Source organism: Burkholderia sp. AU39826, assembly GCF_020419965.1.
Lineage (GTDB): Bacteria > Pseudomonadota > Gammaproteobacteria > Burkholderiales > Burkholderiaceae > Burkholderia > Burkholderia semiarida.
Map to the genome: position 1 here is coordinate 1 of NZ_JAIZQG010000013.1, position 112,609 is coordinate 112,609.

The following is a 112,609-nucleotide window of genomic DNA, read 5'->3' on the forward strand; positions in this document are numbered from 1 at the left end:
TGCACTTCTGCGGCGAGATCCGCTTGAACCACTGGTACCGCTGCGCGGCCGACTGGCACACGGAGCCCGTCATCAAGCAGATCTACGAAACGATTTCGCGCGACGAGGCGCGTCATGGCGGCGCGTACCTGCGCTACATGAAGAAGGCGCTGAACAACTGCGGCGACGTCGCGCGTGCGGCCTTCGCGAAGATCGGCGTGCTGATGGCGTCGGCGCGCCGCACCGAGAAGCCGCTGCACCCGACCAACCTGCACGTGAACCAGGCGCTGTTCCCGCGCGACACCGTGCAATCGCGCCTGCCGGATCCGGAATGGCTCGAGCGCTGGCTCGACGAGCAGATCCGTTTCGACGGCGAGTGGGAGAAGAAGGTGGTCGAGCGGATTCTGCACAACCTGTCGATCCTGTTCGAGCGCACGTTCGCCACCGCGCAGGAGCTGAACCGCTACCGCAAGGAAGTCACCAGCCGCCTGCAGGCCGAAAGCGGCCCGTCGTCGGCCGCGCAGCCGGCCTGAGGCCGGCAGGTGCCGGCGCCGGCGCGCGTCGTGCCCGATTCGCGCCCGGCTCGCGGCCGGTGTCGCGTGTGTTGCGTGAAGCCCGCCCGGCCGGTCCGGCGGGCTTTTTATCTGGCGCTGCCGTCGCGCGCGCCGTGGTTCATTCCGTCCTGTCGCCATCATGTCCGCCACCTTCGAACGCAAGTTGATCACCCGTGACGCCCTCGTCGCGCTGCGTGCGGCGCTGCCGTCGCCCGTCGTGTTCACCAACGGCGTGTTCGACATCCTGCATCGCGGTCACGTCACGTATCTCGCCGATGCGAAAGCGCTCGGCGCGTGCCTGATCGTCGGCGTGAACAGCGATGCGTCGGTGCGCATGCTCGGCAAGGGCGACGACCGGCCGATCAACCGCGAAGAGGATCGCGCGGCATTGCTCGCGGCGCTGGAAAGCGTCGACTGGGTCGTGACGTTCGGGGAAAAGACGCCCGTGTCGCTGATCGAGGCCGTCCGTCCGGACATCCTCGTGAAGGGCGGCGATTACGACATGGACGCGCTGCCGGAATCGGCGCTCGTGCGCGGCTGGGGCGGCCGGGCGCTGGCGATTCCGTTCGAGCACGACCGCTCGACCACCGCGTTGCTGAAGAAGGTGCGCGCGCAACAGTCCTGAGCGCGGCGCGGCGCCGTCACGGGGCCGATGCCGCGAGCGGCGCGGTCGTGACGGCCGGCGCCGCGATCGGGCCGCCGACCACGGGCTGGTCGGTCGCGCGCATGAGCGGTGTCACGCGCAATGCGTCGGGCCGCACCTGCCGCGACAGCACGCCGGGTTCGCGCGGTCCGGCCGCCGGCAGCGGCCCGAACACGCCGCGCGCCACCACGAACGCGAGCATGTTGGCGAGAAAGAGAACAGCGATCAGCCAGCGCAGCATCGTCGAAACTCCTTGTCGTCATTGACGTGGTTCACGTCGTTCAGTCGAGCCGGCCGAAGGGCCGGCTTTTTTCATGGCTTCCGTTGACCTGACCGTTCGTGCGGGCCGCAGGCGCGGCACCGCGCGTATTGCATCGTCGGCGTGACGCGGGCCCGCCTGGGCTTGCATCGGCCCGCGCCGCCGCGCGCCGGCACGCGCACGTCAATCCGGCGCCGTTGCCGGGTCGCCCGCATCGGCTGCGATCAGCGCGAGCCCGGACAGGATCAGCGCGTCATGCCGCGTATGCGCGACCGTCAATGCACGTGCGACGTCGTCCGCCGCACCGCCTGCCAGCACGAGCCGCACGGGCGCCTGCCAGGCATCGGCGAGATCGCGCCATGCGCGTTCGATGAGGCCGGCCTGCGCGTACAGGCAGCCGGCCGACAGCGAGCGCGGCGTATCGACCTGGAACGGCTCGGCCTGCGCGCCCGCGAGCAGGCCGCTTGCGATATCGGTGGTCAGCGTCGGCAACTGCGCGGTGTGCGTGCCGAGCGCGCGCATCATCAGCGCCCAGCCCGGCGCGATCAGCCCGCCGGTGAACCGGCCGTCCGCGCGCAGTGCCTCGAGTGTCGTCGCGGTGCCGAACGTCGCGATCAGCAGATGCTCGCCCGGAAACGCCGCGTGCGCGCCGATCAGGCCGGCCCAGCGGTCGCTGCCGAGCTGTTCGGGCGTCGTATAGCCGTTCGTCACGCCGCATTGCGCGGGCCGCGAGCGGATCGTCGTGCGCTGCAGGCCCGGCCAGCGTGCGTCGAGCAGCGCGTCGATCCGTGCGGCCACGTCGGCGCCTGCGACGTTCGAGATCCAGGCGCCGCGCGGCCTCGGCACGCGCGACCAGTCGGGATCGGCGCCGCCGTCGCGCGTGTGGCCGAACGCGCCCGTGTCGACGAGCGTGCGCCGCGCGTCGGCGAGCGCCCATTTGATCCGGCTGTTGCCGGCGTCGATCAGCAGGTACGGTTCGCTCATTGCGCTTCGCGCAGCGACACGTCGCCGGCCGCGATCGTTTGTACGCCGTTCGGCGTGTCGAGCAGCAACTGGCCGGTCGCGTCGATGCCCGTCGCGATGCCGCGTGCGCGTTCGACGCCCTGTTCGAGCAGCACGACTTCGCGGCCCGCGTATGCGTGCAGCGCGTGCCAGCGCGGCAGGAACGGCGCGAGGCCGTCGGCGCCGAATTGCGCGAGCGCGGGCGTGAGCGCGTTCAGCGACGCGGCGAGCGTATCGGTGAGGTTCGCCGACGCGCACGCGGTCGACAGCGCGGCGGGCGGGAGCCCGCTTGCGAGCGTCGCTTCGCGCGCGCGCAGCGCGTCGACCTGCGCGGCCACGGCTTGCGCGCCGCGCACGTTGATGCCGAAGCCGATCACGACGGCGGTGGCGTCGGCGGTGGTCCAGACGGTTTCGATCAGGATCCCGGCGAGCTTGCCGACGATGCGCGGCGCGCCGTCGTCGGCGGCCGTCAGCAGCAGGTCGTTCGGCCATTTGAGCGCGACGCGCATGCGGGCGTCGAGCGGCAGCGTGGCCAGCCCTTCGGCGAGCGCGACGCCGATCGCGATGCTGAGGCCGCCGAGCGCATCGACGGCGCGCGGCACGATGCAGCCGACCGAGCACAGCAGCGCATTGCCGGGCTGCGCGAACCACGGGCGGCCCTGCCGGCCGCGGCCGGCCGTCTGCTCGAACGCGACGCGCACGAGCGGCGCGGGCAACGCGTTCGCGCCGCGCGGCAGCGCCTTGAGCCGGGCCGCGACGTCGGCGTTGGTCGAGCCGGTGGCGGCGACGATGTCGAGCGGCCACGCGCGCGGCGCGGCGTCCAGGTGTGCCTCGAGCCGGTTGCGCGCGATGTGCGCGTCGCCGGATTCGGGCGTGTCGGAGGAGGTGGGGGCGTTCATGGCGCCTATTGTAGCGACAGGGGGCGGTGGGAGTTGGCAAGCGGGCAGGCGTGTGTCGAGGCGCTTGTCCGGATCGTCGCGACAGGTCCGCTCGAATTGCGTCGCCGCCAGGCGAAGGTATCGCGTTCTCAAGCGGAAGGGCATCGTCACGATAGGTGAAGTCGCCCGGCTCTTGTTCGTGTTGAAAACATATAGTCGACCCATATTAATTGATTGCGATTTCGAATACGTCTGATTGATTGCCTCGTGCGGATTGGGCATTTTGGATTCCAGCCATTGACGACGAGGAATCCAGATGAGCAACGGGCAAGCGTCACCAGCATTTTCTTTCATGGTTATTTGCCGGCTTGCTGCGCAGAGTGGTCGGCTTGTCCTGGACGGCAAGAAGGCAGTCATCGCGTCGGCAGCGGTTCATTCCGCTACGGACGAGAAGCGTTCGGGCCGGACGTTCCGTGGCTGGCCGGCATGATTCGCTATTTCCTTGCCAAAGGCGACCGGGGCGGTAACGCCGTGATTACGGAAGGGCTGGAGTTCGTCACGTGTTCCAGTCCACCCCCACGTGTACAGATCGCCACGCTTTACATGAAAACCTACTGCGCGGCTTGCAAACAGGAAGGGTTCATCGCGCCGGAAGGTCCGCGTTTGCCGGGTACGGGGCCCAATGGTCGGCAGTGGGCATTGAGTGGCGATGTCAACGTATGCGGATGTAGTCCGCCCCCCCGTCTTCTATGCCGAGCGTGGCATGAAGATGATTCTGACGTCACGAGATGCAGCCGGCGCCGAGAAGAAACTGCGAATGGCGGAGATCGACGAAAGAGAAGATACCGCACCACGATCTCGCACTGCTCCCATCTATGACGAACAGGTGCGCGCCTGCATCGGCACTACGCTATCTCAGAATTATCCGTATTTGATAGAAATGGCCGATGGGCGGACGATCGCGGGCCGCGTCGATACCAACGGCCGGTTGCCGCGCATTCATACCGAGATCTCCGGAAGTTACCAGGTATATTGGGGTGAGGATGCGCTTGCCCACGAGGACTGGCCGCCATGCCAAACAGACCGACAACCGTAACAACGAACACGACGCCTGATTCGATCAAGGGTGTGCAACTCAGGGCAGTAACATTCAAGGAACTGTGGGCCGCGTATCCGTCGGGCAATCCTTATAAGAATCCCGCTTATACCAATCAATGCGCCATTCGGTTGAGCGTCGCGCTTCACCGGGTCGGCATAGAAATGAAGTCATTTTCGTCGAAACTGGTCAAGCCGCTTGGCGGTCAGTCGAGCATCGGGCGTATCCTGTTGAACGGGCGAGCAACTGCCACGCGCGCCAACGAGCTCGGCGAGTGGTTGAGGCTGCAACCATTTGCAGGGCTGGGAAAGGCGGAAAACGTCACCGGCAACAATTGGAGGGATAGGGTCGAAGGGCGAACAGGCATCATCATGTTTGACGGCTACTGGACTCGCGAGGGCGAGGCAGATGCAAATGCAAGCGGTGGGCACATTGATCTATGGAATGGGGAAAAACTCACGGGATTCGGTACTGGAATTCGAATCCGCTGGAATATCGTGATTCCTGGATTTTGGTCCGATTTTCGTGTTTCGAAAAGAATCCTGTTTTTTCCGATCAAATGAAACTATTGGGATTTACCATCGGTGCAATTGCCGGCTCGGCCGTGACCACACTCGTTTGTTGGGGTGGGTTGTATTTGTTCGGCGTTTTGATTCTTCACGGAAGGGGCAGTCTGTTCGATACGCACCCGAGAGTCGCCCACCTGTTTTTTTTCGGTTGGTTGGTATCCGTGGCTGTGGTCTCGGTAATCGGCGGCTGGTGTGGTTGCGTCTGGGGGAGAAACCGGGAAGGAAAAATGCGGGAAGGGGATTGAGGTGCGCTCGCCCGGGCCCCGCAACCGATTCCGCGTGACGGCGATCGATGAGCGGGGCGTTAGATCATGCGGATGACTCGCGCCACGGCAAGCGCGAGCCGAAGGACTATCGCGTCACGGCGCGACGACCGGATGCTTCAGCGCATGCGCGGTCTCGATCCACTGCGCGTGGAATTCGTCCGCGTCGGGCCGAAGCCCGAGTTCGCCGTTGCGATAGGCCATCGCGAGCGCCTGCACGGCTTCCGGTAGCTCGTGCTCGGCGGCCCGGCGATACAGCGCGAGTGCGCGCGCGTCGTCGCGCGGCACGCCGCTGCCGTCGCGGTACGCGTTCGCGAGCATGAAGTCGGCAGCCGGAATGTCCGCGCGCGACGCGACGTCGAACCAGTGCGCGGCCTGCGCCGGGTCGGCCGCGATGCCGTAGCCGCTGCGGTAGATCAGCCCGAGGTAATACGCGGCGGCCGGGTCGCCCTGTTCGGCCGCCGCGCCGAGCAGCGCGCGGGCGCGTGCATAGTCTTTCGGGAAGTCGCCGCTGCCGAGCAGCAATGCCTTGCCGAGCGCGAGCCGCGCGCGCCGCGCAGCCGGCGCGTCGGCCCGGCCGTCGGCCGCCGCCGCCGTTTCCAGCCAGCCGCGCCCCTCGTCGCGCAGTCCCGGTTCGTGCGCATCGACGAGCGCGATGCCGAGCGCCGCCTGCGCGGCGCCCGAGCCGCGGCGCGCGAGCGTGCGCAATTGGGCCAGCGCATGCGGCTCGGCCGCCTGCGTGACCATCGCCTGCCATTCGTCGAGCTGCGCGGCGCTCGGCGCGGGGCCGGCGCCGCGCAGGCCGGCGGCCGCGACGATGGCCGCGACGGTCGCGGCCGCCGCCGCGAGCAGCGCGGCCGGCGGGAGTTTCGCGCGCAGCACGCGCCGCGCGGCGGCAGCGAGGCCGGTTTCGGCGGGCCGCATCGTCCGGATCGGTTGCATCGCGTGTCTCATTGCGTGAGGTCGATTTCGTAGGTCGCGAGGTTCTTGCCCGAGCCGTCGTCGGCCGCGACCTGCGTGATGCCGGTCAGGCCGGCCGCCGCCGCGTCGCCGAGGCGGTTCGGCGCGGACGCGAACCGCACGTGCGCGACCGAGCTCGCGAGCTTCGTGAAGCGCCAGCTGCGCTGCGCGCCGTCGGCCGCGCGCGTGATCGCGCCGCGCTTCTTGATGAACGCGATCAGCACGTCGCGGTTCGCGTCGGGCGACGCGAAGATCGTCTTGCTGCCGTCGAGGCCGGGGAAGTTGCCGCCGCCGCTCGCGCGGTAGTTGTTGGTCGCGACGATGAACTGCGCGTTCGGATCGATCGCCGCGCCCTTGTACGTCAGGTTCCTGATCCGGCTGCCGACCGGCTGCGTGACGTCGATTTCATACGCGAGATCGGCCGACGTGAACATGTCGAAGTTGTAGCCGGGGAAGGTGCTGACGAGCGGCTGCACGGTCGCCTGCGTCGGGTCGATCCGGTTGAAGCGCTTCGCGGCCGTCTCGAGCCAGTTCTTCACGTCGGCGCCGCTCACCTTCACCGCGTACACGGTGTTCGGATACAGGTACAGGTCGGCCGCGTTGTTGATCGCGAGCGCGCCCGGCGCGACGTCGGTGTAGTCGGTGCCGCCGCCGAAGCCGCTCTTGAACGGCGCGCTGACCGACAGCACCGGCAGCGACGCGTACTGCGGCAGGTTCGCCTGCACGTACGTCTTCACGTAGTCGGCCTGCGCCTCGTTGACGATCTGGATCGCGCCCGGATCGCCGACGTCCGCGAAGTACGTGTTCATCCGGTAGTCGGTCGAGCCGATCGGCGTCTTCACGTAGTCGATCGTCGCCTGGTGCTCGGCCGCGATCGCGGCGGAAACCGACGGGTCGGCCGCGACGTAGCTCTTGTCGGCGTTCTGGATCGGCCGCGCCTCGACGGTCGTCTGCGACTGGTCGACGGCCCACGTCTTGCCGTCGAACCGCAGGCCGAGCTTGATCACGCCGAGGTGCTTGCCCCAGTAGTTGGCCATCACGGTCGGCACCCCGTTGACGGTGCCCTTGACCTTGTCGACGCCCGGCAGGTTGAACTGCGACACGGTGCTGTTCGCGTCCGGGAACACCTGGTGCGAGTGGCCGATCAGCATCGCGTCGATGCCGGGCACCTTGGACAGCCACCAGCTGCCGTTTTCCATCGTCGGCGAGTACGCGGAATTGTCGAGGCCGCCGTGCGAGATCGCGACGACGAGATCGGCGCCCTTCGCGCGCATTTCCGGAATGTACTTCTCGGCCGCTTCCTTCAGCCCGGTCGTGTAGACCTTGCCGTCGAGCCAGCGCTTGTCCCAGTTCATGATCGCGGGCGGCGTGAAGCCGATGATGCCGATCTTCACGGGCGCGCTGACCGTCTTGCCGTCCGGCGTCGTGGCCGTCACCGTGCGCGTCAGGATCGTGTACGGCGCGAACAGCGGCGCGTTGGTCTTCGCGCTGATCACGTTCGCGAGCACCTGCGGGAAATTCGGGCCCGCGCACTTCTTCTGCTGGGCCGGCGCCGGCAGGCCGTCGATCTCGAACGTGTTGCCGGTCACCTGCGACAGGTACGGCAGCCCGTAGTTGAACTCGTGGTTGCCGATCCCGCCGCCGTCGAATTTCGCGGCGTTCATCACCTTGTAGATCGCGAGCGTCTGGTCGCAGCCGACCGGCTTCACGAGCGCCTGGTAGTCCGACAGCGCGGTGCCCTGGATCGTGTCGCCATTGTCGAGCAGCAGCGTGTTCGGGTACTGCTTGCGCGCCTGCGCGATCAGCGTCGCCACGCGCTCGAAGCCGAGCGAATTGTCGGCGGCGAGTTTGAAATAGTCGTACGACAGCACGTTGGTGTGCAGGTCGGTCGTCTCGAGCAGCGCAAGCGTGGCCGTCGTGCCGACGGGCGCCTGGGCCTCGGCCTGCGACGGCGGCGTGGCGGTGACGTCGTCGCCGCCGCAGCCGGCGAGGACGAAGGCGAGGCTGGCGAGCGCGGCGGCGGCCGGTACGTGGCGGCGAGAAAGCGGGGGGAGACGCATCGGATGTCCTGTTCGGTGTTCTGTTTTATCAAACGCGAGGTACGCACGAATGGCGGCGCGGCGCGCCGACGGCCTGACGTGCGGCGCGTGAGAGTATCGAAAGGAAACGTGACGGAACAATGAAAGGTCGCGATACCGGCCACGGGCCCAGGCCCGTTATCGGCATGAACAGGCCCCGCGACGCTCGGCGGCGTCGGGGCACGGCCCAGCCGGCCCGGCTCCGGCCCGGCGCCCCGGCCGCGCCCCGAGCCCGGTGCCCCGCCCACATCCTCACGTCGCGGCGCCGGGCGGTTCGCTACAATGGCCGCTGTCATCCTTTTGCAAACAACCTGCCCTTGGACTTCGAGACCCCTCCCGGCCTGTCGGTCGACGCCGGCGGCCAGGGCCAGACGGTGCGCCTGACCGGCCAGTGGACCGCGCTCTCGCTCGCGCGCAACCGCGGCGCCGTGGCGCGCCGCATCGCGAGCATCGCCGCCGGGCGCGTCATCGAATGGGATCTGTCCGGCATCGAGCGGCTGGACCACGTCGGCGGCCAGGCGCTGTGGCGCGTGTGGGGCCGCAAGCTGCCGGCGGGCGTCGCGCTGAGCGCCACGCAGCGCACGATCTTCGAGCGCATCGAGCGGCTCGACAGCGCGCGCGAGGCGCCCGAGCGCGTGGTGCGCGTCGATCCCGTCACGCGGCTCGGCCAGGCGATCTTCGCGTTCGGCGAACACCTGCAGGGCGGCATCGCGATGTTCGGCCTCGTGATCCTCGACGCGCTGTCGGTGCTGCGCCGCCCGAAGACGATGCCGTGGAAGGAAACCTCGGCGAACATCTACAGCGCCGGCGCGCAGGCGCTGCCGATCACCGCGCTCGTCGCGTTCCTGATCGGCATCGTGCTCAGCTACCTGTCCGCGCAGCAGCTGCAGATGTTCGGTGCGAACCGCTACATCGTGAACATTCTCGGGCTGTCGGTGATCCGCGAGCTCGGCCCCGTGCTGTCGGCGATCCTCGTCGCGGGCCGCTCGGGCTCCGCGATCACCGCGCAGATCGGCGTGATGCGCGTGACGGAAGAGCTCGACGCGATGCGCGTGATGGGCATCCCGCACGGGCTGCGGCTGATCCTGCCGCGCGTGCTCGCGCTCGGCGTCGCGATGCCGCTGCTCGTGATGTGGACCAACATCATCGCGCTGACGGGCGGCGCGCTTGCCGCGAAGATCGTGCTCGGCATCGACATCAACTATTTCGTGCGTTCGCTGCCGGGCGTGGTGCCGATCGCGAACCTGTACATCGGCGTCGGCAAGGGCGTCGTGTTCGGCATGCTGATCGCGCTGGTCGCGTGCCATTTCGGCTTCCGGATCAAGGCGAACTCGCAGAGCCTCGGCGAAGGCACGACCACGTCGGTCGTGTCGTCGATCACGGTCGTGATCCTCGCCGACGCGGTGTTCGCGATCCTGTTCCAGAACGTGGGGCTCGGATGAACGCATCGAACGAAACGACCGCGCATGCCGCGGCCATCGGCGCCGGGTCGGTCGGCCCCCGGCCGGGCGCCGCCGGCGATGCCGGCGATCTCGTGATCGAGGTGCGCAACCTGACCAAGCGCTACGGGCGCAACATCATTCACCAGAAGCTCGACTTCGACGTGCGGCGCGGCGAGATCGTGTCGATCGTCGGCGGCTCGGGCTCCGGCAAGACGACGCTCGTGCGGCAGATCCTCGGCCTCGAACGGCCGACGTCGGGCACGATCAAGGTGTTCGGCGAGGATACGGCGACGATCGACGACGCAAGCGCGCGGATGATGCGCACGCGCTCGGGGATGCTGTTCCAGCAGGGCGCGCTGTTCTCGTCGATGACGGTGTTCGACAACGTCGCGCAGCCGCTGCGCGAGCTCGGCCGCGTGCCGCCGGATCTGCTGCACGACATCGTGATGCTGAAGCTCGAGATGGTCGGGCTGCCGTGCAAGCACGCGTCGAAGATGCCGGCCGCGCTGTCGGGCGGGATGGTGAAGCGCGTCGGCATCGCGCGCGCGATCGCGCTGGAGCCCGAGCTGCTGTTTCTCGACGAGCCGACGGCCGGCCTCGATCCGCAGGCGTCGGACGAATTCGTCGAGCTGATCGCGACGCTGCACCGCACGCTCGGGCTGACCGTCGTGATGGTGACGCACGACCTCGACACGATGGTCGCGCTGTCGACGCGCGTCGCGGTGCTGGCCGACCGCAAGGTGCTGGTCGCGGCACCCGTCGAGGAGGCCGCGAACGTCGATCATCCGTTCATCCACGAATATTTCCTGGGGCTGCGCGGGCGCCGCGCATTGCAGGCGCTGCCGCCCGAGCGGCGCGCGAAGCTGCCGAAGGCGGCCCTCGAACCGGCGCTGTCGAGCGTCGAGCTGTAGAAGCAAGGAACCCGCGAATGGAAAACAAATCACATGCGTTCTGGGCCGGCCTGTTCACGATCGCGCTGACGCTCGCGATCGCGGGCACCGTGTTCTGGTTCAACGTCGACCGCACCGTGCGCGTGCCGTACGACCTGCTCGCGCGCACGAACGTGACGGGGCTCTTTCCGGACGCGGCCGTGCGCTTTCGCGGCCTCGACGTCGGCAAGGTGCAGTCGATCGGCTTCGACCGCACGCATCCGGGCCAGATCCGGATCCGCATCCTCGTCGATCACGACGCGCCGATCACGCAGTCGACCTACGGCAGCCTCGGCTTCCAGGGCGTGACCGGCATCGCGTTCGTGCAGTTAGAGGATACGGGGCGCGATCTGTCGCCGCTGCCGTCGTCGCCGAAGGCGATCGCGCAGATCCCGATGCGGCCGAGCCTGTTCGACCAGATCCAGGAACGCGGCGACGTGCTGCTGCGGCAGCTCGAACTGGCCGCGAAGAGCGCGAACGCGCTGATGTCGCCCGAGATGCGCGAGCAGCTGCGTGCGACCGCCGAAAGCCTGCAGCACGCGGCCGACGGCGCCGCGACGCTGACGAAGCAGCTCGGCCCGGCCGTCACCGCGCTGCCGGAGACGATGCACGAGGTGAACCGCGCGATGGCGTCGGCGAACACGCTGCTGCAGCCGAACGGGCCGCTCGTGTCGAACCTGAACAAGGCCGGCACGGCCGCCGAGCAGGTCGGCGTCGCGCTGAACGGCCTCAACGCGCGCGTGCAGTACGACACGCTGCCGCGCTTCAATGCGCTGGCCGACAGCGTCGGCGACGCGTCGCGGCAATTGAAGGACGTCGCCGGTGAACTCGGCCGCAACCCGCGCAGTCTGTTGTTCGGATCGCCCGGCGCGGCGCCCGGGCCGGGCGAAGCGGGCTTCGTCTGGCCGGGTGCGACGGCCGGGCACTGACGCCCATCGAAACCGGAAACCTTACGCAGGAATACGCCATGCCACGAATCCTTGACCGCGCGCTGCGCCCGGCAGCGGCCGCGCTTGCCGTACTGACGCTCGCGGCGGCGGCCGGCTGCGCCGGCAACAGCGCGGTGCTGTCGAACATCCGCTACGACCTGGGGCCTGCGTCGTCGGTGGCGACCACCGGTTCGGGCCCCGCGCTGAAGGTGCTCGACGTCGCCGCGCCCGACGCGCTCGATTCCGACAAGTTCGCGTACCGCCTCGCCTATGCCGATGCGCAGCACGTGGCCGTCTATCGCGACAGCCGCTGGACCGCGCCGCCCGCGCAACTGCTCACGCAGCGCCTGCGCGGCGCGCTGTCGTCGCGCGGCACGGTGCTCGAAGGCGTCGACGGCGTGCGCGCGCCGACCCTCAAGGTGGACCTGAGCGAATTCGAGCAGGTCTTCGACGGGCAGTCGCAAAGCCACGGCGCGGTGACCGCGCGCGCGACGCTCACGCTCGACGGCAAGGTGCTCGGCCAGCGCACGTTCGTCGCGCGCGCGCCGTCGAGCACACCCGACGCGGCCGGCGGCGCGCGTGCGCTCGCCGCGGCCAGCGACGAACTCGTGTCGCAGATCGCCGCGTGGGTCGGCGTGCAGGCGTACGCGGGCACGCCGTGACGCCCGACGCGCAGCCGCGATTGCATCCGCGATGAACGTACCGGGCACGCATCGCGCGTCGCCGCTCGCGCGGCAGGCGTTTGCCGCTTACGCGGCGCTGATCGTCTATGCGTCGCTGTATCCGTTCGATGGCTGGGTGTCGCTCGGCATCGGTCCGTTCGATTACCTGCTCGCGCCGATGCAGCGGTACGTGACGGCGTTCGACGTGGTCACGAACGTGCTCGGCTATCTGCCGTTCGGCGCGCTCGGCGTGCTGGCGCTGCACCCGCGCTGGCGCGGCGTGGCCGCGACGCTGATCGCGGGCGCGCTCGGCGTGCTGCTGTCGGGCGCGATGGAAGCGCTGCAGACCTACCTGCCGACGCGCGTCGCATCGAATCTCGATCTCGGCGCCAACGCGCTCGGCGCGCTGCTGGGCGCGGCGCTCGCCGCGCCTGCCACCGGCGCGCTGCTCGACCGCGGCGTGCTGCGCCGGCTGCGCTTCGCGTGGCTCGAGGCCGACGGTTCGACGCCGCTGCTGCTCGCCGCGCTGTGGCCGTTCGCGATCGTGTTTCCGTCGCCGTTCCTGTTCGGCATCGGCGACTGGCCGGCCGCGCTGTGGGAGCGCGCCGACGCGTCGATGCAGGACGCGCTGCTCGCGTGGCTGCCGGCCGCGTGGCACGTCAGCGAATGGCCCGAGCGGGTCGACGGCTGGCTGTCCGATTCCGCGTGGGAAGCCGTGCTCGGCGGGCTGATGCTGTTCGCGGCGCTGGCGATCGCGTCGCTCGCGATGCGCCCGCGCGCGCCGCGCATCCGGCTGCTAATCGCGCTGGTGGTCGCCACGCTCGTGCTGAAGGCGGCCGCGACGTTCATGCAGTCGGCTACCGGCCTCGTCGTCGTGTGGGCGACGCCCGGCGCGCGGCTCGGCATCGAGCTCGGTTTCGCGGCGGCGCTCGTCGCCTTGCGCGTGCCGGCAACGTGGCGCGCGATGCTCGCGGCGCTCGCGCTCTTGGCCGGCGTCGCGCTCGTGAACCTGCTGCCGGTCAACCCGTTCTTCGACTTCACGCTGTCGGGCTGGCGGCAGGGCCGCTACGTGCACTTCAACAGCCTCGCGCGCTGGCTCGCGTGGATCTGGCCCTACGCGGCGCTGATCTGGCTCGGCCAGCGCGTCGAGCACGCGTGGCTGCCGGCCGCGCTGCGCCGCTGACGCGGCAGCCGGCGGCGGCCGCGCCGCGGGCAGCCGCGTGCGCCGGTCGCTATAATCGTCCGCATCCTCCGTTGCCGCGTCGCGCAACGGCAATTCATCGCCCCTCTTTGCGCACGGCCTCGCGCCGGGCCGCTCGTCATCACCATGGATTCCTACTACCAGCACCACGTCTTCTTCTGCCTGAACCAGCGCGATCCGGGCGCCGAGCGTCCGAGCTGCGCGCAATGCAATGCGCAGACCATGCAGGAATACGCGAAAAAGCGCGTGAAGGAGCTCGGTCTCGCGGGGCCCGGCAAGGTCCGCATCAACAAGGCCGGCTGCCTCGACCGCTGCGAGGAAGGGCCGGTGATGGTCGTGTATCCGGAAGGCACGTGGTACACGTACGTCGACCAGGCCGACATCGACGAGATCGTCGAGTCGCACCTGCGCGACGGCAACGTCGTCGACCGCCTGAAGATCTGAGCGGGCCGGCGCAATGAACGTTCATACGCAGAAATCGCTGATCGCGGGCCCGGTCGGCCAGATCGAAATCGCGGTCGACCTGCCCGACGCCGTGCGCGAGGGCGGCGACGCGCCGCGCGGCATCGCGCTCGTCGCGCATCCGCATCCGCTGTTCGGCGGCACGATGGACAACAAGGTCGCGCAAACACTGGCGCGCACGCTCGTGCAACTGAATTACGTCGTCTACCGGTCGAACTTCCGCGGCGTCGGCGCGACCGAAGGCGTGCACGACAACGGCACGGGCGAGGCCGACGACCTGCTCGCGGTGCTCGCGCACATGCGCGCGCAGCCCGCGTATGCGGATCTGCCGCTCGTGCTCGCGGGTTTCTCGTTCGGCACCTTCGTGCTGTCGCACGTCGCGAAGCGACTGCGCGACGCGGGCGAGACGATCGAGCGGATGGTGTTCGTCGGCACGGCCGCGAGCCGCTGGCAGGTGGCCGACGTGCCGGAGAACACGCTCGTGATCCACGGCGAGACCGACGACACGGTGCCGATCGCGTCGGTGTACGACTGGGCGAGGCCGCAGGAGCTGCCGGTCGTCGTGATTCCCGGCGCCGAGCATTTCCTTCATCGCAAGCTGCACGTGCTGAAGCGCATCATCGTCGACGCGTGGCGCTAGCCCGCATGCGGGCGCCGGCCTGAGCCCGGTGCCCGTATCACGTACCGGCGCATCCGGTCGGTGCGCACTCCTTGCCGCGCGCAACCTCGCGCGACATCGCGCCACACTGCGCGGCGCGGTGCCGGCTCGGGGGCCGCGCAACGCGAGTGGCACGCCGCCTGCGCCCGCCTTTCGCGCGGCTTCGCGCATGCCTGCCCGCTGCATTCCCGTGTCATGCTCTCGCAGCCGATAGGCGGGCGCCTGCCGCCCGGTTCGCGAAAACGCCGTTCGCGGCCACGTATAATGGCCGCTTCCGCGTTGCCCGCGGCCCGGCTGGGCCCATGCGGCGCTCGTTTCGCCGCCTGTCCGCCCGCTCGCGACGGCCGCGAACCGAACGCGCCCGCACGAGTCCAACCGGCGCGTTTCGCGTCGCCCGACGGTGTCGGGCGAGCGCCCGACACGCCCGCCGCCTTGCCGTTCAACCCTGCGCGTTTCGCACCGCACTTTCTGCCATCAGCCTGAATCGATCATGCGTCTGTCTTCCCAAGGCCTCAAGTCCCTCGCTTCCTCCATCGCCTTCGGCACCGCCGCGCGCAACGTCGCGCTCGGCGTGATGCTGCCCGTCGCGCTCGCCTCGACGATCGTCGTCGCCGAGGCGAAGCCGGCCGCCAAGGCCAAGGCCGCGCATGCGGCGCCGGCCGCCGAGCAGTTCACCGGCGCGCCCGCGACCTACATGCCGGGCGCGGTGCCGCCGCCGGGCGTGAACGCGCGCTCGTGGGTGCTCGTCGACGCGACGAGCAACACGGTGCTCGCATCGGGCAACGCGGACGAACGCGTCGAGCCGGCGTCGCTGACGAAGCTGATGACGGCGTACCTCGTGTTCGAGGCGCTCGACAAGAAGAAGATCTCGATGGAGCAGATCGTCACACCGAGCGAGGCCGTGCGCCGCGTCGGCCGCGACGAGTCGCGCATGTTCATCGAGGCGAACAAGCCGGTGTCCGTGCACGACCTCGTGTACGGGATGATCATCCAGTCGGGCAACGATGCCGCGATCGCGCTGGCCGAACTCGTCGGCGGCAGCGAAGGGCAGTTCGTCACGCTGATGAACGACGAGGCGCAGCGCCTCGGCATGAAGGGCACGCACTTCGCCGACGTGAACGGCATGCCCGACCCGAACCACTACACGACGGCCGGCGACCTCGCGAAGCTGTCCGCCCACCTGATCCGCGATTTTCCGCAGTACTACGGCATCTTCTCGGAGAAGGAATTCAAGTACAACAACATCCGCCAGGGCAACCGCAACCGGCTGCTGTGGCTCGACCCGACGGTCGACGGCCTGAAGACGGGCCACACGCAGGCGGCTGGCTACTGCCTGATCGCATCGGCCAAGCGCGCGATTCCGGGCGTCGACGGCCAGCGCCGCCTCGTGTCGGTGATGATGGGCGAGCAGAAGGAAAGCGATCGCACGCAGGACAGCATGAAGATGCTGAACTACGGCTACAGCGCGTTCGATTCGGTGCGCCTGTTCAAGGGTGGCCAGGCGATCTCGACGCCGCGCATCTACAAGGGCAAGGACAACACCGTGCAGGTCGGCGTGAAGAGCGACCAGTGGGCGACCGTGCCGCGCGGCCTCGGCGACAAGGTCAAGACCGAAGTGGACGTCAACGCGCCGCTGATCGCGCCGCTCGCGCAAGGCCAGCAGGTCGGCACCGTGAAGATCGTCGCCGACGGCAAGACGCTGTCCGAATTCCCGGTCGTCGCGCTGCAGGCCGTGCCGGAAGCGGGTATCTTCGGTCGTATCTGGGACTCGATCCTGCTGATGTTCAGCAAGAAGAAGTAAGCGCGACGGGCCTTTGTTTTCACGACTTCATCCCCATCTGACATAGCCATGAGCCAAGCCGAATTCGAACCGATCGTCTACCTCAGCGTCTCGTCGCAGGAGGAACTGGTGCCGCTGTCGGAAGCCCGTGTGCCGGTGCTCGACCGCGGATTCATCTTCGGCGACGGCGTGTATGAAGTCGTCCCCGTTTATGCGCACGACGGCGCGCACGTGCCGTTCCGGATCGAGCAGCATCTGGAGCGGCTCGCGCGCAGCCTGAAGAAGATCGGCATCGACAACCCGCACGACGCGGCGGGCTGGCGCGCGCTGATCGAGCGGCTGGTCGCGGCGAACGCCGAAGGCCTCGGCGACGGCAACGCGCTCGTCTACCTGCAGGTGACGCGTGGCGTCGCGAAGCGCGGCCACGCGTTCCCGGCGAACGCGGTGCCGACGGTGTTCGCGATGACGAGCCCGCTGCGGCTGCCGTCGGAAGCGGAGCGCGCGAACGGCGTGCGCTGCGTGACGGCCGAGGATCGCCGCTGGCTGCATTGCGACATCAAGTCGATCTCGCTGCTCGGCAACGTATTGATGGCGCAGCATGCGGCCGAACGCGATGCGTTCGAGACGATCCAGCTGCGCGACGACAACGTGACCGAAGGGTCGTCGTCGAACGTGTGGATCGTGAAGAACGGCGAACTGTTCGCGCCGCCGCGCAGCAACAGGATCCTCGAAGGGATCCGCTACGCGCTCGTCGAGCAGTTGGCCGAGGAATGCGGGATCCGGTTCGTCGCGCGCGAGATCAGCGAGGTCGAACTGCGCTCGGCGGACGAAATCATGATCACGTCGGCCACGAAGGAAATCCTGCCTGTCACGTCGCTCGACGATCTGCCCGTGCAGGGCGGCAAGCCGGGGCCCGTGTTCGCGGCGTTGTACGACGCGTACCAGCGTGCGAAGGCACGCGAGTTTGAACAGTTTGACCTAACCCGGAGAAAGTGATGAGCGAACCGACCAAAACCGTCGAGGTGACCGGCGCGATCGAGACCCGGAAGGAGTCGCTGCTGGAGTTTCCGTGCGATTTCCCGATCAAGATCATGGGCAAGGCGCACCCCGAGTTCAAGGACACGATCTTCAAGGTCGTCGCCGTTCACGACAACGAGATCGACGTGGAGAAGATCGAGGAGCGCGCATCGAGCGGCGGCAATTACACGGGCCTCACGATCACCGTGCGCGCGACGAGCCAGGAACAGCTCGACAACATCTACCGCGCGCTGACCGGCCATCCGATGGTTAAGGTCGTCCTTTAAGCGTCCGTTCCGGCGTCCGGGATCAGCGCAAACGGCCGCTGATCCCTTTCCATCCTCCCTCCAGCGCGCACTCGGCGGGGCATTTCCCCGCCGCGCGCCGCGCGTCCAGCTCGTCGCACAGCCGCTTGAATTCGGCCACTTCCTCGAACAGCCAGGTCCGGAACGCCTGCACGCGCGGCGTGTTCAGCAGCGGCGGCGGACACACGAAAAAATAGTGCCACGGGCTCGGCCCGTCGATGTCGAACAGGCGCACGATGCGCCCGTCGAGCAGGTCGTGCACCGCGAGCGAGCGGCGCACCAGCGCGATGCCCTGGCCCTCGATCGCGGCCAGCAGCAGGTTCGACGAATCCTGGTACAGGATCCCGCGTTTCGGCTCGGTCAACGTATCGAGCCCGGCCGCGTCGAACCACGGCCGCCACAGTTCGTCGTCCGAGCGCAGCAGCGGGTAGTGCACGAGATCGGCGGGCGTCTGCGGCAGCTTGCCGCCGTTCAGCGTCGGCGCGCACGCCGGAAAGAACACCTCCTCGAACAGCGGCTCCACGTGGAGCCCCGGATAGCTGCCGAAGCCGAAGCGGATCGCGAGATCGACGTCGTCGCGCGCGAAATCGGTGAGCGAGTTGGTCGACTGCAGCTCGACGTCGATTTCCGGATGCCGTTCGATGAACGTGCCGATGCGCGGCGTGATGAAGCGCGCGGCGAACGACGACAGCATCGACACCACCAGCCGCCGGTCGCGGTCGCTCGCGCGCACGTCGCGCGTCGCGTCGGCGATCACCATCAGCGCGGTGCGGACCTGCTGCGCGTAGCGCATGCCGGCGTCGGTCAGGCACAGCCGCTTGCCGTTGCGGGTGAAGAGCTGCACGCCGAGCTCCTCCTCGAGCGCGCGCACCTGGTGGCTGACCGCGCCGTGCGTGACGAACAGCTCGTCGGCGGCGCGCGAGAAGTTCTCGTGGCGGGCGGCGGCCTCGAACGCGCGAATCGCGTTCAGCGCCGGGAGCTGGCGGAGGTCCATTTGCTAATTTTCCTCACATCGTCGTGAAAATTGGTCGTTTGGTCGGACGCCTTTGAATGACTACGATTGTAGCCATCGAAGCACTTATTGGCGGAGTCGATCATGCAAGAAATCTCTTCAAGCATCACGTTCGAAATTCCCCCGGGCGAAACCGTGCCGATGAAGGTGCAACGCAGCACGCGGCTGACCGTCCAGTGCGGGCCGGTCTGGGCGACGCGCAGCAACGACGTCGACGACTACTTCCTAGCCGACGGCGAGACGCTGAAGCTGCGCCGCGGCGAACGGCTGTGGCTCAGCGCGGAAGGCCGCGAGGGCGCGTGTGTCGCGTTCTCGGTGTCGCGGCCGCCGCGGGAGGTCGCGCTCGGCGGGCTGACCCGGCTGCGCGAACGCGTGAGCGCGCTGTTCCACGACGGCTGGCGCACCGTCTGACCCTCGTTTCATCCGACGGATACCGGCGATCCGTCCCCTGCCCAGGCCGGCGAGACCCAAGGGTTTTCGGTAAACTACCGCCCATGTCCGTTTCGCCGGTTTCCATCGTGTCCACGCCTGTCGCCGTTTCCGCATCGCCCGCCGGAGCCCCGGATCAGCCAGTCACCGTGCGGTGGCGGGGCCGCGAGGCGTACGAAGCGAGCTTCGACGCGATGCGCGCGTTCACCGACACGCGCACGGCCGACACCGGCGACGAGATCTGGGTGGTCGAGCATCCGCCCGTCTACACGCTCGGCCAGGCCGGCGACCCCGCGCACCTGCTGGTGGCCGACAGCGGCGTGCCGCTCGTGAAGGTCGACCGCGGCGGGCAAATCACCTACCACGGCCCCGGCCAGATCGTCGTCTACCTGCTGCTGGACCTGCGCCGGCGCAAGCTGATGGTGCGCACGCTCGTGACGAAGATCGAGGAGGCCGTGATCGAAACCCTCGCGGCGTATAATCTCGCTTCGGTCCGCAAGGCGGGCGCGCCGGGGATCTACGTGGCATCCGGCGTGCACGAGGGCGCGAAAATCGCCGCGCTCGGCCTGAAGATCCGCAACGGCTGCAGCTATCACGGGCTGAGCCTGAACGTGAAGATGGATCTGCGCCCGTTTCTTGCGATCAATCCGTGCGGCTATGCCGGACTGGAAACCGTCGACATGGCGAGCCTCGAGGTTGCCGCCGACTGGAACGACGTCGCCCACACGCTGGTGAGCCGTCTGATCGCCAACCTCGACGGCGCACCCGCGGCCGCCGACAAGCCGCACGCACTGGAACAATCGAATGACTGACGTTACCGCTTCTCCCGCACCGGCCGATTCGGCCGCGACCCCGGCCTACGATCCGACCGCCAAGCAGAAGGCGCAGGCGAAGACGGCGCGCATTCCGATCAAGGTCATTCCGATCGAGAAGCTGAAGAAGCCCGAGTGGATCCGCGTGAAGGCGGCCACCGGCAGCTCGCGCTTCAACGAGATCAAGACGATCCTGCGCGAGCACAACCTGCACACCGTGTGCGAGGAAGCGAGCTGCCCGAACATCGGCGAATGCTTCGGCAAGGGCACCGCGACGTTCATGATCATGGGCGACAAGTGCACGCGCCGCTGCCCGTTCTGCGACGTCGGCCACGGCCGTCCCGATCCGCTCGACGCGGACGAACCGAAGAACCTCGCGCGCACGATCGCCGCGTTGAAGCTCAAGTACGTGGTGATCACGAGCGTCGACCGCGACGACCTGCGCGACGGCGGCGCCGCCCACTTCGTCGAATGCATCCGCGAAGTGCGCGAGCAGTCGCCCGACACGCGCATCGAGATCCTGACGCCGGACTTCCGCGGCCGTCTCGACCGCGCGATCTCGATCCTGAACGCCGCGCCGCCCGACGTGATGAACCACAACCTCGAAACGGTGCCGCGCCTGTACAAGGAAGCGCGCCCGGGTTCTGACTACGCGCACTCGCTGAAGCTGCTGAAGGACTTCAAGGCGCTGCATCCGGACGTCGCGACGAAGTCGGGCCTGATGGTCGGCCTCGGCGAGACCGAAGAGGAAATCCTGCAGGTGATGCGCGACCTGCGCGCGCACGACGTCGACATGCTGACGATCGGCCAGTACCTGCAGCCGTCCGAGCACCACCTGCCGGTGCGGGCTTACGTGCATCCCGATACGTTCAAGATGTACGAGGAAGAGGCGTACAAGATGGGCTTCACGCACGCGGCCGTCGGCGCGATGGTGCGCTCGAGTTATCACGCCGATCTGCAGGCGCATGGGGCGGGGGTGGTCTGAGCGCCGCGCTCGCGTCCATCGGCAGAAGTCCCGCAATTCACAAAGCCCGCAGCGATGCGGGCTTTTTCGTTGGCGCGGCGGTTATCCGTGCCTGCGCACGGCAATCGTTACCCGACCGGACGCGCAATCCGGTCGAGCATGAAAAGCAAAGCTGAAACGGCATCGATAGCTTCGCAGGATAAGTTCGCTCCCGCCGCGCGCAAAGCCCGTAAAGTCGGCTCTCCCGCAGCAATGCCCGTATTCCGAAGGAGAGCCGCATGTCCCGTTTCAGCTTCGTCCGCCGCGCCGTCGTCGCGCTGACCGCCTTTGCCGCGCTCGGCGCGGCGCACGCCGAATCGCGCGAGGTCGTGATCGCGTACCAGGACATGGTCGTGCCGTGGCGCTACGCGCAGGCGAGCGGTGAAGTCGAAAAGGCGACCGGCTACAAGGTCACGTTCCGCAAGCTCGACAGCGGCGCCGACGTGATCCGCGCGCTCGCGTCGGGCTCCGTGCAGCTCGGGGAAGCCGGGTCGAGCCCGATCGCGGCCGGCCTGTCGCAGGGGCTCGACATCTCGCTGTTCTGGGTGCTCGACAACATCAACGACGCCGAGGCGCTCGTCGCGCGCAACGGCTCGGGCGTCACGAGCATCGCGGCGCTGAAGGGCAAGAAGATCGGCGTGCCGTTCGTGTCGACGTCGCATTTCCACACGCTCGTCGCGCTGCAGGCCGCGGGCGTCAATCCGAACGACGTGAAGATCGTCAATCTGCGTCCGCCCGAAGTCGCGGCCGCATGGACGCGCGGCGACATCGACGCGACCTATATCTGGGATCCGGTGCTCGCGAAGGTCAAGCAGTCGGGCACCGTGCTGACGACGTCCGGCCAGGTGGCGAAAGAAAGTGGCAAGGCGACCTTCGACGGCTTCGTCGTGAGCCGCAAGTTCGCGCGCGAGAACCCCGAGTTCGTCACGCGTTTCGTGAAGGTGCTCGCGGCGGCGGACGCCGACTACCGCGCGCATGCGGCGGCGTGGAAGGTCGGCTCGCCACAGGTCGCGGCGGTCGCGAAGGTGTCCGGCGCGAACGCGCAGGACGTGCCGGCCAGCCTCGCGCTCTACGCGTTCCCGACGGCGGCCGAGCAGGCTTCGCCGACGTGGCTCGGCGGCGGCGCGCAATCGGGCGCCGCGAAGTCGCTCGCGGCCACGGCCACGTTCCTCAAATCGCAAGGCACGATCCAGACGGTGCTCGCCGACTATTCGGTCGGCGTCGATCCGCAGTTCGTGCAGAAGGCCGCGCGCTGAGCGCGGCGGTTCAGCCCACTCGTCGCGGAGCCCTTCGATCATGAGCACGCTGGAAGTCCGTCAGGTATCGGTCGCCTACCCGGGCGAGCGCGGCAGGCCGACGACGCAGGCGCTCGCGCGCGTCGACCTGCGCATCGATGCCGGTGAATTCGTCGTCGCGCTCGGTGCATCCGGGTGCGGAAAGACGACGCTGCTCAACTGCATGGCCGGCTTCGTCGCGCCGACGACGGGCGACGTGCGCGTCGACGGCGTGCCGGTCACGGGCCCCGGCGCCGATCGCGGCGTCGTGTTCCAGAAATACGCGCTGCTGCCGTGGCTCGACGTGCTCGACAACGTCGCGCTCGGGCTGCGCTTCGCGCGCGTGCCGAAGGCCGGGCGCGAAGCGCGGGCGCGCGAGATGCTCGCGCTCGTCGGCCTCGAGCGTCATGCGCATGCGCGCGTGTACGAGCTGTCGGGCGGGATGCAGCAGCGCGTCGGCATCGCGCGTGCGCTCGCGAGCGACCCGCGCGTGCTGCTGATGGACGAGCCGATGGGCGCGCTCGACGCGATGACGCGCGGCACGATGCAGGCGCTCGTGCTCGACGTGTGGGCGCGCACCGGCAAGACGGTGTTCTTCATCACGCACGACGTGGAGGAGGCGTTGTTCCTCGCGACGCGTCTCGTCGTGATGACGCCAGGCCCCGGCCGCATCGCAGAAACCTTCGCGCTGCCGTTCGCTCGGCGTTACGTCGAATCGCGCGATGCGCGCGCGGTGAAGTCGTCGCCGGAATTCATCGGCTGGCGCGAGCGGCTGATCGCGTATCTGCATCGCGACGACGCAGTCGCGGAGCCCGCGTGATGAGCGAGCTCGCGCGACACGGCGTGGCCGTCGGGCGCGGCCGGAACAGCACTTTGCACAGGCAGGACGACATGAGCACGCAGGATTCCTGGGCGGCCGATCGCGCGCCCGCCGATTTCGAAGAACGGGATGCGCGCGCGGCGCAGCGGCGCCACGCGGCGCGTCCCGCACGCCCATCGCACCGCTACCGGTTGCCCGGGCAAGGGAAAACGGCCGCGCTCAGCACGGCGACGATCGCGGCGCTGGCCGTGCTGTGGTGGGTCGCGACGCATCTGCAGTGGCTGCCGCCGCTGTTCCTGCCCGCGCCCGAAGCGGTGTGGACTGCGTTCGTCGACGCGTGGCACGGCCGTATCCAGGGCGGCCTGCCGCTGTCCGACCATCTGTTGTGGAGTGCCGCGCGCGTGTTCGGCGCGTTCGTGCTCGCGACCGCGATCGGCGTGCCGGCCGGCATCCTGATGGGCGTGAGCCGCATCGCGCGCGGCGTGCTCGATCCGCTGCTGGAGTTCTATCGGCCGCTGCCGCCGCTCGCCTATCTGCCGCTCGTCGTGATCTGGTTCGGCATCGACGAGACGGCGAAACTCGTCGTGATCTTCCTCGCGTGCTTCGCGCCGATCGCGATGGCCGCGCGCGCCGGCGTGCGCGCGGCGACGGTCGAGCAGATCAACGCCGCGTATTCGCTCGGCGGCAGCTTCGCGCAGATCGTGCGCCACGTGGTGCTGCCCGCCGCGCTGCCGGAGATCCTCACCGGGCTGCGGATCGCGATCGGGTTCGGCTGGACGACGCTCGTCGCGGCCGAGATGGTCGCCGCAACGGCCGGGCTCGGGCAGATGGTGCTCAACGCATCGAGCTTCCTGCGCACCGACATCGTCGTGATGGGCATCCTGATCATCGGCGCGATCGCGTGGCTGTTCGATCTCGCGATGCGCTGGGTCGAGCGGCGCGTGGTGCCGTGGAAGGGAAGGGGTTGACGTCATGCAGGCAGCGGCGGCGCACGCGCGTCGCCGCTGCCTGTCGCACTCAATCCCCCATCGCGACCCCTTCGCGCCGCGGATCGGCCCCGCCGAACCACACCGTCTGCCCCTGCACGTTCAGCCGCTGGATGCCCTGCAGCCCCGAGTTCATCTCGACGACCCGCACGTCGTGCCCGCGGCCCTTCAGCCCGTCGGCGAGCGCGTCCGATACGCGGCCGCGTTCGAGCTGCGTTGGCCCGTTCATCGACCCGAAGTTCGGCAGCGCGATCGCCTGCTGCATCGTCATGCCCCAGTCGAGCACGCCGACCAGCGTCTTCGCGACGTGATTGATGATCGCGGGGCCGCCGGCCGAGCCGACGATCATCGTCACCTGCTTCGTCTTCTTGTCGAACACGAGTTCCGGCGACATCGCCGAGCGCGGCCGCTTGCCGGGCTGCACGCGATTGGCGACCGGCCGGCCGTTCTCGCTCGACACGAACGAGAAATCGGTCAACTGGTTGTTCAGCATGAAGCCGCGCACCATCAGCCGCGAGCCGAACGCATCCTCGATGCTGGTCGTCATCGACAGCGCCTGGCCGTAGCGGTCGACGATCGCGATGTCGGACGTCGACGGCAATTCGGGGCTGCGGTCGTCGGCCAGCGCGAGCGTCGCGCCCTGCGGCGTGCCGGCCTGCGCGACGCCCATGCTGGTGTCGCCGATCAGTCGCGCACGCTGCGCGAGATAGGCCTTGTCGGTGAGGCTCGCCCAGTTGCCGCCCGGCAGCGGCACGAAATCGGGATCGGCGACGTAGCGCGCGCGGTCCGCATACGCGAGGCGCCCGGCCTCGCTGAACAGATGCGCGGCGAACGGCGTCGGCTCGTAGCCGACTTCGTTTCGCACCGGCTTCTGCGCGCCGATCTGCTGCCAGTCGGGCATCGCCTCGAGCATGCCGAGCATCTGCGCGATCGCGAGGCCGCCCGACGACGGCGGCGGCATTCCGCACACGACCGAGCGCCGGTAGTCGGCGCACAGCGGCGCACGCACCTTCGCCTGGTAGCGTGCGAGATCCTGCAGCGACAGCAGCCCGGGGTTGGTCGGGTGCTTGCGCACCTTCGCGACGATGTCGCGCGCGATCGCGCCGTTGTAGAACGCGTTCGCGCCGCGGTCGGCGACCTGGCGCAGCACGGTCGCGAGCGCCGGGTTCTTCAGCACCGTGCCGGCGGCCTTCGGCGTGCCGTCGGCGTTGTAGAAATAGGCGCGGGCCGCCGGATCGTTCTTCAGGTACCTGTCGTTCGCGATCAGCATCGCCAGGCGCGGGCTGATCGTGAAGCCGCGCTCGGCGAGCCGGATGGCCGGCTGGAACAGCCGCCGCCACGGCAGCTTGCCGTGCGCGCGGTGCGCGGCGTCGAGCATGCGCAGCACGCCCGGCGTGCCGACCGAGCGTCCGCCGACGACGCCTTCGTAGAAACTCATCGGCTGGCCGGTCGGCCCGTAGAAGAGGCGCTCGGTCGCGGCGGCCGGCGCGGTTTCGCGGCCGTCGTACGCCTGCGTCGCCTTGCCGTCGAAGTACAGCATGAACGCGCCGCCGCCGATGCCCGACGATTGTGGCTCGACGAGCGCGAGCACCATCTGCGTCGCGATCGCCGCGTCGATCGCGGTGCCGCCCGCCTTCAGCATGTCGTAGCCGGCCTGCGTCGCGAGCGGGTTCGCGGCCGCGATCATGAAGTGCTGCGAGGTCCAGCCCGGCTTGTCGGTCCAGCCGGACGACAGCTCGGGCGCGTGGAAGCCGGGCAGCGGCACGGCCGCGCCCGATGCGGCGGCGACGGGCACCACCGCGCTCGACGACGGCGCGGACGGGGACGTGCAGCCGGCGCCGAACGTGACGAGCGCGACGGCGGCAGCGAGCGTCCAGGGACGCGAATGCGGACGAATCCGGTCGAACATTGAACCCTCGGCGGCAGTGAATTCGAACGAGACGGCGGCGTTGACGTTGACGTCGGCACGGGCGCAGCGGCGCCGCCCGCCCCGGCGCGCTATTGTCGCCGCGCGCCCGGCGCCTTGTCATCCGACAGGAAACCCTGACGCATCCCGCCGGGCCCGCCCCGGCCGGTCTTTCCGGCCTGTTCGAGGATGAACTCTATGAACGTGGCGGTGGCGCGCGTGTGGTGGCGGTTCGGCATGTACAGCATGTACATGTGCGTGCCGAAGATGCTGAGCCGGTATGCGTCGAGCGACGTGACGACGGTGCCGTGCCGCAGGTCGTCCTGCATCACGTAGTCGGGCACGATGCCGACGCCGATCCCCGCGAGGATCGCCTGGCGCAGGAACAGGAAGTTCTCCGAAATCAGCGTCGGTTCGAGCAGCACCTCGTGGCGCTCGTCGCCGAGATACGCGGCGATTCGTAACTGCCGGCCGAGCACCGTCGCGGTGACGACCGGCGCGGCGGCCAGCGCGCCGAGCGTCGCTGGCATCCCGTGCGCGGCCGCGAACGCGGGCGACGCGCACGCGACGTAGCGCACCGCGCCCATGTCGCGCGCGACGAGGTTCTGCGGCGGCTCCGACATCACGCGGATCGCGATGTCGACTTCGTCGCGCATCAGGTCTTCCACGCGATTCTCGAACACCACGTCGAGCACGATGCCCGGATGCAGCCGCTTGAACGCGAGCAGCCACTCGGACATCACCATCTGCCCATAGCCGCTCGGCACCGACAGCCGCACGCGGCCCTGCAGGTCCTGCCCGAGCGTCGTCACCGATTCCTGCGCGGCCAGCAATTCGTTGCGGATGCGCCGGCCATGCTCGTACAGCTTGAGCCCGATCTCGGTCGGCTCGATGCGCCGCGTCGTGCGCCGCACGAGCTGCTGGCCGATCGAGCGTTCGAGCTGGTTCAGCCGGTAGCTGACGTTCGCCCGGCTCATCTTGAGCCGCTGCGCGGCCTTGCTGAGATTGCCCGCGTCGAGGATCTCGACGAGCAGCGTCAGCGCGTTCAGGTCCATCCGGGGTCTCCTGATCCGTCCCGCTTAAAGGGCCGAAACAACGGGCCGAAACGGTTCGAAAGCATTCAATGTCAAGTCGGACTTGACAGCTTGTAAAGGCGCGCGGGAATTGTCAATGAATCTCGATCAATCGAGAATCGAGTCATGCCCGGCAACCACGCCGGACCGTTTCCCGCCGCGCGGGACCCCGCTCGCGAACCGGCGTCGCCGCCGACCCGGCGGCCGGTCCCGCCCGCCCGGCGCACCGCACCCGGAGACACGATGAATTCACCCGCTTCCCCCGAAACATCCGCCACCGGCACCGTCACGCGCGAACGGCGCGACAAGGTGCTCGTCGTCACGATCGATCACCCGCCCGTCAACGCGTTGTCCGCCGACGTGCGGCGCGGCCTCGCCGACGCGATCGACGCCGCCCAGGCCGACGACGCGATCCGCGCGGTGCTGATCGTCGGCGCCGGCCGCAACTTCATCGCGGGCGCCGACATCCGCGAATTCGGCAAGCCGCCCGTGCCGCCGTCGCTGCCCGACGTGTGCGAGCGGATCGAATCGGGCGCGAAGCCGGTCGTGGTCGCGCTGCACGGCGCGACGCTCGGCGGCGGCCTCGAGGTCGCGCTCGCCGCGCATTACCGGCTCGCGGTGCCCGGCGCGAAGCTCGGGCTGCCCGAAGTGACGCTCGGCCTGCTGCCCGGCGCGGGCGGCACGCAGCGCGCGCCGCGCCTGATCGGCGCGAAGCCCGCGCTCGACCTGATGCTGACGGGCCGCCATGCGAGCGCGGAGGAAGCGCTCGCGCTCGGCCTCGTCGATCGCATCGCGCACAGCGACGACACGCTCGCCGAAGGGCTCGCCTATGCGCAGGAACTCGTGTCGCTCGGCGCGCCGGTGCGCCGCACGCGCGACGCGCAGGGCCTCGCCGACCGCGCGGCCGCGCAGGCCGCGATCGACGCGGCGCGCGCGGAATTGCCGAAGAAGTCGCGTGGCCTTTTCTCGCCGGCGAAGATCGTCGACGCGGTCGAGGCCGCGCTCACGCAGTCGTTCGACGCGGGGATGAAGCTCGAACGCGGCCTGTTCCTGCAGTGCGTCGACAGCCCGCAGCGCGCCGGCCTCGTGCATGCGTTCTTCGCGGAACGCGAGGCGGCGAAGGCGCCCGAGGCGCGGCACGCGAGCGCACGGCCGGTCGAGCGGATCGGCGTGGTCGGCGGCGGCACGATGGGCGCGGGCATCGCGGTCGCGGCGCTCGACGCCGGGCTGCCGGTGACGATGATCGAGCGCGACGACGCGTCGCTCGCGCGCGGCCGGGCGCACGTCGAGAAGGTGTACGACGGCCTCGTCGCGAAAGGGCGGATGACGCCGGCCGCGCACGCGGCGCGCCTCGCGCGCTTCAAGGGCAGCACGTCGTACGACGCGCTCGCGCAGGCCGACGTCGTGATCGAAGCCGTGTTCGAGGACATGGCCGTGAAGCAGGCGGTGTTCGCCGAACTCGCCCGCGTGTGCAAGCCGGGCGCGGTGCTCGCGACCAACACGTCGTATCTCGACATCGACGCGCTCGCCGCGAGCATCGACCGGCCGGCCGACGTGATCGGCCTGCATTTCTTCTCGCCGGCCAACGTGATGAAGCTGCTCGAGATCGTCGTGCCGAAGCGCGTGAGCGCGGACGTCGTCGCGACCGCGTTCGCGCTGGCCAGGCAGTTGAAGAAGACGCCGGTGCGCGCGGGCGTGTGCGACGGCTTCATCGGCAACCGGATCCTCGCCGTCTACCGGACGGCGGCCGACTATCTGATGGAAGACGGCGCGTCGCCGTACCAGATCGATCGCGCGGTGCGCGCGTTCGGTTTCCCGATGGGCCCGTTCCAGGTCGTCGACCTCGCGGGCGGCGACATCGGCTGGGCGACCCGCAAGCGCCGCGCGGCGACGCGCGATCCGAACGCGCGCTACGTGGAGATTTCCGACCGGCTGTGCGAGCGCGGCTGGTTCGGGCAGAAGACCGGCCGCGGCTACTACCTGTATCCGGACGGCGCACGTGTCGGCACGCCCGACCCGGAAGTCGAGGCGATCGTCGCGGAAGAACGCGCGAAGAAGGGCGTCACGCCGCGCACGTTCACCGATGAAGCAATCCTGCGCCGCTACCTCGCCGCGATGATCAACGAAGGTGCGAACGTCGTGCACGAGAAGATCGCGCTGCGCCCGCTCGACGTCGACGCGGTGTTCCTGTACGGCTACGGCTTCCCGCGCTATCGCGGCGGCCCGATGCACTACGCGGACACGGTCGGCCTCGCGAACGTGCTCGCCGATATCCGCGCATTCGCGAAGGAAGATCCGCTGTTCTGGAAGCCGTCGCCGCTGCTCGTCGATCTCGTCGCGCGCGGCGCGGATTTCGCGAGCCTGAACCGCATCGACTGAACGCCCACCGCATCCGCAACGGACCTACGATGAACCTCGATTTCACTCCCGAAGAGGAAGCGTTCCGCACCGAAGTGCAGCGCTTCCTGCAAGCCGAACTGCCCGAGCGCATCGCGCGCAAGGTGAAGGGCGGCCTGCATCTCACGCGCGACGACATGCGCGAATGGCACGCGATCCTGAATGCCCGCGGCTGGCTCGCGAGCCACTGGCCGCGCGAATACGGCGGCCCCGGCTGGAGCGTCGCGCAGAAGTTCCTGTTCGACAACGAATGCGCGCTCGCCGGCGCGCCGCGCATCGTGCCGTTCGGCGTGAACATGCTCGGCCCCGTGCTGATCAAGTACGGCAGCGACGCGCAGAAGCGTCACTGGCTGCCGCGCATTCTCGACGGCACCGACTGGTGGTGCCAGGGCTACTCGGAGCCGGGCGCCGGGTCCGATCTCGCGTCGGTGAAGACCACCGCGGTACGCCACGGCGATCACTACGTCGTGAACGGCCAGAAGACGTGGACCACGCTCGGCCACTACGCGAACATGATCTTCTGCCTCGTGCGCACCGCGACCGACGTGCGCAAGCAGGAAGGCATCAGCTTCCTGCTGATCGACATGAGCACCCCGGGCGTCGAGGTCCGCCCGATCATCACGCTCGACGGCGAGCACGAGGTGAACGAGGTTTTCTTCACCGACGTGCGCGTGCCGGTGGAGAACCTGGTCGGCGAGGAGAATCGCGGCTGGACCTACGCGAAATATCTGCTCACGTACGAGCGCACCAACATCGCGGGGATCGGCTTCTCGACCGCCGCGCTCGACCGCCTGCGCGCGGTGGCCGCGAAGGTCATGAAGAACGGCCGGCCGCTCGCCGACGATCCGTTCTTCGCGGCGCGCGTCGCACGCGTCGAGATCGAGCTGGAAAACATGCGCACGACCAACCTGCGCGTGCTGGCCGCGGTCGCCGGCGGCGGCGTGCCGGGCGCGGAAAGCTCGATGCTGAAGATTCGCGGCACGCAGATCCGCCAGGAGATCGCCGCGCTGATGCGGCGAGCGATGGGGCCGTACGCGCAGCCGTTCGTCGATGAAGCGCTCGATGCCGATTACGACGGCGAACCGGTCGGCCCGGAAGAAGCCGCGAGCGCCGCGCAGCAGTATTTCAACAACCGGAAGCTGTCGATCTTCGGCGGCTCGAACGAGATCCAGAAGAACATCATCGCGAAGATGATGCTCGGGCTGTGACGAGGGACGCGACGATGGATTTCCAGCACACAGAAGACCGCCGGATGCTGGCGGACACGTTGAACCGCTTCATCGCCGAACAGTACGCGTTCCCGGTGCGCGACCGCATCGCGCAGTCGGCCGAAGGCTTCGACCGCGCGATGTGGCGGCGCTTCGCCGAACTCGGTACGGTCGGCGCGCTGTTCGCCGAAGCCGACGGCGGCTTCGGCGGCGCGGGCTTCGATATCGCCGTGGTGTTCGAATGCCTCGGGCGCGGGCTCGTCGTCGAGCCGTTCCTCGGCGCGCTGCTCGCGGGCCGTGCGCTCGCGCTCGCCGGCGGCGACGCGCATCGCGAGCGGCTCGCCGCGCTGATCGACGGCAGCGCGAGCGCCGCGTTCGCGCACGACGAACCGGGCTCGCATTACGAGCTGACGACCGTGCGCACGCGCGCCGAACGTGCAGGCGACGGCTGGGTGCTGACGGGCGCGAAGGGCGTCGTCGACCAGGCCGCGCAGGCGGCGTTCTTCGTCGTCAGCGCGCGCGTGTCGGGGCGCGACGACGATGCGGCCGGCATCGGCCTGTTCGTCGTGCCGGCCGATGCGCCGGGCGTGTCGCTGCGCGATTACAGGAAGATCGACGGCGGCCGCGCGGCCGAAGTGCGCTTCGAGCGCGTCGCGCTGCCGGCCGATGCCGCGCTCGGCGCGCCGGATGCGCTCGACGGCGAAGCGGGCGCCGAGTTGCTCGAACGCGTGCTCGGCTACGGGCTGCTCGCGCTGTCGGCGGAAGCGCTCGGCGCGATGGACGTCGCGAAGGCGCACACGCTCGACTACCTGCGCACGCGCAAGCAGTTCGGGATGCCGATCGGCAGCTTCCAGGCGCTGCAGCACCGGATGGCCGACCTGCTGCTCGAAGTCGAGCAGGCGCGCTCGGCCGTGATCAACGCCGCCGCGCAGCTCGATGCGCCGCGCGTGGTGCGCGAGCGCGCGCTCGCCGCGGCGAAATACAGCATCGGCCGGATCGGCACGCTCGTCGCGGAGGAAAGCATCCAGCTGCACGGCGGGATCGGGATGACGTGGGAGCTGCCGCTGTCGCATTACGCGAAGCGTCTCGTGATGATCGATCACCAGCTCGGCGACGAGGATCACCACCTCGCGCGCTACATCGCGCTGTCGAAACAATAAGCGGCGAAACGCGAATGGAGGAGACAAGGATGACGAACGACACGTGCGCGCTGCCGCTGGCCGGCGTGAAGGTGCTCGATTTCTCGCGCGTGCTCGCGGGCCCGTGGTGCGCGATGGTGCTCGCCGATTTCGGCGCGGAGGTGATCAAGGTCGAGCATCCGGCGCGCGGCGACGATACGCGCGACTGGGGGCTGCGGATCGGCGACACCGAAACCACCTATTTCAACAGCGTGAACCGCAGCAAGCGGTCGATCTGCGTCGACCTGCAGACGGAAGCCGGCCGGCGTATCGCGCGCGAGCTGGCCGCGCAGGCCGACGTGGTGATCCACAACTTCAAGTGCGGCGGCGCGGAGAAGCTCGGGCTCGGCTACGACGCGCTGGCCGAACTGAATCCGCGGCTCGTGCATTGCGCGATCTCCGGCTACGACCGCTCCGGCCCGGAGGCCGGGCGGCCCGGCTACGACCTCGTCGTGCAGGGCGAGGCCGGGCTGATGGCGCTGAACGGCGAGGCCGGCCAGCCGCCGCTGAAGTTCGGCGTCGCGGCGGTCGACCTGTTCACCGGCATGTATTCGGCGCAGGCGATCCTCGCCGCGTTGTACGAACGCCATGCGACCGGGCGCGGGCGGCGCATCGAGATGGCGCTGTTCGACTGCGGGCTGATGATCACCGCGTACTACGGGCTCGACGCGCTGCTGATGGGCGAGGACCCGCCGCGCTACGGTAACGCGCATCCGTCGATCGTGCCGTACGGCGTGTTCGACGCGGCCGACGGCCCGCTCGTGATCACGGTCGGCAACAACACGCAGTTCGCACGCTTTTGCGATGCGATCGAGCGGCCCGATCTCGCGGCGGACGAACGCTACAGGACCAACCTCGGCCGCTCGGAGAATCGCGCCGACCTGCTGCCCGAGATTCGTGGCGAACTCGCGCGCCGGTCGCGCGCGACGCTGCTGGCGGCGCTCGCCGAGGCGGGCATTCCGTGCGGCGAAGTGCTCGGATTGCACGAAGCGCTGACGTCCGAACGCGCGACCCGCGCCGGGCTCGTCACGCGGCAGCCGCATCCGGTCGCGGGCGGCGTCGACGTGCTCGCGCCGCCGTACCGCTTCGACGGCGCGCGGCTGCCGGTGCGCGGCGCGCCGCCGGTGCTCGGCGCGGATACCGACGCGGTGCTCGGCGGCTGGCTCGGGATGTCGGCGGAGGACGTCGCGCGGCTGCGGGCGGACCGCGTCGTGTAACGCATTGATGTGCCGCCACGGCGCGGGCGGATGCCGATCACGCGCCGATCATCCACAAGACAGCTCTCGCGACGACGAGGCGACTTGCCCTGCGGGGACCTGAGTAGGCGCTGAAACGCCAACTCAGTTCGACCGCGAAGCATGGGACCGGAGTAAGCGCTAAAGCACTAACTCTGGTCGACACCGGAGACAACATGGAGCTTTCCGTCATCGAATCGGTCACGGCGCGCCGCGACTACCAGCAACTCGTGCGCGCACGGCGCCGCTTCAGCTTCACGCTCACCGCGCTGATGATCGCCACGTACTACGGCTTCATCCTGCTCGTCGCGCTCGCGCCGCACGTGCTCGCCGCGCCGCTGTACCGCGGCGCGACGACGACGGTCGGGATCGCCGCGGGCGTCGCGATCATCCTGATCGCGATCGGCCTGACCGCGTGCTACGTGCTGCGCGCGAACCGTGCGTTCGACCGCCGCGTCGACGCGATCCTGCAACGTCCGTGACGGAGGCCGACATGCGACTCATTTCGAACGCGCTCGGCGCGCTGGCCGTTCTCGTTGCCTCCACCGCCCATGCGACCGGCGTCGCCGGCCCGATGCCCGACAAGGTCGAGCTGAACCCGGTCGCGATCGCGATGTTCTTCGCGTTCGTGTTCGCGACGCTCGCGCTCACGCGCTGGGCCGCGCGCCGCACGCGCTCGACGCGCGATTTCTACACGGCCGGCGGCGGCATCACCGGGCTGCAGAACGGGCTCGCGATCGCGGGCGACTACATGTCGGCCGCGTCGTTCCTCGGGCTGTCGGGGATGGTGTTCATGTTCGGCTTCGACGGGCTGATCTACTCGATCGGCTTCCTGGTCGGCTGGCCGTTCGTGATGTTCCTGATCGCCGAACCGCTGCGCAACCTCGGCAGGTTCACGTTCGTCGACGTCGTCGCGTATCGCTTCGCGCAGCGGCCGATCCGGCTGCTGACGTCCGCGAACGCGCTGACGATCGTCGTGCTGTACCTCGTCGTGCAGATGGTCGGCGCGGGCAAGCTGATCCAGTTGCTGTTCGGGCTGTCGTACGGCACGGCCGAGCTGATCGTCGGCGTGCTGATGGTCGTCTACGTATTCTTCGGCGGAATGACCGCGACCACCTGGGTGCAGGTGATCAAGGCCGTGCTGCTGCTCGCCGGCGCGACGCTGCTCGCGTGGCTCGCGCTCGGCGAATTCGGCTTCAGCATCGACGCGATGTTCCGCCGCGCGGTGGCCGTGCATCCGGGCGCGCTGTCGATCATGGGGCCCGGCAAGCTGATCCGCGACCCGGCCAACGCGCTGTCGCTCGGCATCGCGCTGATGTTCGGCACGGCCGGCTTCCCGCACATCCTGATGCGCTTCTTCACGGTGCCGAACGCGAAGGAGGCGCGCAAGTCGGTGCTGTACGCGACCGGCTTCATCGGCTACTTCTACCTGCTCACCTTCGTGATCGGCTTCTCGGCGATCGTGCTGCTCGCGCAGCATCCGGAGTTCTTCAAGCTCGGCGCGAACGGCACGTTCAACCTGACGCACGACCTGCTCGGCGGGTCGAACATGGTCGCGGTGAAGCTCGCGCAGGCGGTGGGCGGCAACTGGTTCTACGGATTCATCGCGGCCGTCACGTTCGCGACGATCCTCGCGGTGGTCGCCGGGCTGACGCTCGCCGGCGCGACGACGATCTCGCACGATCTCTATGCGCAGATGTGGGCCCGCGGCAAGCCCGACGAGCGGCTGGAGATGCGCATTTCGCGCGCGGCGACGATCGGGCTGTCGGCCGTCGCCATCGCGCTGTCGATCCTGTTCGAGCACGTGAACGTCGCGTTCATGGTCGGGCTCGTCGCGGCGGTGGCCGCGAGCGCCAATTTCCCGGTGCTCGCGATGTCGATCTTCTGGCGCGGGATGACCACGCGCGGCGCGGTGCTCGGCGGCGGCCTCGGCCTCGTGTCGGCGGTCGCGCTCACGGTACTGTCGAAGTCGGTGTGGGTCGACGTGCTGCACCACGCGCATGCGGCGGTGTTCCTCGACAATCCGGCGCTCGTGTCGGTGCCGCTCGCGTTCGTCGGGATCGTCGTCGGCTCGCTCCTGGATCGCGGCGAGCGCGCACGCCGCGAGCGCGACGCGTTCTCGCGGCAGGAGTTCTACGCGCAGACGGGCGTGCTCGCGAGCCGGGCCGTGCAGCACTGATTCGTCCGATGAAACGATGGATCCGTCCGGATCGCCGGACGGATATTTTCCGGAAATCCGGAATACCGGATTTCCTTGCCTGCCGCATTATGAGAAATACAATGAAAACAACGGCTTGAGGGGTTCCGGAAACCTGGCATCGACCTTGCAATATAAAGCGCATGGCCGGCCCCCGGCCTGACTATTAAACCAAGGAGACAACCGATGACCAATGCCTTCCTCCCCCTCCGGATGTCCTGAGGCATCGCTTGTTGCGGCACGGCAGCCGCGCGGGCGAATGCCTTCGGGGGGATTGCCCCCCGTTCTCATTCATCCCTGCGCGCGTGACGCCGTTTCCACCGGCTCATCTACTTCAGCAGGAACCATCGTGAAGAAGAAACCCTTCTACAAAGTGCTCTATGTGCAGGTGATCTTCGCCATCATCGTCGGCGTGATCCTCGGCCACTACTACCCGTCGATCGCCACCGACATGAAACCGCTCGGCGACGGCTTCATCAAGCTGATCAAGATGGTGATCGGCCCGATCATCTTCTGTACGGTCGTCACCGGCATCGCCGGCATGGAGGACATGAAGAAGGTCGGCCGCGTCGGCGGCAAGGCGCTGCTGTACTTCGAGATCGTGTCGACCTTCGCGCTGCTGCTCGGCCTCGCGGCCACGCACCTGCTGCGCCCGGGCGTCGGCTTCAACATCGATCCGGCGACGCTCGACGGCAAGGCCGTCGCGTCGTACGCGGCGAAGGCGCACGGGCAGTCGACGGTCGACTTCCTGATGCACATCATCCCGAACACGATGGTCGATGCGTTCGCGCAGGGTGAAATCCTGCAGATCCTGCTGATCGCGCTGCTGTTCGGCAGCGTGCTCGCGCACCTCGGCGAGCGCGGCAAGGTCGTGACCGACTTCATCGACGGCCTGACGCGCGTGCTGTTCGGCATCGTGCACATCGTCACGAAGCTGGCGCCGATCGGCGCGTTCGGCGCGATGGCGTTCACGATCGGCAAGTACGGCGTCGGCTCGCTGGTGCCGCTGCTCAAGCTGATCGGCACGTTCTACCTGACGTCGCTCGTGTTCGTGCTCGTCGTGCTCGGCGCGATCGCGCGCTTCACCGGCTTCTCGATCATCCGCTTCGTGTCGTACATCAAGGAAGAGCTGCTGATCGTGCTCGGCACGAGCTCGTCGGAAGCCGCGCTGCCGCAGCTGATGGAAAAGCTCGAGAAGGCTGGCTGCTCGCGTTCGGTCGTTGGCCTCGTCGTGCCGACCGGCTATTCGTTCAACCTCGACGGCACCAACATCTACATGACGATGGCCGTGCTGTTCATCGCGCAGGCGACCAACATCGAGCTGACGTGGATGCAGCAGCTCACGCTGCTGGCCGTCGCGATGCTCACGTCGAAGGGCGCGAGCGGCGTGACCGGCGCGGGCTTCATCACGCTCGCCGCGACGCTGGCCGTCGTGCCGACGATCCCGCTGTCGGGCATGGTGCTGATCCTCGGCATCGACCGCTTCATGAGCGAATGCCGCGCGCTGACCAACATCGTCGGCAACGGCGTGGCGACGGTCGTCGTGTCGGCGTGGGAGAGGGAGCTCGACCGCAACAAGCTGCGCCAGGCGCTGAAGGGCGGCGGCGAAGTCGCGCCGACCGAGACGACGGCCGGCGTCTGACGCGATGAGCGAGCAGGCGGCGGTGCCGCCCGCGGGCGGCGCGCCGCGCGGCGGCCCGGGCATCGATGCGGAGCCCTATGACACAATAGGCGATCCGCATCGTCAGGAAGCCTCGACCGTGACGCGCCGCCTGCTCATCCTCGTCGTGCTCGCCGCCGCGCTCGCCGCGGCGTGCGCGCTGACGTGGACGATCACCTGGCAGCGCGGCGTCGCCGAGCTGCAGCGCAATGCCGCGGTGCGCGTCGATCGCACCACCAACGCGCTCAAGAGCACGCTCGACCGCTACGAATCGCTGCCTTATCTGCTCGGCAGCCATCCGTACGTGCAGGATCTGCTCGCCGAGCCGAAGCGCGGCGACTACACCGCGCGCGTCAACCGCTATCTCGAAGATCTGAACGAGCACGCGCACGCGACCGTCACCTACGTGATCGGCGCGGACGGCCTGTGCGTCGCCGCCAGCAACTGGCGCGCGCCCGACAGCTTCGTCGGGATCGAATACCGTTTCCGCCCGTATTTCGTCGATGCGATGAACGGCCGGGTCGGCCGCTTCTTCGGGATCGGCACGATCTCGCGCGACCCCGGCTACTACATCTCGCAGCCCGTGTGGCGCGACGGCAGGATCGCGGGCGTCGTCGTCGTGAAGCTCAATCTCGAATGGTTCCAGGGCGCCGATGCGTCGGAGCCGCTCGTCGTCGTGGACGATCACGGCGTCGTGTTCCTGTCGTCCGTGCCCGCCTGGAAGTACCACACGCTGCGCCCGCTCACGGGGCCTGTGGCCGCATCGATCTACGAAACGCGCCAGTATGCGCAGCAGCCGGTCACGCCGCTGCCGCTGCGCGTCGAGCAGACGCTCGGCGCCGATGCGGAAATCGTGCGCCTCGGCGCCGGCCGGCGCGCGCCGCGCTTTCTCGCCAGCAAGCGCCGGATCGGCGAGCCCGACTGGCTGCTGGTCACGCTCGCGCCGATCGCGCCGATCGACGCCGACGCGCGCAACGCGACGATCGTCACCGGCTTCGGCTTCGTGTCGGTCGCGCTGCTCGCGTTCTACTGGCGGATGCGCCGCGCCCGCGTGCGCGAGATGATCCGGGGCCGCGCGCTGCTGCAGCAGGCGTACGCGGAGCTGAACCGGCGCGTCGAGGAGCGTACGGCCGATTTGTCTGAAGCGAACGAGCAGTTGCAGAAGGAAGTCGGCGACCGGATCCGCGCGGAGCAGGAGCTGCGCGCCGCGCACGACGAACTGATCCAGGCGAGCAAGCTCGCCGCGCTCGGCCAGATGGCGGCCGGCATCACGCATGAACTGAACCAGCCGCTCGCGGCGCTGCGCAGCTTCTCGGACAACACGCGCGTGCTGCTCGATCGCGGCGAGCAGGCCGCCGCGCGCGAGAATCTCGAGGCGATCGCCGCGCTCACCGAGCGGATGGGCAAGATCACGAACCAGTTGAAGCTGTTCGTCGGCCGCGCGAAGCCGCGCAACGAGCAGGCGCTCGTCGTGCGTGCGCTGCGCAGCGTGCTGTCGCTGCTCGACGAGCGCCTGCGCGGCGTCGCGCTCACGCTGACGCTGCAGGATGCCACCGTGTCGCCCGCGCACGACGCGCCGCTTGATCTGGCACGCGACTATCCCGAACTCGTCGCGCGCTGCGAGGATCTGCGCCTCGAACAGGTGCTGATCAATCTGCTCGGCAACGCGCTCGACGCGGTGGCCGGCGTCGCGGCGCCGGCCATCGAGGTGACGATCGCGGTGTCGGCCGCGACGCTCGCGGTCGAGGTGCGCGACAACGGCTCCGGCATCGCGCCCGATTTGCTGCCGCGCCTGTTCGAGCCGTTCTTCACGACCAAGGAAATGGGGCGCGGGCTCGGGCTCGGCCTCGCGATCTCGTCGTCGATCGCCAGCGACGCGGGCGGTGCGCTGACCGCCCGCAACGCCCCGTCGGGCGGCGCGCTGTTCGTCTTGACGCTGCGGCGCGCCCGCACGCATCATCCGGACTCCGTGTCCGAGCCGGCGGGCTCGCATTAGCCTGGACGGGCGGCAGGATGCAGGCCCGGTCGGCGACGACCGGCATCAACGAGAGCCGCGCGGGCGCCGCGCGGCCTGTCAGGAGCAAGTGACCAAGATGGCCAACCGGCTGCAAGTGATCTATATCGAAGACGATGCGCTCGTGCGCCGGGCGAGCGTGCAGAGCCTTCAACTGGCGGGCTTCGACGTCGCCGGCTTCGAGTCGGCCGAGGCGGCCGAGAAGGCGCTCGTCGCGGATACCGCCGGCGCGATCGTGAGCGACATCCGGCTGCCGGGTGCCAGCGGGCTCGACGTGCTCGCGCAGTGCCGCGAGCGCGTGCCCGACGTGCCGGTGATCCTCGTCACCGGGCACGGCGACATCTCGATGGCCGTGCAGGCGATGCGCGACGGCGCGTACGACTTCATCGAGAAGCCGTTCGCGGCCGAGCGCCTGATCGAGACGGTACGCCGCGCGCTCGAGCGCCGCGAGCTCGTGCTCGAGAACCACGCGCTGCGGCGCGAGCTGGCCGGGCAGAACGTCGTCGCGCCGCGCATCATCGGCCGCAGCCCGGCGATCGAGCAGGTGCGCAAGCTGATCGCGAACATCGCGCCGACCGACGCGTCGGTGCTGATCAACGGCGACACGGGCGCCGGCAAGGAGCTGATCGCGCGCAGCCTGCACGAGCTGTCGCCGCGCCGCGACAAGCCGTTCATCGCGGTCAATTGCGGCGCACTGCCCGAGCCGATGTTCGAGTCGGAGATGTTCGGCTACGAGCCCGGCGCGTTCACCGGCGCGGCGAAGCGGCGCGTCGGCAAGCTCGAATACGCGTCCGGCGGCACGCTGTTCCTCGACGAAATCGAAAGCATGCCGCTCGCGCTGCAGGTGAAGCTCTTGCGCGTGCTGCAGGACGGCGTGCTGGAGCGGCTCGGCTCGAACCAGCCGATCCGCGTGAACTGCCGCGTGGTCGCGGCCGCGAAGGGCGACATGAGCGAGCTCGTCGCGGCCGGCACGTTCCGGCGCGACCTGCTGTACCGGCTCAACGTCGTGACGATCGCGCTGCCGCCGCTTGCCGAGCGCCGCGAGGACATCGTGCCGCTGTTCGAGCACTTCATGCTCGACGCGGCCGTGCGCTACGGGCGGCCCGCGCCGGTGCTGACCGACCGGCAGCGCGCGAGCCTGATGCAGCGCGACTGGCCGGGCAACGTGCGCGAGCTGCGCAACGCAGCCGACCGCTTCGTGCTCGGCGTGGCCGACATGCCGCAGGAAACGGGCGCGGGCGACGCGGCCGACAACGACCAGACGCTGAAGGAGCGCATCGAGCAGTTCGAGCGCGCGGTGATCGCCGAGGCGCTGAACCAGACGGGCGGCGCGGTCGCGGCGACGGCCGACCGGCTGCATGTCGGGAAGGCGACGCTGTACGAGAAGATGAAGCGCTACGGGCTGTCGGCGAAAGGCGAAACCGAGCGCTGAAATGCAAACGGACCGCGGTGCGGTCCGTTTTGCGGAGCAGGGCGCGGTGTGCGGCCCTGCAAGTCCTGCCGTGCGGTGGGCGGCATGCGGCGCTCAGGCCGCGTTGCCGTCGAGCGCCTTCTTGAGTAGCGCGTCGAGTTCCGCGAATTGCGGCGCGCCGACGTAGCGCTTCAGGATCTTGCCGTCCTTGTCGACGACGAAGGTCGTCGGCGTGAGCTGCACGTTGCCGAACTGCTTCGCGACGCTGCCGTCGTCGAGCGCGACCTTGAACGGCAACTGGCGCGTCTGCGCGTAGTTCGCGACGTACATCGGCGGATCGTAGTTCATCGCGACCGCGACGAATTCCAGCCCCTGACCCTTGAAGCGATTGTAGGTATCGACCATCTGCGGCATTTCCTGCATGCAGGTCGCGCAGCTCGTCGCCCAGAAGTTCACGAGATAGACCTTGCCCTTCAGGTCGCCGGCGGTCGAGACCTTCTGGCCCGACAGCAGCGTGAAGGTCGCGTCCGGCACGCTGGACTTGCCGTTGAACGCGAAAAAGCCGGCGACGGCGATCGCCGCGACGACGGCGGCCGCGACGAGGTAGCGCACGGGGCCGGCGCTGCGGCGGGTGGAAGGCGTGGTGTTCATCTGGTGCTCTCGGAGTCGATGACGCGGATCGATGCAAACGACGTCGACGAAAAGGACGTCGAAATTCGGCGCTCATTTTAGCGCGAATGCGGCGCGCGCACCGGCGGCGGCCCCGCATCCCGGTTTCCGGGTTCGGCGGATAATGGCCCTTTTTGCCTGCCGCGATCCACGCCATGCCGAAGGAAGTCATCGATTCGTTGCGCCCCCTTTTTCGTCCGCTGCGACACTTCGCCGCGCTGGCCTGCCTGAGCGCCGCCCTGGCCGCGTGCTCGCCGTCGTACGACTGGCGCACGCTGCACAACGATGCCGGCTATACGATCGACCTGCCGGCGAAGCCGACCGTCGAGGAGCAGCCGGTGGTGCTCGGCGGCACGTCGATGCCGATGCGGATGCAGGCCGCGCACGTCGACGGCGCGGTATTCGCGGTCGGCACGCTGACGCTGCCCGACGATCGCGACGACACGCGCCGCGCGGCGCTCGAATTCCTGCGCGCCGGGCTGTCGCGCAACCTCGACGGCACGCCGCGGACGGCGGCGGTGCCGGTGCCGCTCGCGGCCGGCGGTGCGGTGAGCGGGGTCGAGCTGCGCATCGCGGGCGCGGCCGCCGGCGGCGATCGTGCCCGCAAGACAATCATCGCGCGGCTCGCCGCGCGCGGCCGGCACGCGTACCAGGCCGTCGTGATCGCCGACGGGCCGCTCGCGCAAGAGCAGCTCGACCAGTTTTTCGGCTCGTTCAAACTCGATTGACGACGGCCGGCGAGGGCGCTCAGACACGCTGCGACAACTGAAAGTTCATTCGCAGCTTTCGACGCTAATCGCCGGATTTTGCGAGGGTTTTTCGACTATCCACAGCGCATGTGGATAACTTTGTTGAAAAGTGGCGCGCATTTCTCGCAAAGCCGCGCCGGACGGCCTTCCGGCCCGTTTGGCCGCCCGCTCGCGGTTTGAGAAAAATCAATTAAAACAACGGGATACGAATTCCCTCCGGCAAAGGCCGCGGCGAGCCGCGATCCGGGGCCGGATTCGCGAAATTGTGCATAAGTCAAGTCTTGACAGCCTGATTTTGTCCTCCTCGCGCGCTCACAGCGCCGTCAACGCGCGCCGGTAGCGGATCGCCTCGGCGATCTGCGCGGCCGTCGGCAGCGGGTCGCCGGCCAGGTCGGCGATCGTCCGCGCGACTTTCAGCACGCGGAAATACGCGCGCGCCGACCAGCCGAAGCGCTCGCCGGCCTCGCGCAGCAACCGCTCGCCTTCGTCGGTCGGCCGGCACAGGTCGTCGGTTTCGCGGCCGCTCAGCATGTGATTCGTCTTGCCCTGCCGCTCGAGCTGCAGCGCACGCGCCTGCGCGACCCGGGCGGCCACCGCCGCGCTCGGCTCGCCGGGCGTCGTCGCGCGCGTCGCGAGTTCGGCCGGCGACAGCGCGGGCAGGTCGATCTGGATGTCGATGCGATCGAGCAGCGGCCCCGACAGCTTGCGCAGATAGCGGGCGGCCACGTCCGGCGAGCAGCGGCAGCGCCCGGACGGATCGCCGTGCCAGCCGCACGGGCACGGGTTCATCGCGGCGATCAACTGGCACGCGGCGGGGAAGTCGGCCTGCTGGGCCGCGCGCGAGATCGTGATGCGGCCGGCTTCCAGCGGCTCGCGCAGCATTTCCAGCACGTGACGGTCGAATTCCGGCAGTTCGTCGAGAAACAGCACGCCGAGGTGCGCGAGCGTGATTTCGCCCGGCTGCGGCGGATTGCGGCCGCCCACTAGCGCGGCGGCGCTCGACGAGTGATGCGGCGCGCGGAACGGCCGGCGGCGCCACTGCGCGGGCGAGAAGCCGAGCCGGCTCGCGGACAGCAGCGCGGCCGAGGTCAGCGCCTCGTCGTCGGTGAGCGGCGGCAGCAGCCCCGCGAGGCGCGCGGCCAGCATCGACTTGCCGGCCCCGGGCGGCCCGACCATCAGCATGTGATGGCCGCCCGCGGCCGCGACTTCGAGCGCGCGCCGGGCGCCCCGCTGCCCGACGACGTCCGCGAGGTCGGGGGCGGCCGGCGCCGGCAGGCCGTCGAGGCAGGGCGCCGCGACCGGCGCGAGCCGCCCGTCCGGCGCATCGGCGAGGTGCGCGCACAGTGCGGGCAGGTCGCGTGCACCGAATACGGTCACGCCCGGCACGAGCGCGGCCTCTGCTGCGCTGTCGAGCGGCAGATACAGCTCGGGCGGCCGCGATGTCGCGGTGCAATCGCGCGGGGCGGGGAAATCAAGGCTCGGGCCGCCGGCGCTGCCTGCGCCGGATTGCGTCGCGCGCCAGTCCCGCGCGGCGCCGCAGGCCATCGCGAACGCGCCGCGCATCGGCCGCAGCGCGCCCGTCAGCGACAGCTCGCCCGCGAATTCACGGCCGGCCAGCGCGTCGGCCGGAATCTGGCCGTTCGCGGCAAGGATGCCGAGCGCGATCGGCAGGTCGAAACGGCCCGATTCCTTCGGCAGATCGGCCGGCGCGAGATTGACGGTGATGCGGCGCACCGGGAATTCGAATCCGCAGTTCTGCAGCGCGGCGCGCACGCGCTCGCGGCTTTCGCGGACTTCGAGATCGGGCAGCCCGACGATCGAGAACGACGGCAATCCGTTGGCGAGATGGACTTCGACGGTGACGTCCGGCGCGCGGCCGGAGGCGGGCGCGCGACTGCGCACCACGGCGAGCGACATGGCGAGGCTCCTGCATGACGGGCGGACGACGGCCGTTCGGGGCCGCACGCCGCGGAAATCGGAGAAATCGGTGCGCGCTTGCCGGCGTGGCGCGGGGAAAGAACGAGGTGTTGCGAACGACGAACTGCGAAGAGCGATGGACTGCGAAGAGCGGAGGATGCTGCGAAGAACGATGAACGGCGAAGAGCGGAGGTACGGCGAAGACCGACGAACGACGAAGCGGGGAGGAAGGTGGCGGGCGCAGGCCGCACGTGGCGGCCCGCGCCCGGACCTTGCGGCCGGGTGGGGCGTCAGGCCTGCGGGGCGGCGAGCTTCTGCTCGAGTTCCGCGACGCGCTTTTCGAGTTCCTCGAGGCGCACGCGGGTGCGGGCGAGCACCTGTGCCTGGGTGTCGAATTCCTCGCGCGTGACGAGATCGAGCTTCGAGAAGCCTTGCGACAGCATGGCCTTCACGTTGCGCTCGACGTCCTTGGCCGGCGAGTTTTTCAGCAAATCGCTGACGCGCGATTGCAGGTCGTTGAAAACGTCGCTGGGTTGCTTCATGGTGATTCCCCTTCCTTGCACAAAAAATGTGCATCTTCAGTTGCGTACGTGCCCATGATGCACGCATGACCGGAAATGGTGCGCGCGGGGCGCGAATTCCGGGCATGGCGCCCGCATGGGTGAATGGCCCGGCGTTCCGGGACGTGCGTGCACTCTAGCAACGATCCTTTCGCCGCGCCAGCAAAGCGGCCCATGTTGGCCATTCGGCCGGGCTTCCGCGCCTTACACCACGCGATGTGACCCCGTTCCGAAGCCGTTCGAGACGGTGTTCGGGCCGACATGGCATGCGAGTTGCTGAGAAGAGTCCGTTACAACATTCCAACCAATTCGACGGGACAACCCAGCGAGAGGACTTCATGAAACTCATTACCGCAATCATCAAGCCGTTCAAGCTCGATGAGACGCGCGAGGCGCTGTCGGCGCTTGGCGTCTCGGGCATCACGGTGACGGAGGTGAAAGGGTTCGGGCGCCAGAAGGGGCACACCGAGCTGTACCGGGGCGCCGAATACGTGGTCGATTTCCTGCCGAAGATGAAGATCGAGGCGGCCGTCTCCGACGATCTCGTCGACCAGGCGGTGGAAGCGATCGAGCGGGCGGCGCGCACGGGCAAGATCGGCGACGGCAAGATCTTCGTCACGCCGATCGAACAGGTGATCCGGATTCGCACCGGGGAGACGGGCGCCGACGCGCTGTGACAGAACAGACAAGACAAGCGACAAGAGGAAACCCAAGATGCGCAAACTTCTGATGTCCCTGCTGATGGCAGGCTCGCTGATCGCGGCCGGCGTCGGCTCCGCGCTCGCGGACGACGCGGCGTCCGCCGCGGCTGGTTCCACCGCGGCTGCTTCCGCGCCCGCCGCCACCGCTTCCGACGCATCAGGCGCCGCCGCGCCGGCGGCTTCCGCACCGGCCGCCGACGCATCCGCCGCCGCACCGGCTTCGGGCGCGGCCGACGCATCGGCTGCCGCCGCCGCGTCCGCGCCGGCCGCCCCGGCCGCACCGACGGCCCCGTTCTCGGTCGATTCGTCGAAGATCAGCGCGGGCGACACCGCGTGGATGCTGACGTCCACCGCGCTCGTGCTGTTCATGACGATCCCCGGCCTCGCGCTGTTCTACGCGGGCATGGTCCGCAAGAAGAACGTGCTCGCGACCGTGATGCAGAGCTTCGCGATCACCGCGCTGATCACGGTGCTGTGGACGGTGGTCGGCTACAGCCTCGCGTTCACGCCGGGCAACGGCTTCATCGGCGGCCTGTCGCGCGTGTTCCTGCACGGCATGGCCTACGTGAAGGGCGACAAGGCGACGACGCTGACCGTCAGCCACCTCGCGTCGACGATTCCGGAATCGGTCTACTTCGTCTACCAGATGACGTTCGCGATCATCACGCCGGCGCTGATCTGCGGCGCGTTCGCCGACCGGATGAAGTTCTCGGCGATGCTCGTGTTCATGACGCTCTGGTCGCTGATCGTCTATGTGCCGATCGCGCACATGGTGTGGGAGCCGACCGGCTGGCTGTCGGCCGACGGCGTGCTCGACTTCGCGGGCGGCACGGTGGTGCACATCAACGCCGGTATCGCGGGCCTCGTGTCGTGCCTGGTGCTCGGCAAGCGCGTCGGCTACGGTCGTGAATCGATGGCGCCGCACAACCTGGTGCTGACGATGATCGGCGGCTCGATGCTGTGGGTCGGCTGGTTCGGCTTCAACGCGGGTTCGGCGGTCGCGGCCGACGGCCGTGCCGGCTTCGCGATGCTGACCACGCAAGTCGCGACCGCCTGCGCGGCGCTCGGCTGGATGTTCGCCGAGTGGATCGCGAAGGGCAAGCCGTCGGTGCTCGGCATCGTGTCGGGCGCGGTCGCGGGTCTCGTGGCGATCACGCCGGCAGCCGGCTTCGTCGGCGTGGCGGGCGCGCTCGTGATCGGCATCGCGGCGGGCGTGATCTGCTTCTGGTCGGCCACCTGGCTCAAGTCGAAGCTCGGCTACGACGATTCGCTCGACGCGTTCGGCGTGCACGGCATCGGCGGGATTCTCGGTGCGCTGCTGACCGGGGTATTCGCGGTCAAGGACATCGGCGGTTTCGACGGCAGCCTGCTGCTGCAGGCGAAGGGCGTGGTGATCACGCTGGTCTACAGCGGCGTGCTGAGCTTCGTGCTGCTGAAGCTGATCGACCTGACGATCGGCCTGCGCGTGACCGAAGAGGAAGAGCGCGAAGGTCTCGACGTGATCCTGCACGGCGAGCACGTGGAATAAGTCACACGAATCAACGGCGGGCCGCCGCGACGACGGCGCCCGCTCCGAATGAGCGCAGCGACTTCGGCCCGCCTCACCGGCGGGCTTTTTTTCTCCTGTCACCCGCTGCCGTAGCGGATAACCCTTCACTCTATCGGGTCAATAGCCGAAAACTGCCTCCATAATCCTTGTGAAGCCGGGAACAATCCCCAAATGGGCAAGGCAATTGCTCTACAATCTTCATTCTCCCGCTCGCGAGTGATTCATGGTTCCCCACCTCGTTACCGCGTTGAACGGTCCGCTGCTCGAACTCGAGCAGAAGATCCTCGACGCGACGCCTGCGATCGAACGCTGGTTCAGGCTCGAATGGCAGGAACACACCCCGCCGTTCTATTGTTCGGTGGACCTGCGCAATGCCGGCTTCAAGCTGGCGCCCGTCGATGCGAACCTGTTTCCCGGCGCATTCAACAATCTGCCGTCCGAAGTGCTGCCGCTCGCCGTACAGGCCGCGATGGCCGCGATCGAGAAGATCTGCCCGGACGCGAAGAATCTGCTCGTGATTCCCGAGTTGCCGACCCGCAACGCGTTCTATCTGGAAAACGTCGCGCGTCTCGCGACGATCATGCGCCAGGCCGGCCTGAACGTGCGCTTCGGCTCGCTCGACCCCGGCATCACCGACATGACGCCGATCACGCTGGCCGACGGCCAGAAGATCGTGCTCGAACCGCTCGAGCGTTCGCAGCGCCGCCTCGGCCTGAAGAATTTCGATCCGTGCTCGATCCTGCTGAACAACGACCTGTCGGCCGGCATCCCGGCCGTGCTGGAAAACCTGCACGAGCAATACCTGCTGCCGCCGCTGCACGCGGGCTGGGCCGTGCGCCGCAAGTCGACGCACTTCGCGTGCTACGACGACGTCGCGAAGAAGTTCGCGAAGATGGTCGGTGTCGATCCGTGGATGGTGAATCCGTATTTCGCGCACGTGGAAGGTGTCGACTGGCAGGCGCATGAAGGCGAGCAGGCGCTCGCCGACGCGATCGACGGCGTGCTGAAGAAGATCGCGCGCAAGTATCGCGAATACGGGATCAGCGAAAAGCCGTACGTCGTCGTGAAGGCCGACGCGGGCACCGCGGGCCGTGGCGTGATGACCGTGCACGACGCGGCCGAGATCGGCCGCATGACGAAGGCCGAGCGCGCGCAGATGGCCGAATCGAAGGCCGGCCTCGCGGTGCGCGACGTGATCGTGCAGGAAGGCGTCTACACGTTCGAGCGCGTCGGCGACGAAGTGGCCGAGCCGGTCGTGTACATGATCGACCGCTACGTGGTCGGCGGCTTCTACCGTACGCACGGCGGCCGCGAGCGCGACCAGAACCTGAACGCGCCCGGCATGCACTACGTGCCGCTCGGCTTCGAGCACACCGCGCTGCCGGATGCAGGCGCCAAGCCGGGCGCCGCGCCGCCGAACCGTTTCTACATGTACGGCGTCGTCGCGCGGCTGTCGCTGATCGCGTCGTCGATCGAACTGGAAAAGACCGACCCCGAAGCCATCCAGGTGTAACGGACCTTCGCTACGTACAGGACCCGCATGGACATTCTTTTTATCGCCGACCCGCTCGAGCATTTCAAGATCTACAAGGATTCGACCTACGCGATGATGGCGGAGGCCGCCCGGCGCGGGCATGCGGTGTACGCGTGCGAGCCGCGCCACCTCGCGTGGACGGGCTCGGCGGTCGAGGCCGACGTGCGGCGCATCGCGTTCGTCGGCGAACTGGACGACTTGCATCGCGACACCTGGTTCGACGTGGGCCCGGTCGACGCGCGCCGTCTCGAATCGTTCGGCGCGGTGCTGATGCGCAAGGATCCGCCGTTCGACATGGAATACGTGACGTCGACGTGGCTGCTCGAGCTGGCCGAGCGCGCGGGGGCACGCGTGTTCAACAAGGCGCAGTCGATCCGCGATCACTCGGAGAAGCTCGCGATCGGCGAGTTTCCACAGTTCGTCGCGCCGACGCTCGTCACGCGCGACGCGAAACGGCTGCGCGCGTTCCACGCCGAGCACGGCGACGTGATCCTGAAGCCGCTCGACGGGATGGGCGGGATGGGTGTGTTCCGCGTGAAGCCGGACGGCATGAACCTCGGCTCGATCGTCGAGATGCTGAGCCACGACGGCACGCGCTCGGTGATGGCGCAGAAGTTCATTCCCGAGATCAAGGCCGGCGACAAGCGCATCCTGCTGATCGGCGGCGAGCCGGTGCCGTATTCGCTCGCGCGGATTCCGCAGGGCAGCGAGGTGCGCGGCAATCTCGCCGCGGGCGGCCTCGGCGTCGCGCAGCCGCTGACGGAGCGCGATCGCGAGATCGCCGCGACGCTCGGGCCCGTGCTCGCGTCGCGCGGGCTGCTGCTGGTCGGCCTCGACGCGATCGGCGACTGGCTGACCGAGGTGAACGTCACGAGCCCGACGTGCTTCCGCGAGATCATGGAGCAGACGGGCTTCGACGTCGCCGCGATGTTCATCGACGCGCTGGAGCGTGCGGCCGCGTAGGCCGCCGCCCGTGCAACCCCGGCGGCGGCCGCGCAGGTCCCCCGTCGCCGGAGCCGCTTGACCGGCCTGCTACAATGCCCGCTTGCCCGGTGCCGTGATCGGCGCACCGAAGGCCCGGCGGTCGGGCCGACACTGTTGCAAGGCTGAACATGAAACGTTCCCCACACTCGCTACGCTCATTGCCCCGCCGCGGGGTATCGGCCCGCCAGGGGCGGCCGGGAGCGATCTGACATGGCCGGGATCCTGATCATCGCGCACGCCCCGCTCGCCACCGCGCTGCGCGACTGCATCGCGCACATCTACGGCGGCGTGCCCGCCCGCATCGGCTGCATCGACGTGATGGCCGACAGCGATCCGGCCCAGGTGATGGCGTTTGCGCACGCGGAACTCGCGCGGCTGCGCGAAGACAACGGCGTCGTCGTGCTGACCGACATGTACGGCGCGACGCCCGCGAACATCGCGGGCCAGCTCGCGAAGCTCGACAACGTGCGCGTGCTGGCCGGCGTGAACCTGCCGATGCTCGTGCGGGCCGTCTGCTACCGCACCGTGCCGCTCGACAAGCTGGTCGACAAGGCGCTGTCCGGCGGCGCGAAGGGCGTGCACGAGGTGTCGTCCGGCACGCCGCCGCCGCCGACGGAAACCGGCTGCGGCCAGTGCGCGCCGATTCCGCCCGAACCGCAGCCGCGCACCCCGAGCGAATCGCACTGAGCATCCGTTTTCCGTTTTAGACGACCCGCCGGCGCGCGCCGCCGGCGGTCCCGACCGACCCGACCGAGAATCATGCTTCAACAAGAAACCACCATCGTCAATAAATTGGGGCTCCATGCGCGCGCATCGGCCAAGCTCACGCAACTGGCCGGCAACTTCCAGTCGGAAGTCTGGATGACACGCAACGGGCGCAAGATCAACGCGAAGAGCATCATGGGCGTGATGATGCTGGCGGCCGGTATCGGCAGCACCGTGACGATCGAGACCGAAGGGCCCGACGAGCGGGAAGCGATGGACGCGCTGCTGAAGCTGATCGCCGACAAGTTCGGCGAAGGTCAGTGATCGCCGCGCGCGATCGTTGCCGTTTCGACTGAGAATGCCGCGGGTTTCGCGGCATTTTTTTCGTCGGAAGCATTGATGCGAAATGCGCAATGCTGCGGTGCATGCAGTCAGCAGGGAGTCGCGGAATTTATAATCGCTAACCGGGGTCATAAGCGCATCGCAGCAGTGTGCCGCGGCTTTACTTGTACAGAGGAGGTGCGCGTGTCCTTCACGCTGCATGGCATTCCCGTCTCACGAGGTATCGCGATCGGGCGAGCGTATCTGATCGCGCCGGCGGCGCTCGACGTCGCCCATTACCTGATCGAGGCCAACCAGATCGACGCCGAAGTCGAGCGATTCCGCACGGCGCTCGACGTCGTGCGCCGCGAGCTCGAAGCGCTGCGCGCCGACCTGACCGACGACACCCCGAGCGAAGTCGGCGCTTTCATCGACGTTCACACGATGATCCTGAGCGACGAGATGCTCGTGCAGGAAACCATCGACCTGATCCGCACGCGCCGCTACAACGTCGAATGGGCGCTGACCGAGCAGCTCGAGCTGCTCACGCGCCATTTCGACGACATCGAGGACGAATACCTGCGCGAGCGCAAGGCCGACATCGAGCAGGTGGTCGAGCGCGTGCTGAAGGCGCTCGCCGGTGCGCCGTCGGCGTCGCAGGCGCTCGACGGCGCGGCCAGGAATGGCACGAACGAGATGATCGTGGTCGCGCACGACATCGCGCCGGCCGACATGATGCAGTTCAAGACGCAGTCGTTCCAGGCGTTCGTCACCGATCTCGGCGGGCGCACGTCGCACACCGCGATCGTCGCGCGCAGCCTCGGCATTCCGGCCGCGGTCGGCGTCCAGCATGCGAGTGCGCTGATCCGCCAGGACGACCTGATCATCGTCGACGGCGACGCGGGCATCGTGATCGTCGATCCGGCGCCGATCGTCCTCGAGGAATATTCGTACCGCCAGTCCGAGAAGCTGCTGGAGCAACGCAAGCTGCAGCGCCTGAAGTTCTCGCCGACGCAAACGTTGTGCGGCACGAAGATCGACCTGTACGCGAACATCGAGCTGCCCGACGACGCGAAGGCGGCCGTCGAGGCCGGCGCGGTCGGCGTCGGCCTGTTCCGCTCCGAGTTCCTGTTCATGCATCAGAAGGAGATGCCGGAAGAGGAGGAGCAGTTCGCCGCGTACAAGCGGGCCGTCGAGTGGATGAAGGGCATGCCGGTGACGATCCGCACGATCGACGTCGGCGCCGATAAACCGCTCGAGGCGCTCGACGAAGGCTACGAAACGGCGCCGAACCCGGCGCTCGGGCTGCGCGCGATCCGCTGGAGCCTGTCCGAGCCGCAGATGTTCCTCACGCAGTTGCGCGCGATCCTGCGCGCGTCCGCGTTCGGCCAGGTGAAGATCCTGATCCCGATGCTCGCGCACGCGCAGGAGATCGACCAGACGCTCGACCTGATCCGCGAGGCGAAGCGCCAGCTCGACGACGCGGGGCTCGCGTACGATCCGAACGTGCGCATCGGCGCGATGATCGAGATCCCGGCCGCGGCGATCGCGCTGCCGCTGTTCCTGAAGCGCTTCGATTTCCTGTCGATCGGCACGAACGACCTGATCCAGTACACGCTCGCGATCGATCGCGCCGACAATGCGGTCGCGCATCTGTACGATCCGCTGCATCCGGCGGTGCTGCATCTGATCGCTTACACGTTGCGCGAGGCGAAGCGCGCGGGCGTGTCGGTGTCGGTGTGCGGGGAGATGGCGGGCGATCCGGCGCTCACGCGCCTGTTGCTCGGGATGGGGCTCACCGAGTTCTCGATGCATCCGAGCCAGTTGCTCGTCGTGAAGCAGGAGATCCTGCGCGCGCACCTGAAGGCGCTCGAAAAGCCGACGGCCGACGTGCTGGCCGCGTTCGAGCCGGAAGAAGTGCAGGCGGCGCTGCAGCGGCTGTCGGTCGCCGAGCCGCGCGCGGACGCGGCCGCCTAGGCGAGCCCGGGCGCGCTTGGGCGTTCAGCCGCCGCTGGCCGCGAACTGTAGCGAAGTGTCACGCAAGCGCGGTCCGGCGCATGCGTGATGCGCGCGTCAGTGCCGCCCGCCGCACACGGGGCAATCGGCCTGGCGGGCGATTTTCATCGTCGTCCATTCCATCCGCAGCGAATCGAGCATCATCAGCCGCCCGTTGAGCGTCTTGCCGATGCCGCCGATCACGCGCAGCGCCTCGGCCGCCTGCATCGCGCCGATGATCCCGACGGTCGGTGCGAACACGCCCATCGTCGCGCACGCGACTTCCTCGAACGGCTGGTCTTCCGGGAACACGCACGCATAGCAGGGCGCGGCCGCGTCGCGGAAGTCGAACGTGCTGATCTGGCCGTCGAAGCGCAGCGCGGCGCCCGACACGAGCGGCACGCCGTGCGCGACGCACGCACGGTTGATCGCGTGCCGCGTCGCGAAGTTGTCGGTGCAGTCGAGCACGACGCTCGCGTGCGGCACGTGCGCGTCGAGCCATGCATCGTCGACGCGCGCCGCGACCGCGTTCACCTTCACCTCGGGATTCAGTTGCGCCAGCGCGTCGCGTCCCGACTCGACCTTGCTGCGCCCGACCGATGCCGTCACGTGCAGGATCTGCCGCTGCAGGTTCGTGAGGTCGACCGTGTCGGCGTCGACGAGCGTGAGCGTGCCGACCCCCGACGCCGCGAGGTACATCGCGGCGGGCGAGCCGAGGCCGCCCGCGCCGACGACGATCGCATGCGCGTCGAGAAAGCGCTGCTGCGCCTCGATGCCGATTTCGTCGACGAGGATGTGGCGGGAGTAGCGAAGGAGTTGATCGTCGTTCATGGGCAGTCGTGGGCGAGGCGGGCGGACGTCCGTTATTTTAAGCGCGCATGAAAAACGGGCCATCGCGGTCTTCCCGCGATGGCCCGTCGGATACCGGCCGGCGCTTACTTCGGCGCGGAGGCCGGCTTCGGTGCGGAAGCCGGCTTCGCGGCGCTCGCGCCCGATGCCTTCGCGCTCGCGGCAGCCTTCGCGGCCGGGCTCTTCGTCGTGCTCTCGGCGAGCAGCGACTTCGATTCCTGGACCGGCTTGCCTTCGAGCTTGTTGAGCGCCTGCTGCATCATGAAGTCGTCGGCGCTGCCGAACTCGATCGGCTTACGATCGCGATCCTTCTGGCGCTGCTCCGGCGTCTTCTTGTCGTTCTGCTCTTCGAGCACGCGCAACTGATCCATCCGGCGCTGCTCGCGCTCTTCCTGTTCCTTCTTCTCGTTCGGATCCTGCGTGTTCGCGAGGTGGTTCGTGTAGTCGACCTCGCGCGTCACGAGCACGTCGTCCGGATCGCCGTCCGCGTACTGATCGACCGGCACGTCCGGCGTGATGCCCTTGTTCTGGATCGAACGGCCGCTCGGCGTGTAGTAGTACGCGGTGGTCAGGCGCAGCGCGGTGTCGGCCGTCATCGGGCGCACCGTCTGCACCGAACCCTTGCCGAACGTCGTCTTGCCCATGATCTGCGCGCGCTTCGAATCCTGCAGCGCGCCGGCGACGATTTCCGACGCGGACGCCGAATATGCGTTCGTCAGCACGATCATCGGCACGGTCTTGAAGACGGGCGGCAGGTTCTTCAGCGGATCGCCGTCGAAGGACGGCAGGCGATAGTTGTCGTACGTATCGCGGTAGACCTGCTTCGAATCGGGGATCTGGCCGTTGGTCGACACGACGACCGAGTCGGGCGGCAGGAACGCGCCGGCCACGCCGACCGCGCTCTGCAGCAGGCCGCCGCCGTTGTTGCGCAGGTCGAGGATCAGGCCCTTCAGGTTCGGCTGCTGGCGCGCGATGTCCTGCAGCTTCTGCGCGAGATCGGGCGTCGTGCGCTCCTGGAAGCTCGTGATGCGGACATACGCGTAGCCCGGATCGAGCATCTTCATCTTCACGCTCTGGACCTTGATGATCGCGCGCGTGACCGTGACCGGGAACGTGCGGTCGTCGCTCTTGCGGAAGATCGTCAGCGTGACCTTGGTGCCCGGCTCGCCGCGCATCTGCTTGACGGCCTTGTCGAGCGTCATGCCGCGCACCGGCTTGTCGTTGATGCGCGTGATCAGGTCGCCCGGACGGATGCCGGCGCGGAACGCGGGGGTGTCCTCGATCGGCGAGATCACCTTGACGAGGCCGTCTTCCTGCGAGATCTCGATGCCGAGACCCGCGAAGCGGCCCTTCGTCTGCTCCTGCAGCTCGTCATAGTCGGTCTTGTCGAGGAACGACGAGTGCGGATCGAGGCTCGACACCATGCCCTTGATCGCGGCCGTCAGCAGCTTCTTGTCGTCGACCGGCTCGACGTACTCGCGCTTGATCTGCCCGAATACTTCCGCGAACAGGCGGAGCTGGTCGAGGGGAAGCGGCGCCGTGGCGGTCTGCTCGGCCGAAGCGGAAACCTGCAGCGTGGCGAATACGCCCGTGGCGAGGCCCGCGGCAATCAGGCCGATGTTCTTCAAATTCATTCGCATAGAGAGTCGGGTGCGGTCGGGAAGCGCGTGGCGGTAGCGGGGATGTAGCGGACAAGTATAACTGTTCGTCCGATAACTCAGTGGAACGGCGCGAAAAGCGCCGCAACGGCCGCTGAGGGCCCGGCAGGGCGCCGCCGGGCGCGCAGCGGAGTTCGAAAGCGGATTCGACCGCGGCAGGGCCGCGAAGGTTCGCGCGGCGTGCGGGCCGCGGCCCGAACCGCGGACGGACGGCCGCGCCGGGACGCGGGCCGCCCGCCGCGACGGGCGTCAGCCCGCCTTGCCCTGCTTCGCGACGGCGGCCTGCGCCTGCGCGATCGCTTCCTGGTCGCCGAGGTAATAGTGCTTGATCGGCTTCAGGTTCTCGTCGAGTTCATACACGAGCGGCACGCCGTTCGGGATGTTCAGGCCGACGATGTCGCTGTCCGAGATGCCGTCGAGGTACTTGATCAGCGCGCGCAGCGAGTTGCCGTGCGCGGCGATCAGCACCTGCTTGCCGGCGCGCACCGCGGGCGCGATCGACTCGTTCCACAGCGGCAGCACGCGCGCGACCGTGTCCTTCAGGCATTCGGTGAGCGGCAGCTGCTCGCGCGGCACCTTCGCGTAGCGCGGGTCGCCGAACGGCGCGCGTTCGTCGGTCGGCTCGAGCGCGGGCGGCGGCGTGTCGTAGCTGCGGCGCCACACGAGCACCTGCTCGTCGCCGAACTTCGCGGCCGTTTCTGCCTTGTTCAGGCCCGACAGCGCGCCGTAGTGGCGCTCGTTCAGGCGCCACGAGTGGACGACCGGCAGGTACATCAGGTCCATCTTGTCCTGCACGTGCCACAGCGTGCGGATCGCGCGCTTGAGCACCGACGTGTACGCGATGTCGAACGTGTAGCCGGCCTCCTTGAGCAATTCGCCGGCCTGGTAGGCTTCATTGCGACCCTGTTCGGTCAGGTCGACGTCGACCCAGCCGGTGAAGCGGTTTTCCTTGTTCCACGTCGATTCGCCGTGGCGGATGAGAACGAGTTTGTACATGGATCTTGCGGTCGGTAGTGAGAGGGAAGCGGGGCGCGTCGCGCGGCGCCCGGTTCGGGCCCGCCATCGCGCAAGACGGTTATTTTATAATGGCAGGATTGTCCTCATCCGATTTCTCTTTTCCGGCGACATTCCGTGACGTTCTTTACCAATTACACGAACCTGGCCCTTATCGCGATCCTGCTGGTTTCCGGCGGCCTGCTTGCATGGCCGGCGCTGCGCCGCGGCCGCGGCGGCTTGTCGGCCGCGGAGGCGACGCAGCTCATCAATCGTCGCAACGCGGTCGTGATCGACCTGCGCGCCCCGTCCGATTTCGCGGCCGGCCATCTGCCGTCGGCGCGTCAGGTCGCCGCGGGCGAGATCGGCGCGAAAATTGCGCAGGTCGCGAAGAACAAGAGCACCCCGGTGCTGCTCGTCTGCCAGAACGGCCAGCAGTCGCAGAAGGCGGCGCGCGAGGTCGAGGCGGCGGGCTACGCCGAGGTGCACGTGCTCGAAGGCGGCGTGGCCGCCTGGCAGCAGGCCGGGATGCCGGTCGTCAAACAAGGAGTGGCGAAGTGAACAAGGTTTTGATGTACAGCACGCAGGTGTGTCCGTATTGCATGCAGGCCGAGCGCCTGCTGAAGCTGCGCGGCGTCGAGCAGATCGAAAAGGTGCTGATCGATCGCGATCCGGCCCGCCGCGAGGAAATGATGACGCGCACGGGGCGCCGCACGGTCCCGCAGATCTATATCGGCGACACGCACGTCGGCGGTTACGACGATCTGTCGAAGCTCGACCGCGAAGGCGGCCTCGTGCCGCTTCTGCAAGCGGCCTGATTAGGGCAGAATGGCCGCCGGCCGCGCCGCGGCTTGGGCGCGCACGATACATCCGTGGCGGCCGGCGAACAGCCGGGCCGCCCCGTCACCACTTTTAGGGAAACACCATGTCCGACGTCGAAAACCAACCGTTCTTCAACATCCAGCGCGTCTACCTGAAGGATATGTCGCTCGAGCAGCCGAATTCGCCGGCGATCTTCCTCGAGCAGGACATGCCGTCGGTTGAAGTCGAAGTCGACGTCAAGGCCGACCGCCTCGCGGAAAGCGTGTTCGAAGTCATCGTGTCGGGTACCGTCACCGCGAAGGTGAAGGACAAGGTCGCATTCCTGATCGAAGCGAAGCAGGCCGGCATTTTCGACATCCGCAACATTCCGGACGAACAGCTCGACCCGCTCGTCGGCATCGCGTGCCCGACGATCCTGTTCCCGTACCTGCGCTCGAACATCGCCGACGCGATCACGCGTGCCGGCTTCCCGCCGATCCACCTGGCCGAAATCAACTTCCAGGCGCTGTACGAGCAGCGTCTCGCGCAGCTTCAGCAGCAGGCCGGCGCCGCGGCAGGCGCGAACGGTGCGCCGAACGGCACGACGCTGAACTGACGTTTCACTCCGGACCGGTGCTGGGTATGAAAGTAGCCGTTCTCGGCGCCGGTGCCTGGGGCACCGCGCTCGCGGGCCATCTGGCCGCGCGGCACGATACGCTTCTGTGGGCGCGCGACGCCGCGCTCATCGCCGGGCTGCGGGCCCGGCACGAAAATTCCCGCTATCTCGACGGCATCGCGCTGCCTGACGCGCTGCGCTACGACGCCGATCTCGGCGCCGCGCTCGCGCATGGCGCCGCTCACGACGCGCTGTGCGTGATCGCCGCGCCGGTGGCCGGGCTGCGCACGCTGTGTCGCGCGATGCGCGATGCAGGCTGCGTGCCCGCGCACATCGTCTGGGTCTGCAAGGGCTTCGAGGCCGACACGCATCTGCTGCCGCATCAGGTGATCGCGGCCGAGCTGCCCGAACAGCGGAGCAACGGCGTGCTGTCGGGCCCGAGTTTCGCGCGCGAGGTCGGCCAGTCGCTGCCCGTCGCGTTGACGGTCGCGAGCGCGTCGGCCGAATGCCGCGAGCGAACGCTCGCCGCGTTCCATCACGGCGCGATGCGGATCTACACGGGCGACGACGTGGTCGGCGTCGAGGTCGGCGGCGCGGTGAAGAACGTGCTGGCGATCGCGACCGGCATTTCCGACGGCCTCGGCCTCGGGCTGAACGCACGCGCCGCGCTGATCACGCGCGGCCTCGCTGAAATGTCGCGGCTCGGCGTGGCGCTCGGCGGCCGCGCGGAAACCTTCACGGGGCTCACGGGCCTCGGCGACCTGATCCTGACCGCGACGGGTGACCTGTCGCGCAACCGCACGGTCGGCCTGCAACTGGCGGCCGGCCGCACGCTGAACGACATCCTCGGCGCGCTCGGCCACGTGGCCGAAGGCGTGCGCTGCGCGCAGGCCGTGCTGGCGCTCGCGCGCGCGCAGTCGATCGAAATGCCGATCACGGAAGCCGTATGCGGCGTGCTGTTCGACGGCATCGCGCCGCGCGACGCCGTGAGCGGCCTGCTGCGCCGCGACGCGCGCGCCGAATAGGCGCGGTCCGCGTCGCGCGCGACCGGATCGCCCGGCACGGTTGCGCCGGGCGCGCGGCGCCAAAAAGCGGGCTACGCTTGAACGGTCTCCCGCGTTCCGCGAGGTTGTCATGCTGCAGATCCATTCCACCACGCTCGATGCACAGCTCGTCGACATCACGACGCTCGACGTCGATGCGATCGTCAACGCCGCGAACGGCTCGCTGCTCGGCGGGGGCGGCGTCGACGGCGCGATCCACCGCGCGGCCGGCCCCGGCCTGCTCGCCGAGTGCCGCACGCTCGGCGGCTGCGACACCGGCGACGCGAAGCTCACGCGCGGCCACGGGTTGCCGGCGCGCTACGTGATCCACGCGGTCGGGCCCGTCTGGTACGGCGGCGCGCGCGGCGAGGCCGAGCTGCTCGCGTCGTGCTACCGGCGCGCGATCGAGCTGGCCGAAGAAGTGGCCGCGACGTCGATCGCGTTTCCCGCGATCAGTTGCGGCGTCTACCGCTATCCGGCCGAAGCCGCCGTCGACATCGCGGTCGGCACCGTCGCCGAGATGCTCGCGCAGGCGCCGAATCTCGCCCGCGTGGTGTTCGCGTGCTTTTCCCCCGACATCTACGACCTGTACCGCGCGCGGCTTGCGCGAACCTGACGGGCTCCGCGCCGCGGATTGCGCCAGCGAGCGTTACGCGCCGCCTTCGAAGCCGGCCTGGCGCCACGCCTCGAACACGACCACCGCGACCGTGTTCGACAGGTTCAGGCTGCGGTTGTCCGGCCGCATTGGCAGGCGCACGCGCTGTTCGTTCGGGAAGCGGTCGAGCAGCTCGGCGGGCAGGCCGCGCGTTTCCGAGCCGAACACGAACCAGTCGCCGGGCAGGAACGCATGATCGTGGAAGCGGCCCGAGCCGCGCGTCGTGAACGCGAACATCCGCGCGGGATCGGGCGCTTCGGCGGCGACGAACGCGTCCCAGTCGCGGTGCACGCGCATTTGCGCATATTCGTGATAGTCGAGGCCGGCGCGGCGCATCCGCGCGTCGTCGAGCGGGAAGCCGAGCGGCTCGATCAGGTGCAGGTGCGCGCCGGTGTTCGCGCACAGGCGGATCACGTTGCCGGTGTTCGGCGGAATTTCGGGAGCGACGAGGACGACGTTGAACATGTTTCGGTTTGGCTGGGGCGGCCGGAGCGGCGCAACGCGCGTGCATCCGGCCGGCCGGTTCGTGACGGCCGCGCGCGGGCGGCCGGCCTTTCCATCTAATTAATCCTTGGCGGTGCGCAGCGCAACCAGATTCGTCACGCGCACGGCGCCCGCCGCCTTCAGCGCCTGGGCGGCCGCCGCGAGCGTCGCGCCGGACGTCATCACGTCGTCGACGAGCGCGACGTGGCGGCCGGCGACGCCGCCTGCCACCGCGAACGCCGCCATCACGTTGTCGTACCGTCCGCGCCGATCGAGCCGCGACTGCGGCGCGGTGTCGGCGACGCGTGCGAGCAGGGCCGCGTCCGCTGGCACGCCGAGCCGGCGCGCGAGCGGACGCGCGATCGCCCATGCCTGGTTGTAGCCGCGCGCGACGAGCCGCCGGTGCGACAGCGGCACCGGCGCGACGAGGTCGAAGCCGCTCGCGCCGCGCGTATCGTCGACCAGCCGTGCGAGGCGGGCCGCGAATTCGCCGCCGAGCGCGAGCCGCGCGTGAAACTTCAGGCCGCGCGCGAGCCCGTCGAGCGGCGCGCGGTAATCGGCGAGGGCGAGCGTCGCATCGAACGGCGGCGGCGCGGTGCGGCACGCTTCGCACCGGTACGCGGCCGCGCGGCCGGTGCGTCCGCCAGCGGGCGATCGTGCCTGCCCGGCGCCGAGCGGCAGCGCGCACACGTCGCAGCGCAGCCGCGCTTCATTCCAGTACGCGGCATCGCAGGCGCCGCAAATTACGGTGTGTGACAAATTGCCGCACAACGCGCAGCGATTCGGCAACGTGACCGCGGCAACGCGCACGACCAGCGTTCGAACCTGCGACAAAACGACGCGCATCGTGCGCCCGGCGGAACCGCGGACCATCGCAACACTCCTGGCATGCCGCCTCAATGAAGCTTGCGAGGCGAGCGAGTATACTTCGGGCTCTTCGCCAGTGTGCCCGACATGTCCCCAGCTTCGACTTCAACCGGCCGTCCGGCCAATGACGCCAGGCGCCTGCGGCGGATCTTCGACCGCCGTGCCGCCACGTTCGATGCGGTTGCGTTCCTGCCGCGCGAGATCGCGCAGCGGATGAACGAGCGCCTCGAATACATCAAGGTGAGCCCCGCGGCCGTGCTCGATGCGGGCTGCGGCCCGGGCGACGACCTGCCGGCGCTGCGCGCACGCTTTCCGGAGGCGCCGGTGTTCGGCGTGGACCTGTCCGGCGCGATGCTCGCGCGGGCCGGTCAGCGCGAGGTCGAGCAGACCACCTGGCGCCGCTGGCTGCCGGCCTCGCTCGGCCGGGCGCTGGGCCAGCGCGGCCCGCGCGTCGCGCAGGCCGATTTCGCGGCGCTGCCGTTTCCCGGCGGCGCATTCGACCTGATCTGGTCGAATCTCGCGCTCCACTGGCATTCGCGTCCCGATACCGTCTTCCCCGAATGGCAGCGCGTGCTGCGCGTGAACGGGCTGCTGATGTTCAGCACGCTCGGCCCGGACACGCTGCGCGAGCTGCGCGCGGCCTGCGCGGACGCCGAAGCCGCGCTCGGCATCGCGCCGCCCGCCGCGCGCGTGATCGATTTCGTCGACATGCACGACCTCGGCGACATGCTCGTCGAGAGCGGCTTCGAGATTCCCGTGATGGACCAGGAAGTGCTGACCGTCACGTACAAATCCGCCGATTCCCTGCTGGCCGACGTGCGCCGCTGGGGCGCCTATCCGTTCGCGCGCACGGCGCCGCCGCACGCGGCGCGGCGCTTTCGCGCGGCGCTCGGCGACGCGCTGGACGCGCGCCGGCGCGACGACGGCACGATCCCGCTGACGTTCGAGGTGATCTACGGCCACGCGTGGAAGGCCGTGCCACGCACGACCGCCGAAGGGCACGGGATCGTGCGCATCGAGGACATCGGCAAGGGGCGCCCGAGGAATCGGTAAAGCGGTAAAGAGGGGTTTTGTTATGTCCGAAATTAGCGGTGCAAAGCGGGGTCGAATTGGCGGCTAAAACGGCCGGAAAGCTTGTCGCGCTTGGCTTGGCGGGCGATAGGCGCTTGCTTGTGGATGCCATTGAACCCGCCTATAATGCGTCAGCTTGTCGTCCCGGGGTCCCCGCAATACGGGCCGGCGAGTCCGATGCAGGCATGCATCGCATGCCATTCGCGTGAGGCGGCGATGGAAGCAGCGAACGTTTTGGCGGAGACGGCGGACAGCGAACCGGTCCTCGAAGACTGGCTCATGAAACGCAACTGTTCGGTGTCGCCGCGCCAGTTCGTGCTGTTTTACGCGTCGCTTGCGGGCTTCTCGCTGGCGATCGCGGCGTTGCTGATGTGGAGAGGGGCCTGGCTCGTCATGCCCTTCACCGGAATCGAGTTGCTGGCGGTGGGTGTCGCATTCGCGATCTATGCTCGCCATGCGGTCGACTACGAGCGCATCAGGCTGTTTCCGCACCGGCTCGTGATCGAGCGGATGGATGCGGAGCGGCTCACGCAGATCGAATTCAACCCGCGCTGGGTGCGGGTCGAGCCGGGTGCGACGCCACGCGATCCGATTCGGCTGGTGTCGCGCGGGCAGACCGTCGTGATCGGGCAGCATCTCGCGCAGTACAAGCGTGCGCAGTTCGCCGACGAGCTGCGTGCGTCGCTCAGGCGCTGCGGCTGACGAGGCGCGGTCAATGGCCGGAACAGGCCGGCGGCTTGCGACGGGGGAGGGTTTGAATGGAAATTTTGGGTAAGGATGCTATGAAAACAATCAAGCGAGCCCTCGCGGGCGTGCTGGCATGCAGCGGATTGCTCTTTGCCGGTGCGGCCCTGGCGGTCGGTGATAGCCCGGGCGGCCCCCGTGTCAACGAGATCAACTTTCAGCCGCCTGTCACGAAGATCGCCGAGGAGCTCTACGATCTCCACACGATGATGCTGATCCTGTGTACGGTGATCTTCGTCGGCGTGTTCGGCGTGATGTTCTATTCGATCTTCGCGCACCGCAAATCCAAGGGCCACAAGGCCGCCAATTTCCATGAAAGCACGACCGTCGAGATCATCTGGACGATCGTGCCGTTCGTCATCGTCGTGCTGATGGCGCTGCCGGCGACGAAGGCCGTCGTCGCGATGAAGGACACGACGAACGCCGATCTCACGATCAAGGTCACCGGCTACCAGTGGAAGTGGGGCTACGACTACGTGAAGGGCCCGGGCGAGGGCATCGGCTTCCTGTCGACGCTGACCACCCCGCGCGACGAAGTGATGGGCAAGAAGCCGATCACCGACACCTATCTGCAGGAAGTCGACAACCCGCTCGTCGTGCCGGTCAACAAGAAGATCCGCATTATCACGACCGCGAACGACGTCGTCCACTCGTGGTACGTGCCCGCGTTCGGCGTGAAGCAGGATGCGATCCCCGGCTTCGTGCGCGACACGTGGTTCAAGGCCGACAAGGTCGGCACGTTCCGCGGTTTCTGTACCGAGCTGTGCGGCAAGGAACACGCGTACATGCCGGTCGTGGTCGAAGTCCTGTCGGACGACGATTACGCGAAGTGGGTCACCGCGCAGAAGGCCAAGCTGGCGAGCGCCGCGGTCGATCCGAACAAGGTCTACACGATGGCCGAACTCGTCGCGCACGGCGAGGAAGTCTACAAGGCGAACTGCGCGGCCTGCCACCAGGTGAACGGCAAGGGCCTCGGCGCATTCCCGGCGATGGACGGCAGCCCGATCGTGAACGGCCCGATCGCCGCGCACGTCGAGCGCGTGCTGCACGGCAAGGGCGCGATGCCGTCGTGGGCGTCGCTGTCGGATCTCGACATCGCTTCGGTCGTCACGTACGAACGCAACTCGTGGGGCAACCACAAGAACGACCTGCTGCAGCCGAAGCAAGTGGCCGACGCACGCAACGGCAAGCTGCCGGAAGACACGGCGGGCGCGGCAGCGGCACCGGCTGAAGCGGCTTCGGCGCCGGCGCAAGCCGCGTCGGGCGCAGAGCAGCCGGCGGCGGCATCGGCCGCGCTGTCGACGATCTACTTCGAAACGGGCAAGAGCGTGCTGCCGGCCGACGCGAAAGCGGCGATCGCCGCAGCGGCCGACTATGCGAAGGCGCATCCGGACGCGAAGCTCGCGCTGTCGGGCTTCACCGACAAGACGGGCTCGGCCGACGCGAACGCCGAACTCGCGAAGCATCGTGCACAAGCCGTGCGCGATGCGCTGAAGGCAGCAGGCGTGGCGGAAGACCACATCATTCTCAAAAAGCCGGAAACGATCACGGGCGGGGCTGACGCGAAGGAAGCCCGGCGTGTCGAGATCGGCCCGGCGGCTTGACGTGTCGCTGAGTTAGTCGACGTATTCGCATTAGGAGATTCTCATGTCTAGCATCGGGCACGACGTAGCCGCGGACCACGCGCACGACGACCACGCGCACGAAGCCCCGCACGGCTGGCGTCGCTGGCTGTTCGCCACCAACCACAAGGACATCGGTACGCTGTACCTGCTGTTCTCGTTCATCATGTTCCTGTCGGGCGGCGTGATGGCGCTCGGCATCCGTGCCGAGCTGTTCGAGCCGGGCCTGCAGATCATGCGTCCGGAGTTCTTCAACGAACTCACGACGATGCACGGCCTGATCATGGTGTTCGGCGCGATCATGCCGGCGTTCGTCGGCTTCGCGAACTGGATGATTCCGCTGCAGATCGGCGCATCCGACATGGCGTTCGCGCGGATGAACAACTTCAGCTTCTGGCTGCTGCCGGTCGCGGCGGTGCTGCTGGTCGGCTCGTTCTTCGCGCCGGGCGGCGCGACGGCCGCCGGCTGGACGCTGTACGCGCCGCTGTCGACGCAGATGGGCCCGGGCATGGACTTCGCGATCTTCGCGGTCCACATCATGGGCGCGTCGTCGATCATGGGCGGGATCAACATCGTCGTGACGATCCTGAACATGCGCGCACCGGGCATGACGCTGATGAAGATGCCGATGTTCGCGTGGACGTGGCTGATCACCGCGTACCTGCTGATCGCCGTGATGCCGGTTCTGGCGGGCGCGATCACGATGGTGCTGTTCGACCGCCACTTCGGCACGTCGTTCTTCAACGCGGCAGGCGGCGGCGACCCGGTGATGTACCAGCACATCTTCTGGTTCTTCGGCCACCCCGAGGTGTACATCATGATTCTGCCGGCGTTCGGGATCGTGTCGCAGGTGATCCCGGCGTTCGCGCGCAAGACGCTGTTCGGCTATAGCTCGATGGTGTACGCGACGGCATCGATCGCGATCCTGTCGTTCATGGTCTGGGCGCACCACATGTTCGCCACGGGCATGCCGGTCACCGGCCAGCTGTTCTTCATGTACGCGACGATGCTGATCGCGGTGCCGACGGGCGTGAAGGTGTTCAACTGGCTCGCGACGATGTGGCGCGGCTCGATGACGTTCGAAACCCCGATGCTGTTCGCGATCGGCTTCCTGTTCGTGTTCACGTTCGGCGGCCTGACGGGCCTGATGCTCGCGATGGCGCCGCTCGACATCCAGTATCACGGCACCTACTTCGTGGTCGCGCACTTCCACTACGTGCTGGTGGCCGGCTCGCTGTTCGCGCTGTTCTCGGGCTGGTACTACTGGGCGCCGAAGTGGACGGGCTGGATGTACAACGAGACGCGCGGCAAGATCCACTTCTGGGCGTCGATGATCTTCTTCAACCTGACGTTCTTCCCGATGCACTTCGTCGGTCTCGCGGGCATGCCGCGCCGCTATGCGGACTACCCGGCGCAGTTCACGGACTTCAACCAGGTGGCGACGATCGGCGCATTCGGCTTCGGCCTCGCGCAGGTGTACTTCCTGTTCGCGGTCGCGCTGCCGGCCTACCGTGGCGGCGGCGAGCTGGAAAAGGCGTCGGACAAGCCGTGGGACGGCGCGACGGGCCTCGAGTGGACGGTGCCGAGCCCGGCTCCGTTCCACACGTTCGAGCAACCGCCGCACGTCGAATAAGTTTTACCGAGCGCTCCGCCGCTGCCTGCCGCGCAGGCAGGCGCGGCGGGCGCGAAACTGAAGTTTCAGATGACCCGGAATCCACAAGAAAGACGAACGCCCGAGCAGATCCGCGCGGGCAACAAGCGGCTCGGCCTCACCCTGCTCGTCATCGCCGCCGTTTTTTTCGTGGGTGTCGTGATCAAGCAGTGGTGGCTGTCCACCCACTGATGCAGCAACTGACGCAGTAGCGAGGAAGTCGTCGTATGTCGAAGCCGGAAGAGGGCGCCGTGGATCGCGCGTTCAATCGTTCGATGCTGGTGAAGCTCTTCGTCGTGGCCGGGCTGATGTTCGGTTTCGGCTTCGCGCTGATTCCGATGTATCGGGCGATCTGCCAGATCACCGGCATCAACAACCTGGTGCAGCGCGATGTCAGCGAGCGCGAGGTGAAGAATTCGCAGGTCGACTACAGCCGCACGGTGTCGGTCGAGTTCGATGCGAACGCACGCGGGCCGCTCGGGTTCAAGCCGGAGCACAACAGCCTCGACGTGCACCCGGGCGAACTGACGACGATCGTGTACGACGTGACGAACGGGCAGGGCCGGCCGGTCGTCGCGCAGGCGATTCCGAGCTACGCGCCGAAGCAGGCGACGGAGTTCTTCAAGAAGATCGAGTGCTTTTGCTTCACGCAGCAGACGCTGACCGCGAACGAGTCGCGCAAGATGCCGGTGGTGTTCGTGATCGACCCGAAATTGCCGAAGGACGTGAAGACGATCACGCTGTCGTACACGTTCTTCGAGCTGAATACCCCGGCCACGCCGGCCCCGGCGCAGCGCAGTACGGCGGCGGCGCAGGGTGCGGCGAAGCCGGACGCATGACGAAGGAGACGGGGCGATGACGGAAGCCAAGCGGAGCGGAACGTTCGGTCAGGCGCTGAAAGCGGTGCTGTGGTCGTTCTTCGGGGTGCGCAAGCGGCGCGACCTGGAGGCCGACGCGACGCAGCTCAATCCGCTGCACGTGCTGATCGTCGCGTTGATCGCGGCCGGCGTGTTCATCGGCGTGCTGATCCTGATCGTGCGTGCGGTGGTGGGTTGAGGGCGCGGCGTGCACGGCTAGCGGCCAGACAGAATGCAGTGCGCGGCGCCACGGCGCGGCGTGCAGGAACGAGCGGTGGCGGTCTCGCCGCGCAAGAAATAAAGCCGGAGCGGTTTCCGGTACACAAATTGGACTGAAGTGGAGAATCAAGCATGAGCGGTCAAAACCAGACCCCGTACTATTTCGTGCCGCATCCGTCGCAGCATCCGATCAGCGCGGCCATCGGCCTGCTGGTCATGCTCGGCTCGGTAGCGCTGTGGATCAACGGTCACGACTGGGCGCCGTTCACGGCGCTGCTCGGCCTGCTGTGGTTGCTCTTCACGCTGTATCACTGGTTCGGCGACGCGATCGCCGAATCGGAAGGCGGTCATTACGGCAAGAACGTCGACAAGTCGTACCGCTGGAGCATGAGCTGGTTCATCTTCTCGGAAGTCATGTTCTTCGGCGCGTTCTTCGGCGCGCTGTTCTATGCGCGTGAAATCGCGCTGCACCAGCTCGGCAGCCTCGACTACAAGCTGATCTGGCCGGACTTCTCCGCCGTGTGGCCGAACGAAGGCCCCGCCGCGCTCGCCGGTCACTTCAAGACGATGGGCCCGTGGCCGGTCCCGACGCTGAACACCGCGTTCCTGCTGTCGTCGGGCGTGACGCTGACGATCTCGCACCACGCGCTGCGCGACGATCATCGCAAGAAGGCGATCGCATGGCTGGCCGCGACGCTCGTGTTCGGGATCTGCTTCCTGTTCCTGCAGGGCTTCGAGTACTACCACGCGTACAACGAACTGAACCTGACGCTGAACTCCGGCGTGTACGGTTCGACGTTCTTCCTGCTGACCGGCTTCCACGGCTTCCACGTGTTCCTCGGCGGCACGATGCTCGCGGTGGTGCTGGTGCGGATGATCCGCGGCCACTTCAAGCCCGATCATCACTTCGCATTCGAAGGCGCCGCGTGGTACTGGCACTTCGTCGACGTCGTCTGGCTCGGCCTGTACGTCGTCGTCTACTGGCTGTAAATGCAAAAACGGCCCGCGCAGCGATGCGCGGGCCGTTTTCATTGGTGTCGTGGGCGCGGCGGCGAAGCCGCGAGCGACACGGCCCCGGCGCCGCCGCGACTCAGTCAGGCGGCGCTTTTGCTTGGTGGCGCGACCGTGCGGCTAAATGTCACAGCGGTCACGGTGTGCCACAGCGGCAACGGCATCAACGCCCGATCGGCAGGCCGGTCGAATGGATCCAGCCCATCCAGTTCGCGAACAGGATGAGCAGGAACAGCGACACCGACAGCCCGACGCGGGTGGCGAGCGACCAGACCATGCGTTTCGTGTGGCCGCGGTCGTGCATCATGAAGTAGAGCGCCGAGCCCATGCTGGCAATGATGAGGACGAAGGCGATGGGAACGAGGATGTGCATGACACGAACCGGACGACGGCAATTCGAAAGGAAGAGGATAATTATCGCACTTCGTTTTCGCGGATGTGCCGGGCGGGCCGCACGATGAAGATTCGCTGGCTGCCCGCGCTGCTGATCCTTGTCGTCGTCGCCGTCACGATCCGTCTCGGTTTCTGGCAGCGCGACCGCGCGCACCAGAAGGAAGCGCTGCAGGCGAGCATCGCGCGCTACGAGCAGGCGGCGCCCGTCGACATCGGCGCGCAGCCGGTTCCGCTCGCGTCGATCGAGTTTCGTCGCGTGCGGGCAAAGGGCCGTTTCATGCCCGAGCAGGCGGTGTTCCTCGACAATCGGCCGTATAACGACCAGCCGGGCTTTTACGTCGTGATGCCGCTTAAACTCACGGGCGGCGGCGTCGTGCTCGTGAATCGCGGCTGGCTGCCGCGCAACATCGCCGATCGCACGGCGATCGAGCCGTTCGCGACGCCGGCGGGCGACGTCGAGATCGTCGGCATCGCGCGCGCCGACGCGTCGCGCGCGTTCGAGCTCGGCGAAGGCGGGTCGGCCGCGCACCAGAAGATCCGGCAGAACCTCGACGTCGCCGCGTATGCGAAGGAAACCGGGCTGCCGCTGCAGCCGTTCGTGATCCAGCAGACGAGCGACGACGGCGACAAGCTCGTGCGCGACTGGCCGGCGGCGACGACCGGCGTCGAGCGCAATTACGGTTACATGTTTCAGTGGTGGGCGATGGCGGCCGCCGCGCTCGGCTTCGGCCTGTACGCCGCGCGGCGTGCGGCGAAGAAGTCGGCCGGCGCGTGAGCGTCGTGCCAGGACGCGGCGCCGGCGCCGCGGGTTCGTTTCGAGAGGTCTGATTTGTCCATGCAATCTTCCCGTCAGGGTCCGGCCGCCGCGCCGATGTCGCAGGCGGCCCGCAAGCGCGGCCGCTGGATGCTCGTGCTGCTGGGGCTCGTGTGCGCCGCGCCGATGATCGCGTCGTACTTCACCTATTACGTGATCAAGCCGAAGGGCGGATCGACGAACTACGGCACGCTGATCGAGCCGCAGCGCCCGATCCCGGCCGATCTGCAGGTGACCGACGAAACCGGCAAGACGGTACCGCTGTCGTCGCTGCGCGGCGTCTGGCTGTTCGTGATGACCGACCGCAGCGCATGCGACGACGCGTGCGCGAAGAAGCTCTATTTCATGCGGCAGATCCGCGTCACGCAGGCGGGCGAGCGGCACCGGATCACGATGGTGTGGCTGCGCGGCGATGCGGGCGCGGTGCCGCAGAAGGTGCTGGACGCGTATCCGGACACGCGCCGGCTCGTCGCCGATCCGGCCGCGGTGGCCGCGTGGCTGCCCGCCGACGCCGGCACGAAGGACAGCGACCACCTCTACCTGGTCGACCCGAACGGCAACCTGATGATGCGTTTCCCGAAAGACCCGAATCCCAGCAAGATCAAGTCGGACGTGACGAAGCTGCTGAAGTGGTCGAGCATCGGTTAAGGCGAGAGAACGAGGCACCATTCCGATGTCGTATCTACTGCAACTCGGCCTGATCGGCCTGTGCATCGCGCTGCTGCCGCTGTCGTACGTGTGGGTGAAGGCCGACGACGACAAGTTTCGCAAGCTCGTGTGGATCACCACGTTCCTGACCCTCGACCTCGTGATGTTCGGCGGCTTCACGCGGCTGACCGATTCGGGCCTCGGCTGCCCCGACTGGCCCGGCTGCTACGGCACGTCGTCGCCGTTCATCGCGCACGCGGCGATCACGGCCGCGCATCAGGCGATGCCGACGGGACCCGTCAGCATGACGAAGGCGTGGATCGAGATGATCCACCGCTATTTCGCGATGGCGATCGGCGTGCTGATCATCGCGCAGGTGGTGATCGCGTGGGCCGCGCGGCTGCGCCGCCGCCCGCTGCACGTGTCGCCGTGGTGGCCGACGAGCCTGCTGCTGCTGATTCTCGTGCAGGGCGCGTTCGGCGCATGGACGGTCACGATGAAGCTGCAGCCGGTGATCGTCACGATCCACCTGCTGCTCGGCCTGACGCTGCTCGGCACGCTCGGCTGGCTTGCGGCGCGGCAGACGCCGCTGCCGTCGCATGACCCGGAGGCCGGGCGTTACCGCGCGGCCGCGCTCGCGGCGCTCGTGCTGCTCGTCGTGCAGATCGCGCTCGGCGGCTGGGTGAGCACCAATTATGCGGTGCTCGCGTGCACCGACTTCCCGACCTGCAACGGCCAGTGGATTCCGCCGATGGACTTCCAGCACGGCTTCCACCTGTGGCGCGCGCTCGGGATGACGAAGGACGGCGACGCGATCACGCAGGACGCGCTGGTGGCGATCCACTGGACGCACCGCACGTTCGCGTTCGTCGTGGTCGCGTACCTGGTCGCGTTCGCGCTGAAGATGCGCCGCTTCGAGTCGCTGCGGCGGCCCGCGAACGGCGTGCTGCTGGTCGTCCTGCTGCAGTTCGTGACGGGGCTGACCAACATCGTGCTGCAGTGGCCGCTGCCCGTCGCCGTCGCGCACAACGGCGGGGCCGCGATCCTGCTGCTGCTCGTCGTCATGTTAAACTTTCGCATCCTTTCAAGCCGCCCCGGCCGTGTCGCGCAGCCTGCGCGCGACGCCGCCCCGGCGTGACCGCCCCCATGCAAAGCACCCTCTCCCAATCGCCCGGTAGCCGCTTTTCCCAGTACATGGCGCTGACGAAGCCGCGCGTCACGCAGCTCGCGGTGTTCTGCGCGGTGATCGGCATGTTCCTCGCGACGCCGGGCATGGTGCCGTGGCATGTGCTGATCGGCGGCACGGTCGGTATCTGGCTGCTGGCCGGCGCCGCGTTCGCGATCAACTGCCTCGTCGAACAGAAGATCGACGCGATGATGCGCCGCACCGCGTGGCGTCCGTCCGCGCGCGGCGAGATCACGACGCCGCAGATCCTGCTGTTCTCGGCCGTGCTCGGCAGCGTCGGCGCCTGGACGCTCTATACGTTCACGAATCCGCTGACGATGTGGCTGACGATCGCGACGTTCGTCGGCTACGCGGTGGTCTACACGCTGCTGCTCAAGCCGATGACGCCGCAGAACATCGTGATCGGTGGCGCGTCGGGCGCGATGCCGCCGGCGCTCGGCTGGGCCGCCGTCACCGGCGCGGTGCCGGGCGACGCGTGGATCCTCGTGCTGATCATCTTCGTATGGACGCCGCCGCATTTCTGGGTGCTGGCGCTCTATCGCCGCAAGGATTACGAGAACGCCGGGCTGCCGATGCTGCCCGTCACGCACGGCGAGCAGTTCACGCGGCTGCACATCCTGCTGTACACGGTGATCCTGTTCGCGGTCACGATGATGCCGTTCATTTCCGGCATGAGCGGGGCCGTCTACCTGACGAGCGCGGTGCTGCTCGGCGCGGTGTTCCTCGCGTATGCGTGGAAGATCCATCGCGACTATTCGGACGAACTCGCCCGCAAGGCCTTCCGCTACTCGATCGTCTATCTGTCGCTGCTGTTCGTCGCGCTGCTCGTCGATCACTATGCACGCCCGCTGCTCGGCGTGTAACCGCACGGTTTGAACGCAATGCTCCCATCACGGTTCGGGCGCCGCGCGCGCCAAGGCTGGATGCTCGCGTGCGCATTCGCGGCAGCGCTGCTGCTCGCCGGATGCGACAACGCGCCGAAATTCCAGAATCTCGACATCACCGGCAACACGCAGTTCGGCAGCGACTTCTCGCTGCCCGATACGACCGGCAAGGTCCGCACGCTCGCCGACTTCAAGGGCAAGGCCGTCGTGATGTTCTTCGGCTATACGCACTGCCCGGACGTGTGTCCGACCACGATGGCCGAATTGTCCGAAGCGCTGAAGCAGCTCGGGCCCGATGCCGCGAAGCGCGTGCAGGTGCTGTTTGTCACCGTCGATCCGGAGCGCGACACGCCGGCGTTGCTCGGCCAGTACGTGCCCGCGTTCGATCCGTCGTTCATCGGCCTGCGGCCGGCCGACGAAGCGGCGCTGAAGAAGATCACGAAGGATTTCCGCGTGTATTACGCGAAGGTGCCCGGCAAGACGCCCGGCAGCTACACGATGGATCACACGGCCGCGAGCTACGTGTTCGACCGCGACGGCAAGCTGCGCCTGTTCGTGCGCGACGGCCAGGGCCCGGCCCCGTGGGTCCACGACCTGAAGCTGCTGGTCGACTGACCGGCAGCAGCCGGGCGCCCGGCCCGGCGTTGTACGTGACGGCCGTTTCGCGCCGTCACGTTTCCCTCTCTCATTGTGTGCGCATGCGCTGCCCGCTGGGGCGGCGCGTCGGCATGCGCGCGTATCGCGCCGAAGCCGCGTTACGGCAGCGCCGGCACGTTGAAGCCGGAGGCGGCGCGCGTGATCCGGAATTCCGTCACGCGATAGGTGGCGAGCCCCTCGGTGACGAACGGGTCGGTCTCGAGGATCGCGTCGAGTTCGTCGCGATCGATGCGGGCCGCGAGGATCACGCCGCCTTCGCGCGGCACTTTCGGCCCCGCCGCGATGAAAATGCCCTTGTCGAATTGCGGCTGCAGATACGCGCGGTGGCGTTCGAGCGCGTCGTCGATGCGCTCGAGCGACGCGGTGTAGTGGATGTCGATGACGTACATGGATGGCCCTGGAATGATGCCGGCGCGCCGCGCACCGGCCAGCCGGTCTTTTTAGCACAGCGGATGCGGGCTGTCGCGCCGGCGAGCCGCGTGGCGGGCGGCGGGCGGCGCCGCCTGTCGATCGCCGGTTCGCCGCGGCCGCGCGTATTCAAGATGTAAGCCTCGTTGCCGTAAATGAAAGAGCAACCGTTTGCGCGCGGCAGGCCGTTCGCGCGCCGGAGGCATCGACATCGACAGAGGCACGCAGATGAGCAGAATGAGTTTGAACCGCAAGCTGTGGCTCGCGCTTGCGCTGGTATGGATCGGTCTTCTGGGCGTCGGCGCATGGAGCGCCTACGAGACGCGCGCGACGATGCTCGCCGAACGCAAGGCCGGCATCGCGAATCTCGTCGATTCGGCGGCGGGCATCGTGAAGGCTTATCACGCGCTCGCGCAGAGCGGCACGCTGCCCGAGGCCGACGCGAAGCGCGACGCGCTCGCGAGCCTTGCCGCGATGCGCTACGGCGATTCGGGCTATGTGTTCGTGATGGATTCGAAGCCGGTCGTGCTGATGCATCCGACGCTGCCGAAGCTCGTCAACACGCAGGTCGGCGACTATCTCGATCCGGACGGCAAGCCGCTGTTCGTGACGATCTTGAACGCGGCGAAGGCGACCGGCAGCGGGTTCGCCGAATATCGCGGGCGGCTGCCGCACAGCGAGACGGCCGTGCCGAAGATCAGCTACGTCACGCGGTTCGCGCCGTGGGACTGGAACATCTCGAGCGGCGTGTTCCTGAAGGACATCGACACCGTCTACTACCGGACGCTGCTCGGCCACCTGGCCGTGGTGTTCGTGATCGGCCTCGTGATCAGCGCGGCGATGCTGGTGATCATCCGCAACGTGCGCGGCAGCCTCGGCGGCGAGCCGGACGAAGCGGCCGCGCTCGCGGCGCGCATCGCGCGGGGCGACCTCACGCAGCCGGTGCCGGTGCGCGCGGGCGACCGCACGAGCATGATGGCCGCGATGCACGACATGCAGGCGCGGCTGCAGGCGACGATCGGCGGGATTCGCCAGTCGGCCGAATCGATCGCGTCGGCGAGCCGCCAGATCTCGGCCGGCAACGACGACCTGTCGCAGCGCACCGAGGAGCAGGCCGCGTCGCTCGAAGAAACGGCCGCGAGCATGGAGCAACTGACCGCGACGGTGAAGCAGAACGCCGACAACGCGCGACAGGCGAGCGGGCTCGCGAACAACGCGTCGGACATCGCGCGCACGGGCAGCGACGTCGTGAACCGCGTGATCGGCACGATGGGCGAGATCGACGACAGCTCGCGCAAGATCGCCGACATCATCGGCGTGATCGAGGGCATTGCGTTCCAGACCAACATCCTCGCGCTGAACGCGGCGGTCGAGGCCGCGCGCGCGGGCGAGCAGGGCCGCGGCTTCGCGGTGGTCGCGGGCGAGGTGCGCTCGCTCGCGCAACGCAGCGCGACGGCCGCGAAGGAGATTCGCGCGCTGATCGTCGATTCGGTCGAGCGCGTGCGCAACGGCTCGGCGCTGGTCGGCCAGGCCGGCACGACGATGGGCGAGATCCTGCAGGCGGTCGCGCGCGTGACCGACATCATGGGCGAGATCGCGGCCGCGTCCGAGGAGCAGGCGAGCGGCATCACGCAGGTCGGCCGCGCGGTCACGCAGATGGACCAGGTGACGCAGCAGAACGCGGCGCTGGTCGAGGAAGCTGCGGCGGCGGCCGCGTCGCTGCAGGAACAGGCCGCGCGGCTGCGCGACGCGGTCGGCGCGTTCCGGGTCGGCAATGCCGGCGGCCCGTCGTCGCAGGGCGGCCGTGGCACGGCCGCCGAACCGGCATTCGGTAGTGCGAAGGCGGCCGACGAACTGGCGGTGGCGTGACGCATGCCGCGTGAGGAGGGGATGCGTCGCGGCGGGTACGCAACTAACGGCCGAGTCGTGCAGCGGTCACCGGCACTGCGCTGGTGCATACCCATATGAGCGGGATGTATTTCACTTCCCGCCGATCCTGTGACACCATTTGCCCCTTCGTGCGAGTCCGGGCATACCCGTATCGCGCCCCATTTCAGTCAAGCAAGAAAGCGAGAAACAGATGAAGCGTCGCAGTCTCCTGAAGGTATTTTCCGTGCTGGCCACCGGCGCCGCGCTGACGCTGTCGGCAGGCGCGCACGCCGAAGACAAGGTGATCAAGGTCGGCACGGTCGCCGGCCCGGATGCGCAAGTGTGGCAAGTCGTGCAGAAGGTCGCGAAGGAGAAGGAAGGCCTGAACGTGAAGGTCATCGAGTTCAACGACTACGTGCAGCCGAACGCGGCGCTCGATTCGGGCGACCTGGACGCGAACAGCTTCCAGCACCAGCCCTACCTCGACAGCCAGGTGAAGCAGCGCGGCTACAAGCTCGTCAGCGCGGGCCTGACCTACATCTCGCCGATCGGCGTGTATTCGAAGAAGTTCAAGTCGCTGAAGGATCTGCCGCAGGGCGCGAAGCTCGCGGTGCCGAACGATCCGTCGAACGAGAACCGCGCGCTGCTGCTGCTGCAGACGCAAGGCGTGATCAAGCTGAAGGCGGGCGCCGGCACGGGCGGCAACAACGCGACGGTGCTCGACATCGCCGAGAACCCGAAGAAGCTGAAGATCTCGGAACTCGACGCCGCGCAACTGCCGCGCGTGCTGTCGGACGTCGACGCGGCCGTGATCAACACGAACTACGCACTGGCCGCGAACCTGCAGCCGACCAAGGACGCGATCGCGCTCGAAGCGCTGACGAGCCCGTACGCGAACCTGATCGCCGTGCGCGCGAAGGACAAGGATCAGCCGTGGGTGAAGAAGCTGGTGAAGGCGTACCAGTCGCCGGAAGTGAAGGAATTCATCAAGAAGCAGTTCAAGGGCTCGATGGTCGCGTCGTTCTGAACGCCGCTCACCGGGCGGACCGCTGAACGAAAAGGCCTGCATCGCGCAGGCCTTTTTTCATTGGCGCGGCCGCTTGGCGGCCGCCCGGCGGTCAGCGTCCGCTCACATCTCCCCGCGCCGCGAGCAGATCGACATGATCTGCTGGATCGCGTAGTTGTCGCGCACACCCGGCAGCGACTGCACGACGCATTCGTGAAAGCGCCGTTCGCGCGGCAGCAGCATCGCGTTGTTGCGGTACAGCGCGTCGCACGAGCGCTGGATCAGCTGCGCGGCGGCGCCGTTGCGGCTCTCACGTAGCGCATTGAGCATGCAGTCGTCGTATTGCGCGTTGCCGTCGGTCAGCGCGAACGTTGCTCCTGGCAGTACCAGCGCAATGGTCGCGCATGCGATTGCACGAATCGTTCGTTTCAAGTCTCCTCCGATGGTGTGGATCGGGTCGGCGGACAGCATAACGTAAAGCGGTCAACGCGGCTGGCGCGTTGCGCCCGAACCGGCGCGGCGCGGCGGGCCATGACGGGCGCGCCGGCTTTTCCCCGGTTTCTTCCGACGAAAACCGGTTTCGTACCAGTACTGTGCGACGCGGACGCATTGCCATATACTGTATATCCATACAGTTGTGGGTGGCGTCATGCTCGCATCCTCCATTACTCCCGAATCCCTTCATCCGTCCCTCTGGCGCGGCTCGCAGCTCGCGCGCGGCGGTCCCCGCACGGTCGAAACGGGCTTCGCGCCGCTGTCCGCCGAGTTGCCGGGCGGCGGCTGGCCGGTCGGCGGTCTCGTCGAACTGCTGGCTGCGCAGCCCGGCCGCGGCGAGATGCGGCTGCTCGCGCCCGCGCTCGCCCGCACCGTCAGCGCGCGGCGGCCGCTCGCGCTCGTCGCGCCGCCGCAGGCGCCGCATGCCACCGCGCTCGCCAGTCTCGGCGTGCCGGCCGACGCGCTGCTGTGGCTGCGCGCCGGCAGCCGCACCGATGCGCTGTGGGCCGCCGAGCAGGCGCTCAAGACCGGCTGTTGCGGCGCGCTGCTGCTCTGGCAGGATGCGCGGCCCGATGCGCTGCGGCGCCTGCATCTCGCGGCCGCGCGCACGGGCGACACGCTGTTCGTGATGCTGCGTCCGCTGTCGGCCGTGAAGCAGCCGTCGCCGGCCGTGCTGCGCGTCGCGCTGTATCCGGTGCCAGGCGGCGTGTCGCTCGACATCGTCAAGCGTCGCGGGCCCGCGCGCAGCGAGCCGCTCGTGCTCGATTTGCCGTCGCCCATCGTGGAGAGCCGCTATGCGCGTCTTGCTCGGCATCCATCTGCCGCGCCTGCCGCTCGACGTGTGCGCCCCGCCGCCGTCTGACGCAGCGGCCGGCGAGGCCGGCGACGCCGGCTGTGCGGTGCTCGAGCAGGGCGTCGTGCTGATCGCCGATGCGGCCGCGCGACGGCAGGGTGTGCGCGCGGGCATGAAGCGCGGCGGCGTGCTGACGCTTGCGCCCGCGACGCGGCTCGTCGAACGCGATCCCGCCCGCGAAGCCGATGCGCTGCGCGCGGTCGCGCTCGCGTTGCTGCGCTTCTCGCCGTGCGTCGCGCTCGACGACGAAGCTACGCTGCTCGTCGACGTCGGCCCGAGCCTGCGCCTGTTCGGCGGCCTGCCGTCGCTGTGCCGCCAGGTGCGCGCGACGCTCGCGGCGCTCGGCTATGCGGCGCGCCTGTCCGCCGCGCCGACCGGGCGCGGCGCGTGGCTGCTCGCGCGCACGTCGGCGCGCTCGCGCATCCGGCGCCGCGTCGCGCGGCAGCGCTCGCTCGTCCGCACGCTCGACCGGCTGCCGTGCGGGCTGCTGCCCGATGCGCGTCCGTATGCGGGCTGGTTCGACGGCCTCGGCTGCCGCACGCTCGCCGATCTGCGCCGCCTGCCGCGCGCGGGGTTGCAGCGGCGCTGCGGTCCCGCGCTGCTGGCCGCGCTCGATCGTGCGTACGGCGAGGCGGTCGAGCCGCTCGCGTGGATGGCGGTGCCGCCCGTGTTCGACGTGCGGCTCGAATTGCCGGAGCGCGTCGAATACGCGGAAGCCGTGCTGTTCGCCGCGCGGCGGCTCGTCGTGCAGCTGTGCGGGTGGCTAGCCGCGCGGCAACTGTCGCTGGCCGCGATGACGTTCGATCTCGAGCACGAGCGCGGCCGCCAGGCCGTGCCGCCGACACCGCTCGCGCTCGCGTTCGCCGCACCCGTGCGCGACGAAGCGCATTTCATGCGGCTGCTCGGCGAGCGGCTCGCGCGCGTGGAGCTACCGGCCGCGGTGATCGCGGTGCGGCTGAAGGCCACGCGCGTCGAATCGGTCGCGCCGCCGGCCGACGATCTTTTTCCCGAGCCGGGCGGTACGCGGGAAACCCGTGAACGGTTGCTCGAACTGCTGGTCGCGCGGCTGGGCGCGGACAACGTGTTGCGCGCGGCGCCCGTCGCCGATTACCGGCCCGAGGCCGCGAACCGCTGGCTGCCGCTCGATGCGCAAGCGGGCAAGCCGGCTGCCGGCCCGCCCGCCGCGCCGCCGCGTCCCGCGTGGTTGCTGGCTGAACCGCTGCCGCTTCTGATGCGCGGCGAGCGGCCGGTATTTCATACGCCGCTCCGGATGATGTCGTCGGCCGAGCGGATCGAGGCCGGGTGGTTCGACGGGCAGCTCGCTGCACGCGATTACCACGTCGCGCAAGATGAAGCCGGTGCGTGCTATTGGGTGTTCAGGGAGCGGGCGGGGAGCGAGACCGAACCGCACTGGTTCCTGCACGGCCTGTTCGGGTGAGCGGAGATGGTTGCGGAATTCAGTTTGCTGCCCGATTACGCGGAGTTGTTCTGCCGCTCGAATTTTTCGTTCCTGCACGGCGCGTCGCATGCGGACGAACTGGTCGAGCGTGCGGTGGAACTCGGCTATCGCGGGATCGCGATCACCGACGAATGCTCGCTCGCCGGCGCGCCGCGCATGTATGTCGCCGCGAAGGCGAACGGGCTGCCGCTCGTCATCGGTTCCTATTTCGACGTCACGCCGGATGACGTCGCGCCCGGCCAGGATCCGGGCCCCGGTGCGTTCGGGCTCGTGTTGCTCGCGCAGAACCGCGAAGGGTACGGCAATCTTTCCGAGCTGATTTCATGGCGGCGGATGGAGGCGCCGAAGGGAACTTACCGGCTCACGTCGCGAATGTTGTCGAGGCCGCCAGAGGAATTCGCCCATCTGCGCGGGATGCCCGACTGCTTCGCGATCCTCGTGCCCGCGTATCCGGTGCGGGCGGACGTACTCGACGCACAGGTCGCATGGTTTCGCGCGACGTTCGGCGAGCGTGCGCGGCTTGGGCTCGTGCAGTTGCAGCGCGCGCTCGACGGCGCGCAGCGCGACGAGATTCGTGAGGCCGGCGAGCGGCGCGACGTGCGGATCGTCGCGCTCGGCGACGTGACGATGCACCGGCGTTCGTGCAAGGCGTTGCAGGACGTGATGACGGCGATCCGTGTCGGCATGCCGGTGGCCGAGTGCGGCTATGCGCTCGCGCCGAATGCGGAGCAGCATCTGCGTACGCGTGGACGGATAGCGAAGTTGTTTTCGCCGGAAGAAATTGGCGAAACCTGCGCGATGCTCGACGCGTGCGATTTCGATCTCGGCAAACTGCGCTACGAGTATCCCGACGAGATCGTGCCGAAGGGGCTCACGCCAACGCGCTATCTGGAACAGGAAACCTTCGCGGGAGCGGCCGATCGTTATCCGCAGGGCATTCCGGAAAAGGTCGACAAGCAGATCCGCCATGAACTCGACCTGATCGCCCGGCTGGAATACGAACCGTTCTTCCTGACCGTCTACGACATCGTCAAATACGCGCGCAGCCAGAACATCCTGTGCCAGGGTCGTGGCTCGGCCGCGAACTCGGTGGTCTGCTACTGCCTCGGCATCACCGAAGTGAATCCCGAGCAAAGCACGATGCTGTTCGAGCGCTTCATCAGCGAGGAACGCGGTGAGCCGCCGGATATCGACGTCGACTTCGAGCATCAGCGTCGGGAAGAAGTGATCCAGCACATCTACGAAAAATACGGCAAGGACCGCGCCGCGCTCGCGGCCGCCGTTTCGACGTATCGCCCACGCGGCGTGCTGCGCGAAACCGGCAAGGCGCTCGGCGTCGATCCGATGCTGGTCGATCGCGTCGCGAAGGGGCATCGCTGGTTCGACGGCAGCCGCGATCTGCTGCAGCAATTCGCGTCGACCGGGCTCGATCCGGCGACGCCGATCATTCAGGCATGGGCCGAACTGGCGGGGCGCTTGCTCAACTTTCCGCGTCACCTGTCGCAGCATTCGGGCGGCTTCGTGATCAGTCGCGGCAAGCTCACGCGGCTCGTGCCGGTCGAGAACGCGGCGATGAACGGGCGGCGCGTGATCCAGTGGGACAAGGACGATCTCGAGGCGCTCGGGCTGATGAAGGTCGACGTGCTCGCGCTCGGCATGCTGTCGGCGCTGCATCGCGCGTTCGACCTGCGCACCGCATGGCGCGGGCCGCCGGAGCCGGGCTGCGAACCGTTCACGCTGAAGCACATTCCGCAGGATGACGAAGCAACTTACGACATGATCTGCCGGGCCGATACGGTCGGCGTGTTCCAGATCGAATCGCGTGCGCAGATGTCGATGCTGCCGCGGCTGAAGCCGCGCAACTACTACGACCTCGTCGTCCAGGTGTCGATCGTGCGGCCCGGCCCGATTCAAGGCGGCGCGGTGCATCCGTACCTGAAGCGGCGCAGGATCGTGGCCGGCGAAGAGGAGGGCGAGGTCACGTATCCGAGCGACGCGCTCAAGGAAGTGCTCGTTCGCACGCTGGGTGTGCCGATCTTCCAGGAGCAGGTCATGCAGATTGCGATCGTCGCCGCGGGTTTTACACCTGGCGAAGCGGATGACTTGCGTCGCGCGATGGCCGCATGGAAGCGCAAAGGCAATCTCGAGAAATATCAGGACAAGATCATCAGCGGGATGCTCGAACGCAACTACACGCGCGAATTCGCCGAACAGATCTTCGAGCAGATCAAGGGCTTCGGTGAATACGGTTTTCCCGAAAGCCACGCGGCCAGCTTCGCGAAGCTGGCGTACGCGAGCAGCTGGCTCAAATGCCACGAGCCCGCGATCTTTCTCGCCGCGCTGCTGAACAGCCAGCCGATGGGGTTCTACCCGCCGTCGCAGCTCGTGCAGGACGCGAAGCGTCACCGCGTGAAGGTGCTGCCGATCGACGTCACGCAAAGCGGTTGGGAGGCGTCGCTCGAAGCGCTGCCGGGCCAGCCGCCGCCGCACGGCCAGCCCGCGGTGCGGCTCGGCCTGTCGCTCGTGCGCGGCCTTGGCGAAGCCGCTGCGCGCCGCATCGAAGCCGCACGCATCGCCGGCCCGTTCGACAACGTCGACAGCCTCGCCCGCCGCGCGCAGCTCGAACGCCGCGATCTCGAAGCGCTCGCCGCCGCGAACGCGCTCGCGACGCTCGCCGGCCATCGCCGCGATGCGCTGTGGCAGGCCGTCGCCGCGGCGCCGGAGCGCGATCTGCTTGCCGCCGCGCCGATCGACGAAACGGAGCAGCCTGCGCTCGGCGCGCCGTCGGAAGCCGACGACATCCTCGCCGACTATCACACCACCGGCCTCACGCTGAACCGCCATCCGGTCGCGTTGCTGCGGCCGGCGTTGCGCGCTCAGCGGTTGTCGTCCGCGGCCGAACTGCGCGACCGTCCGGACGGCCGGCTCGCGCGCGCATGCGGGCTCGTGATCGCGCGGCAGATGCCGGGCACCGCGAAAGGCGTGATGTTCATGACGCTCGAAGACGAAACGGGTTGCGTGAACGTGATCGTCCGGCCCGAGCTGCTCGCGCGGCAGCGTCGCGAAACGCTCGATTCGCGGCTGCTCGCGGCGTCCGGCGTGTGGCAGGTCGTCAGCGACGTGAGGCACCTCGTCGCGCAGCATTTCGAGGATCTGACGCCGTTGCTCGGCGGCCTGCGCACGTCGAGCCGCGAATTCCATTGATTCCTGCGGCCGTGCGCCGACCGCGCGGTGCTCGCCGCATGACTCGCGTATCAGACAAGGCCGACATCGAGTCTCACCAAGGATTCAATAAATAAGGATAACAAATCATTTACGAAATTTGACAATGTATTAAATAGAAGATCGAAATTTCGTACTCGTCCCATGGCGTAGGAAGGCAGAAATTGAAACAATCTTTTCCGAAATATGCAAAGCAGCGGCTATCGGGACAAACCTTGAGGCGGCATCAGGTGCAGATGCATATTTCCTTTTTTTTCTAACGTATCAACATAATGAGGTCTGTTTATGAAGCTTACCCGCGCAAGTCTTGCCATTGCAACGTTCGCTGCCGCGATTGCGGCGCCCGGCGTTTCGCAAGCCGCACCCGACGGCACCATCACGTTCAAGGGCAACATCTCCGCTCAAACCTGCACGGTCAGCGGTAACGGTGGCGGCAAGGACTTCACGGTCACGCTCCCGTCGGTTTCCGTCAGCACGCTGTCGGCCGCCGGCCAAGTGTCGGGCCGCACGCCGTTCACTATCGCACTGACCAACTGCTCGACGAAGACGGGCCTCGTTCACACGTTCTTCGAGTCGGGCCCGACCACCAATCAGGAAATCGGCACCCTGGAACTCCAGGGCGCCGACGCCGCCCAGAATGTCCAGGTTCAACTGCTGAACGCGGACCATTCCCCGATCAAGGCGGGTGCCGAAGATGCATCGCAGGGCGACAAGAAGGTGTCGATCGTCGACGGCAACGCAACGTTGCAGTACTACGCTCAGTACTACGCGACCGGCGCGGCGGGTGCGGGTCCGGCCAACACGCAGGTCATGTACACGATGGCCTACGAATAAGCAGAGCGCCGGTTTCACCGTCTCTCGATCTAGAAGGATGAGACGGGTAGATCCTGTCTCATCCTTCCATTGCTGTTTCCCTACCTTAAACAGTTGATAACTGCCATGCAAATTAAGCAATCCTTAAGATGGCTCATCGCCGGCGGGTGCGTCGTGTTGGGGCTTGCAGCCGCCTTGAATGCACAAGCTTCCGTTGTCGTCGGTGGAACCCGGCTCGTATACGACGCGAACGAGGCCGAGGCCACGATCAAGCTGTCGAACGACGATGGCAAGTCTCCCGCACTGGTGCAGTCATGGGTCGATACGGGCGACATCAAGGCCGCTCCGTCGGCGATCGACGCCCCGTTCACGGTCACGCCGCCGATCGCACGCATCGATCCCGGCAAGGGCCAGACGCTGCGTGTCGTGTTCACCGGCGAGCCGCAGCCGCAGGACAGGGAATCGGTGTTCTGGCTCAACGTCCTGGAAGTGCCGCCCAAGCCCGGTGCGGATCAGGCCGACACGAACAAGCTGCAACTCGCATTCCGCACCCGGATCAAGTTGTTCTACCGTCCCGCGGGGCTCAAGGGCTCGTCCAACGATGCACCCGGACAAATTGGCTGGCGGCTGACGCACAAGGACGGCCGCCCGTTTCTCGAAGCGCGCAATCCGACACCGTACTACGTGTCGTTCTCGGCGATCGAAGCGAGATCCGGCGGCAAGACCATCCCGACGAACGAAGCCGGCATGGTGCCTCCGATGGGCAACAAGGCTTTCCCTTTGAAGAGCGATCTTCCTGCGGCGCCGGACGCGAAAGTGTTTTACAGCGTGCTGAACGACTGGGGCGGCTCCGTCGAAGGCGATACGGCATTGAAGCCGGACAACACGCCTGCCGCGAACTGACACCGGACGACCGATACCGCGCGACGGCGGTTTCACGCTCCCTCCATTTCCTCCGCTTGTACCCGATTTGCCCGACCGCAGCAGGCGGTCAGGGCGTGTTTTGTCGCGGAGATTTCAACTGGCCTTCGCTATGCAAAGAAGAAATCGAGATTCATTTTCCACCGCGCTACGCCCGTTCAGCCTGGTTGCATCCGCGTTGTTCGCGTGCTCCGGCGCGTACGCGAGCGATGGCGCCGCCATGCAGGTGGCGCAAGTGGAATTCAACGATTTGTTCTTGCAGCGCCCCGGCGCGCCGCACGTCGACGTCAGCCGCTACAGCAAGGGCAACATCGCGTCGCCCGGCGTCTACCGCGCGGACATCTACGTGAACCAGCATTGGCTCGGCCGCTCGGAGGTGACGCTCAAGCAGATCGGCAGCCGAAGCGATAACGTTCAACCGTGCTTCGATCGCGCGCTGCTCGAGCGCATGGGCGTGGATCTGTCCAAGCTGTCGGAGCAGGTGGCCGCGCAGATCGACGGCCCTGTCGACGCCAGTGCGTGCCTGACCTTGCCGGAGCTGGTGCCGGACGCGACCGCGCAGTTCGACAACGGCGAGCTGCGGCTCGACATCAGCGTGCCGCAGGCTTCGATGCTGCGCAACCCGCGCGAGTATGTCGATCCGCGCTACTGGGACGAAGGCGTGCCGGCCGCCATCTTGAAATACAACGCGAATGCGTACCGCTCGGTGGCGGCGGGCACGGCATCGACGCAAGGGTATGTCGGGCTGACGGCCGGGCTGAACGCCGGTCCGTGGCGTTTCCGGCACGACGGCAACGTATCTTACAACTCGTTCAGCGGCGGTACCCAGTATCAGAGCGTGCAGACCAACGTGAAGCGCTCGATCGCGAAACTGAAAAGCCAGCTCGTCGTGGGCGAAGCCTTCACGAACGGCAAGCTGTTCGATAGCGTCGGCTTTCGCGGCGTGCAGATCGAATCGGACGAGCGGATGTATCCGGCCTCGCAGCGTGGCTACGCACCGACGATTCACGGCATTGCGAAGAGCAACGCGTTGGTGAGGATCCGCCAGAACGGCAACACCATCTATGAAACCAACGTCGCGGCCGGGCCGTTCGAGATCGACGACCTGTATCCGACCGGCTATGGCGGCGATCTTCAGGTGGAGGTCACCGAAGCCGACGGCAGCAAGCATGTGTCGAGCGTGCCCTATGCAGCGCCCGTCAACGCGCTGCGGGTCGGCAACACGCGCTTCAGCGCAACGGTGGGTCAGTACCGGAGCCAGATGCTCAACAGCAAGCCGTGGATGTTCGAAGGCACGCTGCTCCACGGTTTCACGAACGCGATCACCGGTTATGGCGGCGTGCAGGCAAGCGAAGGCTATATATCGGCCCTGGCCGGCGTCGCGCTCAACACGTCGTTCGGCGCGTTCGGCTTCGATATCACGCAGGCCAATGCGAGCCTGAAGGGCCTGCCGAGCCGCAGTGGGCAGAGTATGCGGATCACCTACAGCAAGCTGCTCGCGCCGACCGACACGAACCTCACGATGGCGGCTTATCGTTATTCGAGCAGCGGCTACCTGAGCATGCGGGACGCGGTGACGTTACGGGATCTGGCCGGGCGCGGCATGAACGATCACATGATGACGACCGGCGTGCAGCGCGGGCGACTTCAGCTTACCGTCACGCAGAATTTGCCGCGGGGGTATGGCTCGTTCTACCTGTCCGGCTCGACGCAGGATTACTGGAATCAGAGCGGCCGCGATACGCAGTTCCAGGCCGGCTACAGCAACAATTTCAAGCAGCTGAATTACAACGTGTCGCTGGTGCGCCAGCTCGACGCGACGCGGGGCCGGTGGGACAACCGCATGATGCTGACGCTCAACGTGCCGCTCGGCAGCGGCCCACGTGCGCCGTATTCGTCGACCATGCTGCAGCGCGACTCCGACGGCAGCGTGCAGGTGCAGGAATCGGTATCCGGCACGCTCGGCGTCGACGACGCGTTCAGCTACGGGCTGAACGGCAGCACCACGAGCGGCGGCCCGGGGCGCGCGTCGTCCAGCGTGGGCGGCAACGTGTCGTACGCGGCGCCGTTGGCCACCGTCACCGGCAGCGCATCGAAGGGATCGGGCTACAGCCAGGTCGGCGCGGGCGTGTCGGGCGGCATCGTGGCCTACAGCGGCGGCGTCGCGTTTGCGCCGCAACTGGGCGAAACCGTCGCGATCGTCGAGGCCCAGGGCGCGCGCGGCGCCCGCGTATTGAACGGCAGCGGCCTGCGTATCGACCGTTGGGGGCACGCCGTCGTCACGAGCCTGCAGCCGTTCTCGCGAAACGACATCGAGCTCGATCCGAAGGGCTTGCCGCTGAGCGTCGAACTCAAGTCGACGTCGCAATACACGGTGCCGACGGCTGGCGCTGTCACACGGCTCAAGTTCAAGGCCGAGGGCGGCGGGCGCTCGGTGGTCATCCGCGGCAAGACGGCCGACGGCGAGCCGTTGCCGTTCGGCGCGCAGGTGTTCGATGCGAAGGGGCAGGAAGTCGGCACCGTTGCGCAGGCGGGACGCATCATCGTGCGCAGCATGAAGGGTGAAGCAGGCGACTTCAGCGTGAAGTGGGGCGACGGCACGAACGACCAGTGCCGGATGAGCGTTTCGCTATCGGGCGGCGCGTCGGGCGGCAAGGCCTGGTCGACCGCGAATGCGGTGTGCGTGCGGTGATCTTGCCGCTGGAAGGCGAAGTCGCGGGCGAGCGTTCGATCCTTGCCCGATGTGCGGCGCGGATGGTCGTAACGAGAATTACGGCCTGTATCGATTTAAGTAAAGGAATGCGAAATGTCGATGAAGAAACGAATATTCGGGCGCGGGTTCCCGGCGCTTGGCAGAATCATGATGAGCGGCCTCCTGTGTGCGGCGGCAGTTTTTTCGGGCGCGAGCGAGGCTGCCCTATGGAATGGCTGTTATGTCAAAAGGGATGGGGTGATGTTGCCCTACGACCAAAACGGCCTCTTCACCATCGCCTTCGACCTTCCCGCAAGCGTCCAGGTTGATCCGAACGTGCCGAACGGGACGGTTTTATATACGGCAATCTCGCAGCCGGCGTCCCATGAGATAACGTGCCCGCAGTTGAGTAGTTTCAATCTTGATTGGAGGATGTGGGGGGGGAGCCCGTCGGGAACCGCTGGTGGTCAACCTAACGTATACACCACCATGGTTCCCGGCATTGGCGCACGCATTTCCGCTGCTGACATTGCGTCCGGCGCGTATTGGCCGGTTTCTCAGAATGTGAATCCGGCGACGCTTTATACTCAGCTAGCCGTCAAGCTCGAATTGATCAAGATCGGTGCAGTCACGTCCCCCCCTAATATGCCCCCTGGTACAATAGACCGCCTCGCTACTCTATTTATCCGGAACTATGCCGGGTACCTCATCCAGTTGAAGCTGGCGAGACCGATCGTCATCCGGCCTGTCGCGCCGACGTGCAAGGTCGAAACGCCGGTTATTCAGGCGTCGCTGGGCACCGTCCTTAGCAGAAGCCTCGAAGGCGGCGCGACGTCGAGCGCCGTGCCGTTCAATATCCGGTTGCTGTGTAGCGGGGCCGGACAGATCACCGGGACGCCCGGCAAGGCGCTGACCTACATCACGTTGACGGATGCCACCAATCCCGGGAACCGGTCCGACATGCTTTCTCTCTCGAGCGATTCCACTGCTACCGGAGTCGGGATCCAGATTTTGCGTAGTGACGGTAGCATCGTCAGCTACGGCCCGGATTCGAGCGCGGAGGGCAACCCGAATCAATGGTATGTCGGCGAGTATGGCAACGGCACAGTGGATATCCCGCTGAAAGCCCGCTATGCCGGCGAAGGTGGAAAGGTTGGGCCGGGCAGTGCGAATGGCCTTGCCACTTTCACGATGAGTTATCAGTAATCGGCACAGGCAGCGCCCACCCGCGGCGCTGTCGCTTCAATGCCGAACCCGGCCTGTTCGTTCGGCGTGAGCGTAACGTGTCGTGCCATGACCGCATCCCCCCGAGCGCAATGCATACCAGTTGCCCAAAGTGGTTCTATCCTGGTCCGCTTCCGACGCCCGAAAACGCGGCAAATCCTTCCCTCGAACTGTCCCCTTGCATACCACCTCGGGTAAATCCCTATCCCGCACTGCATTGTAAACAAAGGCTTTCCCGTTACTAAAACGCTTGCCGCACAAGGCTTCCGGCGATTTCCGCGGCGCTAATACCAGTTCGTTGACTGGTATTATGGTGGTTATATAATGCGTTCACTTTCGACGGTCCGAGATCGTCGTCCGACACGCGGAGGCACATGGAAACCGGCTGGTCCGAACTGGCGCCCGATCCCCTCGACGACACGCCGCTCTATCTGCAGCTCGCCCGCAATCTGGCGAGCGCGATCCACGCCGGCGCGTGGCGGGCCGGCGAGGCGCTGCCGTCGGAACGGCTGCTGTCGGTGTCGGTCGGCGTGTCGCGGATCACCGCACGTCGCGCGCTCGCGCTGCTGGTCGAACAGGGCCTGATCAAGCGGGCGCGCGGCGCGGGCAGCTTCATCACGCCGCGTGTCGCCGATCCGCTGTCGCGTCTCGTCGGCTTCACCGCGAAGATGCGGCAGCGCGGCTTCGTGCCCGATTCGGTGTGGCTGTCGCGCACGCTGCGCGCCGCGAGCCGCGACGAGCTCACGCATCTCGGCCTCGCGCCGGGCGCGACGGTCGCGCGGCTCGAACGGCTGCGCCGCGCGGACGGCATCGTGATGGCGGTCGAGCATTCGACGCTGCCGGCCGCGGTGGTGCCCGATCCGCAGGCGCTTGGCGCGTCGCTGTACGAATACCTCGAGGCGCGCGGCATGACCGTCGTGCGCGCGCTGCAGCATTTTCGCGCGGCGAACGCGACGCACGCGATCGCGAAATGGATGGCGGTGAAGCCGGGCTCGGCGCTCCTCGTGATCACGCGCATCGGCTACGGCGCCGACCAGCGCGCGATCGAAGTGACCGAAACGTATTGCCGCGACGACTACTACGACTTCGTCGCCGAACTGAAACGCTGACGCGCGAGACTGCCTGCGCACCCCGCGCGATCGCGATGGAACGCAATCGCGCGCAATGAATCGCAACGGATTGGCCAATCACGACGCGGATGCCCGCGTCACCCGATCATCAAGAGAACGTCATGCTGACTGGCAACATCCTGACCCCCGACGGCTGGATTCACGGCTCGCTCGATAGCGAGAACGGCCGCATCACCACGCTCGACGGCACGCCCGTCGATCCCGCGACGAACGACGCGCCGTACATCCTGCCCGGCTTCATCGACCTGCACGTGCATGGCGGCGGCGGCGCCGACGTGATGGAAGGCGGCGACGCGATCGAAACGATCGCACGCACGCACGCGCAATTCGGCACGACGAGCCTGCTCGCGACGACGATGACCGCGCCGCGCGACGAGCTGATGGCGGTCGTCGCGAATCTCGGCACCGTCGCGCGCACCCGCACGCCGGGCGGCGCGCGTGTGCTCGGCGTGCATCTCGAAGGCCCGTACATCAACCCCGGCAAGCTCGGTGCGCAACCGGACGCGGCGGTGTCGGCCGTGCTCGACGAGGTGCTGAAGTATCTGTCGATCGCGCCGATCCGCGTCGTCACGCTGGCGCCGGAAATCGCGGGCCACATCGAGATCATCGGCGAGATGGCCGCGCGCGGCGTGCGCGTGCAGCTCGGCCACTCGCTCGCGACCTACGACGATGCCGTCGCCGCGCTCAAGCACGGCGCGTGCGGCTTCACGCACCTGTTCAACGCGATGTCGCCGCTGCATCACCGCAACCCGGGCCTCGTCGGCGCGGCGCTCGCGCATGCGGAATACGCGGAAATCATTCCCGACCTGCTGCACGTGCACCCGGGCGCGATCCGTGCGGCGCTGCGCGCGATTCCGCGCCTGTACGTCGTGACCGACAGCACGTCCGCCACCGGGATGCCCGACGGCGAATACCGGCTCGGCAGCCAGCACGTGACGAAGTGCCTCGGCGGCGTGCGGCTCGCCGACGGCACGCTCGCCGGCAGCACGCTGACGATGGACCAGGCGCTGCGCAACCTCGTGTCGCTCGGCCTGCCGATCGCCGACGTGTCGAACCGGATGTCGCGCTATGCGGCCGACTACCTCGGCGTCGCCGATCGCGGCCGCCTCGTGCGCGGCGCATGGGCCGACCTCGCGGTGTTCGATCGCGACCTGAACCTCACCGCGACCTACGTCGAAGGAGAATCGATTGTCGAATATGCTTAAGGAAGCGCGCGAGTCCGCCCAGGTCGTCGCCGCGCAACTCGCCGACACCACGCGCGTCGAAGCGCTCGCCGGCCAATTGCTCGATCACCCTCCGGCCGTCGCGCTGACGGTCGCGCGCGGCAGCTCGGATCACGCCGCCAGCTATTTCGCGAGCCTGACGATGAGCCGCCTCGGCGTGCCGGTCGCGTCGCTGCCGATGTCGGTCGCGACACTGCAGCAGGCGCCGTTGAAGGTGCAGGACCAGCTCGCGCTCGCCTTCTCGCAGTCGGGCAAGAGCCCCGACCTCGTCAACACGATGGCCGCGCTGCGCGAAGCCGGCGCGCGCACCGTCGCCGCCGTGAACGTGCTGCCGTCGCCGCTCGCCGACGCGTGCGAACACCAGTTGCCGCTGCTCGCCGGCCCCGAACTGTCGGTCGCCGCGACGAAGAGCTATATCGCGATGCTGTCGCTGTCCGCGCAGATCGTCGCGTACTGGCAGCGCGACGCCGCGCTGATCACCGCATTGCGCGGCTTGCCCGACGTGCTCGCGCAGGCCGGCCGGCTCGACTGGTCGCAGGCCGTCGCGGCGCTCGCGGGCGTCGAACGGATGATCGTCATCGGTCGCGGCCTCGGCCTCGCGATCGCGCAGGAAGCCGCGCTGAAGCTGAAGGAAACGTCCGGCATCCAGGCCGAGGCATTCTCGAGCGCCGAAGTCCGCCACGGCCCGATGGAGCTGATCGACCGCGATTATCCGCTGCTCGTGTTCGCGCCGCCGGGGCCCGAACAGGCCGGCCTGCTGCAGCTTGCCGCGGACATGCGCGCACGCGGCGCCGCCGTGCTGCTCGCGGCGCCCGCCGGCACGCCCGGCACGCCCGACGCAAAGGGCACCGTGCTGCCGCTCGCGCAGTCCGCCCATCCGGCGCTCGATCCGATCGCCGCCATTCTTTCGTTCTACGTGATGGCGGCGGATCTCGCCGTCGCGCGCGGCCGCAATCCCGACACGCCGCGCCACCTGAACAAAGTCACCGAAACGCACTGATAGCCGAGAAAGCCGATGAGACGCGCCGAGGAGTCCCAGTTGAAGAGCCCCACCCACGATCAGATCGTCCTGCTCAGCCCGTTGACGGGGCCGATCGTCGCACTGGCCGACGTGCCCGATCCGGTGTTCTCCGGCGGGATGTTCGGCGACGGCATCGGCATCGACCCGCTCGCGGGCCGGCTCGTCGCGCCGTGCGCGGGCGTCGTGTCGCATCTCGCGCGCACCGGCCACGCGGTGACGATCACGACGCCGCAAGGCGCGGAAGTGCTGCTGCACATCGGCATCGACACCGTCGAGCTGAACGGGCAGGGCTTCATCGCGCACGTCGAAGCCGGCGCACGCGTCGAAGCGGGCGCGTTGCTGATCGAGTTCGACCAGGACGCGGTGGCGCGTCACGCGCATTCGCTCGTATCGGTGATCGCGATCGCGAATTCCGATGCGTTCGAGGTGGTCGACCGCGCGAGCGGTTTCGCGACGGCCGGCGAGACGCCGTTGCTCGTGCTGCGCGGCAAGGGCGAAGCCGCCGCGCAGGCGGCGCAGGCCGGCGCGGCCGCGCACAACGAAGTGCGCCGCGAGATCGTGCTCGCGCAGCCGGGCGGCCTGCATGCGCGGCCGGCCGCGCGGGCGCGCGAAGCCGCGCGCGGGTTCGACGCGAGCGTCGACGTGTTGTTCGACGGCCGCAAGGCGTCGATCGCGAGCGTCGTCGGTCTGCTCGGTCTCGGCGCCGGCGAAGGCGCGACGGTCGAACTGGTCGGCCGCGGCGCGCACGCGCAGCAGGCCGTCGATGCGGTCGAGCGCGAGCTGCTGCGCGAGGCGCACGGCGAAGTGGAGGAAAAGCCGGCGCGGCTGAAATCGCCCGCGCCGCAAACCATCGTGCACGCGACCGGCGCGGCGCTCGACCCGAACACGCTCGCCGGCGTGTGCGCGGCGCCCGGCATCGCGGTCGGCACGCTGGTGCGTCTCGACGATGCGGACATCGTGCCGCCCGAACAGGCGGCCGGCACGCCCGCGTCCGAAAGCCGCCGGCTCGACCAGGCGCTGAAGGCGGTCGACGCCGAACTCGCCGAAACGGTTCGCAACGCGTCGGCGCGCGGTGCGGTCGGCGAGGCGGGGATTTTTGCGGTGCATCGCGTGCTGCTGGAAGACCCGACGCTGATCGACGCGGCGCGCGACCTGATCAGCCTCGGCAAGGGCGCCGGCTTCGCGTGGCGCGCGACGATCCGCACGCAGATCGACACGCTGTCGAAGCTCGACGACGCGCTGCTCGCCGAGCGCGCGGCCGACCTGCGCGACATCGAGAAGCGCGTGCTGCGCGCGCTCGGCCACACGAATGGCGCGGCGCGCACGCTACCCGACGAAGCCGTGCTCGCGGCCGACGAATTCACGCCGTCCGACCTGTCGTCGCTCGATCGCGAGCGCGTGACCGCGCTCGTGATGGCGCGCGGCGGCGCGACGTCGCACGCGGCGATCATCGCGCGGCAGCTCGGCATCCCGGCGCTGGTGGCGGTCGGCGATGCGCTGTACACGATTCCGGACGGCACGCAGGTCGTCGTCGATGCGAGCGCGGGCCGGCTCGAACACGCGCCGACCGCGCTCGACGTCGAGCGCGCGCGGCACGAGCGCCAGCGCCTGGACGGCGTGCGCGAGGCGAACCGGCAACTGGCCGGCGTTGCGGCCGCGACCGTCGACGGCCGCGCGATCGAGGTCGCCGCGAACATCGCGACGCTCGACGACGCGAACACCGCGGTCGACAACGGCGCCGACGCGGTCGGCCTGCTGCGCACCGAACTGATGTTCATCCACCGCCAGGCCGCGCCGACCGTCGTCGAGCACCAGCAGAGCTACCAGTCGATCGTCGACGCGCTGCAGGGCCGCACGGCGATCATCCGCACGCTCGACGTCGGCGCGGACAAGGAAGTCGACTACCTGACGCTGCCGCCCGAGCCGAACCCGGCGCTCGGGCTGCGCGGCATCCGTCTCGCGCAGGTGCGCCCCGATCTGCTCGACGATCAGTTGCAGGGCCTGCTCGCGGTGAAACCGTTCGGCGCGGTGCGCATCCTGCTGCCGATGGTGACCGACGCGGGCGAACTCGTGCGGCTGAGGAAGCGCATCGACGAATTCGCGCGCGCGCAGGGCCGCACCGAGCCGATCGAGGTGGGCGTGATGATCGAGGTGCCGTCGGCCGCGCTGTTGGCCGACCAGCTCGCGCAGCATGCGGATTTTCTGTCGATCGGCACCAACGACCTCACGCAATACACGCTCGCGATGGATCGCTGCCAGGCCGATCTCGCCGCGCAGTCCGACGGCCTGCATCCGGCCGTGCTGCGCCTGATCGACATCGCGGTGCGCGGCGCCGCGAAGCACGGCAAGTGGGTCGGCGTATGCGGCGCGCTCGGCGGCGATCCGCTCGCGGTGCCGGTCCTGGTGGGCCTCGGCGTGACCGAGCTGTCGGTCGATCCGGTGGCGGTGCCGGGCATCAAGGCGCGTGTGCGCCGTCTCGATTACCAGTTGTGCCGTCAGCGCGCGCAGGATCTGCTCGCGCTCGATTCGGCACAGGCGGTAAGGGCAGCAAGCCGCGAGGTCTGGCCGCTCGACTGAGCGTCGACGGCGGGCTCGCGGCCCGTTTTACTACGAAAGCAATTAGGTCAACGACGCTTAACGACGAGACATGGATTGGAGGATCGAATGGACGGGAATCCGTTTCTGAAAATACAGGGCCTGGGTCGGGCGCTGATGCTGCCGATCGCGGTATTGCCGGTCGCCGGCATCCTGCTGCGGCTGGGCCAGCCGGACGTGTTCAACATCAAGATGATCGCCGACGCCGGCGGCGCGATCTTCGACAACCTGCCGCTGCTGTTCGCGATCGGCGTGGCGGTCGGCTTCGCGAAGGACAACAACGGCGTGGCGGCGCTCGCGGGCGCGATCGGCTACCTGATCGAAACCGCGATCATGAAGGACATCGATCCCAAGCTGAACATGGGCGTGCTGTCCGGGATCATCGCGGGTGTCGTCGCGGGGCTGCTGTACAACCGCTACAAGGACATCAAGCTGCCGGACTACCTCGCGTTCTTCGGCGGGAAGCGGTTCGTGCCGATCATCACGGGGCTGGTGTGCGTGATATTGGGCATCGCGTTCGGGTACGTGTGGCAGCCGATCCAGCATGCGATCGACGCGGCCGGCCAGTGGCTGACGACGGCGGGCGCGATCGGTGCGTTCGTGTTCGGCTTCCTGAACCGGCTGCTGCTCGTCACCGGCCTGCACCACATCATCAACTCGCTTGCATGGTTCGTGTTCGGCAACTTCACGCCGCCGGCCGGCGGCGAAATCGTGCACGGCGACCTGCACCGCTTCTTCGCGGGCGATCCGACCGCGGGCACCTTCATGGCCGGCTTCTTCCCGATCATGATGTTCGGCCTGCCGGCCGCGTGTCTCGCGATGCTGCACGAAGCGCCGAAGGAGCGCCGGGCGATGGTCGGCGGCCTGCTGTTCTCGATGGCGCTGACGTCGTTCCTGACCGGCGTGACCGAGCCGATCGAATTCAGCTTCATGTTCCTCGCGCCGGTGCTGTACGTGATCCACGCGGTGCTCACCGGGCTGTCGCTCGCGATCTGCCAGATCCTCGGCGTGAAGCTCGGCTTCACGTTCTCGGCCGGCGCGATCGACTACGTGCTGAACTACGGGCTGTCGACGAAGGGCTGGATCGCGATCCCGCTCGGCATTGCGTACGGCGTCGCGTACTACGGGCTGTTCCGCTTCTTCATCCGCAAGTTCAACATGGCCACGCCGGGCCGCGAGCCGGCCTCGGCCGATGCGGCCGCGGAATCGTACGCATCGGGCGGCTTCGTCGCGCCGGCCGCGGGCGCGGCTGCAACGGCTGCCGCACCGCGCGCGCAACGCTACATCGCCGCGCTCGGCGGGGCGGCCAACCTGTCGGTCGTCGACGCGTGCACGACGCGCCTGCGCCTGAGCGTCGTCGATCCGGAAAAGGTATCGGAGCCGGAACTGAAGTCGATCGGCGCACGCGGCGTGCTCAAGCGCGGCGGCAATAGCGTGCAGGTGATCATCGGGCCCGAGGCCGACATCATTGCCGACGAGATGCGTGCCGCGATCGGCAGCGGCGCGGCAGCGACGGCGCCGGCCGTCGCCGCGCAGCCCGTCACGGGCGCGGCCGCCGGCCCGCTCGATCCGGAGCCGACGCGCTGGCTCGCGGTATTCGGCGGCGCGACCAACGTCGTGTCGCTCGATGCGGTGGCCACCACGCGCCTGCGCGTGGTCGTGCGCGATCCGTCGGCGGTCGATCGCGAGCGTCTGGGCGCACTCGACGTCGCATGGGTGTCGCTCGACACGTTCCACATCGTCTGCGGCAACGCGGCCGCACGCTATGCCGAACAGCTCGGCGCGCGCCTGCCGCCGTCGGGCGGCGGGGCGGCGGCACAACCGGCGTGATGCGGTGAAGCCGGCCGGAGCCGCGTGGCGGGTCCGGCCGGAGATGAAACGAAAAACGGCTTGCGACGCGTACGTCGCAAGCCGTTTTTCTTTGGCGCGGGCAATGCTCGATGCGTGACAGGCGATGCGTGGGCCCGCTTCGCCTGTCGCGCCGACTGCCGGGCCGTTCAACCGTTCACGGATTCGTCAGCGTGAAGGTCGGTTTCCGGTAGCCGATGCCGGCCCGGTCGAGCTTCGGCAATTCGCGTTGCGTGAGCAGCGTCGCGAAGCCGGCCCAGTCGCGCTGCAGCGCGGCGATGTCGACGTGGTGCGTGTCGCCGCGCTTGAAGCGCACGCCGGCCGCATACGGTAGCTCCCAGTCGGCCCGGTGCCACGCGCGCTCGGCCAGCGCGAGCAGCCGCGGGTAGGTCATGTATTCGAGGAAGGTGTCGTTGCGCATCACCTCGCCCCACGCCTGGCCCTGCATGCCTTCGATGCGCGGCGCGGGGCCCGTGCCCGTCACCTCGAACGCGTTGCCGTCGCGGTCGCCCATCACCTCGGCGTTCTGCGGCAGATTCTCCGGCGCGAGCGAGAACACCTTGTACTCGTCGGTCGCGTGCGAGCCCCAGTAGTAGCCGCGCTCGCGCGGATTGAGCGTGTACGGGAAGTCGAAGTACAGGTAGTCGGGCAGCGCGAGCACCGTCTGGTAGCCCTTGCCGCTCAGGTCGCGCGCGCTGTCCGACGCACCCCAGAAGATCGTGTCCCACAGCGACACCATCACGTGGCGCGTGCTGAAATCCCGCGGCCCGTTCGCATGCTTGATGCCGTCCTGCCACGCGGCCATCGTGCCGATCCCGTTCGCGTCGACCGCCGCGCTCACCTGTTTCGCGAAGCGCGTCGGCAGCTCGTCGATCGACTTGATCTCACCGCGCTGGAGCAGCGCCGTGCACGCGGGCGACCGCGCCCACGGCTTGTCCTGCGCGGCCAGATCGATGCGCCCCTTGTTCGGGTCGGTGCCGTTCAACGGCTGGAAGCCGCCGCCGAGGAAGATGTTCTTCGCTTCGTCGCCACCGTAGTGCCAGGTCTGCAGCGGCGCCTGCGCGTCCGCGTGCATCGCCGCGATCTCGCGGATCACCTTCGACGCGAAGTTCAGCGCGCCCGGCACGCATGGGTTCAGGTCGCTGCGCCGGTCGTAGAACTGCACCGTCGTCAGGTTCGTCGTGTCCTGCGGGTCGAGCAGCCGATACGCGTTCGCTTCCTGCTCGCGGCCGGCCGCATGCAGCCGCCGGTAGCGCGCCTCCATCGTCACGACGGCAGCCCGTGCGTGCGCGGGCATGTCGATCTCGGGGATGATCTGCACGAAACGCGCGGCCGCGTAGCGCACGAGCGCCACGTAGTCGTCGCGCGTCAGGTAGCCGCCGCCCGAGCGGTTGTCGGGGCCGGAGCCGAGCTGCGGCAGCAGACAGCGCGTCTCGTCCGGGTCGTGACAGCGGCGCGAGCCGATCTCGGTCAGCTCCGGCAGGCCGGGAATCTCGATGCGCCAGCCCTCGTCGTCGGACAGATGCAGGTGCAGCCGGTTGAGCTTGTACGCGCTCATCTGGTCGATCAGGCGGCGCAGCGTCGCCGGCTGCTTGAAGTTGCGCGCGAGGTCGACGTGCATGCCGCGATGCGTGAAGCGCGGCGCATCCTCGACGAGCATCGCGGGAATCGGGCCGCCGCCGGCCGGCGCGAGCGAGTAGAGCGTCTGCACGCCGTAGTAGAGGCCCGCGCGATCGTAGCCTTCGATCAGCACGCCGCGCGGCCCGATCGCGAGCCGGTAGCCGCCCGGTGTCGCGAGGTCGGCCGGCAGCCGGCGCGGCGCGACGAAGCCGCGAACCGGTACGCGTGCGCCGTCGAGCCCGAGCGTCGTCGCGCGCTCGCGCAGCGCCGCGACCTGCGCGTCCGGCAGGTCCGGCAGCGCGAGTTCGACGCCGCGCAGCTCGAGCGTGCCGGGCAGCGGCAGTTCGCGCTTCACGCTCGGCAGCGCGCGGCCCGGATCGGGCCGTGCGGCCACGGGCGGCGCGTTGCCGGTCGAATTGTTCTGCGCGTCGGCCGGCAGCGATTCGACGTAGCGCAGCTCGTTGTCGGTATCGTTGTAGCGCAGCACGGCCGGCGGCGCGCCGTCGACGACGACATACGGGCGCGGAATCACGTCGCTGTAACGCAGCAGCCAGTATTCGGCGACGAACGGCAACTCGATGCGCTCGCCGGGCGCGAGCCGCACCGAGCCCGGTTGCGGCGTCAGTTCGTACAGGTCGCCGGTGAGCCGCCGCAGCGCGAAGCCCGGGCGGTCGATCCGCAGCAGGCGGCGGATGCTGTGCAGGTAGAGCTTCCAGCCGCCGTCGGCGATCGCCTGGTGGCCGCGGTTCTGCAGGATCAGGCGGCCCGTCGCGCAGGCCGCGCCGTCGGCGCCGAGATCGGCGCAGGGTACGCCCGCGGCGGCCGCATGGTTGTTGTCGACGGCGACGCGCAGCGCGAGCCCGTTCGACAGCACCGTCGCAAGGCTGGCTGCTTGCGCGGCGCCGGCGGTCGCGCCGGCGGCGGGCGACGCCGGTACCGCGGCGATCGCGGTGGGGGGCAGCACCGCGAGCAGCAGACCGGCAATGAGGGATGGCAAGGTACGCTTCAATTCGAACTCCTGAGAAAAAGAGGGCGTGGCGGCGTCGTGACGCGACGTCGCTGCGATCGGGTCTTTCAGTGGAGCTGCGGGAGATGCCTGCACGCGGGGCGATGCGGCTGCACCGCGCGCATTCGGCACGCGGGAGCGTGCGTTACGGAACGGGAGGCGGGCATGCGTGCCGATCGGATCGGCGCGGCCGCGTGCGCGGATTCATCGGCGGCGCGCGGCAACCGCCGCGACGACGACGCGGCCGCGGCCGACGGCATGCGTGCGGCCGAACGCGATCGCGACGACGGCGCGCGCCGCGGCACGCGGACGTCGACACGGCGCGCACGCGCACGCCACACACGGGATTCGCATGTCTCCCCCACCCAGAAGGAATCGGCCTGTCAGCGGCCGTGTCCAACGATCTTATGAAACCTTTTATTGGTATTCAAGTGGTATCAATCTGGCGCTAAATTGGCATCGATGCACGACGCCTGCCCGCGCGCGGCCAGGACGAAAAAAACCTCGCGTGAAGCGAGGTTCTTTCCCTTCCGGGCGGTGGCGGCGCGCGATCGGCGCGCGCGTCACGCGTCAGTGCGCCGGTGCGTCAGTCGCGGCGTGCCCGCACGGGCGCTTCCTGCGTCTTCTGCCGCGCTTCGAGCCACATCGCGTTGACGATGCCGAACGACAGCGCGACGCCGATACCGAGAATCCAGCTGAAATACCACATGATCCGACTCCTTGCGAAACGGTGGAACGGCGGGCGAGGCGCCCGCGCGCCCCGACCCGGTTCAATGCATCAATACATCGAGTGCTTGTTCTCTTCGAGCGTCTGGTGCGTGACCTTCCCGCGCATCACGCGATACACCCAGCTCGTATAGAGCAGGATGATCGGCAGGAACACGATCACCGCGAACAGCATCACCTGCAGCGTCATGTGGCTCGACGTCGAATCCCACACGGTCAGGCTGCTGCGCGGGTCAAGCGACGACGGCATGATGAACGGGAACATCGAGAAGCCCGCGGTCAGGATCACGCCGACGATCATCAGGCCCGTGCAGAAGAACGCCGTCTTTTCCTGCTTCGAGCCGGCGAGCAGCAGCGCGAGCACGCCGCCGGCGATACCGACCACCGGCGCCGCGATCATCCACGGATATTCGCTGTAGTTCGCGAGCCACAGGCCCGAACCGGCGGCGACGTCCTTGAGCAGCGGGTTCGCGACGGTGTCGGTCGGCGCGGCGTGGGTGATGTGGAAGCCGCCGATGTAGGAGGCCACCAGCACGCCGGCCAGCACGAACAGCACGACGGCGAGGAACGACGCCACGCGCAGCGCGATCGACGCACGGCGCGCGATCGCGCCGTCGGTCTTCATCTTGATGAACGCCGCGCCGTGCGCGACGAGCATCGTGAGGCTGACGAGCCCGCACAGCAGCGCGAACGGGTTCAGCAGCGCCCAGAAGCCGCCGTAGTAGGTCACGCGCAGGTCGCTGTCGAACTTGAACGGCACGCCCTGCAGCAGGTTGCCGAACGCGACGCCGAACACGAGCGCCGGCACGAAGCCGCCGGCGAACAGGCCCCAGTCCCAGCCCGCGCGCCAGCGCGGGTCCGGCCGCTTGCTGCGGTAGTCGAAGCCCACCGGCCGGAAGAACAGCGCGAACAGCACGAGCAGCATCGCGAAGTAGAAGCCGGAGAACGACGCCGCGTAGACGAGCGGCCAGGCCGCGAACATCGCGCCGCCGGCCGTGATCAGCCACACCTGGTTGCCTTCCCACGTCGCGCCGACCGTGTTGACGATGATGCGGCGCTCCTCGTCGGTCTTGCCGAGGAACGGCAGCAGCGCGGTCGCGCCCATGTCGAAGCCGTCGGTGACGGCGAAGCCGATCAGCAGCACGCCGACGAGCACCCACCAGATCAGCTTGAGCGTTGCATAGTCCATAGCGATTCCTTGTTCGGTTGCGAGGGCGTGTTCAAACCGCGGCCCGCTCGCCGGCAGCGGCGAGTTCGTGGTGATAGCGGCCGGTATGCAGCGACGACGGGCCGAGGCGCGCGTACTTGAACATCAGCTTGATCTCGATGACGAACAGCGCGGTGTAGAACAGGATGAAGCCGGCGAGACTCAGGTAGAGGTCGCTCGGCTGCAGGCTCGACGCGGACAGGTGCGTCGGCAGCACGCCGGCGATCGTCCACGGCTGGCGGCCGAGCTCGGCGACGATCCAGCCGAATTCGATGGCGATCCACGGCAGCGGGATCGCCCACACCGCGTAGCGCAGGAACCAGCGGCGGTTGTCCTGCAGCAGTTGCCGGCGCGCGCAGAACCAGAACGCGGCAACGAACGTCGCGACGAACAGGAAGCCGAGGAACACCATGATCCGGAACGAGAAGAACACCGGCGCGACGGGCGGGATCGTCTTCTTCGCGGCGGCCTTGATCTGCTCGGGCGTCGCGTCGGTCACGTTCGGCGTGAACTGCTTGAGCATCAGCCCGTAGCCGAGATACTGCTTGTGCTGGTCGAACAGCGCGCGGGTCGCGTCGCTCGTGTCGCCCTGCTTGATCTTCTGCAGCGCACCGTACGCGATCATCCCGCTCTGGATGTGCTCCTCGCTGTGCTTCGCGAGGTCGCGCAGGCCGATCACCGGTTCGTCGATCGAGCGCGTCGCGATCAGGCCGAGCGCGTACGGGATCTTGATCGCGTAGTCGGTGCGCTGTTCCTCCTGGTTCGGGACGCCGATCAGCGTGAACGACGCGGGCGCCGGCTGCGTTTCCCATTCGGATTCGATCGCGGCGAGCTTCATCTTCTGCACTTCGCCGGTCGTGTAGCCCGATTCGTCGCCGAGCACGATCACGCACAGCGTGGCCGCGAGGCCGAAGCCGGCCGCGACCGCGAACGAGCGCAGCGCGAAGTCGACGTCGCGCTTCTTCAGCAGGTACCACGACGACACGCCGAGCACGAACATCGCCGCCGACACGTAGCCGGCCGACACGGTGTGAACGAACTTCACCTGCGCGACCGGGTTGAACAGCACGTCGAACAGGCTCGTCATCTCCATGCGCATCGTCTGGTAGTTGAATTCGGCGCCGACCGGGTTGTTCATCCAGCCGTTCGCGACGAGGATCCACAACGCGGACAGGTTCGAGCCCAGCGCGACGAGGAACGTGACGATCAGGTGCTTGACCTTCGACAGGCGGTTCCAGCCGAAGAAGAACAGGCCGACGAACGTCGATTCGAGGAAGAACGCCATCAGGCCTTCGACCGCGAGCGGCACGCCGAAGATGTCGCCGACGTAGTGCGAGTAGTACGACCAGTTCGTGCCGAACTGGAATTCGAGCGTGATCCCGGTCGTCACGCCCATCGCGAAGTTGATCCCGAACAGCTTGCCCCAGAACTGCGTCATGTCCTTGTAGACCTGTTTGCCGGTCATCACGTAGACGGCTTCCATGATGACGAGCAGCCAGGACAGGCCGAGCGTCAGCGGCACGAACAGGAAGTGGTAGAGCGCCGTGATGCCGAACTGCAGACGCGACAGATCGACGACTTCGCTACTTATCATGGTGGTCTCCCTCGGTGGGTGCAGGCGCCGGCACCGAGAGCAGCTTCTCGGCCACGGCGGCAGGCGGCAACGACATGTGCTCGGCCTGCGGATGATTGAAGAATGCGTATTTGAGCGACATCAGGAGGATCAGCTTGACGATCAGCACCAGGGTGATGTCGCGGGCGAGGGTCGGGCCGCGTGCCCATGCGGCGATGCGCGCGCGCCAGCCGATCGGGCCGGCCGGCCGCGAAGGCGGCGCAGGCTCTTTATTGATCGAGATCAAGGCGATTATCCTGAATCGATTTACGACGGATTGGGGGCGACTTTACGTCGGATTGATGACGGCCGTGAAGCTGTTTTAATCCTTTTGCGCCTGACATGCCAATTTTAAAAGGACTGCTTTCCGATGCCGAGTGCTGCGCTGCGGCAGACCGTCGCGAAACAGGGGTTAAAAATTGAGGTGGATCAAGGTTATGCGGATGGGCGCTGCAAATAGCGCAATACTGGATGAATCAGTTCAATTAACGGGGTGGGAAACTGGGCGTGAAACGCGCTGAAAAGCGCGTCAAAAGCAGCGGAAAACGGACGAAAAAAAACCGCTGCCGGTCGGGGCAGCGGTTTTCGATGAGGCGCGCTGAATCGCGAGGGATTTACGCGTATTCGGCGAGGGCGGTGCGCATCTTTTTCATTGCGCTCGCCTCGATCTGGCGGATGCGTTCCGCCGACACGCCGAATTCGGCGGCGAGATCGTGCAGCGTCGAGCCGCCCGAGCCGTCGTCGTCCACCTGCAGCCAGCGCGCCTCGATGATGCGGCGGCTGCGCGCGTCGAGCGCGTCGAGCGCTTGCGCGATGCCGTCCGTCTGCAGCATGTCGCGCTGACGCGCGGCGAGCACGGCGGTCGGCTCGTTGTGCGAGTCGGCCAGGTAGGCGATCGGCGCGTACGACTCCTCGCCGTCGTCGACCTGCCCTTCGAGCGCGATGTCGCCGCCCGACAGGCGCGTTTCCATCTCGGTCACTTCCTCGCGCTTGACGTTGAGCTCCTGCGCGAGGCCGTCGATTTCCTCGGGCGTCATCGCCTGCATGCTCTTCTTGTGGCTGCGCAGGTTGAAGAACAGCTTGCGCTGCGCCTTCGTCGTCGCGACCTTCACCATGCGCCAGTTGCGCAGGATGTACTCGTGGATCTCGGCCTTGATCCAGTGAATCGCATACGACACCAGGCGCACGTTTTGCGCCGGGTCGAACCGCTTCACGGCTTTCATCAGGCCGATGTTGCCTTCCTGGATCAGGTCGCCGTGCGGCAGGCCGTAGCCGAGGTAGTTGCGCGCGATCGACACGACGAGACGCAGGTGCGACAGCACGAGCCGGCGCGCCGCGTCGAGGTTGTTGTCGTCGCGGAATTCGGTTGCGTACCGGCGTTCCTCTTCGGCGGTCAGCAGCGGAATGCGATTGACGGCCTGGATGTACGCGTCGATGTTGCCGAGCTGGCCGGGCAACATCGATTGGGCTGCGAGCGCCAGCGAGCCTGCCGATTCGGCCTTGGCCGGCGTCGGGCGCAGGGTGTTCGGGAGGGTCAGGGCGTTGCTCACTAAAAACTCCTTTGGAATCAGGGGCAAACCCCCGGTCTCGGTTGAGATTCCGGAGGCCATCTTAGCACTCCCGCAAGATGAGTGCTAATTCCTTAGAGGCCACGGGGGCATCCGAGTTCCCTATTTTCTATCGAATCAGTCGAGCCGATAGTCTATTCTGCGACAAGGCCTCCGCCGCGAAGTTCCGTAAGCCGTTGTTTCTGATGGGAATCGGGAGACGATTTCGATTTTTGTCGTTTTGGAAGCAAACAATTTCGCTTCGTGATGCCGATCCGAAAAGTCCTTTACCATACCATTCAGTTCGCTCGGGCCGGGCCATCGCGGCAGGCTCCATTCAACCCACAAAGTTGGAGTGTCAGATGAACAATAAGAAGAACCGTCGGCCCCGCGGCCGGCTGGTCCTGCATGCGGTGCTGGCGGCATCTCTTCTGGGCGGATCGGCTGCGGCTTTCGCGGATCGATGGGGGATCCAGGCGGGCGGCGGGTTTTCGGATCGTCGCGGGGTCGACAAGGCCGATCTCGGCGTGGTGTGGGATCCGGGCTGGAACTGGTGGGAAATCGGCGGCTGGCACTTCGCGTTCGTCGTCGAAGGGCATGCCGGGTACTGGCACACGGGCGGCAACGTCCACGGCAACATCGGCGAGTTCGGCGTCACGCCGATGTTCCGCTTCATCAAGAGCAGCGGGCAGATTCGCCCGTTCATCGAGGCGGGCGGCGGCGTGCGGCTGCTGACGCACCCGACGATCTCGGACAATTTCTCGCTGTCCACCGCGTTCCAGTTCGCGCCGACGGGCGGGGTAGGCGTGCAGTTCGGCCAACGGCAACAGTATCAGGTCGGCTACCGTTTCGAACATGTGTCTAACGCGGGTATCAAAGAGCCGAATCCTGGTATAAATTTCCACCAGTTCTACCTGCAGTACAACTTCTGATCCGTAGCCCGGGCAAGGCGGGCGCGTTGCCGAGGAGTCAGGCGATGGCGAAGGTGGTCGATGCGATCCGCGCGCTCGAGCGCGATCGGTTCCGGGCGATGGTGGACGGCGACGGCGAGGCGCTCGACGCGCTGTTGTCGGACACGGTGTTTTTCGTCCATACGAACGGCAAACGCGAAACCAAGCAGCAGTTCATCGACGCCATCGTCGCCGGCCGCCGCCGCTATCGCCAGATCGAAATCCAGTCGCAGGACGTGCTGCCGGTCGGCGACGACACCTGCGTCGTCACCGGGCGCGCGTTGATCGAGATGGAAACGAACAACGGCGGCCTCGTCTTCCCGATTGCCTATACGTCCGTCCACACGCACGCCCAGGGTCGCTGGTGCCTGTTCGCGTGGCAGGCGACGCGGTGCGCGACCGAGGCGTGAGCGCGGGTAGCGCCCCCGGGTAGTGTCCCTTTTCATGCCTCGACCGAAGCGGCCTTCTGAGCCGCTTGTTGCTGCCTCGTGCGGCGCGGATCGCGCGGCGCACGGGCGGTCACGCACCGCTCGCTGACATTCAACCCTGCATCGAAACCCGGCGCTCAGGCCGCCGCGCGGCGATCCGCGCAGTGCCATGCCGAGCGGTTGATCGCGCTGACGAGCGCATCGAGCGCCGCGCTGGCCGCATCGGCGTGCACGCCGACGCCGTGCCGCAGCGGCGCGTCGCCGACCCGGCAGCCGACCGATACCGCGATCCGGCCGTCCGCGGCGCGCACGTGTTCGCACGACGCGATGTCGACGGCGGCGCCGGCGGCCGTCGCAAATGCCGCGGCGAAACGCCGCACGGTGTCGTCGGGCGTCGCGTCGGCGGCGGGCGCCGCGGCGATCTCGCGGTTCCGCCAGCGCGCGCCGCTGCCGTGGCGCGCGGCCGGGCCGTCGGTTTCGAGGAATTCGCGTGTGAACAGCGCGCAGATCGCGTCGCCCGTCACTTCCTCGCCCGACGCGTCGGCGAGCGTCTGCACCGCCTGGCTGAATTCGATCTGCACGCGGCGCGTCGGCGTGAAGCCCATCCCGCGTTCGAGCAGGAACGTCGCGCCGCCCTTGCCGGACTGGCTGTTCACGCGGATCACCGCATCGTAGCTGCGGCCGAGATCGGCCGGGTCGATCGGCAGGTACGGCACTTCCCAGACCGCGTCGGCGCGCTGCTGTGCGAAACCCTTGCGGATCGCGTCCTGATGCGAGCCCGAAAACGCGGTGAACACCAGGTCGCCCGCGTACGGGTGCCGCGGATGCACGGGAATCTCGTTGCAGCGCTCGACGACGCGGCGCACCGCGTCGATGTCGGAGAAATCGAGGCCCGGGTCGATGCCTTGCGTGTAGAGGTTCAACGCGAGCGTGACGAGATCGACGTTGCCGGTGCGCTCGCCGTTGCCGAACAGGCAGCCCTCGATGCGATCGGCGCCCGCGAGCAGCGCGAGTTCGGCCGCCGCGACCGCCGTGCCGCGATCGTTGTGCGGATGCACGGAGAGCACGATGCTGTCGCGATACGCGAGGTTGCGGTCCATCCATTCGATCTGGTCGGCGAACACGTTCGGGGTCGCGGCTTCGACGGTGGCCGGCAGGTTGACGATCATCTTGTGGTCGCGGGTCGGACGCCACGTCTGCGCGACCGCGTCGCAGATCTCGCGCGCGAACGTCAGCTCGGTCATGCTGAAGGTTTCCGGCGAGTACTGGAACGTCCAGTGCGTATCGGGGCGCGCGGCGGCGTGTTCCTTGATGATGCGCGTGCCGTCGATCGCGAGCGCCTTCACGTCGTCCTTCGACATCCCGAACACGATGCGGCGGAACGACGGGCAAACCGCGTTGTACAGGTGCACGATCGCGCGCGGCACGCCTTCGAGCGCGTCGAACGTGCGCGCGATCAGGTCTTCGCGCGACTGCACGAGCACCTCGATCGTCACGTCGTCGGGAATCCGCTTGTCGTCGATCAGCTTGCGGACGAAATCGAAGTCGGTTTGCGACGCCGACGGAAAGCCGACTTCGATCTCCTTGAATCCGATCGCGACCAGCATCTCGAAGAACTCGAGCTTCTGCTCGATGCTCATCGGCTCGATCAGCGACTGGTTGCCGTCGCGCAGGTCGGTGCTCATCCACACGGGCGCGCGCTCGATGGTGCGGGCCGGCCAGCGGCGGCCATTGAGGCGGACGGGCTCGAACGGACGGTACTTGTCTTGCGGATTGCGCATCATCTTCTGGACCTCGGGTCTCAAGTCGCGAGCGAAGACGGGCGGCATGGGCGATGGTTGGCGCTGCCTCGCACCCCCGGCGCGCGATGGCGCCATGGATGCGGATGATCTTCGCGAATCGGCCGACGGATGGACGGACGAAGGCTGACGACTTCGGGTTGTAAAAACTGCGAGAGGGGTACGGCGAGGAACTGCTGGGAGGACCGTGCGGACAGCACACGGCGCTACGACAGCCTTAGGCTAGTCGTAGCGATAGCGGCCGCGCTAGGCGGCCGGAGGTAATTCGGAGGGTGTTCGGAAAGGAACGCATGACGCCAACTCTATGCCAGGATGCGCTCCCGTGTCAAATATCGGGATAATGGGGCGGGCGCCGCCGCGCCGTCAGCGCGCGACGCGGGCGATCCGCACGATCGTCGCGACCTGCCGCGCGACCGTGTCGGGCACCGGCACCTCGCCGCGCAGCACGGCGTCCGTCCACGCGGCCGTGGTGGCCGCATCGCGCGACTCGGGCAGCGCGACGGGCGGCGCGTCGGTCGACGAACGCTCGGCGTCGATCAGCGTGTCGCACACGCCGTCGTGCAGCCAGTCGACCTGCACCTGGCGCCGCGTGTCGGCCACCGCTTCGCCTTCGGTGCCGCGCGCGAGCAGCGCACCGCCGAGCGCGGCGTCCGGATGATCGCGGAACAGCTGCGCGAGGCTGTCGCGGTACGGCGGGTGCGTGTAGTTGACGAGCCGCAGGCCGGCCGGCGCGAACGGCTGCAGAATCTTCACGAGCGTATGCGTCGAGTTGCGCACGCCGAGCACGCTGCGCATCGACAGCAGGTGCGCGATGCGCGGCGCGAGCACGTCGATCGGCGCGAATGCGACGCGGCGCTCGGCGAGCGTGTCCTCGATCGCATCGTGCGACGTCGACGGCGCGAGCGACAGCGCCGAGAAGATCTCCGCGCTCGTCACGCGACCCGGATCGCGCTCCACCCCATGCACGAGCACCGGCACGCCTTCGCGCGCGAGCAGCAACGCGAGCAGCGGCACGAGGTTCGGCTGCTTGCGCGCGCCGTTGTAGCTCGGGATCGACACCGGGCGGAACGCGGCGTCCTGCACGTGCACGGGCTCGAACGACGCTTGCGCGGCGGCGAGCATCGCGGCCAGCTCGTCGGCCGATTCGCCTTTCAGCCGATAGGCGATCAGGATCGCGCCGAGTTCGAGGTCCGACACGCGCGCATCGAGCATCGCGCGATAGAGCTCGAACGTGTCCTCGGCGGACAGGGCGCGCGCGCCGTTCGGGCCGCGGCCGATTTCCTTGATGAAGCGGGCGCAAGGGAACGGGGCGGCGGGATCGTGGGAAGCGGTCATCGGAACGTGGGGCGGGCGGCCGGCATCGGGCCGCGCGGTGAGCGGTGAGGAATGCCCCGAGTATCGCACGGGCGCGGCCGCGCATCGCGCCGCGCTACACTCTGGTTCCCGGCGCCGCGCGCACCGGCTGCGCCGCGCCCGTGCCGCCGCCGGCCGAATACGACCAAAAGCGAGACATCCCATGAAGCTCTACAGCTATTTCCGCAGTTCCGCGTCGTACCGCGTGCGGATCGCCCTGAACCTGAAGCAGTTGCCGTTCGACTATGCGCCCGTGCACATGCTGCGCGACGGCGGCGAGCAACTGAAGGACGCGTACCGCGCGCTGAATCCGGATGCGGTCGTGCCGACGCTGATCGACGGCGACGCGACGCTGCAGCAGTCGCTCGCGATCATCGAATATCTCGACGAAACCCATCCCGAGCCCGCGCTGCTGCCGAAGCAGCCGGTCGATCGCGCGTACGTGCGTGCGGTCGCGCTGCAGATCGCGTGCGAGATTCATCCGCTCAACAACCTGCGCGTGCTGAAGTACCTGAAGCACACGCTGAAGGTGTCCGAGGACGCAAAGAACGCGTGGTACCGGCACTGGATCGAGGCGGGCTTCGACACGCTGGAGACGCGTCTCGCGAACGATCCGCGCACCGGCAAGCTGTGCTTCGGCGACACGCCGACGCTCGCCGACGTGTGCCTCGTGCCGCAGGTGTTCAACGCGAACCGCTTCTCGATCGATACGACGCGTTTCCCGACGATCCAGCGAATCGTCGACCATGCGGCGACGATCGATGCGTTCAAGGCCGCCGAGCCGGGTGTGCAGCCCGACGCGGAATGAGCGCGACCGCATGAAAAAGGGCGCCCGAAGGCGCCCCGTGCGAGGCGAGCCGGCGGCGGTCAGCCCAGCAGCGCGTCCGCGAATTCCACCGCGCTGAACGGCTGCAGATCCTCGACCTTCTCGCCGACGCCGATGAAGTAGACGGGCACCGGCCGTTGCCGCGCGATCGCGGCGAGAATCCCGCCCTTCGCGGTGCCGTCGAGCTTCGTGACGATCAGGCCGGTCAGGCCCAGCGCGTCGTCGAACGCCTTCACCTGCGTGAGCGCGTTCTGGCCCGTGTTCGCGTCGATCACCAGCAGCACCTCGTGCGGCGCGCCGTCGTGCGCCTTCGCGATCACGCGCTTCACCTTCTTCAGCTCTTCCATCAGGTGCAGCTGCGTCGGCAGGCGGCCGGCCGTGTCGGCCATCATCACGTCGATCTTGCGCGCGCGCGCGGCGCTGACCGCGTCGAAGATCACCGCGGCCGGATCGCCGCTTTCCTGCTGCACGACCGTCACGTTGTTGCGCTCGCCCCAGACCGCCAGTTGTTCGCGCGCGGCCGCGCGGAACGTGTCGCCGGCGGCCAGCAGCACCGACTGGTCGAAGCTCTGCAGATGCTTCGCGAGCTTGCCGATGCTGGTCGTCTTGCCCGCGCCGTTCACGCCGGCGATCATCATCACGAGCGGCTGCGCGCGGCCGAGCATCAGCGATTTCTCGAGCGGCGCCAGCAGCTCGACGAGCAGGTCGTGCAGCGCATCCTTCACCTGCTGCGGATCGGTCAGCCGGCCCGCGCGCACCTTCTCGCGCAGCGCGCCGAGCAGGTATTCGGTCGCGTCGACGCCCGCGTCCGACATCAGCAGCGCGGTTTCGAGCTCCTCGTACAGGTCCTCGTCGATCTTCGTGTTGACGAAGACGCCGGTGATGCTCGAGCCCGTCTTCGCGAGCCCCGTTTTCAGGCGCGCGAGCCACGACTTCTTCGCGGAGGCGTCCTGCTGCGGCGGCGGGACGATCTCGACCGTCTCGACGACTTCGTCGCGGCCATCGTTGGTCGGGGTGACTGTCATCACGACGGCCGGCGCGGCCGGTTGGGCGCTCGCCTGCAGCGGCTCGGCCGCGGGTGGCGCGTCGAGCGCGGGCGCGTCGGCGTCGGACGCTTCGTCCGCTTGCTGCGCGTCGGCCGATTGCGATTCCGCCGGATCGGGCTCCTGCGTTTTCTTGAATCGTTTGAAGAAACTGAACATGGTCTGGCGTCGGGAAGAGGGCGGGCCGCCGCCGGGGGCGGGGGCGCCGGACGGGCCGTTCTGCGTTCGCGTGGGCGCGGCGCTCGGCGGCCGAAACCGTGCATTTTATCAGTGCGGCGTGGCGCTCGCGTCAGCGCGCGTCGCCGCTGTGGTAACGTGCGCCTGTTTGGCGGCGCGCGGCTGCGCGCGTCCGGTCCCTCCGTTGTCGATATTCCCGAATGTCCCGTTCCTCTTCCGGCCGCTCAGCGGCCTCTTCCGGCCGCGGCAAGCCGCACACGATCCGCATCATCGGCGGCGACTGGAAACGCACGCCGCTCGCGGTGCTCGATCTCGATGGCCTGCGCCCGACGCCCGATCGCGTACGCGAGACGCTGTTCAACTGGCTCGGCCAGGATCTCGAAGGCTGGCGCTGCCTCGACCTGTTCGCGGGCACCGGCGCGCTCGGCTTCGAGGCCGCGTCGCGCGGCGCGGCGAGCGTCGTGATGGTCGAGCGCCATCCGCGCGCGGCGCACCAACTGCGTGCGATCAAGGACAAGCTCGGCGCCCGTTCGGTCGAGATCGCCGAAGCCGATGCGCTGCGGCTCGCGGCCGGGCTCACGCCGGGCGCGTTCGACGTCGTGTTCCTCGATCCGCCGTTCGACGACCTGGCCGCGCTCGAGCGCGCGATCGCGCTGGCGGCACCGCTCGTCGCGGCGGACGGCGCGCTGTACGTCGAAACGGGGGCGGAACTCGATCCGGCCGCGCACGACGCGCTGGCTGGCTGGCAGGTGGTGAAGCGCGGCAAGGCCGGGGCGGTTCACTATCATTTGCTGCGGCGCGAAAATGATGAATAATGCGCGTTCCATACGAGGCGGCGCGCCGCAAAGGCGACGCATGCCCATCTCGGCAGCGGCGCGTGCATCGCACGGCTGCCATCCCGTTTGCGTGATGACAGGAGGAGCGACATGGTAGTCGCCGTGTATCCCGGTACGTTCGATCCGCTGACGCGCGGGCACGAAGACCTCGTGCGGCGCGCGTCGAGCATTTTTGATACGCTGGTGGTGGGCGTTGCCGACAGCCGCGCGAAAAAGCCGTTTTTCTCGCTCGAAGAACGTCTGACGATTGCGAACGAGGTGCTCGGCCATTACCCGAACGTGAAGGTGATGAGTTTCACCGGCCTCCTGAAGGACTTCGTCCGCGTCAACAATGCGCGCGTGATCGTGCGCGGGCTGCGCGCCGTGTCCGATTTCGAGTATGAGTTCCAGATGGCGGGGATGAACCGCTATCTGCTGCCCGACGTCGAGACGATGTTCATGACGCCGTCCGATCAGTACCAGTTCATCTCGGGAACGATCGTGCGTGAAATCGCGCAATTGGGCGGCGATGTCAGCAAATTCGTGTTTCCGTCCGTCGAGAAATGGTTGACCGAGAAAGTCGCCGCGATGGGAGGCCCCGCCGCGTGACGCGGCGTCGGCCGGTTTCGTTGCGAGGCCGGCCGACGGCCTGAAGAAGTGAGATCAGTATGGCTTTGATGATTACCGACGAGTGCATCAATTGCGACGTGTGCGAGCCCGAGTGCCCGAACGGCGCGATTTCGATGGGCCCGGACATCTACGTGATCGACCCGAACAAGTGCACCGAGTGTGTCGGCCATTTCGACGAACCGCAGTGCCAGCAGGTGTGTCCGGTCGAATGCATTCCGCGCGATCCGCAGCATGACGAATCGCATGCGCAATTGATGGAGAAGTATCACGCGTTGATCGCCGTGAAGGGCGACGACGCATCGTGATTCTGCGCTGACGCGCGCGCCTCGATTGGCCCGCGCGCCGCGCTGTCGGATCGGCGCCGCCCGGCGCCGATCTTTCCGTGTCAGGCCAGCAGTTCGCGCAACGCCGCGACGAGTGCATCGCATTCGGCATCGGTGCCGACGGTGATGCGCAAGTGCTGGTCGATCCGCGGCAGCCGGAAGTGCCGCACGAAAATTTCCCGTTCCTTCAGCTTCGCCGCGATCGTGCCCGCATCGTGCGCGGGATGGCGCGCGAACACGAAATTCGCGGCCGACGGCACGATCTCGAAGCCGAGTGCACCGAGTGCCTGCGTGAGCCGCGCGCGGCTGTCGATCACGCGCCGGCAGGTGGCGTTGAAATGATCGGTGTCTTCATACGCGGCCTGTGCGGCAACTTGCGCGAGCCGGTCGAGCGGGTACGAGTTGAAGCTGTCCTTCACGCGGTTCAGCGCGTCGATCAGCGCCGCATCGCCGAACGCGAAGCCGACGCGCATGCCCGCGAGCGAGCGCGCCTTCGACGTCGTATGCACGACGAGCAGGTTCGGATGACGGTCGATCAGCGTAATCGCCGACTGCGCGCCGAAATCGACGTACGCTTCGTCGATCACGACGACCGACGACGGATTCGCGGCCGCGATCCGCTCGACGTCGGCGAGCGGCAGCGCGCGCCCGGTCGGCGCGTTCGGGTTCGGAAACAGCACGCCGCCGGCGTCGTCGAGATAATCGTCGACGCGGATCGAGAAATCGTCCGCGAGCGGCACGACCGCGGTCTGGACGCCGTACAGGCGCGCGTAGGTCGGGTAGAAGCTGTACGTGATGTCGGGAAAGCGCAGCGGCCGGTCGTGCTTGAGCAGCGCCTGGAACGCGTGCGCGAGCACCTCGTCGGAGCCGTTGCCGACGAACACCTGCCCGGGCTGGATGCGGTGATGGGCCGCGACCGTCTCGCGCAGCGCGCGCGCGACCGGGTCCGGATAGCGGCGCAGCGTGTCGCCGGTGTCGCCGAGTTCGCGTGCGATCGCCGCGACGACGCGCGGCGACGGCGGATAGGGATTCTCGTTGGTGTTCAGCTTGACGGGGTGCGCGAGCGCGGGCTGTTCGCCCGGCACGTAAGGCACGAGTTGCTGAACGACGTCGCTCCAGTAACGGCTCACCGCTTGGCTCCTGTCGGGCAAAAACGTCCAGATTACCGTATGTGCGCGTCGCGGTGGGGCGGGCGAGGCCGTCGGGTTGCGCGGGACGGCCGATGCACCGGGCCGGTGCGACGGGCGATCAGTTGCGATGCAGTTGCATCGTCGCGCGGTCGAGTTCGCCCTTGACGACCATCGGCATCACGGCGAGCGCGCGTTCGATCGATGCGTCGATCACGTCCTGTTCCTCGCGGCGCGGCGGCTTCAGCACGAAGTTCGCGACGTCGGGCTTCGCGCCGGCGCGCGCACTTTCCGGAATCAGATCGCGCGGATGGCCGATGCCGATCCGCAGCCGCCAGTATTGCTGCGACGACAGATGCGCGGTGATGTCCTTCAGCCCGTTGTGGCCGCCGCTGCCGCCGCCGAGCTTCAGCTTCACGGTGCCGGGCGGCAGATCGAGTTCGTCGTGCGCGACGAGGATCTGGTCGGGCAGGATCTTGAAGAATTGCGCGAGCGCGACGACCGACTGGCCGGAGCGGTTCATGTAGGTCTGCGGCTCGAGCAGATGGACTTCCTCGCCGTGCAGGCGCGCTTTCGCGTAGAAGCCGTGGAAGCGGCGTTCGTCGCGCAGCGTCGTGCCGGCTTCGCGAGCGAGCTGGTCGACCAGCCAGAAGCCGGCGTTGTGGCGCGTCGCGGTGTATTCCGCCCCGGGATTGCCGAGGCCGACGATCAGTTTGATCATGACGTTTCGAAGGCGGCGGCGGCCGCCTGGGCGCAGAAAAAGAAAAACCCGCCGGGCAAGCCGCGGCGGGTTGCGTCGACCGTTTCGCGAAACGGATCGATGGGGCGCAGGCAGCCGCTCAGGCAGCCGGCGTTTCGCCTTCTGCTGCGTCCGACACGGCACCAGCCGGGATCGTCGCCGACGCGACAACCGGGTTTTCCGCGTCGACGTGCGCGACCAGCGTCACGCCCTTC

The 112,609-nt window shown here is 67.9% G+C and carries 105 protein-coding genes and 1 pseudogene (1 of these 106 cut by a window edge); 75 read left to right on the forward strand and 31 right to left on the reverse strand.

The genetic code is table 11. The features are described from left to right. Both LGM42_RS20975 and rfaE2 read left to right on the forward strand, forming a co-directional pair. Positions 1-512 (forward strand): annotated as a pseudogene (locus LGM42_RS20975) (ferritin-like domain-containing protein); the annotation flags it as partial. A gap of 160 nt (positions 513-672) precedes the next feature. Then, the gene (gene rfaE2 / locus LGM42_RS20980) at positions 673-1,158 is read left to right on the forward strand and encodes a D-glycero-beta-D-manno-heptose 1-phosphate adenylyltransferase (RefSeq protein WP_060312424.1); all 486 of its coding nucleotides are present in this window, start codon (positions 673-675) and stop codon (positions 1,156-1,158) included. Between the two features lie 16 nt (positions 1,159-1,174). On the opposite strand, the gene LGM42_RS20985 is transcribed toward rfaE2, so the two are convergent. The 3 genes from LGM42_RS20985 to LGM42_RS20995 form a co-directional block, all read right to left on the reverse strand. Further along, positions 1,175-1,417, reverse strand: coding sequence for a hypothetical protein (locus LGM42_RS20985; protein WP_059575981.1), 243 nt, complete (start codon positions 1,415-1,417; stop codon positions 1,175-1,177). Between the two features lie 201 nt (positions 1,418-1,618). Further along, positions 1,619-2,419, reverse strand: a complete 801-nt coding sequence (locus tag LGM42_RS20990) for a type III pantothenate kinase (RefSeq protein ID WP_060312426.1) — start codon at positions 2,417-2,419, stop codon at positions 1,619-1,621. Next, positions 2,416-3,336: a biotin--[acetyl-CoA-carboxylase] ligase gene (locus LGM42_RS20995; RefSeq protein WP_226233091.1), complete on the reverse strand. Its 921-nt coding sequence runs from the start codon at positions 3,334-3,336 to the stop codon at positions 2,416-2,418. The genes LGM42_RS20990 and LGM42_RS20995 overlap by 4 nt, the downstream gene beginning before the upstream one ends. A gap of 742 nt (positions 3,337-4,078) precedes the next feature. On the opposite strand from LGM42_RS20995, the gene LGM42_RS21000 reads away from it, so the two are divergent. Next, on the forward strand, positions 4,079-4,411 hold the full coding sequence (locus LGM42_RS21000) for a hypothetical protein (RefSeq protein WP_226233092.1): 333 nt from the start codon (positions 4,079-4,081) through the stop codon (positions 4,409-4,411). Further along, positions 4,387-4,974: a type VI secretion system amidase effector protein Tae4 gene (locus tag LGM42_RS21005; RefSeq protein WP_081059261.1), complete on the forward strand. Its 588-nt coding sequence runs from the start codon at positions 4,387-4,389 to the stop codon at positions 4,972-4,974. The genes LGM42_RS21000 and LGM42_RS21005 overlap by 25 nt, the downstream gene beginning before the upstream one ends. 365 nt (positions 4,975-5,339) lie before the next feature. Here LGM42_RS21005 and LGM42_RS21010 read toward each other — a convergent pair whose 3' ends face one another. Both LGM42_RS21010 and LGM42_RS21015 read right to left on the reverse strand, forming a co-directional pair. Further along, the gene (locus tag LGM42_RS21010) at positions 5,340-6,185 is read right to left on the reverse strand and encodes a tetratricopeptide repeat protein (protein ID WP_226233093.1); all 846 of its coding nucleotides are present in this window, start codon (positions 6,183-6,185) and stop codon (positions 5,340-5,342) included. Between the two features lie 8 nt (positions 6,186-6,193). Further along, positions 6,194-8,263, reverse strand: coding sequence for a bifunctional 2',3'-cyclic-nucleotide 2'-phosphodiesterase/3'-nucleotidase (locus LGM42_RS21015; RefSeq protein ID WP_226233094.1), 2,070 nt, complete (start codon positions 8,261-8,263; stop codon positions 6,194-6,196). 335 nt (positions 8,264-8,598) lie between these two features. On the opposite strand from LGM42_RS21015, the gene LGM42_RS21020 reads away from it, so the two are divergent. The 10 genes from LGM42_RS21020 to LGM42_RS21065 all read left to right on the forward strand — a co-directional run bounded on the left by LGM42_RS21020 (position 8,599) and on the right by LGM42_RS21065 (position 17,648). Continuing rightward, positions 8,599-9,723, forward strand: coding sequence for an MlaE family ABC transporter permease (locus LGM42_RS21020; RefSeq protein ID WP_059575991.1), 1,125 nt, complete (start codon positions 8,599-8,601; stop codon positions 9,721-9,723). After that, positions 9,720-10,634, forward strand: a complete 915-nt coding sequence (locus LGM42_RS21025) for an ABC transporter ATP-binding protein (RefSeq protein ID WP_060312434.1) — start codon at positions 9,720-9,722, stop codon at positions 10,632-10,634. Before LGM42_RS21020 ends, LGM42_RS21025 begins: the two co-directional genes overlap by 4 nt. A 17-nt stretch (positions 10,635-10,651) precedes the next feature. Then, positions 10,652-11,581 (forward strand): MlaD family protein, encoded by a 930-nt coding sequence (locus LGM42_RS21030; RefSeq protein WP_059575996.1) that lies wholly within the window; start codon positions 10,652-10,654, stop codon positions 11,579-11,581. 38 nt (positions 11,582-11,619) lie between these two features. After that, positions 11,620-12,243: an ABC-type transport auxiliary lipoprotein family protein gene (locus LGM42_RS21035; protein WP_059575998.1), complete on the forward strand. Its 624-nt coding sequence runs from the start codon at positions 11,620-11,622 to the stop codon at positions 12,241-12,243. A gap of 31 nt (positions 12,244-12,274) precedes the next feature. Next, on the forward strand, positions 12,275-13,426 hold the full coding sequence (locus LGM42_RS21040) for a VanZ family protein (protein WP_060312439.1): 1,152 nt from the start codon (positions 12,275-12,277) through the stop codon (positions 13,424-13,426). A 144-nt stretch (positions 13,427-13,570) separates the two neighbouring features. After that, positions 13,571-13,888, forward strand: a complete 318-nt coding sequence (locus LGM42_RS21045; RefSeq protein ID WP_050018157.1) for a (2Fe-2S) ferredoxin domain-containing protein — start codon at positions 13,571-13,573, stop codon at positions 13,886-13,888. Between the two features lie 13 nt (positions 13,889-13,901). After that, the gene (locus LGM42_RS21050; protein WP_104011865.1) at positions 13,902-14,546 is read left to right on the forward strand and encodes an alpha/beta hydrolase; all 645 of its coding nucleotides are present in this window, start codon (positions 13,902-13,904) and stop codon (positions 14,544-14,546) included. A 508-nt stretch (positions 14,547-15,054) separates the two neighbouring features. Next, complete coding sequence (locus LGM42_RS21055; protein WP_099316857.1) at positions 15,055-16,365, forward strand: D-alanyl-D-alanine carboxypeptidase family protein; 1,311 nt, start codon at positions 15,055-15,057, stop codon at positions 16,363-16,365. A 48-nt stretch (positions 16,366-16,413) separates the two neighbouring features. After that, a complete protein-coding gene (locus tag LGM42_RS21060) occupies positions 16,414-17,340 on the forward strand; it encodes a D-amino acid aminotransferase (RefSeq protein ID WP_226233095.1) in 927 nt (308 codons plus the stop codon). Further along, positions 17,340-17,648, forward strand: coding sequence for a YbeD family protein (locus LGM42_RS21065; protein WP_011546305.1), 309 nt, complete (start codon positions 17,340-17,342; stop codon positions 17,646-17,648). The genes LGM42_RS21060 and LGM42_RS21065 overlap by 1 nt, the downstream gene beginning before the upstream one ends. Before the next feature lie 22 nt (positions 17,649-17,670). On the opposite strand, the gene LGM42_RS21070 is transcribed toward LGM42_RS21065, so the two are convergent. Continuing rightward, complete coding sequence (locus LGM42_RS21070) at positions 17,671-18,660, reverse strand: transcriptional regulator GcvA (protein WP_059576008.1); 990 nt, start codon at positions 18,658-18,660, stop codon at positions 17,671-17,673. Between the two features lie 102 nt (positions 18,661-18,762). Here LGM42_RS21070 and LGM42_RS21075 point away from each other — a divergent pair, with 102 nt between their 5' ends. From LGM42_RS21075 to LGM42_RS21100, 6 genes are all read left to right on the forward strand, one after another. Further along, positions 18,763-19,089: a DUF2917 domain-containing protein gene (locus tag LGM42_RS21075; protein ID WP_059642796.1), complete on the forward strand. Its 327-nt coding sequence runs from the start codon at positions 18,763-18,765 to the stop codon at positions 19,087-19,089. Positions 19,090-19,172: 83 nt separating this feature from the next. After that, entirely contained in the window at positions 19,173-19,919 is a 747-nt protein-coding gene (gene lipB / locus LGM42_RS21080; RefSeq protein WP_226233096.1) for a lipoyl(octanoyl) transferase LipB, read from the forward strand. After that, positions 19,912-20,904 carry a lipoyl synthase gene (gene lipA / locus LGM42_RS21085; protein WP_059576014.1) on the forward strand — a complete coding sequence of 331 codons (993 nt, stop codon included), beginning with the start codon at positions 19,912-19,914 and terminating at the stop codon, positions 20,902-20,904. Before lipB ends, lipA begins: the two co-directional genes overlap by 8 nt. Positions 20,905-21,161: 257 nt before the next feature. Next, positions 21,162-22,178 carry a taurine ABC transporter substrate-binding protein gene (gene tauA / locus LGM42_RS21090; protein WP_060966603.1) on the forward strand — a complete coding sequence of 339 codons (1,017 nt, stop codon included), beginning with the start codon at positions 21,162-21,164 and terminating at the stop codon, positions 22,176-22,178. 40 nt (positions 22,179-22,218) lie between these two features. Continuing rightward, entirely contained in the window at positions 22,219-23,016 is a 798-nt protein-coding gene (locus LGM42_RS21095) for a taurine ABC transporter ATP-binding protein (RefSeq protein ID WP_226233097.1), read from the forward strand. After that, a complete protein-coding gene (locus tag LGM42_RS21100; protein ID WP_060312449.1) occupies positions 23,016-23,984 on the forward strand; it encodes an ABC transporter permease subunit in 969 nt (322 codons plus the stop codon). The genes LGM42_RS21095 and LGM42_RS21100 overlap by 1 nt, the downstream gene beginning before the upstream one ends. Positions 23,985-24,033: 49 nt before the next feature. On the opposite strand, the gene ggt is transcribed toward LGM42_RS21100, so the two are convergent. Next, positions 24,034-25,911 (reverse strand): gamma-glutamyltransferase, encoded by a 1,878-nt coding sequence (gene ggt, locus LGM42_RS21105; protein WP_226233098.1) that lies wholly within the window; start codon positions 25,909-25,911, stop codon positions 24,034-24,036. 89 nt (positions 25,912-26,000) lie between these two features. After that, positions 26,001-26,963 (reverse strand): LysR family transcriptional regulator, encoded by a 963-nt coding sequence (locus tag LGM42_RS21110; protein WP_226233099.1) that lies wholly within the window; start codon positions 26,961-26,963, stop codon positions 26,001-26,003. 261 nt (positions 26,964-27,224) lie between these two features. Between LGM42_RS21110 and LGM42_RS21115 the strand changes: the two genes are divergently transcribed. The 9 genes from LGM42_RS21115 (at position 27,225) to LGM42_RS21155 (ending at position 40,302) form a co-directional block, all read left to right on the forward strand. Beyond that, complete coding sequence (locus tag LGM42_RS21115; RefSeq protein WP_226233100.1) at positions 27,225-29,360, forward strand: 3-hydroxyacyl-CoA dehydrogenase NAD-binding domain-containing protein; 2,136 nt, start codon at positions 27,225-27,227, stop codon at positions 29,358-29,360. A 29-nt stretch (positions 29,361-29,389) separates the two neighbouring features. Beyond that, positions 29,390-30,586, forward strand: a complete 1,197-nt coding sequence (locus LGM42_RS21120; protein WP_226233101.1) for an acyl-CoA dehydrogenase family protein — start codon at positions 29,390-29,392, stop codon at positions 30,584-30,586. A 14-nt stretch (positions 30,587-30,600) separates the two neighbouring features. Next, the gene (locus LGM42_RS21125) at positions 30,601-31,746 is read left to right on the forward strand and encodes an acyl-CoA dehydrogenase family protein (protein ID WP_059576158.1); all 1,146 of its coding nucleotides are present in this window, start codon (positions 30,601-30,603) and stop codon (positions 31,744-31,746) included. Positions 31,747-31,775: 29 nt separating this feature from the next. Further along, the gene (locus tag LGM42_RS21130) at positions 31,776-32,981 is read left to right on the forward strand and encodes a CaiB/BaiF CoA transferase family protein (RefSeq protein ID WP_226233102.1); all 1,206 of its coding nucleotides are present in this window, start codon (positions 31,776-31,778) and stop codon (positions 32,979-32,981) included. Positions 32,982-33,175: 194 nt separating this feature from the next. Further along, positions 33,176-33,481, forward strand: a complete 306-nt coding sequence (locus tag LGM42_RS21135) for a DUF485 domain-containing protein (protein ID WP_059576041.1) — start codon at positions 33,176-33,178, stop codon at positions 33,479-33,481. 11 nt (positions 33,482-33,492) lie between these two features. Then, entirely contained in the window at positions 33,493-35,178 is a 1,686-nt protein-coding gene (locus LGM42_RS21140) for a cation acetate symporter (RefSeq protein WP_226233103.1), read from the forward strand. 367 nt (positions 35,179-35,545) lie between these two features. Beyond that, positions 35,546-36,838, forward strand: a complete 1,293-nt coding sequence (locus LGM42_RS21145) for a dicarboxylate/amino acid:cation symporter (protein WP_226233104.1) — start codon at positions 35,546-35,548, stop codon at positions 36,836-36,838. Positions 36,839-36,842: 4 nt separating this feature from the next. Further along, a complete protein-coding gene (locus LGM42_RS21150) occupies positions 36,843-38,852 on the forward strand; it encodes a sensor histidine kinase (protein WP_226233105.1) in 2,010 nt (669 codons plus the stop codon). A 97-nt stretch (positions 38,853-38,949) separates the two neighbouring features. Beyond that, a complete protein-coding gene (locus LGM42_RS21155) occupies positions 38,950-40,302 on the forward strand; it encodes a sigma-54-dependent transcriptional regulator (RefSeq protein WP_226233153.1) in 1,353 nt (450 codons plus the stop codon). Between the two features lie 93 nt (positions 40,303-40,395). Here LGM42_RS21155 and LGM42_RS21160 read toward each other — a convergent pair whose 3' ends face one another. After that, a complete protein-coding gene (locus LGM42_RS21160; protein WP_059576053.1) occupies positions 40,396-40,932 on the reverse strand; it encodes a peroxiredoxin family protein in 537 nt (178 codons plus the stop codon). Positions 40,933-41,105: 173 nt separating this feature from the next. On the opposite strand from LGM42_RS21160, the gene LGM42_RS21165 reads away from it, so the two are divergent. After that, on the forward strand, positions 41,106-41,678 hold the full coding sequence (locus tag LGM42_RS21165) for a hypothetical protein (RefSeq protein WP_060312467.1): 573 nt from the start codon (positions 41,106-41,108) through the stop codon (positions 41,676-41,678). A gap of 333 nt (positions 41,679-42,011) precedes the next feature. On the opposite strand, the gene LGM42_RS21170 is transcribed toward LGM42_RS21165, so the two are convergent. Together LGM42_RS21170 and LGM42_RS21175 are read right to left on the reverse strand one after the other, a co-directional pair. Continuing rightward, the gene (locus tag LGM42_RS21170; protein ID WP_060312469.1) at positions 42,012-43,616 is read right to left on the reverse strand and encodes a YifB family Mg chelatase-like AAA ATPase; all 1,605 of its coding nucleotides are present in this window, start codon (positions 43,614-43,616) and stop codon (positions 42,012-42,014) included. Positions 43,617-43,906: 290 nt separating this feature from the next. Then, entirely contained in the window at positions 43,907-44,158 is a 252-nt protein-coding gene (locus tag LGM42_RS21175) for an accessory factor UbiK family protein (RefSeq protein WP_006489451.1), read from the reverse strand. A 356-nt stretch (positions 44,159-44,514) separates the two neighbouring features. Here LGM42_RS21175 and LGM42_RS21180 point away from each other — a divergent pair, with 356 nt between their 5' ends. The 7 genes from LGM42_RS21180 (at position 44,515) to ptsP (LGM42_RS21210) (ending at position 51,947) form a co-directional block, all read left to right on the forward strand. Next, a complete protein-coding gene (locus LGM42_RS21180) occupies positions 44,515-44,853 on the forward strand; it encodes a P-II family nitrogen regulator (protein ID WP_006398175.1) in 339 nt (112 codons plus the stop codon). Positions 44,854-44,890: 37 nt separating this feature from the next. After that, the gene (locus LGM42_RS21185) at positions 44,891-46,405 is read left to right on the forward strand and encodes an ammonium transporter (protein WP_226233106.1); all 1,515 of its coding nucleotides are present in this window, start codon (positions 44,891-44,893) and stop codon (positions 46,403-46,405) included. Positions 46,406-46,649: 244 nt separating this feature from the next. Further along, positions 46,650-47,939: a glutamate--cysteine ligase gene (gene gshA / locus LGM42_RS21190; RefSeq protein WP_059576095.1), complete on the forward strand. Its 1,290-nt coding sequence runs from the start codon at positions 46,650-46,652 to the stop codon at positions 47,937-47,939. A gap of 27 nt (positions 47,940-47,966) precedes the next feature. Continuing rightward, positions 47,967-48,923: a glutathione synthase gene (gene gshB, locus LGM42_RS21195; RefSeq protein WP_226233107.1), complete on the forward strand. Its 957-nt coding sequence runs from the start codon at positions 47,967-47,969 to the stop codon at positions 48,921-48,923. Between the two features lie 231 nt (positions 48,924-49,154). Then, positions 49,155-49,631, forward strand: coding sequence for a PTS sugar transporter subunit IIA (locus tag LGM42_RS21200; protein ID WP_059576100.1), 477 nt, complete (start codon positions 49,155-49,157; stop codon positions 49,629-49,631). 72 nt (positions 49,632-49,703) lie between these two features. Then, entirely contained in the window at positions 49,704-49,973 is a 270-nt protein-coding gene (locus LGM42_RS21205; RefSeq protein ID WP_006477716.1) for an HPr family phosphocarrier protein, read from the forward strand. A gap of 201 nt (positions 49,974-50,174) precedes the next feature. Next, the gene (ptsP, locus tag LGM42_RS21210) at positions 50,175-51,947 is read left to right on the forward strand and encodes a phosphoenolpyruvate--protein phosphotransferase (RefSeq protein ID WP_060312566.1); all 1,773 of its coding nucleotides are present in this window, start codon (positions 50,175-50,177) and stop codon (positions 51,945-51,947) included. A gap of 96 nt (positions 51,948-52,043) precedes the next feature. Here ptsP (LGM42_RS21210) and LGM42_RS21215 read toward each other — a convergent pair whose 3' ends face one another. From LGM42_RS21215 to gpmA, 3 genes are all read right to left on the reverse strand, one after another. Further along, a complete protein-coding gene (locus tag LGM42_RS21215) occupies positions 52,044-52,796 on the reverse strand; it encodes a HesA/MoeB/ThiF family protein (protein WP_060966614.1) in 753 nt (250 codons plus the stop codon). Positions 52,797-52,900: 104 nt separating this feature from the next. Then, positions 52,901-54,454 (reverse strand): S41 family peptidase, encoded by a 1,554-nt coding sequence (locus tag LGM42_RS21220; protein WP_059642705.1) that lies wholly within the window; start codon positions 54,452-54,454, stop codon positions 52,901-52,903. A gap of 267 nt (positions 54,455-54,721) precedes the next feature. Next, positions 54,722-55,468, reverse strand: coding sequence for a 2,3-diphosphoglycerate-dependent phosphoglycerate mutase (gene gpmA / locus LGM42_RS21225; RefSeq protein ID WP_034208461.1), 747 nt, complete (start codon positions 55,466-55,468; stop codon positions 54,722-54,724). A 135-nt stretch (positions 55,469-55,603) separates the two neighbouring features. Here gpmA and LGM42_RS21230 point away from each other — a divergent pair, with 135 nt between their 5' ends. The 5 genes from LGM42_RS21230 to LGM42_RS21250 all read left to right on the forward strand — a co-directional run bounded on the left by LGM42_RS21230 (position 55,604) and on the right by LGM42_RS21250 (position 58,541). Continuing rightward, a complete protein-coding gene (locus LGM42_RS21230; protein ID WP_040142128.1) occupies positions 55,604-56,026 on the forward strand; it encodes a rhodanese-like domain-containing protein in 423 nt (140 codons plus the stop codon). Beyond that, positions 56,023-56,283: a glutaredoxin 3 gene (gene grxC, locus LGM42_RS21235; protein ID WP_006477722.1), complete on the forward strand. Its 261-nt coding sequence runs from the start codon at positions 56,023-56,025 to the stop codon at positions 56,281-56,283. The genes LGM42_RS21230 and grxC overlap by 4 nt, the downstream gene beginning before the upstream one ends. Positions 56,284-56,390: 107 nt before the next feature. Further along, positions 56,391-56,882: a protein-export chaperone SecB gene (gene secB, locus LGM42_RS21240; RefSeq protein ID WP_059576108.1), complete on the forward strand. Its 492-nt coding sequence runs from the start codon at positions 56,391-56,393 to the stop codon at positions 56,880-56,882. Positions 56,883-56,908: 26 nt separating this feature from the next. After that, positions 56,909-57,907, forward strand: coding sequence for an NAD(P)H-dependent glycerol-3-phosphate dehydrogenase (locus tag LGM42_RS21245; RefSeq protein ID WP_226094037.1), 999 nt, complete (start codon positions 56,909-56,911; stop codon positions 57,905-57,907). A gap of 109 nt (positions 57,908-58,016) precedes the next feature. Next, on the forward strand, positions 58,017-58,541 hold the full coding sequence (locus LGM42_RS21250; protein ID WP_060312476.1) for an O-acetyl-ADP-ribose deacetylase: 525 nt from the start codon (positions 58,017-58,019) through the stop codon (positions 58,539-58,541). 33 nt (positions 58,542-58,574) lie between these two features. Here the strand turns inward: LGM42_RS21250 and trmL are convergent, their stop codons facing one another. After that, a complete protein-coding gene (trmL, locus tag LGM42_RS21255) occupies positions 58,575-59,045 on the reverse strand; it encodes a tRNA (uridine(34)/cytosine(34)/5-carboxymethylaminomethyluridine(34)-2'-O)-methyltransferase TrmL (RefSeq protein WP_059576117.1) in 471 nt (156 codons plus the stop codon). A 99-nt stretch (positions 59,046-59,144) separates the two neighbouring features. After that, positions 59,145-59,936, reverse strand: coding sequence for a ComF family protein (locus tag LGM42_RS21260; protein ID WP_226233108.1), 792 nt, complete (start codon positions 59,934-59,936; stop codon positions 59,145-59,147). 81 nt (positions 59,937-60,017) lie between these two features. Between LGM42_RS21260 and LGM42_RS21265 the strand changes: the two genes are divergently transcribed. The 8 genes from LGM42_RS21265 (at position 60,018) to LGM42_RS21300 (ending at position 67,084) form a co-directional block, all read left to right on the forward strand. Continuing rightward, positions 60,018-60,983 carry a methyltransferase domain-containing protein gene (locus tag LGM42_RS21265; RefSeq protein ID WP_226233109.1) on the forward strand — a complete coding sequence of 322 codons (966 nt, stop codon included), beginning with the start codon at positions 60,018-60,020 and terminating at the stop codon, positions 60,981-60,983. A gap of 195 nt (positions 60,984-61,178) precedes the next feature. After that, positions 61,179-61,703, forward strand: a complete 525-nt coding sequence (locus LGM42_RS21270) for a DUF2244 domain-containing protein (protein WP_059576125.1) — start codon at positions 61,179-61,181, stop codon at positions 61,701-61,703. 56 nt (positions 61,704-61,759) lie between these two features. Then, on the forward strand, positions 61,760-63,349 hold the full coding sequence (gene coxB / locus LGM42_RS21275; protein ID WP_099316848.1) for a cytochrome c oxidase subunit II: 1,590 nt from the start codon (positions 61,760-61,762) through the stop codon (positions 63,347-63,349). A 43-nt stretch (positions 63,350-63,392) separates the two neighbouring features. Next, positions 63,393-65,000, forward strand: a complete 1,608-nt coding sequence (gene ctaD, locus LGM42_RS21280) for a cytochrome c oxidase subunit I (protein WP_006477731.1) — start codon at positions 63,393-63,395, stop codon at positions 64,998-65,000. A gap of 69 nt (positions 65,001-65,069) precedes the next feature. Further along, positions 65,070-65,210: a cytochrome oxidase small assembly protein gene (locus tag LGM42_RS21285; protein WP_006486385.1), complete on the forward strand. Its 141-nt coding sequence runs from the start codon at positions 65,070-65,072 to the stop codon at positions 65,208-65,210. Between the two features lie 35 nt (positions 65,211-65,245). Next, positions 65,246-65,857, forward strand: a complete 612-nt coding sequence (locus LGM42_RS21290; RefSeq protein WP_034208453.1) for a cytochrome c oxidase assembly protein — start codon at positions 65,246-65,248, stop codon at positions 65,855-65,857. A 16-nt stretch (positions 65,858-65,873) separates the two neighbouring features. Next, positions 65,874-66,074: a DUF2970 domain-containing protein gene (locus tag LGM42_RS21295; protein WP_059576130.1), complete on the forward strand. Its 201-nt coding sequence runs from the start codon at positions 65,874-65,876 to the stop codon at positions 66,072-66,074. A gap of 152 nt (positions 66,075-66,226) precedes the next feature. Then, entirely contained in the window at positions 66,227-67,084 is an 858-nt protein-coding gene (locus tag LGM42_RS21300; RefSeq protein WP_006486364.1) for a cytochrome c oxidase subunit 3, read from the forward strand. A gap of 184 nt (positions 67,085-67,268) precedes the next feature. Here LGM42_RS21300 and LGM42_RS21305 read toward each other — a convergent pair whose 3' ends face one another. Further along, positions 67,269-67,478: a twin transmembrane helix small protein gene (locus LGM42_RS21305; protein WP_006477735.1), complete on the reverse strand. Its 210-nt coding sequence runs from the start codon at positions 67,476-67,478 to the stop codon at positions 67,269-67,271. Between the two features lie 84 nt (positions 67,479-67,562). Here LGM42_RS21305 and LGM42_RS21310 point away from each other — a divergent pair, with 84 nt between their 5' ends. From LGM42_RS21310 to LGM42_RS21330, 5 genes are read left to right on the forward strand one after another with little or no spacing between them, the layout of a single operon-like run. Then, positions 67,563-68,273 carry an SURF1 family protein gene (locus LGM42_RS21310; protein ID WP_060312568.1) on the forward strand — a complete coding sequence of 237 codons (711 nt, stop codon included), beginning with the start codon at positions 67,563-67,565 and terminating at the stop codon, positions 68,271-68,273. Positions 68,274-68,333: 60 nt separating this feature from the next. Further along, entirely contained in the window at positions 68,334-68,960 is a 627-nt protein-coding gene (locus LGM42_RS21315; RefSeq protein WP_226233110.1) for an SCO family protein, read from the forward strand. 25 nt (positions 68,961-68,985) lie between these two features. Further along, positions 68,986-70,098, forward strand: coding sequence for a COX15/CtaA family protein (locus LGM42_RS21320; RefSeq protein WP_059576136.1), 1,113 nt, complete (start codon positions 68,986-68,988; stop codon positions 70,096-70,098). Positions 70,099-70,106: 8 nt separating this feature from the next. Further along, positions 70,107-71,009 carry a heme o synthase gene (gene cyoE, locus LGM42_RS21325; protein WP_059576139.1) on the forward strand — a complete coding sequence of 301 codons (903 nt, stop codon included), beginning with the start codon at positions 70,107-70,109 and terminating at the stop codon, positions 71,007-71,009. Between the two features lie 18 nt (positions 71,010-71,027). Further along, on the forward strand, positions 71,028-71,645 hold the full coding sequence (locus tag LGM42_RS21330) for an SCO family protein (RefSeq protein WP_060312490.1): 618 nt from the start codon (positions 71,028-71,030) through the stop codon (positions 71,643-71,645). Between the two features lie 140 nt (positions 71,646-71,785). On the opposite strand, the gene LGM42_RS21335 is transcribed toward LGM42_RS21330, so the two are convergent. Further along, positions 71,786-72,076 (reverse strand): YciI family protein, encoded by a 291-nt coding sequence (locus LGM42_RS21335; RefSeq protein ID WP_006477740.1) that lies wholly within the window; start codon positions 72,074-72,076, stop codon positions 71,786-71,788. A 247-nt stretch (positions 72,077-72,323) separates the two neighbouring features. Here LGM42_RS21335 and LGM42_RS21340 point away from each other — a divergent pair, with 247 nt between their 5' ends. After that, positions 72,324-73,964, forward strand: a complete 1,641-nt coding sequence (locus LGM42_RS21340) for a methyl-accepting chemotaxis protein (protein WP_060312492.1) — start codon at positions 72,324-72,326, stop codon at positions 73,962-73,964. A 211-nt stretch (positions 73,965-74,175) separates the two neighbouring features. Then, complete coding sequence (locus LGM42_RS21345) at positions 74,176-74,991, forward strand: MetQ/NlpA family ABC transporter substrate-binding protein (RefSeq protein WP_059576148.1); 816 nt, start codon at positions 74,176-74,178, stop codon at positions 74,989-74,991. A gap of 102 nt (positions 74,992-75,093) precedes the next feature. Here LGM42_RS21345 and LGM42_RS21350 read toward each other — a convergent pair whose 3' ends face one another. Further along, entirely contained in the window at positions 75,094-75,402 is a 309-nt protein-coding gene (locus tag LGM42_RS21350) for a VF_A0006 family four-cysteine protein (protein WP_226233111.1), read from the reverse strand. Between the two features lie 217 nt (positions 75,403-75,619). Here LGM42_RS21350 and imuA point away from each other — a divergent pair, with 217 nt between their 5' ends. The 12 genes from imuA (at position 75,620) to nagE (ending at position 94,448) form a co-directional block, all read left to right on the forward strand. Beyond that, positions 75,620-76,327 carry a translesion DNA synthesis-associated protein ImuA gene (gene imuA, locus LGM42_RS21355; protein WP_226233112.1) on the forward strand — a complete coding sequence of 236 codons (708 nt, stop codon included), beginning with the start codon at positions 75,620-75,622 and terminating at the stop codon, positions 76,325-76,327. Then, on the forward strand, positions 76,260-77,756 hold the full coding sequence (locus tag LGM42_RS21360) for a Y-family DNA polymerase (RefSeq protein ID WP_226233113.1): 1,497 nt from the start codon (positions 76,260-76,262) through the stop codon (positions 77,754-77,756). Before imuA ends, LGM42_RS21360 begins: the two co-directional genes overlap by 68 nt. A gap of 6 nt (positions 77,757-77,762) precedes the next feature. Beyond that, complete coding sequence (locus LGM42_RS21365) at positions 77,763-80,981, forward strand: error-prone DNA polymerase (RefSeq protein ID WP_226233114.1); 3,219 nt, start codon at positions 77,763-77,765, stop codon at positions 80,979-80,981. Between the two features lie 303 nt (positions 80,982-81,284). Further along, positions 81,285-81,833 (forward strand): fimbrial protein, encoded by a 549-nt coding sequence (locus tag LGM42_RS21370; protein ID WP_060312502.1) that lies wholly within the window; start codon positions 81,285-81,287, stop codon positions 81,831-81,833. Positions 81,834-81,938: 105 nt separating this feature from the next. Beyond that, positions 81,939-82,715 carry a fimbria/pilus periplasmic chaperone gene (locus LGM42_RS21375; RefSeq protein WP_226233115.1) on the forward strand — a complete coding sequence of 259 codons (777 nt, stop codon included), beginning with the start codon at positions 81,939-81,941 and terminating at the stop codon, positions 82,713-82,715. Positions 82,716-82,953: 238 nt separating this feature from the next. Beyond that, positions 82,954-85,425 (forward strand): fimbria/pilus outer membrane usher protein, encoded by a 2,472-nt coding sequence (locus LGM42_RS21380; RefSeq protein ID WP_226233116.1) that lies wholly within the window; start codon positions 82,954-82,956, stop codon positions 85,423-85,425. A 114-nt stretch (positions 85,426-85,539) separates the two neighbouring features. Then, a complete protein-coding gene (locus LGM42_RS21385; RefSeq protein WP_226233117.1) occupies positions 85,540-86,631 on the forward strand; it encodes a fimbrial protein in 1,092 nt (363 codons plus the stop codon). A 392-nt stretch (positions 86,632-87,023) separates the two neighbouring features. Further along, on the forward strand, positions 87,024-87,758 hold the full coding sequence (locus LGM42_RS21390) for a GntR family transcriptional regulator (RefSeq protein WP_226233118.1): 735 nt from the start codon (positions 87,024-87,026) through the stop codon (positions 87,756-87,758). Between the two features lie 122 nt (positions 87,759-87,880). Further along, on the forward strand, positions 87,881-88,984 hold the full coding sequence (nagA, locus tag LGM42_RS21395) for an N-acetylglucosamine-6-phosphate deacetylase (protein WP_226233119.1): 1,104 nt from the start codon (positions 87,881-87,883) through the stop codon (positions 88,982-88,984). Next, entirely contained in the window at positions 88,977-90,002 is a 1,026-nt protein-coding gene (locus LGM42_RS21400; RefSeq protein ID WP_226233154.1) for an SIS domain-containing protein, read from the forward strand. Before nagA ends, LGM42_RS21400 begins: the two co-directional genes overlap by 8 nt. Before the next feature lie 15 nt (positions 90,003-90,017). Next, positions 90,018-92,600 carry a phosphoenolpyruvate--protein phosphotransferase gene (gene ptsP, locus LGM42_RS21405; RefSeq protein ID WP_226233120.1) on the forward strand — a complete coding sequence of 861 codons (2,583 nt, stop codon included), beginning with the start codon at positions 90,018-90,020 and terminating at the stop codon, positions 92,598-92,600. A gap of 87 nt (positions 92,601-92,687) precedes the next feature. Beyond that, positions 92,688-94,448, forward strand: coding sequence for an N-acetylglucosamine-specific PTS transporter subunit IIBC (gene nagE / locus LGM42_RS21410; RefSeq protein ID WP_226233121.1), 1,761 nt, complete (start codon positions 92,688-92,690; stop codon positions 94,446-94,448). Positions 94,449-94,623: 175 nt separating this feature from the next. Here nagE and LGM42_RS21415 read toward each other — a convergent pair whose 3' ends face one another. The 6 genes from LGM42_RS21415 to rpoH form a co-directional block, all read right to left on the reverse strand. Then, positions 94,624-97,095: a family 20 glycosylhydrolase gene (locus tag LGM42_RS21415; RefSeq protein ID WP_226233122.1), complete on the reverse strand. Its 2,472-nt coding sequence runs from the start codon at positions 97,093-97,095 to the stop codon at positions 94,624-94,626. 583 nt (positions 97,096-97,678) lie between these two features. Then, complete coding sequence (gene cydX / locus LGM42_RS21420; protein ID WP_006477761.1) at positions 97,679-97,801, reverse strand: cytochrome bd-I oxidase subunit CydX; 123 nt, start codon at positions 97,799-97,801, stop codon at positions 97,679-97,681. Between the two features lie 69 nt (positions 97,802-97,870). Next, positions 97,871-99,007 (reverse strand): cytochrome d ubiquinol oxidase subunit II, encoded by a 1,137-nt coding sequence (gene cydB, locus LGM42_RS21425; RefSeq protein ID WP_226233123.1) that lies wholly within the window; start codon positions 99,005-99,007, stop codon positions 97,871-97,873. A gap of 31 nt (positions 99,008-99,038) precedes the next feature. Then, complete coding sequence (locus LGM42_RS21430) at positions 99,039-100,619, reverse strand: cytochrome ubiquinol oxidase subunit I (protein WP_226233124.1); 1,581 nt, start codon at positions 100,617-100,619, stop codon at positions 99,039-99,041. Beyond that, entirely contained in the window at positions 100,609-100,890 is a 282-nt protein-coding gene (cydP, locus tag LGM42_RS21435; RefSeq protein WP_179231750.1) for a cytochrome oxidase putative small subunit CydP, read from the reverse strand. Before cydP ends, LGM42_RS21430 begins: the two co-directional genes overlap by 11 nt. A gap of 361 nt (positions 100,891-101,251) precedes the next feature. Further along, positions 101,252-102,187 (reverse strand): RNA polymerase sigma factor RpoH, encoded by a 936-nt coding sequence (gene rpoH, locus LGM42_RS21440; RefSeq protein ID WP_060312527.1) that lies wholly within the window; start codon positions 102,185-102,187, stop codon positions 101,252-101,254. A gap of 359 nt (positions 102,188-102,546) precedes the next feature. Here rpoH and pagL point away from each other — a divergent pair, with 359 nt between their 5' ends. Together pagL and LGM42_RS21450 are read left to right on the forward strand one after the other, a co-directional pair. Beyond that, positions 102,547-103,116, forward strand: a complete 570-nt coding sequence (pagL, locus tag LGM42_RS21445) for a lipid A 3-O-deacylase PagL (RefSeq protein WP_060312529.1) — start codon at positions 102,547-102,549, stop codon at positions 103,114-103,116. 44 nt (positions 103,117-103,160) lie between these two features. Further along, positions 103,161-103,544, forward strand: coding sequence for a nuclear transport factor 2 family protein (locus LGM42_RS21450; protein WP_060312531.1), 384 nt, complete (start codon positions 103,161-103,163; stop codon positions 103,542-103,544). Positions 103,545-103,699: 155 nt separating this feature from the next. On the opposite strand, the gene leuA is transcribed toward LGM42_RS21450, so the two are convergent. Together leuA and ybiB are read right to left on the reverse strand one after the other, a co-directional pair. Continuing rightward, positions 103,700-105,346, reverse strand: coding sequence for a 2-isopropylmalate synthase (gene leuA / locus LGM42_RS21455; RefSeq protein WP_226233155.1), 1,647 nt, complete (start codon positions 105,344-105,346; stop codon positions 103,700-103,702). 378 nt (positions 105,347-105,724) lie between these two features. Continuing rightward, positions 105,725-106,696: a DNA-binding protein YbiB gene (gene ybiB, locus LGM42_RS21460; RefSeq protein ID WP_060312535.1), complete on the reverse strand. Its 972-nt coding sequence runs from the start codon at positions 106,694-106,696 to the stop codon at positions 105,725-105,727. Between the two features lie 181 nt (positions 106,697-106,877). Between ybiB and maiA the strand changes: the two genes are divergently transcribed. Beyond that, complete coding sequence (maiA, locus tag LGM42_RS21465) at positions 106,878-107,522, forward strand: maleylacetoacetate isomerase (RefSeq protein ID WP_060312537.1); 645 nt, start codon at positions 106,878-106,880, stop codon at positions 107,520-107,522. 59 nt (positions 107,523-107,581) lie between these two features. Here the strand turns inward: maiA and ftsY are convergent, their stop codons facing one another. After that, on the reverse strand, positions 107,582-108,742 hold the full coding sequence (gene ftsY, locus LGM42_RS21470) for a signal recognition particle-docking protein FtsY (RefSeq protein WP_226233125.1): 1,161 nt from the start codon (positions 108,740-108,742) through the stop codon (positions 107,582-107,584). A gap of 218 nt (positions 108,743-108,960) precedes the next feature. Here ftsY and rsmD point away from each other — a divergent pair, with 218 nt between their 5' ends. From rsmD to LGM42_RS21485, 3 genes are all read left to right on the forward strand, one after another. Continuing rightward, entirely contained in the window at positions 108,961-109,575 is a 615-nt protein-coding gene (gene rsmD, locus LGM42_RS21475; protein WP_059575636.1) for a 16S rRNA (guanine(966)-N(2))-methyltransferase RsmD, read from the forward strand. A gap of 111 nt (positions 109,576-109,686) precedes the next feature. Further along, complete coding sequence (gene coaD / locus LGM42_RS21480; RefSeq protein ID WP_014895999.1) at positions 109,687-110,184, forward strand: pantetheine-phosphate adenylyltransferase; 498 nt, start codon at positions 109,687-109,689, stop codon at positions 110,182-110,184. Between the two features lie 59 nt (positions 110,185-110,243). Then, complete coding sequence (locus LGM42_RS21485) at positions 110,244-110,510, forward strand: YfhL family 4Fe-4S dicluster ferredoxin (RefSeq protein ID WP_006477774.1); 267 nt, start codon at positions 110,244-110,246, stop codon at positions 110,508-110,510. A gap of 80 nt (positions 110,511-110,590) precedes the next feature. Here LGM42_RS21485 and hisC read toward each other — a convergent pair whose 3' ends face one another. From hisC to LGM42_RS21500, 3 genes are all read right to left on the reverse strand, one after another. Next, positions 110,591-111,658, reverse strand: coding sequence for a histidinol-phosphate transaminase (gene hisC / locus LGM42_RS21490; RefSeq protein WP_226233126.1), 1,068 nt, complete (start codon positions 111,656-111,658; stop codon positions 110,591-110,593). A 118-nt stretch (positions 111,659-111,776) separates the two neighbouring features. Continuing rightward, positions 111,777-112,376: an aminoacyl-tRNA hydrolase gene (pth, locus tag LGM42_RS21495; protein ID WP_060009005.1), complete on the reverse strand. Its 600-nt coding sequence runs from the start codon at positions 112,374-112,376 to the stop codon at positions 111,777-111,779. Positions 112,377-112,494: 118 nt separating this feature from the next. Continuing rightward, a protein-coding gene (locus tag LGM42_RS21500; protein ID WP_059575641.1) for a 50S ribosomal protein L25/general stress protein Ctc crosses the window boundary here: on the reverse strand, positions 112,495-112,609 show its 3' portion. It continues 491 nt past the right edge of the window; 115 of the gene's 606 nt are visible here — the last part of the coding sequence; its start codon lies off the right edge, out of view; the stop codon is at positions 112,495-112,497.

Excerpts from the sequence above, each read along its gene's own strand:
- LGM42_RS21370 (WP_060312502.1), top strand. The coding sequence starts at position 81,285 with ATGAAGCTTACCCGCGCAAGTCTTGCCATTGCAACGTTCGCTGCCGCG.
- LGM42_RS21215 (WP_060966614.1), bottom strand. The coding sequence starts at position 52,796 with ATGAACGACGATCAACTCCTTCGCTACTCCCGCCACATCCTCGTCGAC.
- LGM42_RS21260 (WP_226233108.1), bottom strand. The coding sequence starts at position 59,936 with ATGGTCCGCGGTTCCGCCGGGCGCACGATGCGCGTCGTTTTGTCGCAG.
- LGM42_RS21185 (WP_226233106.1), top strand. The coding sequence starts at position 44,891 with ATGCGCAAACTTCTGATGTCCCTGCTGATGGCAGGCTCGCTGATCGCG.
- LGM42_RS21045 (WP_050018157.1), top strand. The coding sequence starts at position 13,571 with ATGGATTCCTACTACCAGCACCACGTCTTCTTCTGCCTGAACCAGCGC.
- LGM42_RS21375 (WP_226233115.1), top strand. The coding sequence starts at position 81,939 with ATGCAAATTAAGCAATCCTTAAGATGGCTCATCGCCGGCGGGTGCGTC.
- LGM42_RS21365 (WP_226233114.1), top strand. The coding sequence starts at position 77,763 with ATGGTTGCGGAATTCAGTTTGCTGCCCGATTACGCGGAGTTGTTCTGC.
- LGM42_RS21220 (WP_059642705.1), bottom strand. The coding sequence starts at position 54,454 with ATGCGAATGAATTTGAAGAACATCGGCCTGATTGCCGCGGGCCTCGCC.
- LGM42_RS21135 (WP_059576041.1), top strand. The coding sequence starts at position 33,176 with ATGGAGCTTTCCGTCATCGAATCGGTCACGGCGCGCCGCGACTACCAG.
- LGM42_RS21200 (WP_059576100.1), top strand. The coding sequence starts at position 49,155 with ATGGCCGGGATCCTGATCATCGCGCACGCCCCGCTCGCCACCGCGCTG.
- ggt (WP_226233098.1), bottom strand. The coding sequence starts at position 25,911 with ATGTTCGACCGGATTCGTCCGCATTCGCGTCCCTGGACGCTCGCTGCC.
- LGM42_RS21290 (WP_034208453.1), top strand. The coding sequence starts at position 65,246 with ATGTCGAAGCCGGAAGAGGGCGCCGTGGATCGCGCGTTCAATCGTTCG.
- LGM42_RS20995 (WP_226233091.1), bottom strand. The coding sequence starts at position 3,336 with ATGAACGCCCCCACCTCCTCCGACACGCCCGAATCCGGCGACGCGCAC.
- LGM42_RS21100 (WP_060312449.1), top strand. The coding sequence starts at position 23,016 with ATGAGCGAGCTCGCGCGACACGGCGTGGCCGTCGGGCGCGGCCGGAAC.
- LGM42_RS21450 (WP_060312531.1), top strand. The coding sequence starts at position 103,161 with ATGGCGAAGGTGGTCGATGCGATCCGCGCGCTCGAGCGCGATCGGTTC.
- LGM42_RS21320 (WP_059576136.1), top strand. The coding sequence starts at position 68,986 with ATGTCGTATCTACTGCAACTCGGCCTGATCGGCCTGTGCATCGCGCTG.
- LGM42_RS21180 (WP_006398175.1), top strand. The coding sequence starts at position 44,515 with ATGAAACTCATTACCGCAATCATCAAGCCGTTCAAGCTCGATGAGACG.
- LGM42_RS21340 (WP_060312492.1), top strand. The coding sequence starts at position 72,324 with ATGAGCAGAATGAGTTTGAACCGCAAGCTGTGGCTCGCGCTTGCGCTG.
- LGM42_RS21430 (WP_226233124.1), bottom strand. The coding sequence starts at position 100,619 with ATGATAAGTAGCGAAGTCGTCGATCTGTCGCGTCTGCAGTTCGGCATC.
- LGM42_RS21115 (WP_226233100.1), top strand. The coding sequence starts at position 27,225 with ATGAATTCACCCGCTTCCCCCGAAACATCCGCCACCGGCACCGTCACG.
- LGM42_RS21310 (WP_060312568.1), top strand. The coding sequence starts at position 67,563 with ATGAAGATTCGCTGGCTGCCCGCGCTGCTGATCCTTGTCGTCGTCGCC.
- LGM42_RS21300 (WP_006486364.1), top strand. The coding sequence starts at position 66,227 with ATGAGCGGTCAAAACCAGACCCCGTACTATTTCGTGCCGCATCCGTCG.
- LGM42_RS20990 (WP_060312426.1), bottom strand. The coding sequence starts at position 2,419 with ATGAGCGAACCGTACCTGCTGATCGACGCCGGCAACAGCCGGATCAAA.
- lipA (WP_059576014.1), top strand. The coding sequence starts at position 19,912 with ATGACTGACGTTACCGCTTCTCCCGCACCGGCCGATTCGGCCGCGACC.
- ptsP (WP_226233120.1), top strand. The coding sequence starts at position 90,018 with ATGAGACGCGCCGAGGAGTCCCAGTTGAAGAGCCCCACCCACGATCAG.
- LGM42_RS21050 (WP_104011865.1), top strand. The coding sequence starts at position 13,902 with ATGAACGTTCATACGCAGAAATCGCTGATCGCGGGCCCGGTCGGCCAG.
- nagA (WP_226233119.1), top strand. The coding sequence starts at position 87,881 with ATGCTGACTGGCAACATCCTGACCCCCGACGGCTGGATTCACGGCTCG.
- ctaD (WP_006477731.1), top strand. The coding sequence starts at position 63,393 with ATGTCTAGCATCGGGCACGACGTAGCCGCGGACCACGCGCACGACGAC.
- gpmA (WP_034208461.1), bottom strand. The coding sequence starts at position 55,468 with ATGTACAAACTCGTTCTCATCCGCCACGGCGAATCGACGTGGAACAAG.
- trmL (WP_059576117.1), bottom strand. The coding sequence starts at position 59,045 with ATGTTCAACGTCGTCCTCGTCGCTCCCGAAATTCCGCCGAACACCGGC.
- LGM42_RS21060 (WP_226233095.1), top strand. The coding sequence starts at position 16,414 with ATGAGCCAAGCCGAATTCGAACCGATCGTCTACCTCAGCGTCTCGTCG.
- LGM42_RS21265 (WP_226233109.1), top strand. The coding sequence starts at position 60,018 with ATGTCCCCAGCTTCGACTTCAACCGGCCGTCCGGCCAATGACGCCAGG.
- LGM42_RS21125 (WP_059576158.1), top strand. The coding sequence starts at position 30,601 with ATGGATTTCCAGCACACAGAAGACCGCCGGATGCTGGCGGACACGTTG.
- LGM42_RS21335 (WP_006477740.1), bottom strand. The coding sequence starts at position 72,076 with ATGTACGTCATCGACATCCACTACACCGCGTCGCTCGAGCGCATCGAC.
- LGM42_RS21250 (WP_060312476.1), top strand. The coding sequence starts at position 58,017 with ATGCTGCAGATCCATTCCACCACGCTCGATGCACAGCTCGTCGACATC.
- gshB (WP_226233107.1), top strand. The coding sequence starts at position 47,967 with ATGGACATTCTTTTTATCGCCGACCCGCTCGAGCATTTCAAGATCTAC.
- LGM42_RS21485 (WP_006477774.1), top strand. The coding sequence starts at position 110,244 with ATGGCTTTGATGATTACCGACGAGTGCATCAATTGCGACGTGTGCGAG.
- LGM42_RS21380 (WP_226233116.1), top strand. The coding sequence starts at position 82,954 with ATGCAGGTGGCGCAAGTGGAATTCAACGATTTGTTCTTGCAGCGCCCC.
- LGM42_RS21345 (WP_059576148.1), top strand. The coding sequence starts at position 74,176 with ATGAAGCGTCGCAGTCTCCTGAAGGTATTTTCCGTGCTGGCCACCGGC.
- cyoE (WP_059576139.1), top strand. The coding sequence starts at position 70,107 with ATGCAAAGCACCCTCTCCCAATCGCCCGGTAGCCGCTTTTCCCAGTAC.
- LGM42_RS21170 (WP_060312469.1), bottom strand. The coding sequence starts at position 43,616 with ATGTCGCTCGCCGTGGTGCGCAGTCGCGCGCCCGCCTCCGGCCGCGCG.
- LGM42_RS21140 (WP_226233103.1), top strand. The coding sequence starts at position 33,493 with ATGCGACTCATTTCGAACGCGCTCGGCGCGCTGGCCGTTCTCGTTGCC.
- LGM42_RS21165 (WP_060312467.1), top strand. The coding sequence starts at position 41,106 with ATGCCGAAGGAAGTCATCGATTCGTTGCGCCCCCTTTTTCGTCCGCTG.
- LGM42_RS21015 (WP_226233094.1), bottom strand. The coding sequence starts at position 8,263 with ATGCGTCTCCCCCCGCTTTCTCGCCGCCACGTACCGGCCGCCGCCGCG.
- LGM42_RS21385 (WP_226233117.1), top strand. The coding sequence starts at position 85,540 with ATGTCGATGAAGAAACGAATATTCGGGCGCGGGTTCCCGGCGCTTGGC.
- LGM42_RS21270 (WP_059576125.1), top strand. The coding sequence starts at position 61,179 with ATGCAGGCATGCATCGCATGCCATTCGCGTGAGGCGGCGATGGAAGCA.
- LGM42_RS21110 (WP_226233099.1), bottom strand. The coding sequence starts at position 26,963 with ATGGACCTGAACGCGCTGACGCTGCTCGTCGAGATCCTCGACGCGGGC.
- pth (WP_060009005.1), bottom strand. The coding sequence starts at position 112,376 with ATGATCAAACTGATCGTCGGCCTCGGCAATCCCGGGGCGGAATACACC.
- LGM42_RS21360 (WP_226233113.1), top strand. The coding sequence starts at position 76,260 with ATGCGCGTCTTGCTCGGCATCCATCTGCCGCGCCTGCCGCTCGACGTG.
- pagL (WP_060312529.1), top strand. The coding sequence starts at position 102,547 with ATGAACAATAAGAAGAACCGTCGGCCCCGCGGCCGGCTGGTCCTGCAT.
- LGM42_RS21155 (WP_226233153.1), top strand. The coding sequence starts at position 38,950 with ATGGCCAACCGGCTGCAAGTGATCTATATCGAAGACGATGCGCTCGTG.
- LGM42_RS21010 (WP_226233093.1), bottom strand. The coding sequence starts at position 6,185 with ATGCAACCGATCCGGACGATGCGGCCCGCCGAAACCGGCCTCGCTGCC.
- ftsY (WP_226233125.1), bottom strand. The coding sequence starts at position 108,742 with ATGTTCAGTTTCTTCAAACGATTCAAGAAAACGCAGGAGCCCGATCCG.
- LGM42_RS21330 (WP_060312490.1), top strand. The coding sequence starts at position 71,028 with ATGCTCCCATCACGGTTCGGGCGCCGCGCGCGCCAAGGCTGGATGCTC.
- LGM42_RS21390 (WP_226233118.1), top strand. The coding sequence starts at position 87,024 with ATGGAAACCGGCTGGTCCGAACTGGCGCCCGATCCCCTCGACGACACG.
- LGM42_RS21130 (WP_226233102.1), top strand. The coding sequence starts at position 31,776 with ATGACGAACGACACGTGCGCGCTGCCGCTGGCCGGCGTGAAGGTGCTC.
- LGM42_RS21055 (WP_099316857.1), top strand. The coding sequence starts at position 15,055 with ATGCGTCTGTCTTCCCAAGGCCTCAAGTCCCTCGCTTCCTCCATCGCC.
- LGM42_RS21400 (WP_226233154.1), top strand. The coding sequence starts at position 88,977 with ATGCTTAAGGAAGCGCGCGAGTCCGCCCAGGTCGTCGCCGCGCAACTC.
- LGM42_RS21120 (WP_226233101.1), top strand. The coding sequence starts at position 29,390 with ATGAACCTCGATTTCACTCCCGAAGAGGAAGCGTTCCGCACCGAAGTG.
- LGM42_RS21160 (WP_059576053.1), bottom strand. The coding sequence starts at position 40,932 with ATGAACACCACGCCTTCCACCCGCCGCAGCGCCGGCCCCGTGCGCTAC.
- LGM42_RS21150 (WP_226233105.1), top strand. The coding sequence starts at position 36,843 with ATGAGCGAGCAGGCGGCGGTGCCGCCCGCGGGCGGCGCGCCGCGCGGC.
- LGM42_RS21305 (WP_006477735.1), bottom strand. The coding sequence starts at position 67,478 with ATGCACATCCTCGTTCCCATCGCCTTCGTCCTCATCATTGCCAGCATG.
- rsmD (WP_059575636.1), top strand. The coding sequence starts at position 108,961 with ATGTCCCGTTCCTCTTCCGGCCGCTCAGCGGCCTCTTCCGGCCGCGGC.
- lipB (WP_226233096.1), top strand. The coding sequence starts at position 19,173 with ATGTCCGTTTCGCCGGTTTCCATCGTGTCCACGCCTGTCGCCGTTTCC.
- secB (WP_059576108.1), top strand. The coding sequence starts at position 56,391 with ATGTCCGACGTCGAAAACCAACCGTTCTTCAACATCCAGCGCGTCTAC.
- gshA (WP_059576095.1), top strand. The coding sequence starts at position 46,650 with ATGGTTCCCCACCTCGTTACCGCGTTGAACGGTCCGCTGCTCGAACTC.
- maiA (WP_060312537.1), top strand. The coding sequence starts at position 106,878 with ATGAAGCTCTACAGCTATTTCCGCAGTTCCGCGTCGTACCGCGTGCGG.
- cydX (WP_006477761.1), bottom strand. The coding sequence starts at position 97,801 with ATGTGGTATTTCAGCTGGATTCTCGGTATCGGCGTCGCGCTGTCGTTC.
- LGM42_RS21005 (WP_081059261.1), top strand. The coding sequence starts at position 4,387 with ATGCCAAACAGACCGACAACCGTAACAACGAACACGACGCCTGATTCG.
- tauA (WP_060966603.1), top strand. The coding sequence starts at position 21,162 with ATGTCCCGTTTCAGCTTCGTCCGCCGCGCCGTCGTCGCGCTGACCGCC.
- coaD (WP_014895999.1), top strand. The coding sequence starts at position 109,687 with ATGGTAGTCGCCGTGTATCCCGGTACGTTCGATCCGCTGACGCGCGGG.
- LGM42_RS21315 (WP_226233110.1), top strand. The coding sequence starts at position 68,334 with ATGCAATCTTCCCGTCAGGGTCCGGCCGCCGCGCCGATGTCGCAGGCG.
- LGM42_RS21095 (WP_226233097.1), top strand. The coding sequence starts at position 22,219 with ATGAGCACGCTGGAAGTCCGTCAGGTATCGGTCGCCTACCCGGGCGAG.
- LGM42_RS21295 (WP_059576130.1), top strand. The coding sequence starts at position 65,874 with ATGACGGAAGCCAAGCGGAGCGGAACGTTCGGTCAGGCGCTGAAAGCG.
- LGM42_RS21070 (WP_059576008.1), bottom strand. The coding sequence starts at position 18,660 with ATGGACCTCCGCCAGCTCCCGGCGCTGAACGCGATTCGCGCGTTCGAG.
- nagE (WP_226233121.1), top strand. The coding sequence starts at position 92,688 with ATGGACGGGAATCCGTTTCTGAAAATACAGGGCCTGGGTCGGGCGCTG.
- LGM42_RS21040 (WP_060312439.1), top strand. The coding sequence starts at position 12,275 with ATGAACGTACCGGGCACGCATCGCGCGTCGCCGCTCGCGCGGCAGGCG.
- LGM42_RS21000 (WP_226233092.1), top strand. The coding sequence starts at position 4,079 with ATGAAGATGATTCTGACGTCACGAGATGCAGCCGGCGCCGAGAAGAAA.
- imuA (WP_226233112.1), top strand. The coding sequence starts at position 75,620 with ATGCTCGCATCCTCCATTACTCCCGAATCCCTTCATCCGTCCCTCTGG.
- ybiB (WP_060312535.1), bottom strand. The coding sequence starts at position 106,696 with ATGACCGCTTCCCACGATCCCGCCGCCCCGTTCCCTTGCGCCCGCTTC.
- LGM42_RS21175 (WP_006489451.1), bottom strand. The coding sequence starts at position 44,158 with ATGAAGCAACCCAGCGACGTTTTCAACGACCTGCAATCGCGCGTCAGC.
- leuA (WP_226233155.1), bottom strand. The coding sequence starts at position 105,346 with ATGATGCGCAATCCGCAAGACAAGTACCGTCCGTTCGAGCCCGTCCGC.
- coxB (WP_099316848.1), top strand. The coding sequence starts at position 61,760 with ATGGAAATTTTGGGTAAGGATGCTATGAAAACAATCAAGCGAGCCCTC.
- LGM42_RS21035 (WP_059575998.1), top strand. The coding sequence starts at position 11,620 with ATGCCACGAATCCTTGACCGCGCGCTGCGCCCGGCAGCGGCCGCGCTT.
- LGM42_RS21285 (WP_006486385.1), top strand. The coding sequence starts at position 65,070 with ATGACCCGGAATCCACAAGAAAGACGAACGCCCGAGCAGATCCGCGCG.
- LGM42_RS21065 (WP_011546305.1), top strand. The coding sequence starts at position 17,340 with ATGAGCGAACCGACCAAAACCGTCGAGGTGACCGGCGCGATCGAGACC.
- cydB (WP_226233123.1), bottom strand. The coding sequence starts at position 99,007 with ATGGACTATGCAACGCTCAAGCTGATCTGGTGGGTGCTCGTCGGCGTG.
- LGM42_RS21030 (WP_059575996.1), top strand. The coding sequence starts at position 10,652 with ATGGAAAACAAATCACATGCGTTCTGGGCCGGCCTGTTCACGATCGCG.
- LGM42_RS21025 (WP_060312434.1), top strand. The coding sequence starts at position 9,720 with ATGAACGCATCGAACGAAACGACCGCGCATGCCGCGGCCATCGGCGCC.
- LGM42_RS21245 (WP_226094037.1), top strand. The coding sequence starts at position 56,909 with ATGAAAGTAGCCGTTCTCGGCGCCGGTGCCTGGGGCACCGCGCTCGCG.
- rfaE2 (WP_060312424.1), top strand. The coding sequence starts at position 673 with ATGTCCGCCACCTTCGAACGCAAGTTGATCACCCGTGACGCCCTCGTC.
- LGM42_RS21205 (WP_006477716.1), top strand. The coding sequence starts at position 49,704 with ATGCTTCAACAAGAAACCACCATCGTCAATAAATTGGGGCTCCATGCG.
- LGM42_RS20985 (WP_059575981.1), bottom strand. The coding sequence starts at position 1,417 with ATGCTGCGCTGGCTGATCGCTGTTCTCTTTCTCGCCAACATGCTCGCG.
- LGM42_RS21075 (WP_059642796.1), top strand. The coding sequence starts at position 18,763 with ATGCAAGAAATCTCTTCAAGCATCACGTTCGAAATTCCCCCGGGCGAA.